Source organism: Streptomyces mabaensis, assembly GCF_053763515.1.
Genome location: NZ_JBSOPZ010000031.1, coordinates 1 through 93,231, shown reverse-complemented (window position 1 = coordinate 93,231; position 93,231 = coordinate 1). Strand labels below are relative to the sequence as shown.

The window sequence follows — 93,231 nt, the reverse complement described above, 5'->3', positions numbered from 1 at the left end:
CCCCCCCCCCCCCCCCCCCCCCCCCCCCCCCCCCCCCCCCCCCCCCCCCCCCCCCCCCCCCCCCCCCCCCCACCGGCGCGGACTGGGCTCAGGAAAGGGACCGCCATGCGTGATTCAAGGCGTCTCGGAACCGGCCGACATCCTCGGCGTCGAGGCCCGCGATCATGCACTCCTCGAGGGCGCGGGCCGGCTCGGCGTACTCGGCCAGCAGTCGGCGCCCCGTCTCCGTGAGCAGGATGAGGCGCTCGCGGCGGTTGGCGGGGTTGGGTTCGCGGCGGATCAGTCCGCGACTCTCCAGCGCGCGGACCATGTCGGCCATGGACTGGGCCGTGACGAAGGAGTCGCGGGCGAGCTGGGCGGCGGAGATGCCGTCGTGCCGCTCCAGCACCGTGAGGGCGGTGTACTGAAGCGCTGTGATGCCGGCGGGCTTGAGCAGTTCCTCGAGGCGGGCGCGCACCGCCAGCTCCGTCCTCTTGATCAGGTAGAGCAGTGAGGGGCTCATGTTCGTCCTCCTGCGGTGACGGTCTGCACGGGTCGGTCCATGTCGTTCCTCCTGGATGCCGTAAGGGCCGGCGGCGCGCACCACCCTAGGCCATTGACAAGAATCCTGTTGATTGACCAGACTGTCATTCATCAGGATTCCTGTCGATCCTGGTCTGTTGCCGGCGTTCTCGGCATTCCACATACTGCTCACGAGAGGCACCCTCCATGGATCTGCACGGGAAAGTCGCCGTCGTCACCGGCAGCGGGCGCGGCCTCGGCCTGGGATACGCCCAGGCCCTTGCTGCGGCGGGAGCCGCCATCGTTGTCAACGACGTCGACCAGGGCGCGGTCGACGCCGCCGTCGCCGCGATCACGTCCGCAGGGGGCAGGGCGGCAGGTGTCGTGGCGGCCGTGGGTGACAGCGCGGCGGCCGAGGAGCTGGTGGACACGGCGGTGCGGGAGTTCGGGCGGCTGGACGTGCTCGTCACCAACGCCGGCATCCTGCGCGACCGCGTGCTGTGGAAGATGACCGACGACGACTTCGATGACGTTGTCCGCGTTCACCTGCGGGGCACCTTTACCTGCGCCCGCGCGGCCGCTGTCCGCATGCGGGAGCAGGGCACCGGTGGCCGGCTGGTCCTCATCTCCTCGCCGGCCGGGCAGCGCGGGAACTTCGGCCAGACCAACTACGCCGCCGCCAAGGCGGGCGTCGTCGCCATGGCCCGGACCTGGGCCATGGAGCTGGGCCGCGCCGGTATCACGGTCAACGCCGTAGTCCCCGTCGCCGCCACCGAGATGACCAAGACCATCCCGGCGTTCGCGCCGGTCATCGAGGAGTCCGAGTACACCGGCGCCCCGCTGCCGGACTGGCTCCGCAAGGACGAGGGCCTCGGCACCGTCGAGGACGTCGCCGGCCTGATCACCTTCCTGGCCTCGGACGCCTCCGACGGAGTGACTGGGCAGGCGATCGGCATCGGCGGCGACCGGCTGGCCCTGTGGGCGCATCCCAAGGAGAAGGCGGTCGCCTTCGCCGACGGTGGCTGGAGCGCCGACGCGATCGCCGCCCAGTGGCCGGGCGGCGTCGGAGCCGAGCCCGAGACCTACGGCATCCCGGCGCCCCAGGCCCCGGAGGCGTGAGATGGGCGACCTCGCGCTCGACCTTGACCGCCTGACCGCCATCGACGTGCACACGCATGCCGAGGTTTCCAAGGACGGCCACGGGGCGCTGAGCCCTGAGCTGTTCGGCGCCTCCGAGAAGTACTTCAAGGCCCACGGACACCGGCAGCCGACCATCGAGGAGATGGCCGACCACTACCGCGAACGCCGCATGGCGGCAGTGGTGTTCACCGTCGACGCCGAACACGCCACGGGGCACCCGCGGATCTCCAACGAGGAGATCGCGGAGAGCTGCGCCGCCCACGCCGACGTACTGATCCCCTTCGCCAGCATCGACCCGCACAAGGGCCGGGCCGGAGTGCGGGAGGCCCGCCGCCTGGTGGAGGAGTACGGAGTGCGCGGCTTCAAGTTCCATCCCAGCATCCAGGCGTTCTCTCCCAACGACCCGCTCGCCTACCCGCTGTACGAGGCCATCGAGGAACTCGGCGTACCCGCCCTGTTCCACACCGGCCAGACCGGCATCGGTGCCGGCGTCCCGGGTGGCGGCGGCATCCGGCTGAAGTACTCCAATCCCATCCTGGTCGACGACGTCGCAGTGGACTTCCCCGAACTGCGGATCATCCTGGCCCACCCGTCGTTCCCCTGGCAGGACGAGGCGCTGGCGGTGGCCACCCACAAGCCGTACGTCTACATCGACCTGTCCGGCTGGTCGCCGAAGTACTTCCCGCCGCAGCTGGTGCGGTACGCCAACACCCTGCTCAAGGACAAGGTCCTCTTCGGTTCCGACTATCCGGTCATCACGCCCGACCGGTGGCTGGCGGACTTCGAGAAGCTCGACATCAAGCCCGAGGTCAGGCCGAAGATCCTCAAAGAGAACGCCGCCCGCCTGCTCGGCCTGCTCACGGACTGAAGGAGGCGCCGTGTTGAACCAAGGCATCGGCTCATGGCCGGCGCGCCGGGCCCGCAAGACTCCCGACCGGGTCGCCGTCGTCCACGAGGATGGCACCTGGACCTATCGCGATCTGCACCAGCGCGTCCTGCGTCTCGCTCACGGCCTGCGAGCCCTGGGCGCCGGACGGGGCGACCGGATCGCATACCTGGGCCCCAACCACCCGGCCTTCCTGGAAACGCTGTTCGCTGCCGGGGTGCTCGGTGCGGTCTTCGTCCCGCTCAACACCCGGCTGGCCGCACCGGAACTGGCCTACAACCTCTCCGACTCGGGCAGCACCGTCCTCGTCCACGCCCCCGAGCAGGCCCAGGCCGCCCGCACCGCCGCCGACGAGGCCGGCGTACGCCACCGCATCGCGCTCGACGGCCCCGGCGACGGCGCCCTCGGCTACGAGGAGTTCCTCGCGGGCAGCGGCACCGAGCCCCTGGACGAGCCCGTGGCCCCGGAGGACCCGTGCATGATCATGTACACCTCCGGGACCACGGGCCGCCCCAAGGGCGCTGTCCTCTCCCACGCCAACATCGTCTGGAACAGCGTCAACGTCCTCGTCGACACCGACCTCCGCGGTGACGAAGTGACCCTCGTCATGGCGCCGCTGTTCCACACCGCCGGTCTCAACATGACGTGCCTGCCCACTCTCCTCAAGGGCGGCCGGGTGGTGCTGCTCGGTGCCTTCGACGCCGAACGTGTCCTGGAGACCATCGAGAGCCGGCGCGTGACGTACTTGTTCGGCGTCCCCACCATGTACGACGTGATGGCCGCCCGGCCCCGGTGGGCGACGGCGGACCTGTCCAGCCTGCGCACCCTCAACTGCGGCGGTGCCCCTGTGCCCGCCCGCACCATCGCCACGTACCTCGCCCGCGGCCTGGCGTTCAGCCAGGGCTACGGCATGACCGAGGCGTCCCCCGGGGTTCTGTTCCTGGACAAGGAGCAGACGTCGGCCAAGGCGGGCTCCGCGGGGGTGCCGCACTTCTTCACGGACGCGCGCGTGGTGCTGCCCGACGGCCGTGACGCGGAACCCGGGCAGCGTGGCGAGATCCTCGTCCACGGCCCCAACGTGATGACCGGCTACTGGGGCCTGCCTGATGAAACCGAGGCCGCTTTCACCGGCGAGGGCTGGCTGCGCACCGGCGACGTTGCCCGGACCGACGCCGACGGGTACGCCTACATCGTCGACCGGGTCAAGGACATGTTCGTCTCGGGTGGCGAGAACGTCTACCCGGCCGAGGTCGAGGACGTGCTCCTCACCCACCCCGACGTCGCCGAATGCGCGGTCATCGGTATTCCCGACCCGGTCTGGGGCGAAGTCGGCCGCGCCGTCGTCGTCCTCAAGCCCGGCGCCCGCGCCGGAGAGCACGACATTCTCGACCACCTGAAGGGCCGGCTCGCCAAGTACAAGATCCCCAAGTCCGTGGTCCTCGCGGACACCCTGCCCCGCACGGCCTCCGGGAAGATCATCAAATCGGCCGTGCGCGACACCTACGCCGACGGCCCACCAGACCGCCACGGCCACTCGTAAGAGAACCCTCTGACAGGCCGGATTCACCGCTACCTGTACCGACGGAAGGACCCTCCATGCCCACCATCACCAACGGCCTCGACGACCTCAAGTCCCTCAGCGGAGCGGACCTCGGCCGCACCGACTGGAGGGAGATCACCCAGGAGCGGGTGAACACCTTCGCCGACGCCACCGACGACCACCAGTGGATCCACACGGACCCGGAGAAGGCAAAGGACGGCCCTTTCGGCCGCCCCATCGCCCACGGCTACCTCACCCTCTCCCTCATCATCCCGCTCTTCGGGGAACTCCTCGACATCACCGGCATCTCCATGAGTGTCAACTACGGCCTGGACAAGGTCCGTTTCCCCAGCCCCGTCCCGGTCGGCGCGAAGATCCGCCTGCACGGCGTCGTCGGCACGGTGGATGAGGTCAAGGGCAACGGCGTCCAGATGCCGCTGACGTTCACCGTCGAGGTCGAGGGCAGCGACAAGCCCGCCTGCGTGGCCCAGGCCGTCTACCGTCACTACGCCTGATCGCCTCTCGCCTCGAGCCGGACGCGGCCCGCGTCGTGGGACGACGCGGCGTCACCTGCCGCGTCCGGCGACGGGCACAAGGAGTCCGCCCGCGAGTACCCCGCCGGTGAGCGGAGCCGGAGGCGATCGCCCAGGGCGGCCGGGTGAAGCGCCACTGGCGCGGAGACCCCGGAATCCCCGCTTCCCGCCCCTCTGCAGGCGCCGAAACCCTGGCCACTGACGGCGCACCGCCATGGCGCCACGACGGCGCAGGTCTTCGCACGGGGAGCCCTGGCAGGCAGTGCCGCCCCCGGCACGATGACCACCGGAACCGGTGAAGCCATGGACCACGGCGCGCGCGGGCATCGTGACCATGACGCACCCGAAACCCTCGCGCAGCGCCTGACACGTCCTCGCCCCCCTGTTCATCCCTCCGCACCGTGATCGGGGCGCGTACCCCCGCGCCGCGAACACCCTTCCACTCTCCAGGTCGCGTACCCAGGTCGCCAACCCGTGAATACCGCCGGGTGGTTCCGTCTCCGGTGTCGCCGAACGGCCCGGGGTGAGCGGCACCACACGCGGACGGGTGAGGCCGCACATCCCGGTGCGAAGGGCGGGCCGAGGCTCGGTACCAGCCGCGTGGCCGGCCCGTTTCCCCGGCCCTGCTTCAGCCGGCTCGCCCGCAGCGCTCGGTGTCGATCTCGGCGAGGGTGGCCTTGTTGTAGCGGGACCCGTGGACGGTCGCGGCGTTCAGCACCCTTCCTGCCGCGTCCAGAGCCTCGCCGGGTACGTCGAGGTCGAGCGTGGACAGGTTCTCCCGCAGGTGTGCGGTGGACCGGGTCCCGGGAAGGGCGATGACGTGGGAACCCCGGGAGACGACCCACGCCAGAGCCAGCTGCGCGAGGGTGTGGCCGGTGACGTCGGCGATGTCCTCCAACTCGCGACGCAGCGCCAGATTGGCGGAGTAGTGGCGGTCGCCGAAGCGGGGCATGTTCCGGCGGATGTCATCGGCGGGAAGGCCGTCGAGATCGGGCGGCGCTGAGGTGAGGAAACCGCGGGCCAGCGGGCTGAAGGCCACGAGGGTGACGCCGAGCTCGCGGGCCGCTTCCAAAGTGCCCTGTTCGGGGTTGCGCGACCAGAGACTGTACTCGTTCTGCAGCGCGGCGATCGGATGCACGGCGTGGGCCCGGTGCAGGGTCTGGGCGGACACCTCGGACAGGCCGAGCGCGCGCACCTTGCCGGCCTCGACGAGCTGGGCCATCGCTCCGACGCTCTCCTCGACCGGGATCTGCCGGTCGAGGCGGTGCAGGTAGTAGAGGTCGATGACGTCGGTGCGCAGCCGGGCCAGTGCCTCGTCCGCGGTACGCCGGATGGTCTCGGGCCGGCCGTCGATGACGCGCCGGCCGTTGACGCCGGTCATCCCGCACTTGCTGGCCAGCACGATCCGGTCCCGGTGGTCGGCGAGCACGCGGCCGAGCAGCTCCTCGTTGGCGCCGAAGCCATAGAGGGCGGCGGTGTCGAAGAGCGTGACGCCCTCCTCCAGAGCCGTCAGGAGCAGGTGCTCCGCGGCCTTGGGCGTGGGCGGGACGCCGTAGGCGTGGCTGAGGTTCATACAGCCGAGACCGATCGCCGGGACCTCGAACGGCCCGATCCGGCGCGGTGCGCGGCCCGGGCCCGCCGCCGGTGCCGTGCTCACGAGACGGAGGAGGCGTCGAGCTGCTCCTCGAGGGCCGCCAGCGTCCGGTAGCAGGGCATCACCTGGGCGATGGAGGCGTTCGGCTCGCGGCCCTCGCGGATGGCGGCGACGAACTCGCGGTCCTGCAGCTCGATGCCGTCCATCGAGACGTCGACCCCGCTCACATCGATCGGCTCGTCCTTGCCGGTGGCCAGGTCGTCGTACCGCGCGACGTAGGTGCCGGTGTCGCCGATGTAGCGGAAGAACGTGCCGAGCGGCCCGTCGTTGTTGAACGACAGCGACAGGGTGCAGAGGGCGCCGCTTTCCGCGCGCAGCTGGATCGACATGTCCATCGCGATGCCGAGCTCGGGATGGATCGGGCCCTGGACCGCGTTGGCCTGCACGATCGGAGAGCCGGTCTGGTAGGCGAACAGGTCGACGGTGTGCGCGGCGTGGTGCCACAGCAGATGGTCGGTCCAAGACCGCTGCTGGCCGAGGGCGTTGAGGTTCGTGCGGCGAAAGAAGTAGGTCTGCACGTCCATCTGCTGGATGTGGTAGTCCCCGGCCTGGACCCGCCGCCGTACCCACTGGTGGCTCGGGTTGAAGCGCCGCGTGTGCCCCACCATGGCAACCAGTCCGGTGCGCTGCTGTGCCGCCAGGCATGCCTCGGCGTCGGTCAGGGAGGCGGCCAGCGGGATCTCGACCTGGACGTGCTTGCCCGCTTCGAGGCAGGCCATCGTCTGCGCGGCGTGCATCGGGGTGGGCGTGGCGAGGACGACGGCGTCGATGTCGTCCATCGCCAGCACCTCATCCAGGGTCGCGACGCCGCCGCCGACACCCTGCTCCGCGGCGAAATTCCGGGCGCTCTCAAGGGTGCTGCTCACCACAGCGGCCACCTCGACGCCCTTGATCCGCCTGAGCGCGGCCGCGTGCTTGGCGCCGAAGGCGCCGCCTCCAGCCAGGGCGATCCGGACGGTCTGGTCGTCAGTCATGTCACTCCTTCACGGCGGGCTCCTCGGCCCGCGGGTGGTTTTCGAGGATCAGGTGGCCGACGGCGGTGTTGGACGCCGGCACATGGTAGAAGCGGTGCTTGACTTCGATCTCGCCGGAGTCGTCGAGGTCGCTCATCGCCCCGCGGGCGATCAGCCACATGACCAGCTCGATGCCCTCCGAGCCCGCCTCCTCGACGTACTCGAGGTGCGGCACCTGCGACAGGCCGGCCGGGTCCTCGATCAGCTTGTCGAGGAAGGCGTTGTCCCACTCCCGGTTGATGAGGCCGGCGCGCGGGCCCTGCAGCTGGTGGCTCATGCCGCCGGTGCCCCACACCTGGACCTTCAGTGGCTTGTCGTAGGACTCGATCGCCTTGCGCAGCGCCTGGCCGAGCTTGAAGCACCGGGCGCCCGAGGGCACGGGGTACTGCACCACGTTGACGTGGAACGGGATCACCTTGCACGGCCACTTCTCGACGTTCCCGAACATCAGCGACAGCGGAACGGTCAGGCCGTGGTCGACGGTCATCTCGTTGACGAGGGTGAGGTCGAAGTCGTCCCTGATGAGCGAGTGCGCGATGTGCGCGGCCAGGCCGGGGTCACCCTCGATGCCGGGGACCGGGCGGGGCCCGTAGCCCTCGTCGGCGGTGGGGTAGGCCGGGCCGGTGCCGAGCACGAACGTCGGGATCAGCGACAGGTCGAAGTTGGTGGCATGGTCGTTGTAGACCAGGAAGACCACATCGGGGACGTTCTCCTTCTCCCACTCCTTGGAGAACTCGTAGCCCTCGAAGACCGGCCGCCAGTAAGGCTCATCGGTCTTGTCGTGGTCCATCGCCGCGCCGATCGCCGGCACGTGCGAGGTGAAGACCGCGCCGGTGATCGTGGCGTGCTCGGCCGGTGTCGCCGGGTCGGCGTACGCCGCGTCGAGGACAGCGTGGTCGATCCGGTTGCCCTCGACGGAGCGGCCGCCGCTGACCATCATGTCGCGGTACTCCTGCTCGGTCATGCCGGTCATCGAGCCCGCCATCTGCTGGAACGAAAGTCCCAGCGTCGCGCCCCACTTGGCGAGGAAGTAGATGTTGCCGCCCTCGCGGATCGCGGCGTTGAGGTCGCGGTCGAGCAACGCCTGCTTCTGCTCCTCCCGCAGTGGCCACGCGTCCAGGTAGGCGCGCTCGTCGGCGAGATAGAGCTCGCGGTTCTCCGCCGTCATCAGTGACATGCAGAACTGGTTGAGGTGGTACCCCTGGGCGGACTGCTCGGCGTCGAAGATGGTCGTCCCCGGAACCAGTTTGTAGCTCTTGTCCAGTGACATGGTGAGCCTCCAATCGTGCGGTGGGTCAGTCGGCGTCCGGCCAGTACAGGCGCATCGGGTTGTCGACGAGGAGCTTGCGCTGCAGCAGTGGCGTCGGCGCGATGTGCGGGATGAAGTCGACGAGCAGACCGTCGTCAGGCATCTGGTGGGTGAGGTTCGGGTGCGGCCAGTCGGTGCCCCACAGCACCCGGTCGGGGAACTCCTCGACCACGCGCCGGGCGAACGGGACGACGTCGAGGTAGGGATCCTGCTCCCCGTCGAGGGCCGGCGCGCCGCTCACCGACAGCCGCTCCGGGCAGGTCACCTTGCACCAGATGTCCGGCCTTGCCCGCATGAAGTTCAAGAACGCCTCGAACTCCGGGCCGTGCGGGTCCTTGGTGACATCGGGCCGGCCCATGTGGTCGATGACCAGCGGCACCGGGATCGAGAAGAAGAAGTCGCGCAGGTCGGCGAGGTCGGCCGCCTCGAAGTAGACGACGACGTGCCAGCCGTAGGGCGCGATCCGCTCGACCACGTCCCACAGGTCCTGCCGTGGCGCCACGTCGACGAGCCGCTTGACGAAGTTGAACCGCACGCCGCGGACGCCGGCCTCGTGCAGCTCCCGCAGCTGCGTGTCCGAGAATCCCGGCCGCACCGTCGCGACACCCCGGGCCAGACCCCCCGCGGCCCGCAGGGCGTCGGTCATGGCACTGTTGTCGGCTCCGTGGCAGGTCGCCTGGACCACGACGTTACGGGCGAAGCCCAGATGGTCGCGCAGCTCGAAGAGCTGGTCCTTGGACGCGTCGCAAGGCGTGTACTTCCGCTCGGGGGCGAACGGGAACTCCACGCCCGGGCCGAAGACATGGCAGTGCGCGTCGACGGCGCCCTCCGGCACCTGGAACCGCGGCCGGCTCGGACCGGCGTACCAGTCCAGCCAGCCGGGGGTCTTCTCGAAGGTCGTCATCCTCAGTCCTCGTAGCGCAGCCCGAGCTCGGCCAGTGGGCCGCGCATGCCGTACATGTCCAGGCCGAGCTCGCCCGCGCGGAACCGCGCGCGCTTGCTCTCCTCGTTTGCCTCACGCCTGGCCGATGCCTCGGCAACCTCGGCAGCCCGCTCGCGCGGCACCACCACGACACCATCACGGTCCGCCACGACCACGTCGCCGGGCCTGACCAGGGCGTTGGCGCAGACCACCGGCACGTTGACCGAACCGAGCGTGGCCTTGACCGTGCCCTTGGCGTTGATCGCCCGGGAGAAGACCGGGAAGTCCATCTCCTCCAGATCGACCGCGTCGCGCACACCGCCGTCGATGACCAGGCCCCTGCATCCCCGGGCGCGGAACGAGGTGGCGAGCAGCTCGCCGAAGAAGCCGTCCTCGCTCTCGGTCGTGCAGGACGCGACCACGACGTCGCCCTCTTGGATCTGCTCGGCGGCGACGTGGAACATCCAGTTGTCGCCGGGCTGCAGCAGCACGGTCACCGCGGTACCGCACATACGGGCATTGGGGTAGGCCGGGCGCAAGTAAGGGCGCATCAGTCCCACCCGGCCCATGGCCTCGTGGATCGTCGCGACGCCGAACGCCGACAGCGCGGCGACGGCCTCGGGATCGGCGCGGGTGATCGAGGTGTGGACGACACCGATCTCGGTGTGCTCCATGCGTTCTTCTCCTGGGATTCAGTGGCCGGCCGCGGCGAGGCGGGCGGCGAGTCGGGGGTACAGGCGCAGGGCATTGCCGCTGTAGACGGCGGCGCGTTCCTCGTCGGAGAGGTTCGAGGTGGCCTCGACGTACCGCTTCGTGTCGTCGAAGTGGTGACCGGTGCGCGGGTCGATGTCGCGGACCGCGCCGATCATCTCGCTGGCGAACAGGACGGACCGGCTGGGGATCACCTGGGTGAGCAGGTCGATGCCGGCCTGGTGGTAGACACAGGTGTCGAAGAAGACGTTGTCCAGCAGCGTCTCGGGGTCCGGTCTGCCCAGCGCCATCGCCAGGCCGCGGAACCGGCCCCAGTGGTAGGGCACCGCGCCGCCGCCGTGCGGGATCACGAACCGCAGCGTCGGGAAGTCGGCGAACAGGTCGCCCTGGACCAGCTGCATGAACGCCGTGGTGTCGGCGTTGAGGTAGTGGGCGCCGGTGGTGTGGAAGGCCGGGTTGCACGATGTGCTGACGTGGATCATGGCGGGGATGTCGTACTCGGCCATCGCCTCGTAGACCGGGTACCAGCTGCGGTCGGTCAGCGGCGGCGCGGTCCACTTGCCGCCCGACGGATCGGGGTTGAGGTTGACCGTCACCGCGCCGAGCTCCTCGACCGCGCGGCGCAGCTCGGGCAGGCAGGTCGCGGGATCGACGCCCGGTGACTGCGGCAGCATCGCGCCCATCGCGAAGCGGTCGGGGTAGAGCGTGCTGACACGGTGGACCAGGTCGTTGCAGATCCGCGCCCACACCGAGGAGACCTCGAAGTCGCCGATGTGGTGGGCCATGAAGCTGGCCCGCGGGGAGAAAATCGTCAGGTCACTGCCGCGTTCGTCCATGAGCCGCAGCTGGTTGCTCTCGATCGCCCGACGCAGGTCGTCGTCGGTGATGACCAGGTCGTCGAGGTCGGGCGCGTCCTCGGGGTCGCCGATCGCGGCCACTTGCCGGTCCCGCCACTGCGCCAGTTGCGGCGGCGCGGTGGTGAAGTGACCGTGACAGTCGATGATCATGTGTTCTCTCCTGGTGGTCGTCGGAATCAGCCCAGGGAGCCGGCGGGCCAGCCGGCGTACTGCTCGGCGAGGTAGGTGCGCCCGGCGCGGGTGCCCACCACGTTGTCGAGCTCGCCGAGCTGGCGCCGCAGGTCGAACGGCGTGCCGCCGGGCGCGGTGTGCAGCAGCTGGGTCATCCAGTAGGAGAAGTTCTGTGCCCGCCAGACCCGTTGCAGGGCGCGGGGCTGGTAATCGTCCAGCGCGGCCTCGCCCGCGCTGCCGAGTGCCCGCAACAGGACGTCGGCGAGCACCTTCACGTCGTGCAGCGCGAGGTTGAGCCCGCGCGCGCCGGTCGGCGGCACCGTGTGTGCGGCGTCGCCCGCGAGCGCCATCGAGCCCCAGCGCATCGGCTCCTGCACGAACGAGCGGAAGCGCAGCACCGTTTTGTCGAGGATCGGCCCCTCCTTGAGGCGGAAGCCGTCCTGGCCGGCCACCCGAGCCTGGAGCGTCTCCCAGATGCGGTCGTCCGGCCAGGCGTCGACGGACTCGTCGGGGTCGCACTGGAAGTACATCCGCTGCACGGTCTCGGTGCGCTGGCTGATCAGTGCGAACCCGTGCTCGGAGTGGGCATAGACCAGCTCGGGCGCGCTCATCGGCGCCTCGGCCATGATGCCGAACCATGCGAAGGGGTACTCCCTGCCGTAGCGCACCCGCCGCTCCTCGGGCACCAGATCGCGGCACATGCTGCGCGACCCGTCCGCACCGACCACGTACCGCGCCCGGATCTCGTGGCGGGACCCGTCGGGCGCGGTGTAGCGGACCCGGGGAGCGTCGGTCGTGATGTCGAGGACCTCGGTGTCCTTGACGCCGAAGTGGACCGTGCCACCGTCGCGGTCCCGGGCGTCGGCCAGGTCGATGAACACGTCGGTCTGCGGGTAGAGCCACACCGAGGCGCCCACCAGCTCCTTGAAGTGGATACGGTGCGGCCGACCGTCGAACCGGAGCTCGATGCCCTCGTGCTCGTGGCCCTCGCGCAGAATCCGGTCGGAGACGCCGGTCTCGATCAGGTCCCGGGCCGCGTCGGCCTCGAGGATGCCGGCCCGCTGCGTCGTCTCGATCTCGCGCCGGGAGCGGGTGTCGATCACGATCGTCTCGACCCCTGCGCGCCCGAGCAGGTGCGCCAGCATCAGGCCGGCTGGACCGGCACCGATGACAGCGACTGGAACCGAGGCAACGGTGTCAACGGTGGCGTCGGCCATGGCATCTCCTGAGCGACTGCGAACGTTCCGAACACCCCGAACGTTGGCACCCGAGACCGTGGCCAGTCGCCGGTGTTTCCGTCAGGCGGAAGCCTGCTCGGATATCAGACCGTCGTGCGGGCGCGCCGCCCCAGCTCGTCGGAGATCCCGTACGCGGCATTCAGAAGCGGCTCGCGCAGCCCGCGCGCACGGCCCCCACCACGCGCCGCGACGACGATCCCCAACGCGGCGCTGACAGGCCCGGCCCGGCCGATCCGGACAGGTGCGGCCACCGCGACCGTGTCCTCCGAGAGCTGCCGGTCGCTGACGAAGACCTGCTCGCGGCGGATACGGTCCAACTGCGCGCGCAGCGTCTTCGGGTCGGTGACGGTGTGCGGGGTCCAGGACCGCAGCGGCGATTCGAGGACCTCCTCCTGGATGTTGCGTGGTGCGTGTGCCAGCAGCACCCGGCCCATCCCGGTGGAGCCGACGGGGAACCGGGTCCCGACCATCGTCAACAGCTGTACCGATCGATGCCCGGCGATCCGTTCGACGAACACGAGCTCAGTGCCCTCGCGCACCGCGAGCTGAATGTTCTCGTGAGTCGCCTCGTAGAGGTCCTGCATGAACGGCAGGGCCGCATCACGCAGAATCTGGGTGCGGGGGCATCCCGAGGTGATCTCCCAGAGCCTCAGCCCGATATGCCACGACCCGTCCTCCCCGCGCTCCAGTGCTCCCCATTCCGCCAGCTCCGCGACCACTCGGTGCGTGGTGCTCAAGGCCAAACCTGTGCGCTGAGCGACCTGCGACAGTGTCTGCGACGGGCGCTCGCGATCGAAGGCCGAGAGGACCTTGAGGACTTTTCCAGCGGCCGTGCTCCGGGTTGTGCTCACGCGGGCAGTCTCGCAGACCGGCGTTGAGCCGACCGGCCGCGCACCGTACCATCTGCCGGACACCAAGGAGGCGACGTGAACCGAGAGATCTCCGGGCTGTCCTCGATGGCGACGCGGCCGATACTGGCCGAGCTTTCCGAACACATCGGACTCGCTCACGGGATTCCGGTGCGCTTCGAGTCCGCCGGCGGAGTGGAGACCGCACGGCGGGTGCGCGAGGGCGCCGCAGCCGACCTGCTCGTCCTCGCCGACGGCGCACTGGCCGAACTGGAGAAGGCAGGGCACCTCCTCGGGGGCACGGTGCGCCCGCTGTGGGTCTCCCAGGTCGTCGCCGCCGTGCCGGAGGGAACACCGGTTCCGGCACTCGGATCGGTATCCGACCTGCGAGCCGCTCTTCTGTCCGCGAAGAGGATCGCCTACTCCACAGGCCCCAGCGGTACGGCCCTCATCGATCTGATCACCCGGCTGGACCTCGCCGACACGCTTGGGGACCGGCTTGTACAGGCACCACCGGGGGTGCCTGTCGGTAGCCTGCTGTCGTCCGGCCAAGCCGACCTGGCCTTTCAGCAGCACAGCGAACTGATGGACCTGCCGGGCGTCGTCGTCATCGGCCCGCTGCCGGGCGATACCGCGATCAGCTCGATATTCAGCGGGGGCGTACTGACCGCCTCCACCCAGCCGAGCCGTGCCCGCGAAGTCCTTGACCTTCTCGGTTCCGACGCGGCGTCGAGGACCGCCCGCGCCAGGGGCATGCGGGCGCCTGGGGACTAGTGACCCGAGTCAGAGACGGTATCGGGCCGCAGGCCCTCGGCGCATCCTGATCCGGAGCTCCACGAACGATTCATGGTCCCGTTGCTTGCAGTCGCCGTGTTGTCGGCCGGGTGTTATGGATGGGATGTGATCGGACACCGGCGCTTGTCCTCACAGGCCCATTCCCGCGATGCAGCGAGCAGGCGGACGTACCGAGGGGTGCGGTCACTGCTGAACGTGCGCAGCCTGGCGGGTCGGGTGTTCCTCGGCGGGTTGGTGCTCGTGCTACTGCTCGTCGTCACCGGGGTGACGGCCATGGTGCTGCAGGCTCGGTCCAGCCGGGTGGACGACGCCGAGCGGGTCACGAGGGGAGTGGCCGAGGCGTTCGCCAGATCTCCAGGGCTCGTCGGGGTGCTGGACAGCGACGATCCGTCGGCCGTGCTGCAGCCGCGGGCGGAGGCTGTCCGCAAGGCGACCGGCGTGGACTCCGTCGTCGTGTTCGACGCATCCGATATCCAGCTCACGTCCCCTGATCCGGCGTACGTCGGGAAGCCCTACGAGCCCCCCGAGGAGGTGCGACGGGTCATACCCCAGATCCGGGCGGGGCGCACGGTCACGTTCCGTTTCGAGGAGCCCGGGTACCAGTCCATCACCACGGCGGTTCCCGTCCTGGCCCCCGACGGCACGTACAGGGGTGTCGTCTCGGTCGCCATCACGGTAGAGCGGGTCAACGCCCTGGTGAGAGAAAACCTGCCCGTGCTCCTGGGTGGGGCGGCCGGTGCGGTGGCGCTGACGACCGCGGGGACAGCACTGGTGGCCCGGCGGCTGCTGCGGCAGACCCGCGGGCTGGGACCCGCCGACGTCACACGACTGTACGAACACCACGACGCGGTGCTGCACGCCGTGCGCGAGGGGGTGCTGATCCTCGACGGCGACGGACGGCTGGTGCTCGCCAACGACGAGGCGCGGCGGCTCCTCGGCCTGTCTGCTGCGGCCGAGCACCGGCACGTGTCGGAGCTGGGGCTCGACGCGGACACCGAAAGACTGCTGATGTACGAGGACGAGGTGACGGACCGGGTCCACCGGGCCGGGGACCGGCTGCTCGCGGTGAACAAGCGGCCGACCGCCCCGTTCGGCGGCCCCCCGGGCAGTGTGGTGACGTTGCGGGACTCCACCGAACTGCACGAGCTCGCGGGCCGCGTCGAGGTCGCTGGGCAGCGCCGGCAGATTCTCTACGAGGCGGGTACGCGCGTCGGGCGCACCCTTGACGTGACCCGGACCTGCGAGGAACTCGCGGAGGTGGCCGTACCGCGCTTCGCCGATGTCGTCACGGTCGACGTGTTGGAGGCGGTGGCCAACGGCGAGGCACCGGAAGGCGCCGACCGCCGGATGCGCCGCACCGCCCAGCGTGGTGCGCGGGCGGGCGAGATGCCGTTGCAGGTGGGCGAGGCAGTCGCGTTCCCACCGGCCTCGCCCCAGACGTTGAGCATGGACAGCGGTCACGCTGTTCGGAGCAGGCATCCGCCACAGGCGGGGGCCGGACCCGGTCCGGGCCCGTCGGGCGATGAGGGGCAGGACCGTTCGGGTGAGGCGGGGCACGGCCCCGGTACGGGCGGCGCTCCTGCGGGCCGGACCGTCGGCCACCCATTCCACTCCACGATCTCCGTCCCCCTGCGGGCACACGGCATGACGCTGGGCCTGGTGGAGTTCCTGCGGCGCGAGGGGAAAGCGCCGTACAAGGACGACGACCTGTCGCTGGCCGAGGAACTGGCGACGCACGCCGCGGTGTCGGTGGACAACGCCCGCCGCTACAGTCGCGAGCACGGTATGGCCGTGACGCTGCAGCGCAGCCTGCTGCCCAGCACCCTGCCCGAGCAGACCACGATCGACGTCGCCTCCCGCTATCTCCCCGCGCACGCGGGAGTGGGGGGCGACTGGTTCGACGTGATCACGCTCCCCGGCTTCCGGACCGCCCTGGTCGTCGGGGACGTCGTCGGCCACGGCATCCCTGCCGCCGTGGCCATGGGACGTCTGCGGACCGCCGTCCACAACTTCTCCGCCCTCGACCTGCCGCCCGACGAGGTGCTGGGCCGACTGGACGAGCTGGTCGAACGGCTGGACAGCGAGGCCAAGGCCGGCGCGGAGATCAGCGGCTCGACGTGTCTTTACGCCGTCTACGAGCCAGTGACCGGCGTCTGCACCGTCGCCCGCGCCGGACACCCTGGGCCCGCACTTGTCTCGCCCGACGGAGACGTCCAGTACCCCGAGGTCCCCGCTTCACCGCCGCTGGGAGTGGGCGGCCACCCGTTCGAGACGGCGGAACTCCGCCTGGCAGCAGGTTCCAGGCTCATCCTGTTCACCGACGGCCTTGTCGAGGACCGCACGCGCGATCTGGGACTCGGCCTCGAACACTTGCGGTCCGCCCTGGCCGAGCACCGGCCTCGCAGCCCGGACGAGATCTGCCGGGCCGTGACCGACACGCTGCTCGGGCCGCACCCCGCGGACGACGCCGCCCTGCTGGTCGCCCGGACCCGTCTGCTGCCCCCCGAACAGGTGGCGGACTGGGACGTCCCGATGGACCCCGCTGCGGTGGGGACCGTTCGGGCGGCCTGCGGACGGCGTCTTGAGGAGTGGGGGCTGGAGGAAATCGGGTTCACCACCGAACTCGTCCTGAGCGAACTCATCACCAACGCCATCCGATACGGCAGCCCGCCCGTGAAGGTCCGCCTGCTGCATGACAGCAGCCTGGTCTGCGAGGTGTCCGACGGCAGCAGCACAGCACCGCATCTGCGGTGGGCGGAGTCAACGGACGAGGGCGGCCGGGGCATGTTCCTCGTCGCGCAACTCGCGCACCGCTGGGGTACCCGCTACCCGCCCGGCGGCAAGGTGATCTGGGCCGAGCAGCTCATCCCCGATGGAACGGCCGCACCGGGCAAGAACTGACCTGAACACTCGGCTGGTCATGCGGATGCCCCTCGGCCGTCTGGCCCGGTCCGCCACCACGATGACGGGTCGCAGCATTGACCACCGCGTCACCGGAGAAGGCGGCCCGTCCGGCCCGGTCAGACGGCGCCGTCACCCGTCGGGTCCTCGGCCAGAAGTTGCTCCGTCCAGAGTGTCTTACCTTGCTCGGTGTAACGGCTGCCCCAGCGGTGCGCGAGCTGCGCGACCAGGAACAGTCCACGGCCCCCCTCATCCGTCAGCCGTGCCCGACGCAGGCGTGGCTGAGTCTGGCTGGTGTCGGAGACTTCGCAGATCAGCACGGCGTCCTTGATGAGTCGCAGTCCGACCGGCCCGTCTCCTCCATAGCGGATGGCGTTGGTGACGAGCTCACTGATGATCAACTCGGTGCTGAACACCAGATGGTGCAGGTCCCAGCTGGCGAGTCGGTCCTCCACAAGCCGCCGTGCGCGGGCAACTACCGCAGGATCGGCTGGGAATTCGTAGGAAGCGACCGCGTCCGTCGGCAAGCGGCGGGTTCGGGCGACGAGAAGAGAGACGTCCTCTGCGGGAGGGCGTGGCAGCATCACCACCAGCGCGCGGTTTCCGGCTTCCGCCGCCGTGTGCCGCCGTGCGACGGACTCATCCAGTGTGACGGCGAGCGCGCCTCGGAGCGCCTCCTCGTCGTCGCCGTCGTCGCCCGCGAGCAGCGGCTGGTTGAAGAGGGCGACCAGGCTTCCCGGCGGCATCTCAACGGTGACCTGCTCGAACGGCATCCCACCCACGCCGAGAGCCGGGCCGGGTTTCAGGGCAACATCCACCGCGTCCTGGCCGGGTGCAACGTACAAGGGTGGGGGATGCCCCGCGCTGGCCATCTCCAGGCAGCCCTCCACAGGGTCGTACACGCAGTACAGACACGTGGCACCGGTGGCCAGGTGCCCAGTGGGTGCCGCGGCTGCCCCGAATCCGGTCGAGGACACCGGCTCCGGCGCAGCAGGTCCTGCCTCCGCCTCGCCCAGCCTGACGGCGAGGTCGTCCAGATGAGTCAGCAACTCCGTCGGTGACAGGTCGAGATCGGCGAGGGTCTGCACTGCGGTGCGCAGTCGGCCCATGGTCGCCGAGGCCACGAGGCCGTGTCCCGCCACCTCGCCCATCACCAGGGCCACCCGGGCCGAGGACAGCGGGATCACATCGAACCAGGTGCCGCCCATTCCCGCTGTGGTGGCCGCAGGCACATATTGTCCCGCGGTCTCCGCGGCGCTCGTCACACTGACCGACCGGGGCAGCAGGCTGCGCTGCAGGGCCTCCGCGGTGCGTTGTTCCCGGGTGTAGCGGCGCGCGTTGTCCAGTCCGAGGGCGGCCCGAGAGGCGATCTCCTGGACCAGGTCGGCATCGGACTGCCCGAACGGAGGGTGCCTGTCGGTTCGCCACAGCGACAGCGCGCCCAGCACATGTCCTCTGGCGACCAGCGGCGCGACGAGGAAGGAAGTAGCTCCGTCCGGCAGCAGCAACGGCGCCCGCTCAGGGTCGTCGGCCAGGGTCTTGCGCCACTCACCCAAGTCGGACCGGAACACCGGGACGGTGCCGACCAGGTTCCGTCCCTCATGGGGTGGTACCCGGAAACTCGCCGCCAGCGGGTGCAACTCCGCGGGCCACCGTCCGTCGAAGGCCGCCACCCCGACGCGCCGCAGCGGTGCGCCGAGGCGGAAGTCGCTCGGTTCCTCCCCCAGCAGCACGGCCTCCGTCAGATCCACAGCCGCCAGGTCGGCAAAACTCAGACCTACAAGCGCGTCGGCCAGCTCCTCCGCGATACGCCCCATGTCCAGCTCGCCGCCGATGCGCTCGGCAGCCGATTGAAGGACATGCATCCGCTCCCGGGCCACGTGCTCGTCGGTGACATCCGTGAAGACGACCGCCACCCCGATCGGCCGTGCATCGGCGTTCTCCAACCGGAAGGCCGAGAAGGACAGCACTCGTTCCAGTTCCGGTGCGTCGCGTCGCCGGGCCCGGTGCACCCAGTCGACCAAGGGCTCACCGGTGTCCGCCACCCGCTGCAGCTGCTCCCGCACGGCGGCGGCGTCGCCGGGAAGCAGAACCTGCTCGACGCCTTTGCCCAGCGGCCGGACGGGCACACCCGCGATCGACGGCGGGCCGAGAGACTCAGGCGTCAGGTTCAGGCGCGTGGTCGACAGCTCCATGTCATGGATCGCCAGACCGACCCTGGTCTGCTGGAAGAGGGCACGCACCAAGGCGGTGTTCTCCTCACGCCGCACGGCGACCAGATCAGGAAGAATCTCCACGAGGTAGCCGGCCCCGGCCGCCGCCTGCAACCGGCGCACCTCCACATGCACCGGCACCACCGAGCCGTCGTCCCGGCGCAATTCCTTCCGCTGCTTGCCGCCCGGGGCGAGGGCCCCCGTGAGCCTCCCGTCCCGGATGTCGACACCGATTGGCAGACGGGAGACGTGGCGACCGCGTACTTCCTCGGGCCGGCAGCCGGTCAGCGTCTGAACCGCGCCCTCGCACATCAGCACGCGGCCGACGCCGTCCAGAACCAGCAAGGCGCCGTGGGCGGACACCTGGTCCACGTCGAAGAGGTCAGTGCGCGCGCTCAACGGACCCTCCGTCCCCTGCCGAGGCCCCCATCGCGCCGCCCCAAAGCGACGCGAGTCCGGCCGCCTCGTCGACGCGGCCCGGCGGATGACGAAACGGGCCCCACAGATCGACCATAGGCACAGACCGGAAGCGGCGCCCTCCGAGCGGTGGGCCGCTCCGGCCGGGCCGATCAGCGGGGACGTGGCTCGGCTGCCCATTCAGCAGAAGCCGTCGACCGCGTACTGCTTCCCCGCGGTCGACGGCTGTCGCGGTGCAGGTCAGGTTCGGATCCTGCCGGGTCACTCCGTAGCGAGGCCCTGACCAGCAGAAATCGGCGGTGGGTGGTACGGCGACGGGCGGCGGGGCGTGAGTAGGGCCTGAGGAAGGGGTTTGAAAAGGGGGGAGGGGCGGGCTGGGGCCACGCATGCCTCCGGGGGTGTGCGTGGCCTGGTGTGGGCGGCGGATGCTGCGGAAGGGCGGGGTCTTCTGCGGTGTCCGCCGTTGGTGTGTGGCGGGCCCCGGGGGGTCTTCCGCAGGAGGCGCCAGCCCTTCAAGGTGGCCATGGCCTGCTCGCCGAGGGAGCGGATCTTGGTGCACGTGCTGTTGTGCCGGCGCTGCCCGTACCGCTCTGGAACATCCCGCTACGCCGCACCGGCCTGGGTTCGCCAACGAATGCCGTCGTTCAACTGCCGCCGTGTCCACCTCGGTGGCCGGCCCGGCTTCTTGCCCCGTGGCAGCAACGGCTCAAGTCGGGCCCACTTGTTGTTCGTCCACCGCATGATCTCAGGCCGCAGGCGTCGGCGAATCGGCTTAGGTCGTCTCCGATCTCGGCGACCATCCCGGGCTCCGAGCGGGAGGCCGAGGCCGGGGGAGCTGAGGGTGATCTCAGCGTCAGGGTGCTGAGGGAAGGCATCTTCCAGCGCATCGGCGAGCTGGTCTGTGGCGGTGCAGGCGCCCTGCCTGCGCCGAGTTCGTCGGCCACCACGCCGACGAACTCGGCCGAACGGAGATGGGCACCGCCGTCCAGCGCCGCCTGAACACCGAGGCTCAGCACACTGTCAGCACGACGCACCACCTTTGGCCCCGGAGGAGCGGACAAAGATGGTGCTGGCCGGGAAGTGACCGGCGCTCAGTCCGCGGCATGTACCAGGGTGCCGTTCACGTACGTCCGCACGCACCGGATGCCGTGAAGTTCCCGCGGGTCGACGGTGAACGGGTCCCGGTCCATGACCGCGATGTCCGCGAGCCGCCCGGGGGCGAGGACGCCGGCCTCGTCCTGGTGGTTCACCCAGGCCGAACCTGCCGTGTACGCGGCGAGTGCGTCGGTGAGGCTCAGTCGCTGGTGCGGCAGGAACGGGGGGCGCGGCTCGGGTTCCCCCAACTCCTCCGGCCAGACCTGGCGGTTCACGGCGACGTGGATGCCGTGCATCGGGTTGGGGCTGGACACGAACCAGTCGCTGCCGGCCGCCAGCACCACGCCCGCCGCATGGAGTGCGCCGAAGGGGTACTGGAGGGCGCCACGCTCCGCGCCCAGGAAGGGCAGCGTGAGGTCGTCCATGGCGGGTTCGTGGGCGGCCCACAGCGGCTGGATGTTGGCGGTGGCGCGCAGGGTACGAAAGCGCGGGATGTCATCGGGGTGGACGACCTGGAGGTGAGCCAGGTGGTGCCGGTTGCCGGTGTGGCCGTTGGCGACGACGGCCGCCTCCAGGGAGTCCAGGGCCTCGCGGACGGCGCGGTCGCCGAGGGCGTGGAAGTGGATCTGGAACCCTTCGGCGTCCAGGCGGACCGCGGCCTCGCGGAGCAGTGCCGGGTCAACCATGGACAGGCCGCGGTTGTCGCCGGGGCAGCCACAGGAGTTCAGGTAGGGCTCCAGCATGGCGGCGGTGAAGTTCTCCACCACCCCGTCCTGCATGATCTTCACGCTGCCCGCGATGAACCGCCGGCCGCCCTGCGCGGCGGCCTTCGCCCGCCGTGCGAGAAGCGACTCGATCTGCTCCGGGCCAGCCTCCCGGTCCCACCACAGGGCGCCTCGGACGCGTGCGGTGAGCGAGCCGTCGGCGTCGGCCGCGAGGTAGGTGTCGAGCGGGTCGGGGTGGCCGCCGTAGGCGCCGACCAGGGCGTCCTGCCAGCCGGTGATGCCGAGGGAGTGGAGGTATGCCTGAGCGGCGAGGAGTCCGGCGCGGGCTCGGGCGGCGGTGACTGGCGGGGTGAGGTCGCCAACCAGGCCCATGGCGCCCTCGTGCAGCACACCGGTCGGCTCGCCGTCCGGGTCGCGTTCGATCCGGCCGTCGGCCGGGTCCGGGGTGTTGCGGTCGATGCCCGCCAGGGCGAGCGCGCCGGCGTTGGCCCAGGCGGAGTGCCCGTCCCGCACCGGGAGGTACGCGGGCCGGCCCGGCACCACGTCGTCCAGCAGCCCGCGGGGCGGCAGCCCGCCCGGGAACGCGTCGAACGACCAGCCGCTGCCGACGATCCACTCCTCCTCCGGATGTGCGTCCGCGTACTCGCGGATGATCCTGCGGTACGCGTCCACGTCCCGCGCGCCGGACAGGTCGCAGCCGAGCATCCCGATGCCCGCGATCACCGGATGCAGGTGCGCATCGGTGAAGCCGGGGAGCGCGAACCGCCCCTCCAGATCGACGACTTCGGTACGGGCCCCGACGAGCTCCCGCATCTCGCGGTCGCTGCCCACTGCGGTGATCCGGTCGCCGGCGACCGCGAGCGCTGAGGCACGGGCGCGGGCCGGCCCGGCGGTCCATACGGTTCCGTTGAGGAGGACGAGATCGGGGGCGGTGCTCATGCGCAGACTCCGGTTGACGTGGGTGCGGGTGCGGATGCAGGTGGGAGTGGCGGCACCGGCTGGGTGAAGTAGGCGGCCTTGCGGCGGTAGCGGGTCCAGAGGGCGGCGGGAACGCCAAGAAGGACGGCGCCGAGCGGTAGGGCCGTGAGGAAGCGGCCGTTCTCCGGGTCGAAGGCCATGTGGTCGACGGACGTCCACTGCTGGTACGCGACCAGGCCGCCGAGGAGGAGCAGCGCCGTCCCGCCGAGCCCGGGCAGCAGGCCCACGGTGAGGATGTCGCGGAGGCGCCCGCCGCGCAGCTCGTGCCGGAAGGTGACCACGCACGCCCAGCCTCCGATGCCGTACATCAACGACACCAGGATCCCGACCGAGTTGACGATCGCGACGACGACCTCGGAGAGTTCACCGACGGCGAGCCCGGCCACGGACAGCCCGACGGCGAGCCCGGCGATGCGCAGGGTGGAGGTGACCGGGATACGCCGGGACGGGTGCAGCCGCGCCCAGCTGGGGCCGAGTACCCCGTCGCGGCCCATCGCCAGGGTGAGCCGGGACCCTGCGATCACCGAGGACTGCATACAGGCGACCATGGCGGCGAGCATCGCGGCGATCGCGGCGATGGCGCCGCCGGTTCCGTAGAAGGTGCGGGAGAGCTCGGTGATCCCGGCGAGCGGGTCGGCGAGCTGCGCGGGGGTGAGCGCATGCAGGAAGCCGGCCGCGCCGAACAGGAACAGAACGAGCGTGACCACAATTGCGATCAGGCCGGCCCGGCCCGAGGACCGCGCATCGGCGTTCTCCTCGACCACGCTGAAGGCGCTCTCCCAGCCCCAGAACATGTACGCGGCGAGCACCGTCGCGCTGAGCAGGGTGAGCGTGTCGGGGAAGGCGAACGGTGAGAACCAGGACGTCTGCACCGGCGCGGCGTCCCCGCGCGCGAAGGCGGTGACGACGACCGTCAGAACGACGACCGCGGACAGGCCGAGCAGTACCGACTGCACGGCGGTCGCACCCTTCACACCGCGCACCGCGCCGATCACGATCAGACTGGTCCACAGTAGGCCGACGAGCGTGACCGCGACGGTCGACTCTGTACTGAACAGTCCCGTCTCATGGGCGAGTTGGAGGGTGAACCTGCCGGTCAGCTGGCCTGCATACGAGAGGAACATGATGTTGGTGGCGACCGCGGTCCAGCCGACGAGATAGCCGGTCCAGGGGCCGAGGGCGCGGCGGACCCAAATGTACGCGGTGCCGGCGTTGGGGTCGCGGGCGGCGAGGCGGGCGTAGCCACCGGAGACGGCGAGGATCGGGAGCGCGGCCAGCAGGAACGCGGCAGGCAGCGATGTTCCGGCGACGGCGGCGAGGAAGCCGAGTCCGATGCCGATGGAGACGGTGGGACTGATGTTGGCGAGCGCGATGATCACGCCATGGCGGGTGCGGAGGGTCTTGCGGAATTCGTCATGACGGGGGTTCTGGCCGTCGCTCATGCACGGTCCTCCTCGATCCGGGGTGAGGGAAGGAAAGCGCCCGCCGACCGATTAAGTCAACAGTGTGGGAAAAATATGCTCCGAGCGGAGGGGCGGGCTTGCCCGGAGGTGCAGTCGGCTGATCTCATCGGGTGCATGGCATCGGAAGGCACGGCGGTACGGGGCAGGGGACGGCCGCCCAAGGTGGCCCTGGACGCGCGGATCATCGTGGACGCAGCATTGGCCCTCTGCGACGAACACGGCGCGGAGGCGCTCACCGTGAGGAAGCTGGCGGCCCGGCTCGGCGTGGACCCGTCGTCGCTGTACCGGCATGTCGCGGACAAGGACGAGCTGCATCTGCTCCTCGCGGACCGGCTCTTCGAGAAGGTCCTGGAGGGCTTCGCGCCGACCCCCGGTGACTGGCGGACGACCCTGCGTGACCTCGCGGTCAGCGGCCGCGAAACGGCCCTGCGGCATCCGGCGGCAGCGGTCGTCGCCACCTACCGGACAACGCGGCGGCCTGCCGAGATGCGGATCGTCGAGCACGTCCTGACCGCCTTCACGGAAGCCGGCTGCGACTCCGCGCAGTCCGCCCTCCTGCACCGCGTCTACGGCGACTTCACCCTCGCCTGGGCCGGTATGGACGCCGCCTTCGCTACCCTCGATCCGGCGGCACAGGCGGGCGACGAGGCGGCCTGGACCCGCGAGTACGTGGCGGCCGACCCATCCAGCTACCCGTCGATCGCGCGCAGCTCGGTACACATGGCGACGATGACGGGCGAGCGGGTGTTCCGGGCGGCATTGGAGGTGCTGCTCGACGGGCTGGAGGCGCGGATCGGGCAGGGCCGGCCCCCGGTCGGATGAAGAAGGGGCCGGAGGACGCCTTCACGCGCGGCGCAGGCAGCTTCGGCGTACTCCTCGAGCGCAGGTAGCCGGAGGCTAACCTGCCCTGGAAGAGGAACCCGGCGGGCCTCAGCCACACCTGGAATGCCGCCGCCGGATACCGAATCATGGCCGGCTGACGAGGTGCGTCTCCCCGCGAGCGGCCTGGGGGGCGACGCAGACGCAGGGACGCGTCCACAGCCACCTCGTCGGCGCGGACACGAGGAGCTGACACCCTCCAAGAACTTGCGAGCTCGTGCATGGTTGGCGGTGGCGTGTCGATCCCGTGATCGCTGATCATCGACTGTGTGGTGGGGAACCGGGCGCGTGCAGCGATTATCCGGAGCCAGCAGATCACGACCGGTGTGGCAGGTGTGGCCAGGCATTGGCCGAGGAGCGCGCGGACGACGTCGGCGCCGGCGGTGGCCGGTGGTCCAGGCGCTCTTCCTCGGTATCGTCCAGCAGGATGGCGACGGAGACCTGGAGCTCACGGGCCAGCCTGGTGAGCAACTAGTGCGAGGGCTTCTTCAGGCCGCGTTCGATCTGGGACAGGTAGTCCGCGGTGATGCCGCACAGGCCGGCGACATCGGACAGCACTGCTCCACCGGCTCCTTCCGCGCCTCATGTAGCGCGCGTCCCGAAGACAGGCACATGGTGGAGTAGGGGCGAGGCGACGACGGGAGACGGCCATGATGGTGAAGCGCAGACTCCTGGTGGGCAGGGCCGCGGTGGCGTGCACGGCGGTGCTGGCGGTCGCCGGACTCACGGGCGGCAGGACCTCACAGGACCCGAACGGGGTCGAGGACCTTCCCGCGGCGGAGATCGCCGAGAAGGGGGTCGACGCCACCAAGGGCGCGGACTCCCTCCGGATCAAGGGCGGAATCCGGAGCGACGAGGACGGGACCCGGACCGACACCCGCGTCGACCTCGCGCTGAACAAGAAGGGCGACTGCGAGGGCACCGTCGGCATCGACGGTGCGACCGCCGAGATCGTCAAGAGTGGCAAGGCCACTTACCTGAAGGGCGACAGCGCCTTCTGGAAGGAGGCCGCCGCGCAGGACGACGGCAGCGACGGGGCGGCGGGCGACATGTTGGCGGAACTGCTGAAGGGCCGCTGGTTGAAGGTGCCCGCCGGGGCGGAGGGCACGGGCGATCTGGCCGAGGTCTGCGACCTGGACTCGCTGCTCAAGAACATGGACGCGGACGACACCGACGGCGTGACCAAGGGGAAGGCCGCCGAGGTCGACGGCAAACCGGCGATCACCCTCACCGAGAAGGAGGACGGCGGGACCACCACGGTGTACGTCGCCACGGAGGACGAGCCGTACATCCTCAAGGTCACCAAGGCCGGCGGGGACGAGCCGGGCGAGATGACGCTGACCGACTACAACAAGCCGGTGAAGCCCAAGGCCCCGCCCGCCGACGAGGTCGTCGATCTGGACGAGCTGAGCGGCCCAGGGCGCCGGAGCCTGCCGTAGCCGAGCTCGTATCAAGAAGCTCGGCAACATCCCCGACAGCGGCGGCCACAAGGCGCTGGGCCGACAGGCTGGCCGTAAGACCCGTTCCGGGGCCGGCTACAGCTACATCCACACCGCGGACCATTCCCGCCTCGCCTACAGCGAGATCTACAGCGACGAGAAGTAGGAGACCGCCACGGCCTTCTGGAACCGGGCACAGGCGTTCTTCACCTCGTGCGGGATCACCGTCGAACGGGTCCTGACGGACAACGGAGCCTGCTACAAGTCCCACGCCTGGCGCGACGCACTCGCGGCGGCCGGGATCACCCGCAAGCGAACCCGCCCCTACCGCTCAGAGCAGGAACGACGCGACGCGTTCCCGCAATGGCTGCATACCTGCAATCACCACCGCGGACACACCGGGCTCGCAGGCAAACCACCGCCAGCCACGTCCCCAAACTCACAGGGCAATACACCTAGGGCAGGGGCTGCGGGTTCAGTGCAGCACCGTGTGCGTGGCGCGCCGGCCGAAGCGCAGCAGCACCGCGGTGACCAGACCGGTGGCTGCCATGACGGCGAATGCCCCGCGGAAGGACCAGGCACTGTTCGCCGCGAGCAGCACCGTGGGGGCGAGCGTGCCGCCCACATGCCCGAGCCCGTCCGTCAACGCGACACCGGTGGCCCGCGCGGGTCGCGAACTGCTCGGCGGTGTACGTGTACAGCACGGGCACGAGGAAGCCGGCCGACGCCGAAGCCACGAAGTCCACCGTGATCCACGGTCGCCGACGTGAAGAGGCCGATCGCGAGCAGCGCCGTATTGATGGGGGGTCAGGGGGTGGATGGTGGTGGGCTGTTGTGGTGGTGGGTGGCGCGCCGGGGTGGGCGGATTGGTGGGTGTGGTGGGGCGTGGGGGGTAGTGTCTGGTTTGGGGTGGTTGTCGGGTTGGTGGGTGGGGTGGGGTTGGTTCCGGGTGTTGCGCGCGTTGGGCGCGTTGGGTGTGTGGAGAGGTGTGGTGGTTTGTGATGGGTAAGCGTGTGTGGGTGCGTGGTGTGGTCCGGGCGGCGGCTGTGGTGATGCTGGCGGGTGGTGGTGTGGCGTTGCCGGGGGTGGCAGTGGCGGCGCCGGTGGTGGAGCGTGGTGTGGGTGGTGATGGTCTGATGGCTGGTCTGGCCGGCATGATGTGGGGTGGTGGTGCCGGTGGAGGTGTGGGTGCCGAGGGCTGTCGGGGGTTGTGTGCGGGGAGTGTGAATGCGTCGGTGGGGGAGGGTGTGTCGGCGGGGTGTACGGGGTTGTGTGGGGGGAGTACGAACCGGGCTGCGGGTGCGGGTGCGGCGGGTGTGTGCCGGGGGTTGTGTGGGGGGAGTGTGAATGCGGCTTCGGGTGTGGGTGGGGTGAGTGGGTGTACGGGGTGGTGCGCGGGCAGTACCGGCACGGTCCGCAGTGAGGATGTGTTTGCTGAGAGTGTGATGCAGGCGGTCGCGGCCAGTGTGGGTGCCCGGACCGGGGGCGGCATGGACGCCGACGGTAAGGACGGGGACGGTAAGGACGGTAAGGACGGTAAGGGTGGCGTGGGGGGTGCTGCGAGTGCGGATGCGCTGGCGGCCAGTGGTGATGCGGCGGCGGGTATCACGACGTCGGGTGGTACGGCGACCAGTGGTGATGCTGCGTCGGGTGGGGTGGGTTCGTGTACGGGGTGGTGTGTGATCGTGACGGGTGCTGCGGTGAGCGGGGATGCGAGTGCGGATGCCCTCAATGACGGGGATGCGACGGCTGTCAGTGGGGATGCGACGGCGACGGGCGGTACGGCGACGGGCGGCGGGGCCTGAGTAGGGCTAAGACGTCATCTCGGATGAGTTGTGGGAGCTGTTCCAGCGGGTGGTACCGGAGGCGCCGTCGCGACCGCAAGGTGGTGGACGGCGCCCGACACGGTGACCGGGAGGTGCTGGCGGCGATCGTGTTCGTGGCCACGTCGGGTTGCACCTGGCAGCAACTGCCGTCGGCATCGTTCGGGCCATCGGGAGCGACAGCTCACCGCCGCTTCTCCGAGTGGTCCAAGGCCAGGGTGTGGGCCAAGCTCCACCGCTTGGTGCTCGACGAGCTCGGCTCGCGGGGTGAGTTGGACTGGTCCCGCTGCGCAGTCGACTCGGTGAACATGCGGGCCTTGAAAAGGGGGACCTGACAGGTCCGAATCCTGTAGATCGGGGTAAGTACGGCTCAAAGATCCACTTGCTGAGGGAGCGGACCGGTCTGCCTCTGTCAGTGGCCATCTCTGGAGCGAACCTCCACGACAGTCAGGCCCTGATCCCCCTGGTCAAGGGCATCCCGCCCATCCGCTCCCGCCGCGGACCTTGTCGGCGCAGGCCGGCCAAGCTCCACGCCGACAAGGGCTACGACTACTCCCACCTGCGGCGATGGGAGCATCGACCACCGCATCGACGAACTGATCGCCGGTCTGACGCGGCAGAAGTGGAAGCGACGTTCCTGTGGGGCCGGTGCCCACGGCCCACGCGTCTACGACTGGGCCCGCGCCGAGGTCCGGCCCTGGCACCGGCCCGACTGGCGGCACTGGGTCCTGGCCCGCCGCAGCATCACCGACCCCGCGAAGATCGCCTACTACATCGCCTACGCACCCGCCGAGACCACCCTCGACGAGCTCGTTGCGGTGGCTGGCGCCCGCTGGGCGATCGAGGAATGCTTCCAGAGCGCGAAGGGCGAGTGCGGCCTGGACGACTATCAAGTCCGCCGCTACGACGGATGGCACCGGCACACCACCCTGGCCATGGCCGCCCACGCCTGTCTCACCATGCTCCGGGCCGGCGAACTCGACGCCGCGGGGAAAGCAGAAACGGATCAGCCGGCCTCGTCCCGCTCAGCCTCCCCGAACTCAGACGCCTGATCACTCGCCTCAGTCCGCGGCCCAGGCCCGCCGTCTCTCACGTTCTGCACTGGTCACACTGGCGCCGCAGACGACAACACCAAGCCCGCGCCAGCCACTACAAACAGCGCGGCCACAGCCCATAGAACCGCCCACCCGTCACTACAAAGACCGTTGCAGTACTCAGAGGGGTTCACTGCGGCGGTGAGCTTCCTCATCCGCCGACGACATTGAGCAGGGCAATCGCCGCTTCGTGATCGCCTTCGATGCGGATGTCGTTGCGCTTCAGACTCTCGCTGGTGGCTCGTTGGCCGTGGAGGAATGCGTTGAGGTTGGCCGATGAGACGATGATTCGCGCCGCGGGGTGCTGCCCGGTGGGTCCAGTGACGAGCAGGCCACCATTGCCTGGTGCGGCATGGAAGATCTCTTCATCGAGCTGCAGCTCGACCGGGGCGGGGAGGTTCTTGACCTTGTCCGGGTTCGCGAAGGCTTTGAATGCGAGCATTAGGGACGCGGGGGTGACTGGCAGCTCGGGCAGGCGCTGCGGGGAGCGGCTTGCCCAGATCCCGAGGGCGGCGATGACTGGCTCGAGCTCACGGCCCCAGTCGGTCAGCTGGTAGACCCAGGATCCGGCGGGGGGCGGCAGCTTCCTGCGGGTGACCACGTCGCTGGCCGTCAGCTCACGGAGCCTTTGAGTGAGAACGCTGGTGCTCGCACCGGGGAGCCGGCCTTGGAGGTCGGTGAATCGTTTAGGGGAGAACAGCAGCTCGCGGACCACCAGCAAGGCCCAGCGTTCCCCCACCAGGTCGAGGGCCTGGGCTGCGTGGCATCCGTCCTCATAGGACCGTCGAGAGATCACCCCCCATAGTCTAGCCAGCGAGACTCGAAGCTTGCACTTGCTTGCTCACAGTTGATGCTTTTGAATTAAAAGTATGGCTCCCATCCGACTCATCGTGGCCGCGCTACTGACGCTCGACGGCGTGCACGACCGACCGCGCTCCTTCTCCGGGTCCTACTTCGACGATGAGGCCGCTGCGCTTGCCATGGCGGACCTCGAACCCTGCGAGGCGATGCTGATGGGCCGCAACACCTACGAGTACTTCGCCCAGGCGTGGCCGACCGCGACCGGCCCCTATGCGGACCGGGTCAACAGCATCCGCAAGTACGTGTTCTCCGCGACCCTTGACCAACCGAAGTGGAGCAACACCAGCGTGATCTCAGGCAACGTCATCGAGGCCGTCGCCGAGCTCAAACGCCGCGCCCGCGGCGATCTCATGATCTACGGCTGCGGGCAGCTCTCAAGGACGCTCCTTGAACACGGCCTCGTCAACGAACTGAAACTCATCATCTTTCCCGTCATCGCCGGTGCCGGCACCCCCCTGTTCCGTCCCGGGAAGACGCTACCCATGCGGCTGATCTCAGCTCGAACGCGAACAAACGGCACTGTAGAACTCCGCTACGCCGGCCCACAGGACAACTGACTCGCTTCGACCATGCATCGAGGAGGTCTGCCGATGTAACCGAGCGTCTTCATCCGCCAGCCGGCTCACCGACCCCATCACAACGTCCGAGACGAAGGGTTGCTCACGATGAGCGCTCAGTAGAGGCAGGAGAGAACGTCCCACCGCTCTCGGTAGCGCTACGAACTCGATGCCCAGACGCACCGTCCGACCTCGTTCCGCGACTCGCGAGACCCCGCTCACCGACCCACCACTCTGAAGGGAGGATGTCATGGCCTACGACGAAGACCTTGCCGAACGAGTGCGCGAGATCCTGGCCGTGCGAACAGACGTCACCGAACGCAAGATGTTCGGCGGCATCGCGTTCATGGTCGCGGGCAACATGGCCTGCGGAGTCCTTGGCCAGGACCTTGTGCTGCGCCTCGGCGAGGAGAACGCTTCCATCGCCCTGGATGAACCCCACACGCGTCCATTCGACTTCACCGGTCGACCAGAGAAAGCAACGATCTACGCCGGGCCCGCGGCCATCAGCACGGATGCCCAGCTGACCCATTGGGTCCATCAGGCAACGCGGTTCGCGGCAACTCTGCAACGGAAACGCTGACCAACGGGAAGCCCGCACTCAACAGGGCAACGGCAACCGGCATCTTCGACGTCCCTGATCTGCCGCCCACGGTGAAGAAGGAGCCGCGGTTCGCGGCCATGCACGCGTCGTGGGACGCGGCGTGGGCGCAGGTGGCGTTCTGTACTGCCGATGGGAAGACGTCTGGCAGGCCCGGCACGCCGGATGGCACGGCGCCGCAGAGCTTTCTCCAGATCTTGATATGGCTCATGAGCAGCGCGTCTCGGCCCTGTGCATCCAGCAGTGGCGAAGCCACATGCGCGAACCGCCGCCCACAAGCTACGAGCTTGTGGGCGGCGGCCGCGATCTCGCATGGGGGTGCCGGTACCTACGGCTTTACCGGATCGCCGTTCCCCAGTTCCAGCCACCACACACTGTCGTCGCGTGTCAGGTCCACTACCTGCCGCTGCCCACCGCTGAAGCGGAGTTCGACGGAGGCCAAACCTGGTACGACGGGGTCGGATACAACTGCTTCGACCGGTGCGTCAGCGTATGTGCGGTACTTGGAGATCAGCCCCTGTGCGGCCCGCTCCCTGTCGGTGTACCAAGGGGCGCCGATATCGGCCAGGTCCGCGGCATCACCGGCCTGGAGACTTTGGACGTACACCTTGATGACCAGTTCGACTTGGCGGGCGACGTCGTCTGCGTCGGGATAGATGGACTCCACAGGACGGACCGTCACGTTCACCGCCGGCGAGTCCCGCAGTGCGTAAGCTTGACCCGAACGATCTCCGCCTACGTGCCCCTCTGGGAGACAGTCCAGGGCAAGCCCCCCGCACCCCCCTTTCTTCAGAACAGGCGCGCCACCAAAGACCAGCTCGTTCCACCGGCACTGACGCCCGCTGCTGGCGACGCGACGGAATTGGCGTCGGCCCTGCCATGCCTCAAGTCCTGGCGCTCGAGCAGATCGCGAGTGTGAGCACCATGCCAGAGTCAAGGCTGACTGTGACCAGGAGCGCCGCTCGCATCTCCGATTTGAGTACCGACTGCTCACCCGCCCTCCACCCCTGAAATCTGGCCATGGGTGCGGACGGAATCTGCTGGTCCGCGGCCGATGGTCTGCTGGAGTGGCGGGGCGAGTGAACGCGACCCGTACCCGAGCGACTTATCGGAAGAGCAGTGGTCGTCGATCGAGCCGGTGATCACCCTCGTACGCCGCATCTGCCGTGGTCGCCGGTGCGGCGTCGGACGACGTACGAGTCGGTTACATGTCCGGGCTGCGCGGGTGGGACGCCACGTCCCTCAACCAGCACCAGCGTTCCCTGGTGGACGGGGTGGGCGCCGCGACGCCCTGGTCACTCACGTGGTCGCGCTGGTGGACGAGGACGAGTTGGCAAGGCGCAACGAGGGGCGGGCGCACCCGGTGCCGCCCGAGGTGCTCACCTCGCAGCTGCTCCGGTTCACCCCGCCATACCTGGGCGAGGCCCATCGCACGTGGTGCATCGGGGACCATGGAACCGTCGACGACGCAGAAGGCATTCTGGGCGGCGCCGTGGACGCAGGCGAGGTCTGATGCGCACGATCGACGAGTTCCATCACCAGGTCCGCTGGGACCCGCGGTTCGATCCGGCCCGGTTCGTGCTGGGGATCAACCAGCGTGGTGCCGCCCCCAAGCGCGTTCCGCTGCCCTCCTTCGTACCCGGTGGCGACATCCCCTGGCACCGGGTGCTGTTCGTCGAGGCGGACGGCGAACTGGTCTGGGATCGCGCCACCGGTGTGGACCGCATCGACACGTCGGACGCCGACCGGGTGCGAGACCCCTCGCCTCCTGCGAGCGCCTATCTTCACGGCCGGGACGCCCTACGCGTGGGACCCGGCGGACGGATGGCGCCCCGCGGACGGCGCACCCCGGACGACCGTGCCGAGTGCGGGGAGTCTGCGCGTACTGACCTGGAACACCCTGTGGGACCGGTACGACAGCGACGCCATAGACACTGCCGCCTCCGTCGGTTGACTCAGGGACGGTCGGCATGTGTGGCTCGTGGTTCCGGGCCGCACGGCTGCAACGAACGGTTGTCGCAGGGGCCCTGTGTGCTGCTTATTCAACGGTGAGGGCGTCCAAGTGTTCAAGCCGTCGCGTTGGTGGCGTGTGTGAGGCTGACCACCGCCCGTTTCGTATGCCTCCAGCGCGGCCCGTTCGGCGCCGGGCTGATAGCCGTTCGCCCTGGTCCAGATCAGCGCCGGGCTCTACCGGGCACTGCTGAGCCCGGGAGGAGGCGGCCCGCTGGGCCACGTACTCCATCAGGATCTGCGGGCCCGCAGTCACACCGAGCGCACGCTGGTCGGCGCGCCGGAGCCCGAGCTGATCGCCTCGGCTGTAGCCGCTACCTTCGCAGGGGTGCTCGCTGACTGGCTGCACGGCCTCATCGAGGCCACTCCGGGTGAGATCGCCCAGCACGTCTGGCGCCTGCTCGTCACACTCCACCGAACACCCTGCCGTGACGAACCGCTGCGCCACCCGCACCGGTGACAGCCTCGGTATCAAGCCGCTGCTGACCACCGCGGGCGACGGCGGTCGCACGTACGCCTACACCGAGGCGTTCGGTCAGACCAACCGCCGCAGCGGCACCGCCGCCCCCGACGTGTGGGCGATCCGCGACAGCCGGTACAAGCTCATCCACTACGACGACGGGAGGGAAGAGCTCTACGACCTGTCCGATGACCCCCTCGAACCACGCAACGTCCTCACCGCACAGCCTGAGGCAGCAGCGCGCCTGCGAAAACAGGCCGAGCCGGTGCGCAAGGAGTGATCCGTCCCGGCTCTCAGATGTCCGGGAACTCCGGCGCAATATCGAGAGCCGGGGCGACGGCCTGCCAGATCGCTGCCTGGGCCCTCTCGAGATCGACCCGCGGGTCGTCCAGCATCAGACGGATACCGAAGCCGTCGCACAGAGCGAGAAGCAGCGTGCTCGTCGCCACAACGTCGCAGGCGGCGAACTCCCCAGAGTCGATTCCCCGCTCCAGTGCCCCGCCCACCCAGGTATGGAGCTGGCCGTACAGGTCGACAGCGAGGTCCTGAGCAGCCTCGTCGCGCAGCGCGCGCACCCAGAGCTCCTGCCAGAGCTTCCAGTCCTGCCGGAGTTCCGGGTCTGTCGGCAGCAGGCTTCGCACGATGCGCGCCAGGGTGACCGAGGCCGGAACCGAGCCGGCGCCGTTCTCGAAATCGGTGCCGGTTTGTTCGAAGGAATGCGTCATCGCCTCAGCGAAGAGCTTCTCGCGCGTATCGAAGTGGTAGTGCAGCAGCGCCGTCGATACGCCTGCCTGCTCGGCGACCATGCGCATACGGATCTTCTCGAACCCGACCTCCGCGATCACTTCGCACGCGGAGGTGAGGATCCGCTCACGCGTTTCGAGCGTACGTTCCGCCTTGGTCACGTCGATGCTCTCCGTCCCGGATCGGCGCCGTGTGGTCGGCGGGCCTGGCTGTCGGCCCCGTACTCCATCTTTCCGTATCGCAGCCCCCGGCTGCGGCCCTGGGGCGATGCGGTGGTCATCGGTAGGTGTGGAAGCCCCTGCCTGACTTACGTCCGAGCATGCCTGCGTCGACCATCCGGGCCAGCAGCGGTGGTGGCGCGTACAGCGGTTCCCGGTACTCCTCGTACATCGACTCCGCGATGGCCTGGGTGGTGTCGAGTCCGATCAGGTCGGTCAGCGCGAGCGGCCCGAGCGGATGGGCGCAGCCCAGGGTCATCCCCTGGTCGATGTCCTCGACCGATGCGGTGCCGGCCTCGGCCATCCGCACTGCGGCCAGTAGGTACGGGACGAGCAGCGCATTCACGATGAAGCCCGCGCGGTCCTGGGCGCGGATGACCTGCTTGCCCAGCACCTGGGAGGCGAACGTCTCCGCGCGCCGGGCGGTCTCCTCACTGGTCAGCAGGGACGGCACCAGCTCGACCAGAGGAAGCACCGGGAGGGGGTTGAAGAAGTGGAGGCCGACTACCTGTTCCGGGCGCGAGGTGGCCGCCGCGAGCCGGATGACCGGGATCGAGGAGGTGTTGGTCGCCAGAATTGCGTCCCTGCGTTCCACGTTTGCGTCGAGCCGGGCGAACACGTCCAGCTTCGTCGACTCGTCTTCGGCCACTGCTTCGACGACGAGATCACGGTCTGCCATCCGGGTCATGTCCGTGGTCATCGCGATCCGGTCGAACGCCGCCTCACGTTCGGTGACGGACAGCTTTCCGGCGACCGCGGCACGCTCCAGGGAACCGGCGATCCTCTTCAGGCCGGCGTCGGCAGCCACTCGGCTCGTCTCAACCACCACGACGTCCCGTCCAGCCCGGGCGCACACTTCGGCGATACCGGAACCCATCAGGCCGCACCCCACGATCCCAATCCGTTCGACATCGGTCATCGGTTCTCCATCCACTGGGGCATTGACGGGCAACCGGTGCCCGGTTCCTTTCGTAGGGGAATGACGGCGGTCCCGGCCGTGGACCGACGGCCGGGACCGCCGCATCGGGCATCAGGCGGAGGAGGGCATCTGCAGAATGCCCGTGCCCCGCTTGACGAGTTCGCCCGCGATGATGAGGCGCTGGATCTCTGAGGTGCCTTCCCAGATGCGGTCGACGCGCAGTTCGCGGTAGAGGCGCTCGACGGGGTAGGAGCGGTCGTAGCCGCGGCCGCCGAAGATCTGCAGGCACCGGTCGATGACCCGGCCGGACGCCTCGCTCGCTGACAGCTTGGCGACGGCGGCCTTCGCGTGCAGCGTCTTGCGGTCGGCGCTGCCCTCGGTCACCTCCCAGGCGACCTGGTGGGTGTAGGCGCGGTTGACGGCGATGTCGACGGCGCAGTCGGCGAGCATGCCCTGGATGAGCTGGAAGTCGGCGATGGGGGAACCGAACTGCCGGCGCTCTACAGCCCAGTCGCGGGCGAGTTCCAGGGCGCGTTCGGCGGCGCCAATGGTCCGGGCGGCGATCATCAGCCGCTCCTCGGTGAACCAGGAGCGAGTGATGTCGTAGCCGTTGCCCACCTCGCCGAGGACGGCGTCCGCCGGAACGTGGACATCGGTGAAGGTGAACTCGGGGTGTTCGTAGACGAACGTGTGCATCCACCGCGGCACGCGGGTCATTTCGATGCCCGGCGTGTCCTTGTCGACGAGGAACAGGGTGGGTGCCCGCTCCTCCCCGGCCGCGGCGAGCACGATCATGAAGTCGGCGTGGTCGCCGACGGTGACGAACCACTTCTCGCCGTTCAGCACCCAGCCGCTGTGGGTCCGCGTCGCCGTGGTCTTGAGGTTCTGCGGGTCGGAGCCGGCCTCGGGCTCGGTCACCGCGTAGCAGTCGCGGCGCGATCCGCGGATGACAGGGACGAGGTACCGCTCGCGCTGCTCGGGGGTGCAGAAACGCAGCGCGTTCGCCGGACGCCACACCATGTCCCACAGCGCGCCTGTGAGCCGCCCGAGCTCCTCCTGAACCGTGGCCTGTTCCAGGATGGTGAGACCGGCGCCGCCCCACTCCTTCGGCATGTTGACGGCCTGCAGGCCGCTGTCGAGCACGGCGTCGCGGATCTTGGTGTGGGCCTGCGGGGGCAGGCCGTTGTTCTCCTCGCAGTCGAGCTCGTACTTCATGATGAAGTCGGTGAGCCCGCGCGCGGCGCTCTTGAGCTCTCCCTGACGGGCGGTGAGGCGGAAGTCCATGTCAGTCCTCGGGATTGTCGTTACGGGTCCGGTGTGGCGGACGTCAGGAGGGGGGCAGCGCGAGTGCCCGGGTGCCGCGCTTGATGAGCTCGTTGGCGATGATGAGGCGCTGGATCTCTGAGGTGCCTTCCCAGATGCGGTCGACGCGCAGTTCGCGGTAGAGGCGCTCGACGGGGTAGGAGCGGTCGTAGCCGCGGCCGCCGAAGATCTGCACGCACCGGTCGATGACCCGGCCGGCGGCTTCGCTCGCCGCGAGTTTCGCCGTCGATGCCTTGGCGTGCAGGGTCTTTCGGTCGGTGTGCGGCTGGTCGGCTTCCCAGGCGACCTGGTGGGTGTAGGCGCGGTTGACGGCGATGTCGACGGCGCAGTCGGCGAGCATGCCCTGGATGAGCTGGTAGTCGGCGATGGGGGAGCCGAACTGCCGGCGCTCCACTGCCCAGTCCCGGGCGAGCTTCAGGGCCCGCTCGGCCGCGCCCACGGTCCGGGCGGCGATCATCAGCCGCTCATCGGTGAACCACTCCTTCGTCAGCTCGTAGCCGTTGCCGATGCCGCCGAGCACGTCCTCGTCGGGGACGAAGACATCGGTGAAGGTGAATTCGGGGTGCCCGTTCACCGCGGAGTGCATGAACTGCGGCACGCGCGTCATCTCGACACCCGGCGCCTGCTTGTCGACGAAGAACAGGGTCGCGGCCCGCTCCGGACCGGCATCGGCCTGCACCAGCAGGAAGTCGGCGATGTCACCGCAGGTCACGAACCACTTCTCGCCGTTCAGCAGCCAGCCGCCGTCGGTACGGGTGGCGGTGCTGGTGCATGAGCCGGGGTCGGAGCCCGCGCCCGGCTCGGTCACCGCGAAGGCGTCGAACCGCTCGCCGCGGATGATCGGAAGCAGGTACTTTTCCCGTTGTGCTTCGGTGCCGTAGGCCAGGACGTTGGCGGGCCGCCAGGGGATGTCCCAGAGGCAGTTGGTGACCTTGCCGAACTCCTCCTCGACGATGACCTGGTCGAGAAGGGACAGGCCCGCCCCGCCCCACTCGGCGGGCATGTTGATCGCGTACACGCCGGTTTCGATCGCGGCGCGGGTCAGTTCGCGGACCGTGTCTGCGGGGAGTGGCCCGCCGGCCTCCTCGGACTGGTCCTCGTACTGCATCAGGAGCTGCGCGTAGGCGGCGGCACGGGTCTTGAGGTCGGCCTGCTCGGGGGTGTAGCGGTAGTCCATCGTGTTCTCCGGGGGCTTGGGTCGTACGGGGCGGCAGGGGTGGGGGAGCAGGGGTGCTGTCAGTCCAGGACGGCCCGGGCGTCGAGGGCCAGGGCACCGTCCGGACGGACGAGCAGTGGATTGACCTCGAGTTCGGCGATCTCCGGGTGCGCGGCGGCGACTGTGGTGATGCGCTCGACGACAGCAGCCGCAGCGGCCACATCGACGGTCGGCCGGCCTCGGACGCCTGACAGCAGCGCAGCAGTCCGTAGACTCCGCAGCAGTTGTTCGGCGCGAGCGGCAGGGACGGGCGCAAGCGAGAAGGCGACGTCGTGAAGTGTCTCGGTGAGGACTCCGCCGAGGCCGACCATGGCGACCGGTCCGAACCGGGGGTCGCGGTTGACGCCCACGATCAGCTCGATGCCGTCCGTGAGGTCGGCCATCGCCTCGACCGAGTAGGAGGGGGCGCCGAGTCTGGTGTGCATGTCCCGGTACGCGGCGAGGAGCGCGTCCCGGTCGGCGAGTCGCAGGGCCACGCCGCCCGCGTCGGACTTGTGCAGGACGTGCAGGGCCTTCAGCACGTACGGACCGTCGAACTCTTCGGCCGCGGCGAGCAGTCCGGCCTCGTCGGTGATTTCGCGGGCCGGTGGGAACGGCACACCGGCGGCGCTGAGCAGCGCCCGGATCCCGTGGTATCCGGCGTCCTGCAGCGGCGCGGCAGCGGGGGGCAGCGGGGTGACACCGGTCGCGTCGCCCGCCGCGGGAGCCGTCATCGCGGCCAGTGCGCGGGCGGCGTCCTCGGTGGCGGTGAACACCGGTATCCCCGCGTGGGCCAGCACCTGGCAGCTCGGCGACTGCGGATACATCGACTGCACGACCAGCGGTTTCGGTGTTCTCCTCTGATGCGTGACGATCTCCCGTGCGGCCTCCAGCTCGCCCTCGGCGAGCGCGGAACCGCCGGCCGGGGCGCCACCGAGGCCGCCCTCGGAGGCCGCGTAGCCGCCGAAGTAGCCCGTCATCAGGACGGTGTCGACTTCGTCAGCGGCGAGCAGCCCTGCGACCGTGTCGGCGTACGAGAGGGGGTTCTGCTCACCCATCCCGGCCAGGTCGACCGGGTTGCCGACCGAGGACTGCTCCCACAGCACTGTCCTCAGTCGTTCCTGGGCCGGTGCGCCGAGTTCCGGCACGTCCAGCCCGGCGTCTTCGGCTGCGTCGGCGGCGATGGCGCCGTGGCCGCCGCCGTCCGTGAAGACCGCGGTCCGTCGCCCGCTCGTACGGGATCCGGCGTTCAGGGCAGCCAGAACAACGGTCATCTCCCGCGGTGTGGAGACGAGTTGCACGCCGGCGTCGCGGCAGGCCGCAGCCACCACGTCGGACGAGGTGGTGAGGGCGCCGGTGTGTGACTGGGCGCTGCGGGCCGAGGCGCTGCCACGGCCCGCGGTGAGCAGCACGACCGGCTTGCCCGCTGCCGCGGCTGCCTGGGCGAAGGCGCGGCCGTCGCCGAAGTCCTCCGCGTACACGGCGATGGCACGCGTGGCCTCGTGCCGTGCGCAGTCCTCGACGAGGTCGACGAGGGTGACATCGGCCTGGTTTCCGAGGGAGACGAAGCGGGAGAATCCCATGTTGTGCGGCGCGAAGCGGAGCTGGAGTTCGAGCGCGAGGTTGCCGCTCTGGCTCAGCAGGGCGACACCACCGGGCGCGAAGGTGTCCGAGGCCAGGTAGAGCTCGGTGGTGTTGTCCGCGACCCCGAGGCAGTTGGGGCCGACCAGGACAGCGCCGGCGGCGCGTACACGGTCGGCGATTGCTTGCTGGCGGGCCAGTCCGGCGGGGCCCGCCTCGGCAAAGCCGGCGGTGATGCCGACGATCGCCCGCGCGCCACTGGCCAGGGCGTCATCGACGGCGGCCTCAAAGCCCGGGCCCGGTACGGAGATGACCACCAGGTCGACGGATTCGCCTATGTCGGCGAGGCTTGTGGCGGCGGTGCGGCCAAGGACCGTACCGCCGCGGCGGTTCACCAGGTGTACGTGCCGCCGGTCGGGGGCGCGCAGGGCCTGGGAGGCCACCGCGTTGCCGTATTTCGCCGGGTCGTTGCTGGCGCCGACGACGGCGACGGACTTGGGGTCGAAGAGGGCGGTCAGGTCGCGTCTCATGTCACGTCTCCAGCCGGAGTGCGGAGTTGGGGCAGGCTTCGGCACAGGCGCGGGCCGCTGCCTCGCTGCCGGACGGCACCGGGACGGCGATCACGGTCGCGTAGCCCCATTCATCGAGCTCGACGAGGTCAGGAGCAGGCTCCTGACAGAGGCCGTAGCCCTGGCAGCGTGTGGAGTCCAGCAGGAGTTTCACGGTGTTCCTTTCAGCGAGGGCACCGGGGAAGGACCGGGCAGCGGGGCAGTGTGCGGGGGCGAGCCCGCGACCTCCGGTACGGCGACCGCGAGGCGGCGACCGCCGTCGGGAGGACAGAAGGCGCATGCGGGGCAAGGGCTGTCGAGGTGGGACTGCACGAGTTCGGGGAAGGCGCGGATCAGGCTTCCTGCCGTGCCCGCGGCGGCGTCGAGCAGGCCGCAGGCGCCACGCCCGGGCAGGGTGGAGGACCATCGGAGGAGTTTGGAGAGGGCATCGGGTCCGGCTGTGCCTGCGGTCAGAGCGTGCAGGGTGCCGCGGATCGAGGCCGTGCCGGCCACGCAGATGCCGCACTGCTGTGCGCTTTCGGCCGTGAGATGGCCGACGGCGTTGGCTGCGGTCGTCACCGGGCACTCGCCGGGGGCGAGGAAGCGGATCGCTCCGCAGCCCAGGGCCGTCGCCGCGTCGGCCAGCGTGTCGGGATCGAGCGCGAGGCCGAGGGAGCTGAGCCCGATCAGTCCGCCGAACAGTCCGCCCATGAGGGCCCCGGTCGCGTCGGGAGTGCCCTGTGCCTCGGCCAGTGTCCGCAGTGCGGTGCCGTACGGAACCTCGGCGAGCACCGGCGTAGCGGTCCCGCCGGACAGGGTCACCAGGGTGGAGCGGGCGATTCGTCGGCGCAGGTCCGGCCGTGCGGCGATCAGGGCGATACGCGCGAGGGTCTCGACGTTGGAGACGAGGGTCGGTTCGTCGCCGATGCCCTGCTCGTACGGACGGGGTGGCTTGGCGGTGGGCAAGGCCGGCCCGCCGTTGATCCTGCGGACCACCGCCGTCTCCTCGCCGGCGACATAGCTGCGCCCGGTCTCGATCACCTCGACGGGCAGTGGGGGACTCCACTCGGCGAGGGCCTGGCGGACGCGTTCGCCCGCTGCCGGATCGGAGAGGTACACGTATCCCCGTACGGCGCCAGTGATGGCGGCGGCGCGGGCGAGGCCATCCAGGACGAGGTGCGGCCTGGCCCGCAGCAGCCAGCGGTCCTTGGCCGAGCCTGGTTCGCCCTCCTCCCCGTTGGCCACCACGACCGGCACGCCGCCGACGTCGCGGACGGCCCGCAGCTTCACGGCGGCCGGGAATCCTGCGCCCCCGCGCCCGCGCAGAGCGGTCGCGGTGATGTGGTTGAGCAGCACGTCCGGGCCGGTCACATCCCGGTAGCCACCGGCGGCGAGGTATGCCTCGGCCGTCTCGGTCACCTCCGGCGCGGCGCCGAGCAGGGTGCCCAGCAGTCCCGGCATCAGGGATCGGGTCCCGGTCATCCTCGGCCTCCATCGGGTTCGTCGGGTACGGGTACGGCGGTGCGCAGGGTGCGTACCGCTTCTTCGAGGGCCGTGCGGTCCGCCGCGGTCCGGTCGTATCCGGGTCCCGGCAGGCCGATGAGCATGCGGTGGTGGTCGAGCACGACTTCTCCCGCGAGCAGTGCCGCCTGCCGGTCGCCGGGGCTGGAGCCGTCGGCGACGCTGGTCACCAGGGCGGTGACCTCGGCGAGATAGCGGAGCCAGCTGCGCCGGCTGCCATGCAGGATCAAGGTCTCCACGCGCCGGCGCTCGGCGGCCGTCAGTTCCGGTGGTGCTGCGGCCGTTCCCGGCACAAGGGTGCGCAGGGCGGCAACGGTGGAGGGCAGTTCCCGTTCCGGTTCAGGAGTGAGCCCGAGCCAGACCAGACTCCGACGACCGCTCATGCGTGCCTCCGGGAGGGGATGGGGAGCAGGCACGGCCCGACCGTGGGCTGCAGTGAGCCGAGTGGCGACGAGCCGTGCCCTTGGCTGCCTGCCGGCGGTGCGATGCCGTGCGACGGGGACATTGCGATACGGACCCGGGCGTGAGGCGTCCAGGAGGCTGCAGGCGTCCGGTTCGACGAGAACGACGAATCGCGGCGAGCAGCGATGGCGACTACGCTAACTAACCAATTAGTCAACGCACAAGTCTTGACTCTGCGGAAATACCTCATCAGGCTAACTGACCAATTAGTTAGCGCGGGAGAGTTGGTTCGACAACGGTCCGCCGACCGCCCTTGGGCCGCCTCAACACCGATCGCCCCGTGCGGCATGGAGGAGTCAGCCGATGCAGCCCGAAGCCCCAGCAGCACCGCTGAACCAGCTCAACCAGGAGAGTCCCGGGCAGGCCCTGCCCGCCCGCTTCTACACCGACCCCGACACGGCCGCCGCGGAGACCCGGCGCATCTTCGCCAAGTCCTGGCAGCTCGTGTGCCATGAATCCGATCTGCCCGGACCGGGTGCCCGGCTCGCCGCCACCGTCGCCGACCGCGAGGTACTGGTGGTCCGGACCGAGGCAGGTGGGCTGGCCTCCTACCTGAATGTGTGCCGCCATCGCGGAACGCGCCTGGTCACCGCCCCAGAACCGGCCGGTAAGGCGATTCGCTGCCCGTATCACGGCTGGACGTACAAGCTCGACGGCAGCCTGGTCGGTGCTCCCGAGGCCCGGCAGATCCCTTGTTTGGACAAGCCCAAGCTCGGCCTGTTCTCCGTCCGGGTCGAGTCGTTCCTCGGTTTCGTCTTCGTCAACCTCAACCCGGACGCTGTACCGCTCGCCGAGCAGTGCGCCGGCCTTGCTGAAGCGGTCGGCCACTACGCCGGAACCGATCTGGTGCCGGTCGGCCGCAGCCGGATCCACGACCTGGTCGGTGCCGAGGTCCAGCAGGCCAACTGGAAGGTGGCCGTCGACAACTATCTCGAGGGCTACCACGTTCCGGTCGCCCATCCCGGGCTGATGCGGCTGCTCGACTACCAGAGCTACACCTGCGAGATCGAGAAGTCGTACGCGTTGTTCGCCTCGCCGCTGCGGGACAAGCCGTCCTCGAACTGGGCGGAACGCCTGTACCAGAGCATCGCCGCCCCCATGCCTGGACTGACCGAAACCGACCGCAGGGTCTGGCGGTATGCGGTGATCTACCCCAACACACTCCTCGACTTCTACCCCGACCATGTGCTTGCCTGGACCGCCATCCCGACGGCCGTGGACCGCGTGGCCGTACCCGGCGCGTTCTACACCCGCCGCGGGACCAGCCTGCGCACCCGCCTCGCCCGGCGGCTCAACATCCACATCGGCTGGATCACCAACGACGAGGACGCCGAGCTGGTGGCCCGGGTACAGAAAGGACTGACCACGCCGGGCTTCGAACCAGGGCCGCTGTCCCGCCGTGAGTCGGCGGTCGGCTGGTTCGCAGGCCGTGTACGAGCCGACCTCGACGGTGCGCAGCAGTGAGCCGCTCCCGCTCCAGTGATCCGCCCGAGCCGTTATGCCCCGCACCGTCCCCCCGACCCCCCCGCCCCGCACGGAGTCAGGGCATACGTGCACCCATTGCCCCAGCCCCGCCCTGCACTGCCCGTTCCCTTGCCGTCCCCCTGCGGCCCCTACGGAGAGGACCACCGATGTCCCCCGAGGCACCCTCAGTTTCCCGACGCTCCCTCCTGCGCGCAGGCACCGCTGCGGCCCTCGGCCTCACCGTCGCCGGCTGCGGATTCGCCACCGAAAAGCCGGCCGACATAGCGGTCACGGAAGCGCCGATCGACGTCAAGCCCGACGGCGACCTGGTCTATTTCAACTGGGCCGACTTCGTTGACCCGGCCGTCTTCGAGGGCTTCCAGAGGGAGTACGGCGTCAAGGTCATCCAGTCGAACTTCGACTCCATGGAGGGCATGGCCGCCAAACTCAACGCCGGAAACCGCTACGACATCATCTTTCCCACCGCGAAATGGGCGGAGCGCCTGGCTACCGGGGGCAAGTTGCACAGGATCGACCACGAGAGGCTGAAGAACGCCGACGCGGTGTTCGCCCACTACGACTACTTCGCCGACCCCTGGTACGACTCCAGCTCGGCGCACACCGTTCCGTTCACCATGTACAAGACCGGCATCGGCTGGCGCAAGGACCGACTCGGCGACGACCTGACAGGCTCCTGGGACGACCTGTGGAACGCCAAGGCCAAGGGCAAGGTCTTCGTCCTCGACGACCGCGACGAAGTCCTCGGCCTGGGCGCGCTCAAGCTCGGTCTCGACCTCACCACCGCCGACGCGGGCGACCTGGACCGCATCACCGACACGCTGCGCTCGCTGCGCCCCCATCTGCGCGGCTTCTCCAGCGACAGCTACAACAACCTGCTCAACGGCAACGCGAACATGACCCAGGCCTGGAGCGGCGACATGGCGGCCATGCTCGCCCAGGCGAAGGATCCCTCGGTCTTCGGCTTCGAAGTCGCGCGGGAGGGCGCCCCGGTCAACTCCGACTGCTACGCCATCCCCGCCAACGCCCAGCACCCCGGCACGGCGATGCTCTTCATCGACTACATGCTCCGCCCGGAGAACGTGAAGAAGAACATCGAATACATCGGCTATCCGATGCCGGTCCACGGCAGCGAGGACACCTACACCGCGCTCGTCGAGCCGTTCCCCGACTGCCTCGTCACCGCCGACGACCTCAAGGACGACCTCTACTTCCGCAACGGCACCTCGAAGGGCGAACAGGCCCGCGACGCCGCCTGGACCCATGTGAAGGCCGGCTGACATGGCACGACGCAATCGACCCGGGGCGTCCCGTCCCCGCACCGGACCGTCCGCCTCCGGCGCGCGGCTGTGGACCTGGCTGATGATCCCCGGCACCCTCTGGATGACCGGCTTCCTCCTCGCCTCACTCCTGCTGGTGGCCACCCTCGCGTTCGGCACCACCGACCCGCTGGGCAACCCGCAGTTCGGGCTGAACTTCGAGAACATCACTGCGCTGGCGGATCCCGCGTACCGGGCCGTGCTGCTCCGCTCCCTCGGATACGCGCTGCTCACCTGCGTCATCTGCCTGGTCGTGGCCTACCCGGTCGCGTACGCCATCGCTCTGCGCGGAGGACGTTTCAAGAACCTGCTGATCGCCGCGATCGTCGTCCCGTTCTTCGCCAACTACCTGGTGCGGATGTACGGATGGTCCGTCGTCCTCTCCGACGACGGCCCGCTGCTCAAAGCGCTGCGCGCCGTCGGACTCGCCGACGGCGGCACCAAGATCCTCCAGACCGGCGTGGGCGTCATTGCCGGGCTCGTCTACGGCTTCGTCGTGTTCATGATCATTCCGCTGTACGCGGCACTGGAGCGCATGGACACCTCGCTGATCGAGGCGGGTCGCGACCTCTACGGAGGGCCGCTGCGGACGTTCTTCTTCGTCACCGTTCCCGCCACCCGGCAGGGAGCGGCGGCCGGTTGCGTCCTGGTCTTCCTGCCCGCCATGGGCGACTTCGTCAGCGCCCAGCTCATGGGGGGACCCGACCAGATAATGATCGGCAACCTGATCCAGGACAAGTTCTTCCAGGGCCAGAACTGGCCGCTCGGCTCGGCACTCACCATGCTCCTGATGGCAGTCCTGTTCATCGGAATGCTCGGCTACCTCCGGCGCACCCGCAAGGACGAGGCGGAGGCGACCCGATGACACTCCGCCCGACCCTCAAGCCGCAACGCCGCCCCGCCCCCGCCCCGGCCCGAGCCCCGGCCCCACGTACGGACCGCCGCCAGGCCCTCCGCCGGGCACCTCGACCGCGGCGCCGTGGAGCCGACCGCAGTCCCCGCTTCGCCGTCGCCGTCACCGCCGCGTTCTTCGCACTCCTCTACCTCCCCATCGGCGTCGTCGTCCTCTTCTCCTTCAACTCCCAGAAATCCCTCACCGTCTTCCAGGACTTCAGCCTCCGCTGGTACTCGGCCTTCTTCCGCGACGAAGTCCTGCTCGACTCGCTCGGCATGAGCCTGCGGGTGTCCCTGGTGGCCATGGCCGGCTCCCTGATCCTCGGAGTGGCCCTCGCCCTGGGCCTGGTCCGCAGCCGCAGCCGCCTGGGCTCCTTCGCGGGCCTGGTCATGCTCGTCCCGCTGATCACCCCGGAGATCGTCACCGGCGTCGCGGCGATGCTCCTCTTCAAGGGCATGGGCATCACCCTGTCCACCGGCACCGTGATGCTCGCCGAGATCACCTTCTCCATCTCCTACGTGACGGTCATCCTGCGCTCCCGGATCGCCGCCCTCAACCCGGAGGTCGAGGAGGCCGCGATGGACCTCGGAGCCACCCGCTGGCAGTCGCTGCGCCTGGTCACCCTGCCCGCCCTGCTGCCCAGCATCCTCGCCTCCGCGGTGCTGATCTTCGCCCTCGTCTTCGACGACTTCGTCCTCGCCTACTTCACCACCGGCGTCGACCCTCAGCCGCTGTCCGTACGCATCTACTCGGCGATCCGGTTCGGCGTGCAGCCCACCATCAACGCCGTCGGCACCCTGATGCTCGCCGGATCCATCGGCCTGATCGCCCTCGCGCTTGCGATCCCGCGTCTGTTCGGCCGTCGCGGCGGCCTCGATCTGCTCTCCGGGAAGTGACACCCGTGACAACGACCACCACCACCACGACAGACATGGCAACGACGGACGCCACCCCCGCCGTCCGGCTCGACAGCGTCAGCAAGAGGTACGCAGACTCCTACGCCGTCCGCGACGTCAGCCTGGACATCGCCCCCGGCGAGTTCTTCTCCCTCCTCGGTCCCTCGGGCTGCGGCAAGACCACCTCGCTGCGGATGATCGGCGGCTTCGCCGACCCCACCGCCGGCACCGTGCTGCTCGGCGGCGAAGACGTGACCGCCCTCCCGCCCAACAAGCGCAACGTCAACACCGTCTTCCAGAGCTACGCCCTGTTCGACCATCTCTCGCTCGCCGACAACGTGGCCTTCGGTCTCAAGCGCAAGGGCGTCGGTCGTGCCGAGATCCGAGAACGGGTCGCCACGATGCTGGAGTTGGTACAGCTCGGCGGCTTCGCCGACCGCAAGCCCGGTACCCTCTCCGGCGGCCAGCGCCAGCGGGTCGCCCTGGCCCGCGCACTGGTCAACCGCCCCCAGGTATTGCTGCTCGACGAACCGCTGGCCGCCCTCGACCTCAAACTCCGCCGCCAGATGCAGGTCGAGCTCAAGCAGATCCAGCGCGAGATCGGCATCACCTTCGTGTTCGTCACCCACGACCAGGACGAGGCGCTGACCATGTCGGACCGGGTGGCGGTGATGAACGGGGGCCGCGTCGAGCAGTGCGGCACGCCCGAGGATGTCTACGAACGCCCGGCCAGCAGCTTCGTCGCCTCCTTCATGGGCACCTCCAACCTCGTCGCCGGTACCTACCGCGGTGGCGAGGTCCTCATCGAGCAGGGCCCCGCCCTCCCCGTCGGCCCCCGCGCCGGTGTCACGGACGGCAGCGCGGTCAGTCTCTCGATCCGGCCCGAGAAGATCTGGCTCTCCGACTTCGAGCCGGGGATGGCCAAGGTGAGTGGAGTGGTCCGGGAGACCGTCTACTCCGGCCCGACCACCACATATCTCATCGAACTCGCGCCTGGCGTCACCGTGTCCGTACTGGAGCAGAACACCGCCCGCTCCCGTATGGAGGACCGCTGGAGCGGCGGCGAAGCCGTCGAGATCGGCTGGAAACCCGAACACTGCCTGGTCCTCGACTGACGGGCCCCCCGCGCCGGAAGTCCTCCTCAGACCGAAGGAACATCCCATGAACCACGACGTCATCGTGCTCGGCGCCGGCCTCGCCGGGCTCGCCGCCGCACGGGACCTGGCCGCAGGCGGAGCCGACGTGCTCGTCCTCGAGGCCCGAGACCGGGTCGGCGGACGCGTCGAACAGGCAGAACTCCCCGACGGCCGTCTCGTCCAGCTCGGCGGTGAAGTGGTCGGCCGGGCCCACACCGCCTACCTCGCCCTGGCCGCGGAACTCGGCCTCACCCTCATCCCCAGCTATGTCGCCGAGCCCGGAGCCATCGCCCGCGCCACCCCGGAAGGAGTTTCCGCCGGAGACCCGCCGCACTGGTTCGGCCCCGGCGACGAAGCCTGCCACCTGCGGGTCACCGCCGTCTTCACCGCGCTTGCCCGGACCGTCGACCCGGACGATCCGTGGTCCCACCCCGACGCCGCGGCCCTCGACCGGCTGTCCGTCGGCGAGTGGCTGCGGGCCGAGGGGGCGACCCCGGCCGTCGTACGCCTCTGGGAGATCGGCCAACTCGCCCTGGCGAGCGGCTCGTACGACCGGACCTCCTTGCTTGCCGCCCTGCGCAAGCACGCCGCCGTACCCGGCCTCGGCCACTACGAGTACGAGGCATGGGAGGGCCTGCGGGTAGCCGAGGGATCGGCGACAGTGGCTCTGCGCATGGCAGCCGGGCTCGGCGACCAGGTACGGCTCGGGGCGGCCGTTGATGCGATCGCCGTACGGCCTGGCAGCTGCACGGTACGCCTCGCCGGAGGGGAGTCCCTCTCCGCCGGAGCCGTCGTCAGCGCCCTGCCCGTCGGCCCGTTCCGCACGGTCACCGTCACCGGTGTCTCCGACGAGCGCCTCGCATCGCTGCACTGGCAACGCCAGGCAGTCGCCGCCAAGTTCGCCGCCGCGTACGACAAGCCGTTCTGGCGCAGCCGCGACCTCAACGGCCTCTCGGAATGCGAAGGGATCCTCGGCAGCACGTGGCCGCAGAACGAGGGGATCCTCTCCGCCCTCATCCCGCCCGAGCGCTACGGCGTACTGCTCGGCATGCCCGACCATCTGCGCGAACGCGAACTGCTCTCCGACATCGCCCGACTCTACGGCGAGGAGGCTCACCGGCCGCTCACCTCGTACCTGCGCATGTGGGGCACCGACCCATGGACCCAGGGATACGTCACCCAGTGGACCCCCGGCGACGTCATGGCCGTCGGCCCCCTGCACGGAACCCACGAACCGCCCTTCTACGTCTGCGGATCCGACCAGTGGGTGGCCGGCTACATGGAAGGCGCCATACGCACCGGACGTACCGCGGCCAGTGAGGCGCTGCGCCGTGGCTGAGACCCGTACGGATGACGCGGTGCTCAACCACATCGGGGGAGCGGACCTCCCCGCCGCCTCGGGCGAGGTGATGGAGCTGACCAATCCCTCCACCGGCGAGGTGCACCGCGGTGCGCCTCGCTCCGGCCGGGCCGACACGGACGCCGCCTGCGAGGCGGCGGCAGCGGCCTTCGAGTACTGGTCCACGACCACTCCGGCAGTACGGCAGCGTGCCCTGTTGAGCATCGCCGACGCGATGGAGGCTCGGGCGGACGATCTGGTGACGGCGGAGGTCGGGGACACCGGCAAGCCCCCGGAGCTGTTCAAGGCAGAGGAACTGCCGGCGATCATCGACACGCTGCGCTACTTCGCAGGAGCGGCGCGGAACCTGCCGGGCGCCGCCGCGGCCGAGTACACCAAGGGCCGCACCTCGCTGCTGCGCCGCGAACCGGTCGGTGTCTGCGCCCAGATCACCCCCTGGAACTACCCGCTGATGATGGCGGCGTGGAAGATCGCCCCGGCGATCGCGGCCGGCAACACGACCGTGCTCAAGCCGGCCGACACCACGCCCTCGTCGTCCGCGCTGCTGGCCCGGATCGCGGCCGAACACCTGCCTCCGGGCGTGCTCAACGTCGTCTGCGGCGGCCGTGACACCGGCCGTGCGCTCACCGCCCACCACGACGTCAGGCTGATCGCGGTCACCGGCAGCGTCCGGGCGGGCCAGGAGATCGCGGCCGCTGCGGCTGCCGACCTCAAGCGCGTCCATCTGGAGCTCGGCGGCAACGCCCCGGTCATCGTCCACGACGACGTGGACATCGAGGCCACCGCCGCGGAACTCGCCGCGGTCGCGTACTACAACGCCGGTCAGGACTGCACCGCTCCCACTCGGCTCCTGGTCCACCACGGTGTTCACGCCGCGTTTCTCGCCGCGTTCGCCGCCTGTGCGGAGAAGCTGTGCACCGCCGCACCGGGCGAGCCGGACGCCGACTACGGTCCGCTCAACAACGCGACCCAGCTCGCCTCGGTGCAGGCCATGCTGAGCCGCCTGCCGGAACACGCCGAGATCGTCACTGGGGGTGCACGGGTCCGGCGGCCCGGCTTTTTCCACGCGGCCACCGTCGTCGCCGGCGTGCGTCAGAATGACGAGATCGTGCAGGAGGAGATCTTTGGCCCCGTCGTCACCGTGCAGCGGTTCACGGACGAGGCCGAGGCGCTGCGACTGGCCAACGACGTCCGGTTCGGTCTCGCGGCCAGTGTGTGGACCGCGGATCACGACCGCGCCATGCGGGCAACCCGGGCGCTCCACACCGGAATCGTCTGGGTGAACACCCACGGCACCACCGTGTCCGAGATGCCACACGGCGGAGTCAAGCACTCCGGCTATGGCAGTGATCTCTCCCTGGCCGGCCTGCTGGACTACACCCAGGTCAAGCACGTCATGGTCTGACGCCCGGCGGAGGCCACTGACCGCGAGAGCGTTCAACCTGTCCCGCTCCACGACCAGAGCGGTTGTCTCGGCGGCGCACCCGTCGAGACAACCGATCCGGCCAACGACCGCGGTGTGGCCCGGTCGGTCAAGTCCAGGAGTGCATCACATGCTTGATGCGGGCGTTGTCCTCCAGACCGTACTTCGACAGGTCCTTTGCCGTAGCCGGAGTGCTCGAACCCGTCATGAGGCATCTCCGAGGCCACACATGCCGCCCGAAAGGGCCCGGACAGCCGCGCACCGTGCGCTCCATCCACGTCCTGGTCCTGCGCCTGGCCCGCGAGAATCCCGCGTGGGGCTACCGGCGCATCCACGGCGAACTCGCCATCCTCGGGATCAAGGCCGCTGCCTGACCGCGACGCGAAGTTCCCCGCACTCTTCGACACGGTCCTCGCCGACGCGGGCATCGAAGTGGTGCTCTCCGGCGTACGGATGCCGAGAATGAACTCGATCATGGAGAGCCGGGTGCAGACCTGCCGCCACGAGCTCCTCGACCGCACCCTGCTCTGGAACCAGCGGCATCTTCTCCACGCACTGCGCGAGTTCGAACAACACCACAACTCGGACCGCCACACCAGGCCATGCAGCAGGGCGCCCCGCTACGGCCAGTCCCCGAACCAATCACCGGCCCCGACCGGATCGCCCGCCTCGACATACGCCGGCATGACCGGCTCGGCGGCGTCATCGAGTGCGGATGCTCTCAATGACGGGGATGCGACGGCTGTCAGTGGGGATGCGACGGCGACGGGCGGTACGGCAACGGGCGGCGGCGCCTGAGTAAGGCCTGAAGTCGGGTCTGAAAGAGGGGGGAAGTTACGGGCTGGGGCCACACGCACGCCCCCCGGGATGTGCCGGGGGGCATGCGTGGCCTGGTGTGGGCGGCGGATGCCGCGGAAGGTTGGGGGCCTTCTGCGGCATCCGCCGTTTGTGTGTGGCCGGCCCCCGGGGGGTGTGTGTCCGAGGGGTGGGGGCGGCCCGGGGGTTACTTGCCGAGCTTCTTCTTGAGGTCTTCCTTGAACTGCTTCTTGTCGACGATGCCGCCCTTGGCGTCGACGTCGCCGGAGGAGGCGATGGTGTCGCCGGTGTTGGTAGCGCTGGCGTCGGCATTACCGCTGGTGGCGTCGCCGGTGGTGCACTTGATGCGGCAGCCGTTGTTGTTGCCGGAGGTGGCGCTGCCGGTCCTGGCGTCACCGCCGGCGGTGTTGGTCTCGGCGGTGGCATCGCCGCTGGAGCCGACGCCGTCGGCGCTGTCGTCCATGGGGGTGAGGGTGACGGCGTGCTGCGGGGCGGGTGCGGCCATGGCGGTGGCCGGGAGGGCGAGTCCGCCGCCGGCGAGGGCGAGGGTGGCGGCGGCGAGCACGATGCGGCGGGAGGAGGAACGCTGGGTCATCGGAATTCTCCATTCGGCATGGCGGGTATTAAGTGAATTGGTCCCGCAGGGAAAGGTGGGTATTCATTTCGGCCTCGTGTTTCTTGGGGGTTTTTCTGGTGGGGCCGTGCTTCAAATAAACCCTGTGGGGAAGGTCGCGTCATGCCACCGCTATACGTGGCTTGACGCCGGCAATTGATGTTGGTAAAAGGTGCCGTCCGGGCCCGGGCGGTGGCCGGCGGGCCGGTGCGGTCTGCGGCTCCTGCTGGAGGCGGCCACGCCCCGACCTCCCAGCGGCTCCGCAGGGACCTCGCCTCGTCCAGAGGCACGGGATCCGTCGGGGCCGGGTCGCGCGGGAGTGCCCTTGCGTCGTTTTCCTCACGGGCTTCGTCCTTTCCTTCGTGAATGTCCGCTGGCGGCGCGCAGCGCCGACCGGTGGGTCTGTTGTGGTGCGGCCGGCCGGGCCGGGGAGTGCAGGCTGCTCCCGCAGCTCCGTGATGGCGGCCTGAAGTCTTCGAGCGAGTCGGACGCTCGGTACACGGACGCGAAACGCAGGTACGCGACGAGGTCGAGCTCCTGCAACGGGCCGAGTATGGCCAGCCCCACGTCGTGGGTGATCAGTTCGGCACTCCGGTGGCGCGCACCGCCTCCACGACCCGCTGGCCGAGCTGGGCGACGGCGTCCTCGGTCACCGCCATCCCTGGCACGCCTTGCGCCCGCCCGAGATGACCTTGGTACGGCTGAAGGTTTCCCTCACGCCGCTGCGCTTGATCACCATCAGCCAGGCGGTCTCCACCGTGGTGAAGCGGTGCTGATGGCACTGGAGCGCAAGGGATTCCTGTGCGGCGCCCTTCGACCTGGAGGGCCCTGTCCGGCTCCCGACGCCGCACCGCACATCCCCGGCGCGTGCCGTGAAGCAGCCGGCTCGAGACGAACCGGGCAAGACCGCCGTTCCTCGAGGGGAACCGCCGCGCGCCTTCCCTCGGCGCCCTCGACAGGGGGCGAACCACCGAGGGAGGCGCTGCTCCGGGCGGCCCGATGCCGCTCAGAGCCGAGGGGCTGTAGGTGCCTTATAGTGGCGCTATGGCTTCGACGACGATTCAGGTTCCGCGGGAGACCCGTGATCATCTCGCCGAGCTCGCGAAGGAGCGCGGTCTGAGCCTCGGACAGCTGGTGGAGGTGCTGGCTGCCGAGCATCCGACCGCCGCGCAACGTGCTGAGCGGCTTGCTGCGGACCGGGAGACGGTGCGCCGCATGCTCGGCGTCGCCATCAGCGACCAGGAGTTCGACCAGGCCCCCGACATCCTCGGCAACATTTACAAGATCGCCGCAGAGAAGGCCCGTACGGCCCGGGACACAGCTACGTGATCATCCTCGACACCAGCGCCGTCCAGGCCCTCGCTGACGGCCACACAACGCTCAGCCTCCTCGCGGGCAACATGGCCCGCACACCCGGCGAGCAGCTGCGCATCCCGGCCCTGTGCCTGATGCAGGCCGAAGCCGACGACCACGAGACCGCCCGGCGCGTCCTGGCGTTCTCCTCCGTGGCCGTCGATCCTCTGGACACGGTCGCCTCCGTCAGCGTCGGCACGATGATCCGCGATGGCTACGGCGGCCCCGACACCTGCCATGCCCTGTACTGCGCCCTGCCACGCCCCGAGTCCACTGGTATGTCGATTCTGCTGACCGGCAACGAGGACGCCTACCCGCCCGGTGTCATCGCCGTCGACATCGACTCGCCCGGCATGCTGGGTTTCCACTGACGGACGGGCACGCACCCGCCGAACGCACTGGCATCTCGCCGAACCCCGACCGTCGTCGGCGTGGACCGCATCCATGGCCGGTCTCCTTCGCTCACAGCCGCGGCCCCGGGGGAACGCCCGGTGGGCACTCAATGCCGGTGCGGTTCTCGCGCGCACCCTCTAGAGTCCTCTTGATCCAAGGGGGGATACATGAAGGTGAACCGTGGTGGGAGACGGCTGGCCGCAGCCGTGGTGACGGGTGTGCTGGGACTGTCGCTGGCCGGATGCGGCAAGGCCGCCGTGTCGTCGGAGCCGGTGGCCGCCTATGCCGGATTGGAAGAGCTTCCCGAGAAGCTCGGTGCAGACGGCACGAGCATCACGGTGGGGGATCCCGAGGCGCCGGTGACGGTGCGCCTCTACGAGGATCCGCGTTGCCCCGTGGTCGAGGAGTTCGAACTGACCGGTGGCGCCTCGGTCCTTCGTGCCATGACCGAGCGCCGCGAGGTGAGGACCGAGTACACCTTCGCATCCTTCAGGGACGACCGGTTGGGCGGGAGCGGTTCGAAACGGGCGGTCAACGCCCTTCGCGCTGCTCTGGAAGAGGACAAGTTCGCCGAGTACCACGCGGTCCTGTTCCGGCATCAGCCCGAAGGCGCTGTCGATGGATACACGACTGCGTTCCTGCTGGAGCTGGCCGGCAAGGTCGAGGGCCTGCGGAGCCCGGCCTTCGACTCCGCCGTCACGACCATGCAGTACCGCACCTTTGTCACGGAGTCCGAGAAGGCGTACGAGCAGGCCGGGGGAGAGGACCCACGCGGCCCGGGAACGCCCACGGCAGTCATCAACGGCAAACAGCTGCCTGAAGACTCCTTCTGGCTCCTGTTCGACAAGCCGCTGTTCGAACGGCTGCTCACAGACATCCAGCGGCGGCCCTGGGAGTGGGCATCCGGCTCCTGACCCATGGCCAACGATAGTGCTGACGCCATCGATCACGTCAGCGGCGGGTGAGGGTGGTGAATCCGGCGTCACTTCCGGTGGCGAGCGTGCGGCCGTCGGGGCTGAACGCCACCGCAAGCGACGCACATTGCGCAGGCACTCGGCCACCTCGCCGTCCGCGAGGGCGCCCCACGTCCGCTTCGCCAAGAGCAGCCGCGTCCTTGCAGACTCGTCGGCGGACACGCGGACCGCACCTGGGAGAAACGGATCCGCGAACTGGTCCGCCCCGACGACCTCATCCTCTACGACTTCGCGATGCGCCAGCTGAACGCAACCCAGGCTGACGACCTCTACGAGCTGGTCAGCGAGCGGCAGGGAAGGTCTCTGATCATCACCAGCAACCGGGCGCCCAGTGACTGGTATCCCCTCTTCCCTAACCCCGTCGTCGCCGAGTGACTTTCTGGACAGGCTGATCAACACTAGTCACCAGGTCATCATGAACGGCCCCAGGTACCGCCCGAACGAGCGCCCCAAAAGCAATGACCCGGGTCAGTCCCACCAGTTGAACATCAGCTCGCCGACCGTGCTGGGACGCCAATAACGCGCCTGTTCCAGCTCTGCTTCGGCGAGCTCGCTGGTGTCAGCCGCGGCCAACGGCATGCCCAGTTCTTCGACGTCCAGCAGCCGGAAGCCGCCCAGCTCAAATGCGTCCGCCCACGCCGGTGGGGATGTGAAGTCCACCAGAGGCGCACCAGCCTGCGGAGGACTCGCCACAAAGGCAACGACCGGGAGTACCTCGTGGCACAGGACGGCCGACCGAATGCCTGGGGCGGTGATCAGAACCGTATGGAAACTCGGCGTGACTCCAGCCGGAGTCACTTCGCCGACCGTGGCCCGAATCGACCGGGCCACCGCATGGCAGGCGGTCTTGAAGGCCCTGACGTCCACCTGCGGCAGCGGGGCATCGCCTTGCCCCCAGAACCCGGTGGCTCCTCGCGCGACACGGATCAACGCACGACTCAACTCTCATTCCGTCCGTCAGGTCCGACAAGGATGCCATGCGACCGAGCCAAGCGATCACCCACCTCTGCCACCCTCCGGAGTCCTCTCCGGGGGCCCGAGGGCGGGGAATTCAAAGAGCCTCATCAACGTAGGACACCTCCTCAAGATCGTGGCCGGGGGTTGCCTTGAGCTGTACTGAGATTTGTGGAGTCCGTCTCCTGGGCGGCGATGCCGCTGGTCGCCATCTCCACCTTGCACGCCGGCACGTCGAGGTCGGTCTGCTGAACACCGCCACCTGGGCCCCTGGCTGATCATTCGACGAGGCCGGGCTGGTCCCTCCGTACAGAAGGAAGCAGCCCAGCCTCGTTCCGGACTGCGGTGGATGATCAGCGCCTGCGCAGGCCCGGAAGGCGAGCCGCAGCCGGACAGCGGCGGGGTGATGTGCGACCGCGCGGTCGGTCAGCCTCCGAACGTGCCGGTGGTCTCCGCCTTCCACGCACCGCCCGTGACCTTGTAGACGGTGAGCTGCTTGTTGGTGGCGTCGCCGTATTCGTCGAAGGAGACCTTGCCCGTAACTCCGTCGAAGGAGACGTTCTGCAGGGCCTCGGTGACCTTGGCACGGGCGTCGGAGGGCAGCTTGCCGTCCTTGGCCACGACCTTCACCGCCTGGATGATCGCCCAGGCCGAGTCGTAGGAGAAGCCACCGTAGGCTCCGTACGCCTCCTTGTACCCGGCCGCTTTGTAGTCCTCGATGAACTCCTTGGCGGAGGGCAGGTTCTCCACGGGCGCGCCTACGGACGTGGCCATGTCGCCGTCGCCGCGGGCGCCGGTGAGTTTGAGGTACTCGTCGCTGTAGATCGCGTCGCCGCCGATGAGCGGGATCGCTGCGCCCGACTTCTTGACCTGCGCGCTGAGCGGGCCGGCCACCGGGTACTCACCGCCGTAGTAGACGACATCCGCCCCCGAGTTCTTGATCTTGGTGGCCACGGAGCCGAAGTCCTTGGCCTCCGGGTTGACGTGATCGGTGCCGACGACGGCGCCGCCGAGCTTCTTGAAGTGGGCGGCGAAGGTCGCGGCCAGGCCGGCGCCGTAGGTCTTCTTGTCGTCGACGACGAAGACCTTCTTCTTCTTGGCCGTGTTGTACAGGTACTCCGCGGCGAACGGACCCTGGATGGCGTCCGTGGTCGCGGTCCGGAAGTACGTCTTGAACGGCCGAGCCTTCTCGCCTGTTTCCCACTTGTCGCCCTGGGTGAGGGCGGGGTTGGTGTTGACCGAGACCTCGGACACCTGGGCGACGTCGAAGACCTTCTGCATCGACTGGGCCACGGAGGAGTTCAGCGGGCCGACGACTCCGAGGACGCTCTTGTCGGCGACGAGCTTGGTGGCGTTCTGCTGGCCAGAGGAGGGCTGCGCCTGGTCGTCGAGAGCCTTGATCCTGAAGGTGACGCCGGGCACCTCCTTGGTCTTGTTGGCCTTCTTGACGGCAAGGTCGACCGAGTTCTTCATGCCGAGGCCGAGAGCGGAGAGCTCCCCGGTCAACGGCGCGTCGAAACCGATGGTGACGACGGTGGAGCCATCGCCCGAGGCGTCGTCGGCCTTGCCTGCGTCACGGGAGCCGCACGCCGTGAGCGAGAGTGCTCCGGCGGCAAACGCGGCGGTGACGGCTATGAGAGAGCGGTTGCGCACGATCGGTCCTTTCCCCTTCGAGGCGCCGACCGCGTTGTCGGGGCCGATGATTGGTCCTCTGGCGCGGCGGCTGGCGTGACTCTAGAGGCGTCCACCGAAACCAGCAGAGGGGACGAACCGATGTGATTCTCTTGTTATGGCGCTGCTCAGGCGCAGGAATTCCCTTGATGAGGCCGGTTCCGCGGTGACCATGCGGCGGTGGAGCGTGTCAGTGGACACCGCCTGGCGGGCGGAGTGGCGGCTGCCCGGTCGGGCCCTCAGCAGAGATGCGGCCCTGGCTCCGGAGTCGCCGCCCGCAGAAGCAGGGGCAGCGACTGCAGCCTCGTCGGCAACCACGGCCGATCTGAACGTCAACCCCGAGACGCTGCGCCTGAGTGGCGCGACTGGCGGCGCTGAACCCGGTCACCAAATGGTTGGAGAACCCGCAGGGATGAGGGCGGGTCCGCGCACATCGCCATCCCGCCCCACACCTCACGCCACTCGAAGATTGAAGGAGAATCACATGCAAGTCCATCGCCGGAACAGCTGCCGCCGCGATTTGGCAACCGCTGCGGACGCGTTCGCGGCATGGCTCCTCGACCGGATCGGCAACCGGCTCTTCGGGGCCGCCGACGAGTCGACCACCGAAGAACTGAGTACGGCGTGGACACGGGTCCGGTCGAAGCCGGGACGACTGTCGACCAGGACCAGCGACGAGTGGAGCCGGATCCAGTCATTCATGGGGTTCAGCGGCTTCGGCTGGTTCATGGCCAGTGCCCTCATCGGCGTTCTGTTCTTGGTTATTCCAGTCCCCAGCTGGGCCGGCACGCTGGCTCATATCGGACCCTGATCACGGTCTCGCTGACTACCGGACTCGCGGTGACGCGTCTGGCCGTACACTTCGCGGCCACCGCAGCAATCTCCCAGCAGATTTCACGCCTCCTCGCCCGCACCCATGCCGCCGATCCGGCGATGCGGGCCTGCCCGGAGACGATCTACCGGGCCCTGTTCGCCAGCGTGCACGATGTTCCCTCAACTGCGGGCGAGGTCAGGCCCGCTGGGATGCGGGGACGACTCCGCCACGGATGCCTAATGCGGACGGTACCTGTCCGCAAGGGGTGTCATCGTGCGCGTGCGGCCGGGAAGAACGGCGACGAACGACGTGGGGAGACTGGCATGACGTTTCTGGTGGCGGGCGCGACCGGCACGGTCGGGAGGCAGGTCGTTGCGGCGCTGCGGGAGGCTGGTGCGCCGGTGCGGGCGCTGACCCGGCAGCCCGGGGCGGCGACGTTCGGTCCGGGGGTCGAGGTCGTCGGCGGCGACCTTACCGACGCGGCGTCGCTGGCGTCGGCGCTGCACGGCGTGACCGCCGTGCACCTGATCAACTTCGGGGGCGACGACTACACCCCGCTGGAGAACGGCGGGGAGTTGGTGGCGATGATCGAGGCGGCGGGGGTGCGCCGGGTGACCATGCTGGCCGGCTGGTCGGAGTCGACTCTGGAGCCAGCCGTGCGGGCGTCCGGTCTGGCGTGGACCACGGTGTCGCCGACCGAGATCATGGCCAACGCCCTGGAGTGGGCGGACGAGGTGCGCCACGGACGGGTCGAGCGGCCGTACGGGGACTCGCGCACCGCGATGGTGCACGAGGGGGACATCGGCGCGGTGGCTGCAACGGCGCTGCTCGAGGACGGGCACGCCGGTGCGGAGTACCTGCTGACCGGCCCGGAGCGGCTTTCGCTGCGGGAGAAGATCGCCGCGCTGGGCTCGGCGGTCGACCGGCAGGTGGAGTTCGTGGAGCTGACGCCGGACCAGGCGCGTGTAACGATGCGGGCGCAGGGCGTGCCGGAGCACATGATCGACTTCCAGCTGGAGGTGTTCGCCGACCCGCCAGCCGAGTACAACACCCCGAACGGCGTGGTCGAGAAGGTGACCGGACGTCAGGCGCGCACCTTCGCGCAGTGGGCCCAGCAGAACGCCGCTGCGTTCCGCTGAGCTTGTCCTACCTTCCAGACGTGGGTTTGAGGCGGTCATTCGTAAGATCGTCGGGCCCCAGGGGTTCTGGGTTTGGGTGTCAGCTTGTCGCCGTCTGATGGCTCACATGTTGGCCGCCCGGAGCCCCGCGACGACTCGACCGCTAATTGGGATATGCGACTCGATCACTTCGTAGGACAACGTCGGCGAGGTCGTCTGCGGGACTGCTGTTGGAGGACGAGATGACGGAGGTGACCGTGCCCCAGATCTGGGCCGACGTGGACATCGGCAAGGAACACCACCACCGCGCATGCCGACGAGAAGGGCGACTGTGACCACCCAGCGGCCGAATTGACCAGTGCGTGCCAACCGTCGGTGAGGACGCTCTGCCCGAATGAAGTCAGAGTTCGCCCTCGGCGAGCGTCCGGAGCGGCCCACTCGGGTGCAGAGGCCGTCGGCTCGCCGCTCTTCTCGCCGGTGCCTTGGTACTTTCTGGCTCCGTCCTCATCGCCGCTCCTGCGGCGTACGCGGCGGAGACCGGTGTGGAGATCAAGAAGGTCTCCGTGAACGCCGGTAAGGCCGTCGTGTTGGGCACCTCGCGGACGGAGTCGTTCACCATATCGGCGACCGCGTCCGACGATTCGGGGATCAGCCACAGCGGCCACCGGTTCCTGGGCATCGACCGCGAAGTGGGGGACGACTACTGGACGTTCCACGGCACGCCGACGTGCACCACTTCCAGCGCCACCACTTTGACGTGCAAGCTCACCGTCCGGCTTGAAAGTGACATCGACCTGCCGCGCAACGCCCTCGCGGGACCGTGGAAGGTGAACGTCCAGCTCACGTCCAAGGACGGCGACTACTACGGGGACACCTACGGCACGCACCCTGTCCAGCGGCGCTCCACGCTCAGCGTCAACGCCTCGCCCGAGCCGGTCACCAAGGGTAAGACGATCACGGTCACGGGCAAGCTGGCCCGCGCCAACTGGGACAGGTACGTCTACGCGGGCTACACCAACCAGTCCGTACGGCTCCAGTTCCGCCCGAAGGGCATCACCGCGTACACGACCGTCAAGACCGTGACCAGCGACGGGACGGGCAACTTGAAGGCCACCACTACGGCCCGCGCCGACGGGTACTGGCGCTGGAACTTCGCCGGCACGTCCACCACGCCGGCGGTCGCGGCCGCGGGCGACTACGTCGACGTGCGCTGACGCGTCAATCCCCGTGACCCCCTGGGCGGCAGCGGTTAAGCCGCGCCGCCCAGGGGAGCGAGCAGTTGGGGCACGCGGGCGTCGCCGTTGATCCGCCGACGGGCTCCTGGGAATTCTGTTCACGGGCGGCCAGGCCCGCGTCCACGTTCTCCTGGACGCTAACCTCACCACGGCCGATTTCGGCCCGGAGGCGTACGAGCAGTTCACCGCCTGCATCCTGGGCGCTGCACCACCGACACCTGGCGCAGGCTCGCCCCGATGGCCGGCCCCGCCGCCCCCAAGACCTGGCACCCGGGCGGCGTCCACGTCGTCCAGGACGGCACGGCGCGGGAGACGCAGGTGCTCAACCTGACCGGCGAAGAAGCCACGCGAGCGCGCCACCGACCTGATCTTGCCCGCTCCGGACACACCACGGGCACCGGGGGATCAGCCATGACATCCCCGGGGCCCAACTCTTGGGGTCGCATCGTTCAACGACGCCGCTACACCGGCGTCACGCGCTGGCCGGCTGCGGCACTTCGAGGGCGTCGGCCACCTTCCGCGCCATCGCTGCCACCTGCGGCGGGAGGTAGGGGTCCAAGGAGTCGACCTCGTCGCAGAGCTTGGCGCGCAGCCCGTACAGGCACGCCTCGGTGAACAGCTTCTGCGGGTCCTCCTCGGGCCTCTGCGCTTCCTCCGCCTGATGCTGGCCCCGGCCGTACAGCATCCGCAGCGCTCCAGCCTCTTCACTGCCCGCCGGGGGCCGCCTCGCCCAGCAGACCGGCCAGGTGCGCCCGGTCGTCATCCTGGGGCCCGTCGGCCCGGCTCTGCTGCTGACTGAGCTGCAGGTAGCCCTGGGGGTGTCCGGTGCCATGCCGATGTGCTGGCAGTACGCCGCGACCAAGAAGCTCACGGCGCGGGCCCGTACCGCCTGGCCCCAGGTGGTCGCCGTGCACGTCCGCCACCGCGGCCAGTTGTCCGGGGTACAGGCTTATCTGCAGAGCCGAGTACGGCCTCAAGTGAAGAAGGGGCCGTACGCCATGACGCCGGGGCTACCTGACAGCCAGCCGGTCTTCGGGGAGAACGGCCGGGCTGACGTCAGCCGAGAGTGTCGAGCAGTTCCCGCTCGCGCTGGGCGCTGAGGCCAGCACGTCGTGCCCGGTCCAAACCCTGGTCGCTTTCCCACAGCAGCGCGTCGGTCAGCAATTCCGCCCGAGGGCGGTGATGCAGCCCGGCTGCACGCGATGCGGAGCCGTTCCGGGCCGACCATCCCTCCCAGCCCGGCTTGACCAGCCACATTGGCAGCGACTCGGGCCCCAGGTACTGGGCCACTCCGTTTGCGAGCAGCCATGCCGAGTCGGCGGTGACCACCGGCCCGGTGTGCCCGCCAATGGCGCGGGACAGCTCGATCCACTCTCTGAACGGAACGACCGGACCGACAGCATCGTAGGTACCGATGCTCCTCGTCTCCGCGGCGTCGAGCAGCCAGGCGGTGAGGTCGCGCACGTCGACTGCCTGTGTCGGCATGGCTGGTGCATCGGGAACCAGCATCGGCCCTTGCGGATCACGTGCGGCACGGGCCACCCAGTAGCCGGATCGTCCGCTGTGATCGCCGGGGCCGCCGATGAGGCCGGCCCGCGCGATGATGAGGCGGTCGCCCACGACGGCCATCGATGCCTGCTCGCAGGCGACCTTCGCCTCGCCGTACAACTCGCGACCGACCTTGCTTCGGTCGGTCGGAGCAAGGAGTGCCGCGGATTCGTCCGCGTCCGGCGTGGCATGGGAGGCGTAGACGTTGACAGAGGAGACGTACGTCCAATGCCTGGCTCTGTCGCCCAATGCCTCAAGCGCCTCACGAACGAAGCCGGGCTGCCATGACACCTCGATGACCGCGTCCCACTCCCGGTCGAGCAGTGGCTTGTAGACGGACGGATCACGCCGGTCAGCGGTCACCAACCCTGCTCCCTTTGCCACTGCTCCACTTTCACCGCGAGCAAGGCAGGTCACCTGATGGCCGCGCTCAATCGCTTGCCGTGACACCTCCCGGCCCCACCCATGCCGTTCCGCCCAGAACCAAGATCTCCATCCCGACACCCAAGCACCGCGCACACCGAGGGAAAGGTGGGTTCGCCGAGAGCGGATCTCCAGCCGTGAACCACCCGAGCGATGTCTGCAAGCTGGAACTGTGCATCGCGGGGGGCATCGCCCCTCGCCCTGGCCCCCGGCCGGCCAGGAAGGCCGGCACCCCCAGGACGCTCTGGACGCAACCACCGCACGTCAACCCTCGAAGGACTTCCGGAACCGACCACTAAGGTCGCGTCCATGACGAGGACCACGCCTCGGCGCCCTCTCGATGTCGAGGCGCTCTTCCCGGAACTGGCCGCCTTCCGAGGGACGACAACTCGGCTTCATCCGCGGCCGGGCAGACCAGATCTGTCGGCCAGTTCCGTGGGCGGTCCCATGCTGTGGCCGACGGACGAGCCGTGGCCAGTGTGCGGCGAGGCCCATGGCCGCGGGCGTGGTCAACGACCGGCCGACATCCGCCGCTATCGGCAGGTTCTGGCTTCCGCATGGGCCCGCGAGCAGGTCCCCGGCCCGACGGATGAGGAACGGAAGCTCCTGGGCGAGCTGCGCCGGGAGCACCGGATCCCCGGGGCATCCGAGACCGACCCGCTGCCGATGATCGGCCTCGCCCAGCTGTACCGGCGGGATGTGCCGGACCTGCTGGCTGGGCCGGGCGACAGCGATCTGCTTCAAGTGTTCTGGTGCCCCTTCAACGCGCACGGCCCGGGCCGGTACGACCTGGAGCTGCACCTGCGCTGGCGGCGGTCGTGGCAGGTCGGCGAGGTGCTGAACGCGCCGCCGCAGCCGCTGCTCGTGGGATCCGATGGCTTCGTGCCCGAGCCCTGTGTGCTGCACCCGGAGCAGGTGGTCACCTACCCGTTTGCCGGCCTTTTGCCCGAGGAACTGTGCGCCCGGATCGATGCATGGGAGAAAGCCCTTGAGGAGGATGTCGAGCAGTCGGCGGACGAAAGCACAGCGGAGCCGCTCGGCTACCAGTACGACTTGTCCATCCCGCCCGGCTGGCGCGTGGGCGGCTTCGCCTCCTGGCACTCGACCGATCCGTACCCTATGGATTGTCTGACCTGCACGACACCGATGCACCTGCTGCTGACCATCGACAGCTCGGAATGGGACGGCGGCAGCGGCAGCTGGAAACCGCTGGAGGACCAGAACCTGTCGACGCTCAAGTTTTTCCCCAGGTTGGGCGGTTTGAGCGTCATGTAATTACCCATCCCGAATTCTCCTAATTGGCCATGGGTAGCGCGGAGGTCGGGATCGAGGGACCTGGTCGTCGCGGAGCTGCTCATGTTCCTCGTCCCGTGGTTCGGATGGCCGATGGGCAGCCCGGATGGCGAGGAGAACGTTCGTCGTGGTCGACATCACCGAGATCTACGTCCACTGGTACGCGGGCCGCTCGAAGAGCGAGCTGGCCGCGTCGCTGGGGGTGGACCGCAAGACGGTCAGGAAGTACCTGGCCCCGGCGGAAGCGGCTGGGATCAGCCCGGGCGGCCCGCCGATGAGTGAGGCGGACTGGTCGAAGCTGATCAAGGAGTGGTTCCCCGGGCTCATCGACAGAAGGCTCAGGCAGGTGACCTGGCCGGATATCGACCAGCACCGCGACTACATCAAGAGCCTGCTCGGGACGGTGACCGTCTCGACGATCCACCAGCGGCTCCGTGACGAGCACAAACTGCAGGTGTCGATCTCCTCGTTCCGTCGCTGGGTGCATGCGACGCTTCCGGACGAGGTGGCGAAGTCGCAGGTCACCGTATTGCGCGACGACATCGAGCCCGGATCGGAGGCCCAGATCGACTACGGCTTCCTCGGGCAGTGGATCGATCCGCGGACCGGCAAACGCCACCGGGTCTGGGCGTTCGTGATGGTGCTGCCGTGTTCGCGGCACATGTTCGTCCGGCCGGTGCTGCACCTGGACCAGCACGCGTGGACGGAAGCGCACGTCGCGGCCTTCCGCTACTTCGGCGGCGTCCCGCGCCGGCTCGTCCCGGACAACCTCAAGACCGGTGTCGACAAGCCCGACCTCTACGACCCGAAGATCAACAAGGCTTATGCCGAGCTCGCCACGCACTACGGCGCGTTGGTCGATCCGGCCCGGGCAGCGAAGCCGAAGGATAAGCCGCGGGTCGAGCGGCCGATGCCCTATGTCCGCGACTCGTTCTGGCGAGGCCGGGAGTTCACCTCGATCGAGCACATGCAGGTTGAGGCAGTGACCTGGAGTCAGCAGGTTGCCGGGCGGCGGAAGTGTCGGCCGCTGGGCGGGGCCGCCCCGATGGCCGTGTTCGACGCGTTGGAGGCGGCTGAAATGCTGCCTTTGCCGCCGACTCCGTTCGTGCTGGCCCGCTGGTCGACTGCCACGGTCGGCCCGGACATCCACATCAGGGTCGGCCGCACCCTCTACTCGGTGCCGTGGAAGCTGATCGGTCGCCGCGTCGACGTCCGCTCGACCGCCACGATGGTCCAGGTCTTCCACGAAGGCCAGCTCGTCAAGACCCACACTGCCCTTGAACAGGGGAAACGCACGGACAGGAGCGACTATCCGCCGGAGAAGATCGCCTTCCAGATGCGGACGCCGGTCTGGTGCCGCAGCCAGGCGTCCGAGGTCGGTGACGCCTGCCGCGAGGTCGTCGACCAGTTGCTGGAGGTCAACGTCCTCTATCGGCTCCGCGCTGCCCAGGGGGTCCTCGGGCTGCGGAAGAAGTACGGCGAGACACGGCTGGAGGCCGCCTGCGCGAGGGCCATCGCGGTCGGCGACCCGTCCTACCGCACCATCAAGGGCATCCTCATCGCCGGCACCGAGACCGACCCCGAGCCCGAGACCAGCGGAGACGCCGGGGCCGCGGCCTTCCTCCACGGCCCCGCCCGGCTCTTCGCCACCGTCGCGACCTCCGACACGACGGACGACGACCATGATGACCAGGTCCACGACGAAGCCGAGGTGGAAGCCCGATGACCGTGATGGACGCCGCCCTGCGGGAGTCGCTCAAGGCCCTGCGACTGTCCGGCATGCTGGAAACCCTCGACGCCCGCCTCGCCCAGGCCCACGGCGGTGAACTCGGCCATCTCGACTTCCTCCAGGTCCTCTGCCAGGACGAGATCACCCGCCGCGAGACCGTCGCTTTCCAACGGCGCCTGCAGCGAGCCAAGTTCGAGCAGCAGGTCACCCTGGAAGAGTTCGACTTCACCGCCTCATCGAAACTGCCCGCGGCACAGATCCGTGACCTCGGCGCCCTGCGCTGGCTCCACGCCGGCGAGTCGGTCATCCTCTTCGGCCCCGTCGGCGTCGGCAAGACCCACATCGCCCAGGCCCTCGGTCACCTCGCAGTCCGCCAGGGCGCCCACGTCCGCTTCGCCAAGACCAGCCGCATCCTCGCCGACCTGGCCGGCGGCCACGCGGACCGCACCTGGGAGAAACGGATCCGCGAACTCGTCCGCCCCGACGTCCTCGTCCTCGACGACTTCGCCATGCGACAGCTGTCCGCGGCCCAGGCCGACGACCTCTACGAACTCGTCTCCGAGCGGCAGGGACGCTCGCTGATCATCACCAGCAACAGGGCACCCAGCGACTGGTATCCCCTCTTCCCCAACCCCGTCGTCGCCGAGTCCCTCCTGGACCGGCTCATCAACACCAGCCACCAGGTGATCATGAACGGCCCCAGCTACCGCCCGAACAAGCGGCCCAGGAACACTACCGACAAATAGGCTAAGTCCCTGATCAGCAGGGCTCACACTCGTCTCACGCAGGCTGCCGTTCCGAGGTGCGACAGGCTCCCTCAGAATGCCTGCATGAAGATCCTCGACATCGACACGATTGCCGGCTCACAGACGACGGCCTACGGCAGTCAAGGTGTCCGACGTGTCCGTGTTCACGGCGGAAGCGGTCCTGCCGCCGTGAACATCATGCACCTGGCGCCAGGCGGACGCCTCGGGCGGCATGTCGCGCCAGTGCCACAGGTCCTCATCGTTACAGAAGGCCAGGGGTGGGCCAGCGGCACAGACGGTGAACCTGAGGCCCTGACGAGGGGGCAAGCTGCCTGTTGGGCCGCAGGTGAGGAGCACGAGACCTGGACCGACACTGGCATGACAGTACTCATCGTCGAGGCCCAGTCTCCGCCTCAGGAGAGCATGCTCGGGGAAGCTGCTCGGGGATAGCAGTACCCCGGCTCAACGCCAGGCCCTGGGGAATTACGTGAACTTGCCCCTGGGGAAATACGCGATCGTCCACACACAGCCCACTCACCGTTGTGCCACTCCCACCGAGGTCGCCGTGGGCCGCTGGGGCGAACTCAACGTCTTCACCTGCCCCAACGATCCCGAGCATCCACACCGCTGGAGCATCCAGTAGTCGTCGAGCCCGAGTGCTGTCGCTTCTCATGAACATCGAACACGCCGCGGCTCCCGTGCCTTCCGAAGCACTGAGCAACTGCTGTCGTGAGTCGTCGATAAAGCCAGGTCTGGCTGGCACGATTGCCGACACCCTCACCGCGATGTACCCGACGGCCGCCTACCTGGTGCTGGAGCGCCATGAGGATGATCCCGACGTCCTGTGGCTCCACAGCATCCGGGACGTCACCGGCGGCATCCTGTGCGACTTCGCACCCGCCTCGGCCGCTCTGTCCGGGCTCGCCCGACGCCGATCTGCGGCAGGCGTGGGGCGAGCTGGACCCGCAGCTGCCTGGGGATTCGCTGGATCTGGTCCGCCGCATGGGAGACGTCGGAGGCTGCTTCGATTTCCTGCCGGACTCGGCCGAGCGCGAGGACAGCCCGGGCGTGCCCCCGGATGACCAGCTGGCGTCGCTCACGCAGGCGGGTCGGAATGTCCAGGGCGGACCCGGAGGGATATCTTCAGCCGGAGGGTGCTCAGTGAGCGATGAGTCCGCTCCCCCCGTCAAGTCTGCATAGTTGTCAGCACCCGTACCGAGGAGGGAACCGTGCTGCTCGCCGGGAAGACAGCGATCGTCCATGGCGGTTCCGGAGCAGTGGGGGCGGCTGTTGCGCGCGCCTTCGCGCGCGAAGGCGCCGCTGTCCACCTCACCGGACGAACTGTGCTGCCCCTCGAAGACGTCGCGCGGCGCATCCAAGGTGATGGCGGGGTCGCTCACGTCGCGCAGTTGGACGCGACGGACCGCGACGCCGTCGACCGCCACGCCGATGCGGTGGCGGCCGCGGGTAACGGCATCGATATCTGCTTCAACGCCACGTCCAACGACGACCTGCAGGGGAGCCCGCTCCTTGAAATGGCCGCCGCCGACGTACTCCGTCCGGTCACGAAGGCGGTGACGACTACGCTCAGCACAGCCACTGCAGCAGCCCGGCACATGATCCACAGTGGGAGCGGCGTCCTCCTCGTCATGGCCGGCGGACGCGAGACAATCCCCGACCTGGGCGGATCGCACATCGCGTGGTCCGCCCTTACAGGCGTCTGCCGGCAACTCGCAGCGGAACTCAGTCCGCAAGGCGTCCGCGTCGCCTGGCTGCTCTCACCCGGCTCTCCCGCACCCGGTGAGGAGAACCGGGCCGATGAGGGGGCGCTCCTGACCGAGCGCCCTGGCTACGACGACGTGGCCAACGCCGCGGTCTTCGCCGCCTCCGACTGGGCCCGCACGATGACCGCCACCGAGCTCAACCTCACCGGCGGCCTCGTACCAGACTGACGGCACGCCCGCCCGGCCCGGCGCTTCAACCCCGCCACCTTGGCGGAGGCACAGGGCAGGCAGGTCCCAGTGGACGTGGAACCCACCGCACGCCCGCATGCCGCCAGATCCGGGGCAGGAGCGCTGCCGGTGCTCGTCGCACCGCCATTCCTGCCGGTATCGGGCCCCCGGCGCGCACGAGCATCGACTTCCGGCTGGCGATCACGTGCCAGGGCTGGTCGTCCACGAGCACCCACGGCGCCCGGTCGATCAGCGCCGAGGACCCGTCACACGTCACCCACAGCGGTGTGATGCCGCGCTCGACGGCCCGACGGGACCGGCTCCGGACCGTTGCCGCGGTGATAGGGGAGTACTGCGCCTCCCATCCCACCTTCCCCGCCGGCCCGGCGACAAGGACGTCGGTGCGGATCCGCCCGTCGCCCGCCCGTGCCTCCAACTTGGCCTCCAAGCCGTGCTCCTGGGCGGTTTGAGCTATGCGTTCCTTCATCGCCTTGTGCTTGTCCGACTCCTCCGCAGTCGCCGTCGTACGCAGCGGCAGGTGCGCCGCCACCAGCGTGGTGACCCCATCGATCGTCCGCCGACGGATCGTCATCCACGGCGTGCGGCCCTCGCCCTCGGCCTGGCATACCCCTTCCTTGTGGTGCTCCAGGCACTCCAGCAGCTGCCGGTTCCGCTCCCCGACCGGCCTAGTGATCTCCTCCAGCAGGCCGGGCCGGTCCCGATGGCCGAGGTCTGCATGGGTGAGGCGGACGACGATCTCGTAGCCGGTATGCCAGACGCCGTTGGCCATGCCTTCGAGACTACGAACCACGCTCACCCAGCGATAGACCGCAATCGCGCACCGCATGCCGCTACCAGCATGCCGCGCAGGCCCGTCTGCGCTAGCGGCGACCGCGGAGCTCGCCGCACTGGTGCGCGCCCTGCCTTGGTTGGTGGAGCCGCACGACGGCTGGCCTGGCACTGAGCACCCGCACACCGGCAGGATGACCGGCGACCGCGAACCCTCCCCGGGCTGGACCGAGGCGCAGAAGGCCGCGGTCGACCGGCTGCGCACCGAGTGCCTGACCCTCTCCGAGACCGTCGGCACGCACCAAGTTGCGCAGGGTGTGCGCGTGGCCCGATCGCGACGGGCTGGAGGTGCTGGCACGGGGGGGAAGGAGGAGAGGCAGCCCGGGCCGCGTTGCGCGTTCTGGGCAGAGGCGCGTCCGCCGTTTGAAGCGTTGTCAGTGATGGGTGCGATCATCCCCGAGGCGGGCGTGAGCACGCTGATTCTCAACTCGGGAGTGGCTCGGATGGACACGTGGCAGGCTTTGTCGGCGTCGGTGGAGGAGCGCCTGGCGGCCATGTCGTCAGGCGAGCGTGGAGTGTTCGCTGCCGGCGCCGCCGAACGGCTCATGGGCTGGCATGAAGCACTGCCCGAGGAGGAGCGGGCGTCGTTCACGATGAGCCTGCGGCCCCTGCTGAACTCCGTGTGGGAGGCCACCCTGGGGGACTCAACCGCTTTCACGGCCGTGAAGCGGGGTGTGGCTGAGTACATGCTCAGCGAGTACTGCCACAACGACGGCCAGGACGGGCCCGACGATGCAGACGAGCACGCGGCGGCCGCGACGCTCTATGCCGCGCACGCCTACCTGTTCGAGTGCCGGGACTTCGCGGTCTGGGCCAGCCGCCGGGCCGTGGATGCTGTGGACGAGCACCTTCAGTACCTCGCCGAGCAGGGTGAGGACATACCCGATCTCGACGAAGCAACCGTTGCCGAGCTCCAGCGGCAGCTGCGGGATCTCGACCTCATCGCGAAATACTCGAAGGACCTGCGGTTCGCCGGCCTGGGACTGCCCATCGACACTTCGATTCGGCTCCGCGTGGAGCTGCGTACTCCTCTCTCCAGCCGCGATTGAACGGGCGGAAAGCCGGCTTAGTGCTGCGAGCCGAACTTGAGCAGCTGTCAGGGGCGGAGCAGGACCGGGCGGAGCGGTGTTCGTACCGCAGGTCGTCACATCCGCCCACTCGCTTGGTCGTTGAAGCTGGGGATTTCCTTTTCGAGTCGCTCGATATAGCCGCTGATCTGCGCATTCATGCCGCAGATGCGATGTTGATCACTGTTGACTCGCTGATGGTCGCTGATATTTGGCGCACTTATGTAGGGGCCATGTAAGACCTGAGGCGGGCTTGTGAATGGTGGGGTGTGGCGTCGTGCGCGCCACAGAGTCGGGGTAGTCGCAGTCGCTGCTGCCGTTGTCGCGGCGGTACTTCCGCCGTTCACGGATGGAGCCTCTGCGCTGGCGCGGGCCGGTGCAGAGGCGTTTGAACCTGAGCTGTCCGAGGGGCAGGAGGCCCTGCAACGGGCTGAGGCTACCGGAGAACGCGTCGAAGTTTCCGGTGAACGCACCGAGCGGGAGACGGTTTTCGCCAATCCCGACGGTGAGACGTTCACCATGGAGAAGTCGATCGTTCCGGTGCGGGTGGAAGCGCCAGGTAGTGGCTGGATGGCCCCGGACGCCACACTCGAGCGGCGTGCGGACGGCACTATCGGGCCGAAGGCCGCGGTGTCGACGACGGCGTATTCCCCAGGGGCTGTGGTCGCGTAATTCCCCAGGGCCTGGCGGGCTCAGACATCATCGAACGATTCGTCACTCCACCTGAACCAAGCGCGACCGTCAGTGATGTGCAGAAGGAACTCCGCGACCGGACCTGACGGGGCCACCAGCGACAAGGTGCCCGCGATCCGGTCGTAGGAGTCGTCGAACCGCTCGTACTCCTCCGCCTCCATCAGAGCCAGCGACTCGTCGAACCACGGCTTCACCTCCCCGAACGTCGGCGTTGGAACGAAGCGACCGCTCAGCCATCGAAAGTCGGCCTCGTTGATCACGATCTCGCCGAGCAGTTCCTCCTGCCGCATCAGTCGCCAGACTTCGCCCTCGAAACCCATCCCGCCAGCTCTCCATCCATGTCCTGGTGTCGCCGGGCAGCCTCTCACGCGGCAAGGACAACGAGGCAGGAGCGCCGACGGGCTGTTGGCCAGCCGTATCGACGCTCCTGCGGGCGATGCGTGGGCTGTCAGTACGGGCCGCCTGGGGCGAAGGTGACGGGCAGGTGTGCGGGGCCGCGCAGCCCGCCCGGCCGCCACCGCAGCTCGCCCGGCCGCACGTCCAGGGTCAGGCCGGGAAGGCGGTGCAGAGCGGTCCCGATGGCGATCTGGCCCTCCAGTCGGGCCAGCGGCGCCCCCAGGCAGTAGTGGATGCCGTGTCCGAACGCGAGGTGTGCGTTGTCCTGCCGGGTGATGTCCAGGCGATCCGGGTCGGGGAACCGAGCCGGGTCACGATCGGCGATGGCGGAGGCGATCAGCACGGTCGCGCCGCGCGGGACGGTCACGCCCGCGATCTCGACGTCCTCGCGCGCGAACCGCGCGATGCCGGGGCTGACCGGTCCGTCGTAGCGGAGGAACTCCTCGATCGCGCCCGGCAGCAGCGACGGGTCGTCCCGCAGCAGCTCCAGATGGCCGGGGTGGGCGAGCAGCGCGGCGATGCCCCCGCCGATCAAGTTGACAGTGGTGACGTATCCCGCCACCAGCAGCAGGAAGGCCATGGCGATCAGCTCGTCCTCGGTGAGCCGCTGCTCCTCGTCCCGGGCGGTGATCAGCGCGCTGAGCAGGTCGTCCCCGGGCCGGGCCCGTTTGGTTTCCAAGATCTTGGTCAGGTACGACCGCATCCGCTGCCATGCCTCGTCCACCACGGCCGGGTCCGGCAGTTCCGCCCCGCGCAGGAGCATGTCGTCGGTCCACCGCTGGAAGTCGTACCGGTCCTCCACGGGCACACCGAGCAGTTCGCTGATCACGGTGACCGGGAGGGGCAGCGCGAAGTCTGCGATGAGTTCCGCCCGGCCGGCCGGCGCGACCGCGTCGAGCAGCTGGTCGGCGATCTCCTGGATGCGGGGCCGCAGATCGGTCACCCGCCGGGTGGTGAACGCCTTTGAGACCAGGCGGCGCAGGCGGGTGTGATCGGGCGGGTCGGAGCGGAGCATGTTGCTCAGCATGGACTCGCGCTCGGTCCGGGGCAGCTGCCGAATGAGCCGGGGATCGGACGCGTCGCGGATGTCGCTGCTCAGCCGTGGGTCGGACAGGGCCGCGAGGCCCTCCTCGTAACGCGTGACCACCCAGGCTTCCAGGCCGCCGGCGATGACGGCGCGCCGCACCGGGCCGTCCTCGCGGAGCTGTCGGTAGAGCGGGTAGGGATCCGCCACGAAGGCCGGGTCGTCGTAGGGCAGAAGGACCGGCTGCTGGTTCATCGCCCCTCCTGGAGCACGTCGCGACCAGATGAGTCGGACTTGTCAAGTTTGAGGGTATACATCCCAGTGCGGTAGATCCGGGATTTCGCCGAAGGGAGGAGTGCGATGGAGCGGACCACGTGCTGCGTGGTGGGCGGCGGACCTGCCGGAATGGTCCTCGGCCTGCTGCTCGCCCGCGCGGGTGTCGCGGTCACGGTCCTGGAGAAGCACGGCGACTTCCTGCGCGACTTCCGCGGCGACACCGTGCATCCGTCCACCCTCGCGCTGCTGGACGACCTTGGCCTGGCCCAGCGGTTCGCCAGGCTGCCGCAGCGGCGGGTGACGACGGTCCAGCTGCCGCTCGGCCCAGACCGTTCATTGGTCACCGTCGGGAACATTGGCGCGCTGCCGGGCAAGTACAACTACATCGCCATGGTGCCGCAATGGGACCTGCTCAACCTCCTGGTGGACGAGGCGGGACGGGAGCCGTCCTTCGCCGTACGGATGAACACCGAGGCGACCTCCTTCCTGGTGGAGCACGGCCGTGTCGCCGGGGTGCGGTACCGCACGTCCGACGGCCGTACCGGTGAGCTGCGGGCCACTCTCACAGTGGCCTGCGACGGCCGGGGCTCGCTGGCCCGGTCGCTGCCCGAACTGGGACTGCGGCGGTTCGCCTGCCCGATGGACGCCTGGTGGTTCCGGCTGCCGCGCCGCGAGGGCGACCCGCACGGGCTCGTAGGAGGCGTCGGCGACCGGTTCTTCAGCGCCATGATCGACCGCGGGGAATACTGGCAGTGCGCCGCGCTGATCCCCAAGGGAACCGACGCCGAGCGCCGCGCCGCCGGTCTCGATCGGTTCATGGCCGACTTCACGGCCGCGGTCCCGTGGCTCGCGGACCGTGTGCACGAACTGCGGTCCTGGGACGAGGTGAAGCTCCTCGACGTGCGGCTCGACCGGCTCCGCCGCTGGCACCGCCCGGGGCTGCTGTGCATCGGCGATGCGGCGCACGCGATGTCTCCGGTCTTCGGCATCGGCATCAACCTCGCCGTCGAGGACGCCGTGGCCGCCGCCCGCCATCTCGTCGAGCCGCTACGCGAGGACAGGGTCGGCCTGCGGCACGTACGCCGCGTCCAGCGCCGCCGGTGGCCCACAACGGCCGCGACGCAGGCGCTTCAGCGGTTCGCCCACTCCCGGGTCATCGAGCCGCTGCTGGCCGGAAGACCCGCCTTCGGCGACCCCCGGCGTGCGAAGCGGCTGACCGAGCTGCTCACCACCTCGCGATGGCTGAACCGTGTGCCGGCGTACTTCATCGCCTACGGCGCCCTGCGCGAACGTCCGCCGGCCGCGTCGGTGCGGTGAGCCGCAGCAAGGTCTTCCCTGGTCACCGGCCTTCGCCGGGACCAGGGCGTCGTCGTCGCCGGCCTGTCCAGCTCCTGGAGTTCGGGCCAGGGCGAGGGCCAAGTCGCACGGATCAAGCTCCTCAAGCGGAAGGGCTACGGCCGCGCCAAGCTCAACCTGCTCCGCAAATGGATCCTTCTCACGACCTGACGTCTCCGCGCCTCACCCGGTGGACGAGCAGTAGTCGCTCGATGACAAGGGTCAGGTGCCGATGAGCCCGGCCGTCCGTTGCAGCCATGCGTTGAGAGCCGCGAAGTCATGATCGGTGAGGCCCCGACGCGGATCGACACGATGGAGCAGAGCATGTCCTTGATGGTGTGCGGAGACCCAGTTTCGATCGGTGTCGGTGATCTCATCGTCGACCCAGGCGAATGAGCGCCCTGCCGCCCAGCCGACAAGAGCGCGGGTCTTCCAGTGCAACCCGTTCCGCTCGTCCTGCTCATCGACGTCGGACGGCTCCGACCAGGTCACCACGGCCAACGGCGGCAGGCCGATCCGTGGCGCGATGCACGCGTTCGCGTCGGCCATCCACGTCGTGGCCCAGACCAGATCGCACGGCATCGCTGCCAGCCGGGGCCCGTGCTCGGGATTGATCCTGGTCAGAAGCGGATTCGAGCCGCCCTCCCGCAGTTCGGGACTGGTCTGATAGGTCCGATACTCCTGCGGCGCCGCCCCGAACGGGATGAGTGGTCCGTCGACATCGAGGAAGAGCAGCGGGCGTTGTACAGAACCGGTCACGGCAGCACGATAGCGGCTCGTCCCGATGTGCCCCGGCTCGATGACGACGCCCGACGGGGACCGGGGCCGCCCGTCGGCCGGTGCCCAGATCACGGGCCCAATCACAAGATCTTCGCCAGAGCCGAGTTACGTGAACGCTGACACCCCGGCCGCGTGACGGCCGGGACTCGGATATGAGCTCAGCTCTTCGGCGGAATTGGGCGCGCCGCTTCCATGCCGCGTGCTCCGGGTAATGCCCACGGAACGCTCGGCGGACGTTCCTCTTACGAGGAGTGGGGCCCGTCAGCAACCGTTCGGCGCTGGTCGCGGACGGGCGTTCAGCCGCCTTCGCGGGGCGGGCAGACGCGGTGCTGACGGATGGTGAGGCCGGCCCCGGACGCCCGGTCGATGTCGTAGGACCGGTACGGCTCGCCCGATTTGATCGGCTGGTCGCACTTTCCGCAGATCACGACAGGCCGCCCTTGTGCGCGGGGCAGGCGCGGGGGTACCAGCTGAAGGTCACCTCCCCCGTGTGACAGGGGCGGGCGCCGAGGTCGACCGGGATGCCCGCGGTGAGTGTGATTCCGCACCAGACGCAGTCCATGCCGCGTCGCTGACGCTGCGACAGGCTGGCCATAGGGGGGAGTGGTCTGGTGATGGTTGACATCCCAATGCCTCCGCGGGAGTAGCCGCTCGAGTACGCGGTTCCCCTGCAGAGAGACGTGTAGGGCTGCCGCTGCACATGACGCTAGGGACGCCGCCGTGCAGCTGACCAGCAATGTGCAGATGTGTGCGCCACTGCCCGACTGCGCTGCGCAATGGCTGCATCGTGCCCTTGACCGGTTGCCCCGCACGGACGACGGTGGTGCACACAACTGCACAGCCCGTCGACGGAGGCTGACATGGCGTTAGTGTTCATCGGCATCGACCTCAACACCGGGGACAAACAGAGTCCGACCGTGTGGGTGGACCAGGAGAAGCAGGAACTCGTCTACCAGGGCTGGAAGCCGAGCCCCGAACTCGAACCTTCGCCAAGTGCGAATGGATCAAGAAGAGCTTGCCGCTCTGCCTCATTGGCGACTCCGGCACCGGCAAGTCCCACCTGCTGATCGCGCTCGGCACCGAGGCCGCGATGGCCGGCTACCGAGTCAAGTACGTCCTCGCGACTAAGCTCGTCAACGAGCTGGTCGAGGCAGCCGATGAAAAGCAGCTGACCAAGACCATCGCCCGCTACGGCCGAGTCGATCTTTTGTGCATCGACGAACTCGGCTACATGGAACTCGACCGCCGTGGCGCTGAACTTCTCTTCCAGGTTCTGACCGAGCGGGAGGAAAGAACAGCGTGGCCATCGCCTCGAACGAATCGTTCTCCGGCTGGACAAAGACCTTCACCGACCCCCGCCTCTGCGCGGCCATCGTCGACCGCCTCACCTTCGGCGGCAACATCATCGAGACCGGCACCGACTCCTACCGCCTCGCCACCACCCGCGCCCGCGCCGAACAACAGCTGGCCACGAGCTGATCAGGACGCATGGGGCTCCGTTACCAGCATCAGTGCTCGCGGATCCTTGACCACCACCAGCCGCCGACCATCCAGTCGCTCGCCGGTCCGGGGTCCGGCAGAGTACGACGCTCGAACTCGTCGTCGATGCGAGCAATCAGCCGACCGAGATCACGCCGGGCACCGCGAGGGAGGTGAAGCATGGCCTGCTCCAGATCGTCGCGGGCATACTCCACCTCCAGTCCAGGCTGCCAGACGGGGGACGCGTTCAGGTAACGGCCGGGTTGTTTGAACGCCCACTCGAAACGGGAGAGTCCGTCAGCAACTGCGTCAGGCCACATCCGCTCATGCTCAACGCGGCGGACGGCTGCACGCGTCTTCGCGGAAACGCCGCGGATCTGCCGAACTACAACATGTCTGCGAGGCCGCCAGCGCTCAGCGCGGACGGCCTTCGGGCGCCTACGCGGCATCGCCCTTTCTGATCAACATGGCGCCATCCTGCCACGAACGGGGCTGGCTCCGCACGCACGATCGAACCCGTCGCCACCTCGCGTGCTCTTAGAGGTTGTCTCACGTGGCAAGTTTCGCGAGCTTCTTGTAACAGGTCAGGGTAGCGGCCAGGCCGAGGAAGGCGAGGAAGTGTGAGCCCTTTCGTTCGTATCGGATGGTCAGGCGGCGGTAGCCGAAGAGCCAAGCGATCGACCGCTCGATCTTCCAGCGGTGCCGACCAAGGCGTTCCCCGGACTCGATGCCTGGTCGAGCGATGCGCGCGACGAGCCCACGCTCGCGCAGCCAGCTGAGGTGTTCGGCGGAGAAGTACGCCTTGTCCGCACGGAGCTTGACGGGCCGGCGCCGCCGTGGTCCCCGGCGGGACCGGACGGCGGGGATGCCGAGGATGAGTGGCTTGAGGGCGAGGCTGTCGTGCATGTTCGCACCTGACACGGCGACGGCGAGGGGGATGCCCTGGGCATCGGACAGCACGTGCAGCTTGCTGCCCTTCTTGCCTCGATCGACCGGGTTCGGCCCCGTCAGCGATCCCCCCTTTTGGCGCGAACGGAGGCCGCGTCGACGATCGCCGAGGTCCAGTCCACCTTGCCCCGGACGCCGAGTTCGTCCAGCACCGCCCGATGCAGCCGACGCCACAGGCCGACCTCGGTCCATACCGTGAAGCGGCGATGCGCGGTGGCGGAGGAGGTGCCGAACGTCGGCGGCAGATGCCGCCAGGCACAGCCGCTGGTCAGCACGTACACCACTGCGGTGAACACGGCCCGCTCGTCACACGGAGCGGTCCCGCCACCTTGCGGTCGAGCCGCGAACGACGGCAGTAACGGGGCGACGAGCTCCCAGAGTTCATCAGGAACCAGACGCTTCGACAGATCAGCACTCACGGCCGGCATCATGTCGCTCGAACATCAAGTTGCGGGGGACGGCCTCTATGCCTTGACTGATGCGGCCGATCTGGCGGCCTGCTCGATCTTCGCGCAGTAGGCGGTGCGGGCGTCCTCATCGATCTGCATCTCGTGTTCGGGGCGCATCCCGGTTCGGCCGTCGACGCCTTCGCGCAGGATGTCGGCGTGCCCGGCATGCCGATTGGTCTCGCCGAGGACGTGGACCAGGATGGCGAACAGGTTCGTGTTGGAGTATGGCTCCGGCCACCACGGCACGTGGCCGGGGGCGTCGAGGGGAAGCTCGTTGATCGTTGCGTCTGAGTGTTCCCAGGTGCGCTGGTAGGACTCGATGATCTGATCGCGCGCCTCGTCCTCAGCCGCCCACAGATCGCTGCCGTCGTGGTCCTGCCAACGGGGCAGCGGTTCCGGGGAAGGGCGGTCGAAGACCTCGCCGAAGTACCTTGCCTCAACGCTGGCCACGTGTTTGACCAGGCCGAGGAGGTTGGTCCCGGTCACTGTCAAAGGTCGGCGGGCGTCGTACTCGGACAGGCCGTCAAGTTTCCAGAGCAGCGCCTTGCGGTCCCGGCGCAGTCTCCCGTGCAGGCTGTTCTTCGCGAATTCATCGATCATGCGGCATGAGCCTGCCATGGGCTGCTCGTGGTCTCAAGATCCCGTACGTGGACCGCAACGACCGGCAGAGCCGGATCCTGGCCATGGCCACCGCCATGAGCTACTCAAGAAGCTCGCGAAACTTGCCACGTGAGACAACCTCTTAGTTCTCACCAACATTCACGCGCTCTCCAGGCGACGCGTGATGCCGAAACCCACCAACAAGTGCTCTCGCTTGAAACCTACGCAGCCAGTCACGGGCCTCGAACCCCTGCGAAGTGGGACCGGCCACCTTTCGACCACGGAATCGGGACCGGAAACTACGCTGGCACCCCTTCCGTCCGTCCAAGGAGCAGCGTGCCGCCGTCCTTCGTCCACCGGATTACCAAATACGACCCCGCTGACCGTGACGAGCGAGGCCACTTCACCGGCGCCGAGGACACGGTCAGTGACCACGGACCTGTCGAAGCGGCGTACCTGGCGGCGATCGCCGCCTTCGCGGAGGCCTCGGACATCGACCGGTTGGAGATCCGTGAACCTGCGGTCACCGGCTTCGTCCACTTCGGCCCGGAGCCGCCGGTTAAAGGGCACGGCCTCGGCGGACTCTTCCCACCGGACCTCACCGGCTACCACGACGGCGCCGAGGTCTCCCTTCCGGTCGCCCTGGAACTGGTCCGGGCCATGCTCCGCGACCAGGGCGCTTGGTGCCGGCTGGAGGCAGGGGATGAGTTCACCGTGTATGTCGGGTGGGACCAGTATGTGTACGTGGGCAGCGACCGGCCCTGCGCGGACGCTGTGGCCCGTACGCGGGAACTCGGCCTCTTCCCGGAACCGCTGACGGCCTCGCCCTATGCGGCTGAGGTCGACGAAGCGGAAGTGACGGAGCCAGCCGACGAGGACTTCTGGACTCGCGTGCGCACCGTGCTTGCCTCACGGCAGACGCTGCTCCTCGAGGAGACCTACGTCCGCAACGCCGCACGCTGGCACCGTCTCACGCCGGAGAACCTCGATGCAGTGCGCGCCGGTCTCGGCCCGCGCGCCCTGCTGACCGTCTGGCCCGACCTGACCCCGGACGTCGGAGCGGTCCTCGCCACGCTGCCCGAGGAGGGATCCGTGGAGTTCGTCTGGGAGGCGCAAGACGGAACGATCAGCCACGCGATCGTCGACGACACCGAGTACCAGGAGCTCGCCGCCCGAGTGGCCGATGCGCGAGCGGCCTGCGCCCTGCCCCTCGACGAACGCCACTCGCTGCTCTGCGCCATCCTGCCGGACACCGACGGCGTGCTGCGCGCCCGTTGGTGACCCGGTTCGCGCGGGACAGCCGGGTGCTGTGCCTTGAAATTGTCCTACCAGCCCAGGTCCCGCGCTTAGTCACAGGTGGACGTGAGGAGCTCCCCGTCCGAGGTGGTTCCGGCGCCTGTCGCTAGGCTCCAGCGCCATGACCAGTGACCTCGGATTCACCTGCACGTGCTGCGGGACTCAGCACCTTGAACTGCCGATGAACCACACGGCCGAGGCCCCAGCCGTGTGGGATCCGGCCTTCGTCGGCGCCGACGACTGCCTGCTCTCATCGGACCAGTGCGTGGTCCGCGGGCAGCACTACTTCGTCAAGGGCCTGATCGAGATACCGGTCATCGACAGCGACGAGGTGTTTTCCTGGGGTGTATGGGTCTCGCTCAGCCGTGAGAACTTCTCCCGGGCTGCAGATCTGTGGGACAGGCCCGACCGCGAGGCGGAGCAGCCGTACTTCGGCTGGCTCACCACCGACCTGCCGGTCTACTCGCCCACGACCCTCAACCTGAAGACGCATGTCCACACCCGCCCGGTCGGTGAACGCCCCTACGTCGAGCTTGAGCCCACCGACCATCCCCTCGCCGTTGAACAGCGCACAGGGATCACTCTGGACCGCGTGCGGGAGATTGCGGCGGCCGTACTCCGCGTCGGCGGTGGTGAGCAGCGGTGATGGCCGGCAACCCCGTATCGCCGATCGCAGTCGCACCTGCCGGCCTGAGCCGCCGGGCCCAGAGGTTCGTCGAGGTGGATGGCATCTGTGTCCCCCGGCAGGACATCCGGCACCACCACGATGCCTGGATCGAGCGCGAGATCCCCGCTGTGGAGATCGATCGGGCCGCGGCCTTCCAGGACTGCTGGGGCGGACTCGCCCTGCCGCCTGCCCCGTTCTACGAGGGCGGCCCGCGCATCCTGGACGCTGGCTGTCCCGAGGGCTCGGCCGCTGAGGGCTGGTCGTTTCCGGCGGGGAGCTGCCGAGTGTCCATGGCCTACGGATTCATGATCGGCCCTGAGGGTGCGTTCGGGATCGACGCCTACCGCTGGACAGCCCTGCATGCCAGCACAGACGGATGGGTGGAGTCCTTGGCGCTCGCCGCCCATGCCACTCGGTGGGCCAAGACCGTCACAAGGATCAAGGGCGAAGCCGTCGAGTCATTGGACCTCAGGGGCTACGGGCTGGTGCCCGAAGTACAGGGTGTGCGCGCCCGGGATGACGCTGTTCCGCATGCCCATCTTCACGGGAGAGCTCTGTGCTGACGCAAGTCACCGCCCCGTTCGCGGTCCGCACCTTCGTGACCCTGCGCCCCGACGCCTGGTCCGCGAGCGCGGGCAGGGACCGGACGGCCACCTGGACCTCGCCGAGGTGTTCTCCGACCCCGGCCCGTACGGCAGCGTCCCACTGGTGGGTGGGAAGAGGGGGCATCAATCCGGCGGGGTCGTCGAATCTGTTGCGTGGGGATGTCTTGCGCGTGCTGGGCGCCATTCACGCCGCCGTCGCCGCCGGCATCGCGACGTTTGTACGCGAGACACCGACCCGGCCGCCGCGGCCGCGCTCGACTACGGCCAGTCCCAGCCCGTCCTGATCGCCGTCTTCGGCCGCACCGGCGACATCGCGGATCCTGAATCACCCGCCGATTCGCCGCTCTGCCCACAGCGGCTTGAACGGCCCCGATGAGCCGGCGGTGTGCGTTGTCCCGGACGGCTCAGGCCCGGCGCCACGTGTCGCGGCCTGCCATACCGTACTGCTTCAACGCGAGTGCACGTTCGGGGACGATCGCCACGAAGGCGGCCTCCGGAGACTCCGGGCCGTCAGGGACGAAGTCGTTCAGGTCGTAATCGAACAGTCCCGTCCACAGGCGGCGTTTCGTGTCGATGTCGGTGTACACAGTCGCTGTGCCCCACAACATCACGCCATCTCCGCTCGCGTCGACCTGCCAGTGCATCGCAACAGCCGGATTCACGGCGATGTTGCGCGCCTTCACGCTCTTCGCACCCGTGGAGATCCAGACAGTTTCGCCCTCCCAGGCCGGCCATACCGGAACAACATCCGGCTTGTTGTCGGCGCCGACCGTGGCGATGTGAGCCCAGTGCGAAAGGCGTGCCGCTTCGGCCTTCACGTCATCGAGGTTCACCCGATACTCCTCGCTCTTCGACTCGGCATCGTGCCGAGTGCGCTGCCGCACCTGCCACTGGCACCAACCTCATGAGCTTCGGTAGCCGGGCACGAACATAGTAACCGTGCGTAGCCAGTCTGAGCGGTACGCCGCGCCCACCCCGGCAGCAAGCACCACCTCATCACCGACCGCGTCAAGGACAACAAGCTGACCACGGCCGGGCGGCCGCCCAAAGATCCGTCCCGGGGCCGGCGGCATCGGCCACCGTATTTCCCTGCGGGGTCCAGCCCGATGGTGACCGTAGGTGGTCTCCGGCGGCGTACCGGCTCCACGTTCCTCCGGCTTGGGCGGCCAGCTTGGCGGTGGTGACTTGGTGGTAGCCGAGGGCGTTGGCGGCGACAGGGGCGGGCATCCCCAGGACGTGCTCGCGGATCGCGGAGACCCACGCGACTGGCGGTGGTGGGGATGCCGAGGTCGTTGACCAAAGCCGAGAGGGCGTCGGGGTGCATCGGCTGCCCGGCCCGGCGCCCGGGGAAGCCACCCGCCCGCCGGCACAGTCAGTAACCGCCGGACGGGTCCGGTGAATGAGGGACATAGAGTGAGTCCCTCAACGACTCGGCGGGGGTACGCCATGGCGATCACCGTCCAGTGGATACGGACGTCCTGGACGAAGGAGTCCCGGGGAGGAGAGGCTGCCTCGCGCAGGAACGCTGCCCCGGTCGGCTTCGCTCTCCCGCATGATGCAGCCTCCTTCGCGCATGTGATTCGCATGCATGAGCGTGACGGCTTCGAGCCGTATGACAGCCGGGAAGACCTGAGCAAGGTCGATGTCCAGCTCCGTGAGGCAGATGGTCGACTCCGCGTGCTTCCACGAGTGCAGCCCTTGTTCGCCCTGCCGCCTCGGCAGCGGCGACCCCCAGGTGTCCGGCTCATCCCTGGCCAGTGGGTGCGCTGGCAGCTCAACTACCGCTTCAGCAGTGCACTGGGGATCCGGGACTGGTCGTACTGGCTGGACACGTTCAACATCGCCTACGGCCCCGTGAACACCGATGTGTTCCTGTCCACGCCCACCGTGTTCATCGACGAACAAGGATCGCTCCGATAACCCCTTCTGGGCGTCGACCACAGCCCAGATGACGTTCTGTCACCGAGGTTCGCCCCCGTTGATCGTCCTCACGAAATCTGTGCCTGATCCTCCCCGTCACCTACAGAGCCAGTCAGGGTGCGGCACCCGTCGCCGATCGCGCCCAAGAAGTCCATCAGCAGGTCGGTGGCGCGCTCGGGGGGCGAGAGCATCGGGGGAAGGCTGTAGGTCATGGGTCTGCCTCGGGCTTGGGTGACCACGCGGGGTCGGATCACCTGTGCGCGGGCATTCACCTGGCGAAGAGTGCTGTTACGGGCGAACGTAATGAGTAAAGGAGCGGGACTCCCTCGGCACACGGCTTCTGCCTGCGTGGGTGCCGCCGCTCATCCGACAAGGAGTGCCCTTCATGAGTGTGGAATGCAGGCAGGCGGCAGGTATCGCGTCGTGTCCGGACGGCAAGTACGCGCTCTACGAGCACCCGGGATTCAACGCTGCGCAGGGGCGCGGCCAGACCGTGATCTCCGACGAGTCGGTCAGTTCCCTCAACGGCTACCACTCGCACGCGGACCTCACCAGCTCCGTGGTGAACAAGACCAGCAAGGTGCTGGAGCTGTTCCGCCATGCCGATTACCGCGGAGAGTCCATGACGGTAGAACCGGGACAGTCCGTGAACCAATTGCCTATGCCGTTCGACTACGGCATCTCATCGTCTCGTCTCAACAGCAAAGGTACTGGCATGACGAATCCGATCACTGGCGCGGCGAAGGGGGCCGTTATGGGGGCCACGGGCCAACTTGAAGGCCAGGCGAAGGGTAAACCGATGGCCCTGGAATCCAAGGTGTTCTCCTCCAGCGAGGTGGGCCCTGGTCAGGATGCCACGATCACCCTGCCCGAGGGTTACGTGCTCACTGGTGGCGGCATGCAGGTCAACTTCATGCATCGGTGAAGAAGAACAGACCGACCGACGACGGCAAGGGGTGGGTGGTCAACGCGGACCTGGACGCGAGCATGTAACAGCACCACCCAGCCCTGGCTCAAGATCAGGGCCTACGTCATCGGAGTCAGACTCGCGTGACGGACCGATCCGGATCCGTACGACGGCCGAAGCCGCCAACCCGAGTTTCCCCACCTTCGCCCGGACGGCCGCTCCCGCAGCACGAGCGCGTGGACCTGCTCGGCCGCCTCCTGACCGACCGCCAGGATCAAAGTGCGCCGGGCCTTCACCGCGGCCCGTACGGCCAGGCGTCCTCGTGACCTGTCACCGGAGGCGCAGGACGCCAGGGGCGCGATCGTCGAAGATCTCGACCAGCCAATCAAAGACTGTGGTTCCGCGCTCTTCTCTCGCCGCGGCAAGGTCGGCGCTGACAGAAGGGCGGTTCGTGAGGTGACAGCGTGACAACCGGATCTCCAACTGGCGAGCTGTCTCTGGATAGCCGAGATGCTCGCGAGACACCTGGTGGTCGCGCCACTCAACCACGTAGTCATCGTCGTCGGGCGCTCCGAAGCCACCCCCGCGGAGGCCCCGTCGTAGTGGTGCGGTGCAGCGCTGCCACGCTCGCCACGACCGTCCCCGTCCCGGCCGCGGACCTCTACGTCGGACCGTTCCACCTGCTGTGCCGCCGGGCCGCGGACGCCATCGCTTGCAGCGCCGGCACAGTCCTGGTCCTCTCCGCGGCCCAGGGCTTCGTGACGCTCGACGAGCCGCTGGCCCCGTACGATGACGAAGGCGTCGCGGGCATCGGTCTTGGCCTCGCCGGGATAGAGGTCGGCGATTCGCCGCATCGTCAGCCCGGGCAGGTAGGCGACCGGGCAGCCCATGTCCCTCGCCACCGCCAGCGGCAGAGCACCGATGGAGGCGGGCTGGTCCACGATCACCAGCACGGTTCCGTGCTTGGCCTGCAGCTTGCCGAACACCTCGCGGAGCTTGGGTTCGCTGTTGGGCAGCCGCTTGTCGAACGCCTTCTTCCCGGCCGGGGTGACGGCGGTGGCGTGGTGTTCGCCCTTGCCGACGTCCAGGCCGAGGAAGGCGCCGATCTCGCTCACGTCGATCACGTGCGTCCTCCGGTTGTTCCCGCCCGGCCGTCACACGGCACCGATCGCCACATCCACATTACGAAGAGCCTCCCGACCTGCGAAGAAGCCGATGGTCATGCCCCTAATCAGCGGTCTGTCGATGCCTCCGGAGCCGGTGACACCCCCCAGGCCATGCGTTCGACAGGGGGAGAAAGTCATGCCAACTCCGGAGGGCGGGCGCCCCGTTGCGGGGCCACCAAGAAGGTAATGGGGAGCGGGGGGGGGGAGTTGATCGGGGCCGGTGGTGAGCATGGCCCTGCGGCGTGGACGGCGCCGGGGTCGTTGCCAGCCGGCGGGAGGCCCAGTTACTTTCGGACGTTGGCCATCATGGCGTGCACCGGCGCGAGCAGCGCCTCGATGTCAGGGTGCACTCTCGCCAGGGTCAGCGCGCCTGTGTCGATCGTCTGGACGGTGTCCTGCTTCACGGCTCCAGCTCCCTGGGCCTGTCACGGCGTCGTGCAGATGACAGGCGGCGTCGGCCGCGGCGCCAGCGCGCTCCTCCACAGTCGGCGCGGCCTTCGTGGGCAACAGATCCATGTGTGGATCAACGATCCAAGTGGCTGAGAGATCCCGCCCCGACGTCACAAGGCCGGCAGCGTCCTGGTCCCCGGCTGGCTGCTGTCCGGCATCACCCGCACCGTCAAGGGCAAGACCTGGCCGCCGTATCTGGTCGGCCCGTTCGGGGATGGTGTGGCCGACGCCCCGGCGCCTGAGCCAGGCCCGGATGGCCTTGGAGCTGTAGCCCTTGTCGCCCAGGACGTGGTCGGGCCGGTTCCGTGGCCGTCCCGGGCCGAGGCGCGGCACCCGTATCGCTTCCATCACGGCGGTGAACTGGGTGCAGTCGTTGGTGTTCCCGCCTGTGACGGTGAAGGCGAGCGGACGCCCCAGGGCATCGCAGGCCAGGTGAATCTTGCTGGTCAGGCCACCTCGGGAGCGTCCGAGTGCGGGGCTGCGGAGCCCCCTTTTCGTGCCCCGGCGGCGTGCTGGTGGGCGCGGACGACGGTGGAGTCGACCGACACGAGCCAGTCGATGTCCCCAGCCGCGTCCGCCCTGGTCTGGGCGGCCTGGAGCATACGCGCGAACGTGCCGTCCAGCGCCCACCGGCGGAAACGGGTGTGGAGCGTGGCCCACGGACCGTACCGCTCGGGCACGTCCCGCCAAGCCACCCCGGTCCGGAACTTCCACACGATCCCGTTGAGCACCGTGCGGTCGTCCAACCGCTTCCTGCCCCGCAACGACTCAGGCAGCAGAGGCCGAACGAACTCCCACTCGGCATACGACAGTTCATGGCGACGTATCACCCGACCATGATCCACCACTCGAGATCATTTGAAGACACCACCTAGGCCGCTGGGCGGGCACCCGTTTACCGACACGGGGGCGAGAGGCCGTCTGTGCGGTCAGTGTGTGGTGGCGTCGGTGAGGGTGGGTCGGATGTCGAGCACGGTGTCGGCGCCTGTGATGTCGAACAGACGGGTGAGCTGGTCGACGGATGCGGCGATGCGCAGGCTGGTGGCCTGGTGGATGCGCAGGAGGATGTTGAGGAAGCTGGAGTCGCCGAAGGTGACACCGGAGACGTCCAGGACTACGACCGGGTGGGCCTCTGCCGCTGCGGTGAGAGCGGCGGAGAGTGGCGTGAGGTTGTCCATGTCGACGTCGCCGAGGGCGGTGACCACCCATACGCCGGCGAACTTGTATTGGGGACCCAGCGGCCCGTCGTCAGCTGTTTCGCTGCCAGAGGCCGTGTTCGAGTCATTCACGCTGTCCACGGCCTGGAGTATGCCCGTGCCTGGTCCGGGACGCGAGCACGCCCACCTGCCGTGAAGTGCCCAATGCAGGTCACAGGCGCGGTCGATTTCGTGCGCGCGGACCGCACCTGGCCTGGCGCAGGGTGCGGTCATGGCCGGGAGCCATGGTGAGCTGGGCGGGCTGTCGGCAGGGCCGTGAGGATGCCCAGCGGTCAGGGCGGGGGCAACCGGGGACATCACCCCGCCTGCGCCGCCGCCCTTGAGCCCGCCAACGGCCTTGGCCTCGTCGCGTACGCCGTCCTCGCTCTGGGCATCGAGGACCGCCTCGTACAGCGACGCGATGCCGGTGGCCCCGTTGTCACCACCCTTGCTCCGAGCGTAGACGCACCGCAGCACACCCCGGTCGTTGACCAGGGCCGGCGTCTCCGTGCTCTCCATGTCCCCCAGATCGGCGTCCGGCGCCCAACGGCGGGCCGCCGCAAGCTCCTCGACCCCCACCGCGACCCGCTTGTCCAGGTCCGCGTCCGGCCTGTCCTCATCCGCCTTCTTCAACAGGGCGGCCAGCTTCTCCGCGTACGGGACCACCGACGCGGGCCGGTGCCAGGTCCACCGCACCGCCTGCTGCGCCTTGCCCTCCACCCGCGCCCCGCGGTGCACACACACCAGCGTCCCCGCGGCCTCGGCCAGCGCCGGGGCGGCCACACTCTGGTGGTCGGCGAAGGGCACGTCCTCGCCCCACCCGCCAGCCGTTGTGAACACCGACCGCCACAGCCGCTGGTCGTCCTCAACCTTCTTGTCGGCCATCTGCACTCCTCAACATGGCATCGAGTAAGCCCAGGCCCGGTCATCGCCGCACAAACCGAGAACCGATCCCGAGGCCGTGCTCCCGCCTGTGGGGCACGGCAACCACACGCTATCGATCAGTGACAGATGGTCACCATCAGCGACTATGATCCAGCCACCCATCCGACCGAAAGCCATCCCGTGATCATCGGAACGGCCTCACCCAACGGCCGGCGCGCTCAACCATCGATGGCCCGAATCGAAATCCATCAAGAATCGATGGCACGCGCTCAACATGCGATGGCACAGAACACATGTGACTGAGCGCCATAGTTGGCCCGCCTGGCCGAGTGTGGCTCTGTTCATGAGAACGGACAGCACTTCGGCGCGGGATCGGGAGGCGTGGGGGCGTCGATATCGGCGCGGATTGTTCACGAGTTTCGACGGCACTGCACCCCGGTGCGGTGCCACGTGGCTATCAACCTGGCCGGCGCCTGTCCCCGGTTTACGGGCAGGACGCCGCCGGGGCGGCATCCTGCCTTTGGGGTCAGGCTGAGAACTAACGCGGTGGTCGATGCTCTACCGACTCACTGACAACTCCAGCCCACTTCTGTTGGGTGGTGGCGTCGTGCGGGGCCAAGGGGAGCCGGTTACGCGGTCTATTCGTCGTCGTTCTCGTCGTCTTCCCAGGAACCGTTGGGGGTCATGTTGTCGATGAGGTCGGGCAAGCCCTCTGAGAGTTCCTGGGCGGTCCGCTGTGTGTCCTGGCCGGTCTTAGCCGAGACGGCGTTCACCAGCCCAGGCATTGCCTCGCTGATCTCCTGGGCCGAGATGGGCTTGTTCGGGCCCTTGGCCACCCAACTGCTGAGGGTGCCGTGCTTACCGAAGAGCTTGCCGTAGGCGGGGATATGCGTGAGGTCCTTCACCAACTCCGAGGGGTTGAGGAGAGGCTTGAGGTGGTCGTACATCGGATTGTCGAGCCAGCTGGAGATGTTTGCGACGTTGGTGCGGCCCTCGGTGATCGCCTTGACGGATGAGTTGGACATGGCAGCTCCGGTCCGTAGTTGTGAGCGGGCGGTGATCACTTAACTACAGCCTTGTCTGCACTGCCGAACTGGTCACTCCTCCGAGTGACCAGGCTCCTTGATCGCCAGTGCCCTGTCCGGGCGGACACCGTGGCCATGAGGGGTGCCTCCCCTTCTCGTGAACATCAGCCTTGGCCCGCTCCGGCCGGCCTCCCGAATTGCTGAATAGCCGCCGTCGCAACTCGTGAACAAAGCCACCGAGTGCGTGCTCAGGGTGGTGGAGCGAGCGAGCTGGCCAGTTCGTTGATGTGGGCCGTGGCCAGAACTCGGCGATGGCTTGGTCGAGCTGCACGCCCTACAGGGCGGGGCGCTCAGTCGTCGGCGATCTGCAGGGCCAGCGCGAAGTGCTCACCGTCCGTTCCTGCGAGCAGGCTGTTGAACAGTGGGGTAAGCCCGTTCACGGCGCCGCACCCGGCGTCGTGGTTGGTCCACCAGCTGGCCCCCGGTCCGAGCAGTGACACCACCCGGTCCGCCGCGCGCTCGGCTGCCTCGATGGGCAGGTGTCGGTGGCTCGGCCAGACCAGGTCGACAGCCGCGACCCGGACCAGGAACGCGGCGGCCCCGTGCGGTTGCACTGGTTCCAGTGCGGCGCAGATCTCAGGGGCGGACGGCGGGGTGTACCCGAGCAGGAAGCGCCGCCAGGCCTCGTCCACCGCGACCTCGACCAGCAGCGTGCGGATCTGGGCCGCCAGCTCTGGCAGGTCGGGGTCCGGCTCAGTGAACCGCCCGGTCGCCACGTACACCCGCATCGGCGTTGACAGCTCTGCCATGCCGGCTTCCAGCTCGGGCAGGACCCCCATGGATGTCACAGCGGGATTCTGCCGTACGCCTCCGCTCGCTCCTCGACCCGCACCCGGGCCAACTAGAACGCTCACAGGCCAACTACAGCGCTCAGTCACATCACGGCGCCAGAGCAAGGAGTGCCGAGGTGACACATAATTCGAACAAGCGATCTAATGCCGGTATGGACGTGACCGACTTCCCCGACGACCTGGTGCAGACGCAGCACGCCTGGAACGCCACCTACGAAGCGCTCGCCGCACCCCGCCCCCGCGACACCACCGCCCTGCGCCGCCGCCTGCTGCTCCTGTCCGGACGGCTGTGGTGGCACCCCTACTGGGAGACCGTCCCCTCGGTGCCGGCGGCGCGTTCCGAGCTGCGGCAGCTGGCCCGCTCCCCGGGAGCCGTCCAGGCCGCGTGACCGGCCGCCTCGGTCGACCAGGAGCACGAGGTTGCGACAGGGGTTGCGCCTATGGGTTGCGCCCCATGTTGCGACTGGGGTTGCGCCTACTGTTGCGCGACCCGGCGGGCCGTCTCCGTGTCCGTGCAGGTCACCGCACGATTTCGCCGTGGTCGGTCCGCCGACATCCCCGTTGCGGCTGCTCTGCCCATGTCCCTGGCTGGAGTGAAGGAGTAAGGGACGGGCGGGATGGGCGGTACGGCCGCGGCCGGGGATCGGGGTGCGCTCAGCCCGTTGCGCGTCGGCCGGGCTGCCGCGCCGCGCCGCCGTCAGCCCGGCGGCGGAGCCGGACGGAAGACGCCGGCGCCCTGGTGCTGTCTTCCGGTGCCGAGCCTCACCAAAGGGTGAGGTGGGAAAGTCCCGCCGGATGGAGTACCGCTGTGATCGTCTGACTCCTGGGCGGCCCGCTCGCCGGTCGCGTGCTGGAGACCACCGACGCCCCGTGGGCCGGAGGCTGGCTCACGGCCGGTGACGCCGACTGGGGCCTGTACGTCCCCGTGCACCGCGACCCGGCGACCGGCATCGTCCTGGCGGAGGCCCAGGTCTCCATCCACGGTGCGAGCCCGCAACGACCTGTGCGACACCTCCCTGCAACACGGGAGTGCAACAGAGTGGCTCTGTCCACGAGATGCGACAGCACTTGAGCACGAGTTCGGGAGGCACCTGATTTCTGCCTCGGTCAGTGTTCACGAAAAATGCCAGCGCCCCGGGGCTTGACCTTCGGTCTGGGCGGGGGCGACGCCGGAGATGGCGACTGTGAAGGTGCGGGTGTCCGTGTGGGTTGCGGTGTCCGGCGGGACGCGGGCGGCTTGAGGAGCCACCCGCGTCCCGCTGTCGGAGGACGCGGCGTGGGGAAGCCGTTGCGGCAGTTCCCGCCGCCTGCGCCCGATTGCCGCCGTCTTGTCAGTCGAGCAGGACGCCGGGATTGAGGATGCGGTGGGGGTCCAAGGCGTCCTTGGCGGCGTGCAGCGCCAGCGCGAAGGGCTCCGGGCGCTGGAGGTCGTAGCCGGGGCGGTGGTCGCGGCCGACGGCGTGGTGGTGGGTGATGGTGGCGCGGTGGCGGTGCAGGACGTCGGTCGCGGCGGCTTTGATGTCGTCCCAGACCTCGACCTCGTCGCCGACCCGGCCGGCGACGGCCACGGTGAAGTAGGGGGCGGCGCCGTCGGGGTAGACGTGGGTGAGGCGGCAGTTGATGGTGGCCGGGTTGCCTGTGGCCTTCGAGGCGGCGGCGCCGACCTCGTTGCGGACGGCGTCGATCAGGGCGGGAATCGTGTCCCAGGTGGCGGCGGTCTCGAAGGTCTCGACGACGGCCCCCATGCGGGCCAGGCCGTCGCGCAGGTAGGGCATGCGCAGAAACGCTGAGCGCCAGGCGCCCACGGCCGCGTCTGCCGGGGCGCCGCGGTCCGCCGAAGCCGCCTCGCCGCGACCGCCGTGGGCGCGGGCCAGGTCCACGGCGGCCGCGAGGCGGTCGTCGACGGGGGTGGTGGCGGACTCGAAGCCCAGGACCAGGACGGCGGAGCCGTCGTGGGAGGCGCCGGACAGTAGCGCCTCGCCGGGGTCGAGCAGGCGGCAGTTGGCCGGGGCGAGGTCGGACTGGGCGATGGCCCGCACCGCGTCCAGTGCGCAGTGCAAGTCGGCGAAGGCCACGGACGCGGAGGCTTTGTGGCGGGGGCGCTCCTGCAGGCGCATCCATGCCTCGGTGATGACGCCGAGCGTGCCCTCGGATCCGAGGAAGAGCCGGTCGGGCGACGGTCCGGCGCCAGATGCGGGCAGTCGCCAGGACGTGCTGGCCCCGGCGGGCGTGACCACGCGCAGGGACTGCACGAAGTCGTCGATGTGGGTGTGGACGGTGGCGTAGTGGCCGCCTGCCCGGGTGGCCAGCCAGCCGCCGAGTGTGGAGAACTCGAAGCTCTGTGGGAAGTGGCGCAGGGTCAGGCCGTGGGGCCGCAACTGGGCCTCCAGCACGGGGCCGAGGGCCCCGGCCTGGATGCGGGCTGAGCGGCTGGCGATGTCGATCTCCAGGACGCGGTCCATCGAGGTCAGGTCGAGCGAGAGTACTGCGTGGTGGGTGTCGCCGCGGTACTCCACGCCGCCGACCACCGAGGAGCCGCCCCCGAAGGGGATGACGGCCACGCCGTGCTCGCCGGCCCAGTCCAGCAGGTCGGCCACGTCCTGGTCGCTGGTCGGGTGGGCGACGAGGTCGGGGATCCGGCCGGGCCGGCCGCGCAGGGCCCGGATGACGTCGCGGTATGCCTTGCCCATGGCGTGGGCGGCGCGCGCCTGCGGGTCGGCCGTGACCAGGTGCGCCAGGGAGGGCGGGGGCGTAGCGGCGGGGCGGCCGATGGGCAGGTCGGCGACCCGGGGGATCGGCAGCGGGCGGGCCAGGATGCCCGGCAGCAGGGCCCCCATCGCGACGCATTCGGCGTCGTCGGGGTGGGCGTCGGCATAGCCCCAGCCCCACCAGGAGCGGGTGCGGGAGGTGTGGGGGTCGGTCGCGGTGGCAGGCATGGGTGCGCTCCAGCGGGGTCCAAGGAATTTACCCGTCGGTAAATTACCCTAGGGTAAGATCTGGTCCCATGACAACGCTCTCCTCCAGGGCCGGCACCAAGGGCGTGCCGAGGGCCGCACGCGAACGACAGGTCCTGGCCGCGGCCACCGAGGAGTTCGGCCGCCACGGCTACGAGGCCACCACCCTGGCCGCCATCGCCACCCGCATCGGCGTCACCAAGCCACTCGTGCACCAGTACTTCGGCAGCAAGCAGGACCTCTACCTCGCCTGCCTCAACCCGGTCGGCGACCGGCTGCTGGGCGCCATCCGCGCCGCAATGGCCGAACGTGACACCGGCGCACCGCCCACACCTCTGCGCGTGCTGCACGCCCTGTTCACCGCACTCGACGGGCAGCGCGAGGCATGGTTCGTCCTCTACGACCATTCGCTGCCGCCCGACAGCGACGCCGCCCACCGCGCGGCCTACTACCGCGACGCCATCGACGACCTCGCCGCGACCGGCACCGCCGACCTCCTGCACGCCGCCAGAACCAGCGACCCGCTCGACGCCGACGCCCTCAAACACGCATGGCGCGGCCTGTGCACCGCCCTGGTCCGCTGGTGGATCAACCGCCCCGACCAGTCACCCACGGCCATGACCCGGCGCTGCGCACGGCTCTTGGGAGCCGCCCACACCATCCTCGCCAACGGCGAGTACAGCACGTGAGCCGGACCGACGCCTCACGCGCTTACTGTCAAAGCTCGTGAACATCCGAGCGCCGCTCCACCCGCGAGGTGCCTCCCAGATTCGTGCTCAAGTGCTGTCACATCTCGTGAACAGAGCCAAACAGAGTCCGTGTTGCACCCCTGACCTGCCGGAACACTTCCACAGAGCAGGGCCGGGGGAACGCGTTGCACGGTCTGGCGGTCCGCGCAGGGAAGGGCGCGCGGGCGGATTTCAGGAATCCTGGGCGTCAGGCCACGTGTCCCGTTCTCTGTCGATCTGGTCCCTGTCTCAAGTGAACCGGTCCGATTCGCTTGATGTCTCAGGTGATCGGGTCCACCGGATCGTTAGATGCTTCATCGGGTTGCGTCCAGAGAAGTGGTGTACGGGTTCGACCTGATCCGGGGGTTTGCTCCGGCATCGGGATGGTGCCCGCATA

General features: G+C 69.0%; 81 protein-coding genes and 12 pseudogenes. 48 read left to right on the top strand and 45 right to left on the bottom strand.

Annotated elements, in window-relative coordinates:
* Positions 1-88 precede the first annotated feature (88 nt).
* Complete coding sequence (locus ACWV17_RS25370; protein ID WP_455361533.1) at positions 89-502, bottom strand: MarR family winged helix-turn-helix transcriptional regulator; 414 nt, start codon at positions 500-502, stop codon at positions 89-91.
* Between the two features lie 206 nt (positions 503-708).
* Between ACWV17_RS25370 and ACWV17_RS25365 the strand changes: the two genes are divergently transcribed.
* The 4 genes from ACWV17_RS25365 to ACWV17_RS25350 are packed head-to-tail and all read left to right on the top strand — an operon-like array spanning position 709 to position 4,582.
* The gene (locus ACWV17_RS25365) at positions 709-1,620 is read left to right on the top strand and encodes an SDR family oxidoreductase (protein ID WP_455361532.1); all 912 of its coding nucleotides are present in this window, start codon (positions 709-711) and stop codon (positions 1,618-1,620) included.
* A gap of 1 nt (position 1,621) precedes the next feature.
* Positions 1,622-2,509, top strand: coding sequence for an amidohydrolase family protein (locus tag ACWV17_RS25360; RefSeq protein WP_455361531.1), 888 nt, complete (start codon positions 1,622-1,624; stop codon positions 2,507-2,509).
* 10 nt (positions 2,510-2,519) lie between these two features.
* Complete coding sequence (locus ACWV17_RS25355) at positions 2,520-4,067, top strand: acyl-CoA synthetase (protein ID WP_455361530.1); 1,548 nt, start codon at positions 2,520-2,522, stop codon at positions 4,065-4,067.
* Positions 4,068-4,123: 56 nt separating this feature from the next.
* Positions 4,124-4,582 carry a MaoC family dehydratase gene (locus ACWV17_RS25350; RefSeq protein ID WP_455361529.1) on the top strand — a complete coding sequence of 153 codons (459 nt, stop codon included), beginning with the start codon at positions 4,124-4,126 and terminating at the stop codon, positions 4,580-4,582.
* 646 nt (positions 4,583-5,228) lie between these two features.
* On the opposite strand, the gene ACWV17_RS25345 is transcribed toward ACWV17_RS25350, so the two are convergent.
* The 8 genes from ACWV17_RS25345 to ACWV17_RS25310 all read right to left on the bottom strand — a co-directional run bounded on the left by ACWV17_RS25345 (position 5,229) and on the right by ACWV17_RS25310 (position 13,326).
* The gene (locus tag ACWV17_RS25345; protein WP_455361528.1) at positions 5,229-6,257 is read right to left on the bottom strand and encodes an aldo/keto reductase; all 1,029 of its coding nucleotides are present in this window, start codon (positions 6,255-6,257) and stop codon (positions 5,229-5,231) included.
* The gene (locus ACWV17_RS25340; protein ID WP_455361527.1) at positions 6,254-7,228 is read right to left on the bottom strand and encodes a Gfo/Idh/MocA family oxidoreductase; all 975 of its coding nucleotides are present in this window, start codon (positions 7,226-7,228) and stop codon (positions 6,254-6,256) included. The genes ACWV17_RS25345 and ACWV17_RS25340 overlap by 4 nt, the downstream gene beginning before the upstream one ends.
* 1 nt (position 7,229) lies before the next feature.
* The gene (gene ligA, locus ACWV17_RS25335; protein ID WP_455361526.1) at positions 7,230-8,537 is read right to left on the bottom strand and encodes a protocatechuate 4,5-dioxygenase subunit alpha; all 1,308 of its coding nucleotides are present in this window, start codon (positions 8,535-8,537) and stop codon (positions 7,230-7,232) included.
* A 25-nt stretch (positions 8,538-8,562) separates the two neighbouring features.
* Positions 8,563-9,480 (bottom strand): amidohydrolase family protein, encoded by a 918-nt coding sequence (locus ACWV17_RS25330; protein WP_455361525.1) that lies wholly within the window; start codon positions 9,478-9,480, stop codon positions 8,563-8,565.
* Positions 9,481-9,482: 2 nt separating this feature from the next.
* Positions 9,483-10,172, bottom strand: a complete 690-nt coding sequence (gene ligK / locus ACWV17_RS25325; RefSeq protein ID WP_455361524.1) for a 4-carboxy-4-hydroxy-2-oxoadipate aldolase/oxaloacetate decarboxylase — start codon at positions 10,170-10,172, stop codon at positions 9,483-9,485.
* An 18-nt stretch (positions 10,173-10,190) separates the two neighbouring features.
* Positions 10,191-11,216 (bottom strand): amidohydrolase family protein, encoded by a 1,026-nt coding sequence (locus ACWV17_RS25320; RefSeq protein WP_455361523.1) that lies wholly within the window; start codon positions 11,214-11,216, stop codon positions 10,191-10,193.
* A gap of 26 nt (positions 11,217-11,242) precedes the next feature.
* On the bottom strand, positions 11,243-12,454 hold the full coding sequence (locus tag ACWV17_RS25315) for a 4-hydroxybenzoate 3-monooxygenase (RefSeq protein ID WP_455361522.1): 1,212 nt from the start codon (positions 12,452-12,454) through the stop codon (positions 11,243-11,245).
* Between the two features lie 104 nt (positions 12,455-12,558).
* Positions 12,559-13,326, bottom strand: a complete 768-nt coding sequence (locus ACWV17_RS25310) for an IclR family transcriptional regulator (protein ID WP_455361521.1) — start codon at positions 13,324-13,326, stop codon at positions 12,559-12,561.
* Positions 13,327-13,401: 75 nt separating this feature from the next.
* On the opposite strand from ACWV17_RS25310, the gene ACWV17_RS25305 reads away from it, so the two are divergent.
* Positions 13,402-14,097: a substrate-binding domain-containing protein gene (locus ACWV17_RS25305; protein WP_455361520.1), complete on the top strand. Its 696-nt coding sequence runs from the start codon at positions 13,402-13,404 to the stop codon at positions 14,095-14,097.
* Positions 14,098-14,322: 225 nt separating this feature from the next.
* Positions 14,323-17,019, top strand: a complete 2,697-nt coding sequence (locus ACWV17_RS25300) for a SpoIIE family protein phosphatase (protein ID WP_455361537.1) — start codon at positions 14,323-14,325, stop codon at positions 17,017-17,019.
* Positions 17,020-17,138: 119 nt separating this feature from the next.
* Here the strand turns inward: ACWV17_RS25300 and ACWV17_RS25295 are convergent, their stop codons facing one another.
* The 3 genes from ACWV17_RS25295 to ACWV17_RS25285 form a co-directional block, all read right to left on the bottom strand.
* Positions 17,139-19,631 carry a SpoIIE family protein phosphatase gene (locus ACWV17_RS25295; protein ID WP_455361519.1) on the bottom strand — a complete coding sequence of 831 codons (2,493 nt, stop codon included), beginning with the start codon at positions 19,629-19,631 and terminating at the stop codon, positions 17,139-17,141.
* Between the two features lie 1,109 nt (positions 19,632-20,740).
* Entirely contained in the window at positions 20,741-22,408 is a 1,668-nt protein-coding gene (locus ACWV17_RS25290; protein WP_455361518.1) for an amidohydrolase, read from the bottom strand.
* Positions 22,405-23,889, bottom strand: a complete 1,485-nt coding sequence (locus ACWV17_RS25285; protein WP_455361517.1) for an APC family permease — start codon at positions 23,887-23,889, stop codon at positions 22,405-22,407. Before ACWV17_RS25285 ends, ACWV17_RS25290 begins: the two co-directional genes overlap by 4 nt.
* Positions 23,890-24,024: 135 nt before the next feature.
* Here ACWV17_RS25285 and ACWV17_RS25280 point away from each other — a divergent pair, with 135 nt between their 5' ends.
* The 3 genes and pseudogenes from ACWV17_RS25280 to ACWV17_RS25270 form a co-directional block, all read left to right on the top strand.
* Positions 24,025-24,732 carry a TetR/AcrR family transcriptional regulator C-terminal domain-containing protein gene (locus tag ACWV17_RS25280; RefSeq protein WP_455357335.1) on the top strand — a complete coding sequence of 236 codons (708 nt, stop codon included), beginning with the start codon at positions 24,025-24,027 and terminating at the stop codon, positions 24,730-24,732.
* A 707-nt stretch (positions 24,733-25,439) separates the two neighbouring features.
* Positions 25,440-26,228, top strand: a complete 789-nt coding sequence (locus ACWV17_RS25275; protein WP_455361516.1) for a hypothetical protein — start codon at positions 25,440-25,442, stop codon at positions 26,226-26,228.
* Between the two features lie 10 nt (positions 26,229-26,238).
* A pseudogene (locus tag ACWV17_RS25270) lies at positions 26,239-26,687 on the top strand (DDE-type integrase/transposase/recombinase); the annotation flags it as partial.
* A gap of 16 nt (positions 26,688-26,703) precedes the next feature.
* Here ACWV17_RS25270 and ACWV17_RS25265 read toward each other — a convergent pair.
* Positions 26,704-26,874: a hypothetical protein gene (locus ACWV17_RS25265; protein ID WP_455361515.1), complete on the bottom strand. Its 171-nt coding sequence runs from the start codon at positions 26,872-26,874 to the stop codon at positions 26,704-26,706.
* A gap of 1,175 nt (positions 26,875-28,049) precedes the next feature.
* Here ACWV17_RS25265 and ACWV17_RS25260 point away from each other — a divergent pair.
* Positions 28,050-28,622 (top strand): annotated as a pseudogene (locus tag ACWV17_RS25260) (IS5 family transposase); the annotation flags it as partial.
* A gap of 1 nt (position 28,623) precedes the next feature.
* Positions 28,624-29,103, top strand: a pseudogene (locus tag ACWV17_RS25255) (IS701 family transposase); the annotation flags it as partial.
* Between the two features lie 193 nt (positions 29,104-29,296).
* Here ACWV17_RS25255 and ACWV17_RS25250 read toward each other — a convergent pair.
* Positions 29,297-29,941: a winged helix-turn-helix transcriptional regulator gene (locus ACWV17_RS25250; protein WP_455361514.1), complete on the bottom strand. Its 645-nt coding sequence runs from the start codon at positions 29,939-29,941 to the stop codon at positions 29,297-29,299.
* Between the two features lie 73 nt (positions 29,942-30,014).
* Between ACWV17_RS25250 and ACWV17_RS25245 the strand changes: the two genes are divergently transcribed.
* Together ACWV17_RS25245 and ACWV17_RS25240 are read left to right on the top strand one after the other, a co-directional pair.
* Positions 30,015-30,563 carry a dihydrofolate reductase family protein gene (locus tag ACWV17_RS25245; RefSeq protein WP_455356916.1) on the top strand — a complete coding sequence of 183 codons (549 nt, stop codon included), beginning with the start codon at positions 30,015-30,017 and terminating at the stop codon, positions 30,561-30,563.
* A gap of 250 nt (positions 30,564-30,813) precedes the next feature.
* Positions 30,814-31,146 carry a TfoX/Sxy family protein gene (locus tag ACWV17_RS25240; protein ID WP_455356915.1) on the top strand — a complete coding sequence of 111 codons (333 nt, stop codon included), beginning with the start codon at positions 30,814-30,816 and terminating at the stop codon, positions 31,144-31,146.
* Between the two features lie 346 nt (positions 31,147-31,492).
* Here ACWV17_RS25240 and ACWV17_RS25235 read toward each other — a convergent pair whose 3' ends face one another.
* Positions 31,493-31,831, bottom strand: coding sequence for a hypothetical protein (locus ACWV17_RS25235; RefSeq protein ID WP_455361513.1), 339 nt, complete (start codon positions 31,829-31,831; stop codon positions 31,493-31,495).
* A gap of 559 nt (positions 31,832-32,390) precedes the next feature.
* Between ACWV17_RS25235 and ACWV17_RS25230 the strand changes: the two are divergent.
* From ACWV17_RS25230 to ACWV17_RS25215, 4 genes and pseudogenes are all read left to right on the top strand, one after another.
* A pseudogene (locus ACWV17_RS25230) lies at positions 32,391-32,677 on the top strand (AAA family ATPase); the annotation flags it as partial.
* Positions 32,677-33,103, top strand: a pseudogene (locus ACWV17_RS25225) (DUF504 domain-containing protein); the annotation flags it as partial. The pseudogenes ACWV17_RS25230 and ACWV17_RS25225, both read left to right, overlap by 1 nt.
* Positions 33,104-33,343: 240 nt before the next feature.
* Positions 33,344-33,634 (top strand): annotated as a pseudogene (locus ACWV17_RS25220) (TetR/AcrR family transcriptional regulator); the annotation flags it as partial.
* Complete coding sequence (locus tag ACWV17_RS25215; RefSeq protein ID WP_455361512.1) at positions 33,603-33,914, top strand: sulfatase/phosphatase domain-containing protein; 312 nt, start codon at positions 33,603-33,605, stop codon at positions 33,912-33,914. The pseudogene ACWV17_RS25220 and the gene ACWV17_RS25215, both read left to right, overlap by 32 nt.
* 13 nt (positions 33,915-33,927) lie before the next feature.
* Here ACWV17_RS25215 and ACWV17_RS25210 read toward each other — a convergent pair whose 3' ends face one another.
* The 8 genes from ACWV17_RS25210 to ACWV17_RS25175 all read right to left on the bottom strand — a co-directional run bounded on the left by ACWV17_RS25210 (position 33,928) and on the right by ACWV17_RS25175 (position 42,066).
* Positions 33,928-34,539 (bottom strand): TetR/AcrR family transcriptional regulator, encoded by a 612-nt coding sequence (locus ACWV17_RS25210; RefSeq protein WP_455356912.1) that lies wholly within the window; start codon positions 34,537-34,539, stop codon positions 33,928-33,930.
* A 115-nt stretch (positions 34,540-34,654) separates the two neighbouring features.
* Positions 34,655-35,515: a 3-hydroxybutyryl-CoA dehydrogenase gene (locus tag ACWV17_RS25205; RefSeq protein ID WP_455361511.1), complete on the bottom strand. Its 861-nt coding sequence runs from the start codon at positions 35,513-35,515 to the stop codon at positions 34,655-34,657.
* A 111-nt stretch (positions 35,516-35,626) separates the two neighbouring features.
* Entirely contained in the window at positions 35,627-36,799 is a 1,173-nt protein-coding gene (locus tag ACWV17_RS25200; RefSeq protein WP_455361510.1) for an acyl-CoA dehydrogenase family protein, read from the bottom strand.
* A gap of 43 nt (positions 36,800-36,842) precedes the next feature.
* Positions 36,843-38,015 carry an acyl-CoA dehydrogenase family protein gene (locus tag ACWV17_RS25195; protein WP_455361509.1) on the bottom strand — a complete coding sequence of 391 codons (1,173 nt, stop codon included), beginning with the start codon at positions 38,013-38,015 and terminating at the stop codon, positions 36,843-36,845.
* 59 nt (positions 38,016-38,074) lie between these two features.
* Positions 38,075-40,144, bottom strand: coding sequence for an acetate--CoA ligase family protein (locus ACWV17_RS25190; RefSeq protein WP_455361508.1), 2,070 nt, complete (start codon positions 40,142-40,144; stop codon positions 38,075-38,077).
* A 1-nt stretch (position 40,145) separates the two neighbouring features.
* Entirely contained in the window at positions 40,146-40,337 is a 192-nt protein-coding gene (locus ACWV17_RS25185; RefSeq protein ID WP_455356907.1) for a ferredoxin, read from the bottom strand.
* On the bottom strand, positions 40,334-41,644 hold the full coding sequence (locus ACWV17_RS25180; RefSeq protein WP_455361507.1) for an NADH-ubiquinone oxidoreductase-F iron-sulfur binding region domain-containing protein: 1,311 nt from the start codon (positions 41,642-41,644) through the stop codon (positions 40,334-40,336). Before ACWV17_RS25180 ends, ACWV17_RS25185 begins: the two co-directional genes overlap by 4 nt.
* A complete protein-coding gene (locus ACWV17_RS25175; RefSeq protein WP_455356905.1) occupies positions 41,641-42,066 on the bottom strand; it encodes a hypothetical protein in 426 nt (141 codons plus the stop codon). Before ACWV17_RS25175 ends, ACWV17_RS25180 begins: the two co-directional genes overlap by 4 nt.
* Positions 42,067-42,448: 382 nt before the next feature.
* Here ACWV17_RS25175 and ACWV17_RS25170 point away from each other — a divergent pair, with 382 nt between their 5' ends.
* The 8 genes and pseudogenes from ACWV17_RS25170 to ACWV17_RS25135 all read left to right on the top strand — a co-directional run.
* A complete protein-coding gene (locus ACWV17_RS25170; protein WP_455361506.1) occupies positions 42,449-43,609 on the top strand; it encodes an aromatic ring-hydroxylating oxygenase subunit alpha in 1,161 nt (386 codons plus the stop codon).
* A 167-nt stretch (positions 43,610-43,776) separates the two neighbouring features.
* Entirely contained in the window at positions 43,777-44,907 is a 1,131-nt protein-coding gene (locus ACWV17_RS25165; protein ID WP_455361505.1) for a polyamine ABC transporter substrate-binding protein, read from the top strand.
* 1 nt (position 44,908) lies between these two features.
* Complete coding sequence (locus ACWV17_RS25160; protein WP_455361504.1) at positions 44,909-45,811, top strand: ABC transporter permease; 903 nt, start codon at positions 44,909-44,911, stop codon at positions 45,809-45,811.
* Positions 45,808-46,737: an ABC transporter permease gene (locus tag ACWV17_RS25155; protein ID WP_455361503.1), complete on the top strand. Its 930-nt coding sequence runs from the start codon at positions 45,808-45,810 to the stop codon at positions 46,735-46,737. The genes ACWV17_RS25160 and ACWV17_RS25155 overlap by 4 nt, the downstream gene beginning before the upstream one ends.
* Before the next feature lie 35 nt (positions 46,738-46,772).
* Complete coding sequence (locus ACWV17_RS25150) at positions 46,773-47,852, top strand: ABC transporter ATP-binding protein (RefSeq protein ID WP_455361502.1); 1,080 nt, start codon at positions 46,773-46,775, stop codon at positions 47,850-47,852.
* A 46-nt stretch (positions 47,853-47,898) separates the two neighbouring features.
* A complete protein-coding gene (locus ACWV17_RS25145; RefSeq protein ID WP_455361501.1) occupies positions 47,899-49,212 on the top strand; it encodes a flavin monoamine oxidase family protein in 1,314 nt (437 codons plus the stop codon).
* Positions 49,205-50,638 carry an aminobutyraldehyde dehydrogenase gene (locus tag ACWV17_RS25140; protein WP_455361500.1) on the top strand — a complete coding sequence of 478 codons (1,434 nt, stop codon included), beginning with the start codon at positions 49,205-49,207 and terminating at the stop codon, positions 50,636-50,638. Before ACWV17_RS25145 ends, ACWV17_RS25140 begins: the two co-directional genes overlap by 8 nt.
* Positions 50,639-50,886: 248 nt before the next feature.
* Positions 50,887-51,384, top strand: a pseudogene (locus ACWV17_RS25135) (integrase core domain-containing protein); the annotation flags it as partial.
* 275 nt (positions 51,385-51,659) lie between these two features.
* Here the strand turns inward: ACWV17_RS25135 and ACWV17_RS25130 are convergent.
* Both ACWV17_RS25130 and ACWV17_RS25125 read right to left on the bottom strand, forming a co-directional pair.
* Entirely contained in the window at positions 51,660-52,067 is a 408-nt protein-coding gene (locus ACWV17_RS25130; RefSeq protein ID WP_455361499.1) for a hypothetical protein, read from the bottom strand.
* Between the two features lie 400 nt (positions 52,068-52,467).
* Positions 52,468-52,854: pseudogene (locus ACWV17_RS25125) on the bottom strand (ATP cone domain-containing protein); the annotation flags it as partial.
* Between the two features lie 275 nt (positions 52,855-53,129).
* Here ACWV17_RS25125 and ACWV17_RS25120 point away from each other — a divergent pair.
* The 4 genes from ACWV17_RS25120 to ACWV17_RS25105 all read left to right on the top strand — a co-directional run bounded on the left by ACWV17_RS25120 (position 53,130) and on the right by ACWV17_RS25105 (position 55,180).
* Positions 53,130-53,414, top strand: a complete 285-nt coding sequence (locus ACWV17_RS25120; protein ID WP_455361498.1) for a hypothetical protein — start codon at positions 53,130-53,132, stop codon at positions 53,412-53,414.
* Positions 53,411-53,809 carry a hypothetical protein gene (locus ACWV17_RS25115; protein WP_455361497.1) on the top strand — a complete coding sequence of 133 codons (399 nt, stop codon included), beginning with the start codon at positions 53,411-53,413 and terminating at the stop codon, positions 53,807-53,809. The genes ACWV17_RS25120 and ACWV17_RS25115 overlap by 4 nt, the downstream gene beginning before the upstream one ends.
* Before the next feature lie 189 nt (positions 53,810-53,998).
* Positions 53,999-54,745, top strand: a complete 747-nt coding sequence (locus ACWV17_RS25110) for a thioredoxin domain-containing protein (protein ID WP_455361496.1) — start codon at positions 53,999-54,001, stop codon at positions 54,743-54,745.
* A 126-nt stretch (positions 54,746-54,871) separates the two neighbouring features.
* Positions 54,872-55,180, top strand: coding sequence for an ATP-binding protein (locus tag ACWV17_RS25105; protein WP_455361536.1), 309 nt, complete (start codon positions 54,872-54,874; stop codon positions 55,178-55,180).
* A 93-nt stretch (positions 55,181-55,273) separates the two neighbouring features.
* Here ACWV17_RS25105 and ACWV17_RS25100 read toward each other — a convergent pair whose 3' ends face one another.
* Both ACWV17_RS25100 and ACWV17_RS25095 read right to left on the bottom strand, forming a co-directional pair.
* Positions 55,274-55,465, bottom strand: coding sequence for a hypothetical protein (locus ACWV17_RS25100; protein ID WP_455361495.1), 192 nt, complete (start codon positions 55,463-55,465; stop codon positions 55,274-55,276).
* A 720-nt stretch (positions 55,466-56,185) separates the two neighbouring features.
* On the bottom strand, positions 56,186-57,412 hold the full coding sequence (locus ACWV17_RS25095) for a branched-chain amino acid ABC transporter substrate-binding protein (RefSeq protein ID WP_455356892.1): 1,227 nt from the start codon (positions 57,410-57,412) through the stop codon (positions 56,186-56,188).
* Between the two features lie 502 nt (positions 57,413-57,914).
* Between ACWV17_RS25095 and ACWV17_RS25090 the strand changes: the two genes are divergently transcribed.
* The 3 genes from ACWV17_RS25090 (at position 57,915) to ACWV17_RS25080 (ending at position 60,576) form a co-directional block, all read left to right on the top strand.
* On the top strand, positions 57,915-58,241 hold the full coding sequence (locus ACWV17_RS25090) for a hypothetical protein (protein ID WP_455356891.1): 327 nt from the start codon (positions 57,915-57,917) through the stop codon (positions 58,239-58,241).
* Between the two features lie 326 nt (positions 58,242-58,567).
* Positions 58,568-59,383: an NmrA family NAD(P)-binding protein gene (locus tag ACWV17_RS25085; RefSeq protein ID WP_455361494.1), complete on the top strand. Its 816-nt coding sequence runs from the start codon at positions 58,568-58,570 to the stop codon at positions 59,381-59,383.
* A gap of 461 nt (positions 59,384-59,844) precedes the next feature.
* The gene (locus ACWV17_RS25080) at positions 59,845-60,576 is read left to right on the top strand and encodes a hypothetical protein (RefSeq protein ID WP_455361493.1); all 732 of its coding nucleotides are present in this window, start codon (positions 59,845-59,847) and stop codon (positions 60,574-60,576) included.
* Positions 60,577-61,069: 493 nt separating this feature from the next.
* Here ACWV17_RS25080 and ACWV17_RS25075 read toward each other — a convergent pair whose 3' ends face one another.
* Both ACWV17_RS25075 and ACWV17_RS25070 read right to left on the bottom strand, forming a co-directional pair.
* Entirely contained in the window at positions 61,070-61,360 is a 291-nt protein-coding gene (locus ACWV17_RS25075) for a hypothetical protein (RefSeq protein WP_455361492.1), read from the bottom strand.
* Between the two features lie 293 nt (positions 61,361-61,653).
* A pseudogene (locus ACWV17_RS25070) lies at positions 61,654-62,641 on the bottom strand (NAD-dependent epimerase/dehydratase family protein).
* A 236-nt stretch (positions 62,642-62,877) separates the two neighbouring features.
* On the opposite strand from ACWV17_RS25070, the gene ACWV17_RS25065 reads away from it, so the two are divergent.
* The 6 genes from ACWV17_RS25065 (at position 62,878) to ACWV17_RS25040 (ending at position 68,288) form a co-directional block, all read left to right on the top strand.
* Positions 62,878-63,843: a hypothetical protein gene (locus ACWV17_RS25065; protein WP_455361491.1), complete on the top strand. Its 966-nt coding sequence runs from the start codon at positions 62,878-62,880 to the stop codon at positions 63,841-63,843.
* Positions 63,844-63,988: 145 nt separating this feature from the next.
* Positions 63,989-65,587 carry an IS21 family transposase gene (istA, locus tag ACWV17_RS25060; protein WP_455361490.1) on the top strand — a complete coding sequence of 533 codons (1,599 nt, stop codon included), beginning with the start codon at positions 63,989-63,991 and terminating at the stop codon, positions 65,585-65,587.
* The gene (gene istB / locus ACWV17_RS25055) at positions 65,584-66,336 is read left to right on the top strand and encodes an IS21-like element helper ATPase IstB (RefSeq protein WP_455361489.1); all 753 of its coding nucleotides are present in this window, start codon (positions 65,584-65,586) and stop codon (positions 66,334-66,336) included. Before istA ends, istB begins: the two co-directional genes overlap by 4 nt.
* Before the next feature lie 84 nt (positions 66,337-66,420).
* Complete coding sequence (locus ACWV17_RS25050) at positions 66,421-66,786, top strand: cupin domain-containing protein (RefSeq protein WP_455361488.1); 366 nt, start codon at positions 66,421-66,423, stop codon at positions 66,784-66,786.
* A 37-nt stretch (positions 66,787-66,823) separates the two neighbouring features.
* Positions 66,824-66,979, top strand: coding sequence for a hypothetical protein (locus ACWV17_RS25045; protein ID WP_455361487.1), 156 nt, complete (start codon positions 66,824-66,826; stop codon positions 66,977-66,979).
* 586 nt (positions 66,980-67,565) lie between these two features.
* Positions 67,566-68,288 (top strand): SDR family NAD(P)-dependent oxidoreductase, encoded by a 723-nt coding sequence (locus ACWV17_RS25040; protein ID WP_455356886.1) that lies wholly within the window; start codon positions 67,566-67,568, stop codon positions 68,286-68,288.
* Positions 68,289-68,313: 25 nt separating this feature from the next.
* Here ACWV17_RS25040 and ACWV17_RS25035 read toward each other — a convergent pair whose 3' ends face one another.
* The gene (locus ACWV17_RS25035; protein WP_455361486.1) at positions 68,314-69,078 is read right to left on the bottom strand and encodes a competence protein CoiA family protein; all 765 of its coding nucleotides are present in this window, start codon (positions 69,076-69,078) and stop codon (positions 68,314-68,316) included.
* Positions 69,079-69,271: 193 nt separating this feature from the next.
* Between ACWV17_RS25035 and ACWV17_RS25030 the strand changes: the two genes are divergently transcribed.
* Positions 69,272-70,186: a hypothetical protein gene (locus tag ACWV17_RS25030; RefSeq protein WP_455361485.1), complete on the top strand. Its 915-nt coding sequence runs from the start codon at positions 69,272-69,274 to the stop codon at positions 70,184-70,186.
* A gap of 710 nt (positions 70,187-70,896) precedes the next feature.
* On the opposite strand, the gene ACWV17_RS25025 is transcribed toward ACWV17_RS25030, so the two are convergent.
* A complete protein-coding gene (locus ACWV17_RS25025) occupies positions 70,897-71,217 on the bottom strand; it encodes a hypothetical protein (protein WP_455361484.1) in 321 nt (106 codons plus the stop codon).
* Between the two features lie 128 nt (positions 71,218-71,345).
* A complete protein-coding gene (locus ACWV17_RS25020) occupies positions 71,346-72,572 on the bottom strand; it encodes a cytochrome P450 family protein (protein WP_455361483.1) in 1,227 nt (408 codons plus the stop codon).
* Positions 72,573-72,677: 105 nt separating this feature from the next.
* Here ACWV17_RS25020 and ACWV17_RS25015 point away from each other — a divergent pair, with 105 nt between their 5' ends.
* Positions 72,678-73,910, top strand: coding sequence for an FAD-dependent oxidoreductase (locus ACWV17_RS25015; RefSeq protein WP_455361482.1), 1,233 nt, complete (start codon positions 72,678-72,680; stop codon positions 73,908-73,910).
* 240 nt (positions 73,911-74,150) lie between these two features.
* On the opposite strand, the gene ACWV17_RS25010 is transcribed toward ACWV17_RS25015, so the two are convergent.
* From ACWV17_RS25010 to ACWV17_RS25000, 3 genes are all read right to left on the bottom strand, one after another.
* The gene (locus ACWV17_RS25010; protein ID WP_455361481.1) at positions 74,151-74,687 is read right to left on the bottom strand and encodes an HAD domain-containing protein; all 537 of its coding nucleotides are present in this window, start codon (positions 74,685-74,687) and stop codon (positions 74,151-74,153) included.
* A 317-nt stretch (positions 74,688-75,004) separates the two neighbouring features.
* Complete coding sequence (locus ACWV17_RS25005; RefSeq protein ID WP_455361480.1) at positions 75,005-75,136, bottom strand: hypothetical protein; 132 nt, start codon at positions 75,134-75,136, stop codon at positions 75,005-75,007.
* Positions 75,133-75,303 carry a hypothetical protein gene (locus tag ACWV17_RS25000; RefSeq protein ID WP_455361479.1) on the bottom strand — a complete coding sequence of 57 codons (171 nt, stop codon included), beginning with the start codon at positions 75,301-75,303 and terminating at the stop codon, positions 75,133-75,135. Before ACWV17_RS25000 ends, ACWV17_RS25005 begins: the two co-directional genes overlap by 4 nt.
* Before the next feature lie 402 nt (positions 75,304-75,705).
* Between ACWV17_RS25000 and ACWV17_RS24995 the strand changes: the two are divergent.
* Positions 75,706-76,187: pseudogene (locus ACWV17_RS24995) on the top strand (ATP-binding protein); the annotation flags it as partial.
* Positions 76,188-76,216: 29 nt separating this feature from the next.
* Here the strand turns inward: ACWV17_RS24995 and ACWV17_RS24990 are convergent.
* The 3 genes from ACWV17_RS24990 to ACWV17_RS24980 all read right to left on the bottom strand — a co-directional run bounded on the left by ACWV17_RS24990 (position 76,217) and on the right by ACWV17_RS24980 (position 78,184).
* Complete coding sequence (locus tag ACWV17_RS24990; RefSeq protein ID WP_455361478.1) at positions 76,217-76,507, bottom strand: hypothetical protein; 291 nt, start codon at positions 76,505-76,507, stop codon at positions 76,217-76,219.
* Between the two features lie 229 nt (positions 76,508-76,736).
* A protein-coding gene (locus ACWV17_RS24985) for an IS5 family transposase (protein WP_455361535.1) occupies positions 76,737-77,554 on the bottom strand; the annotation gives its coding sequence in 2 pieces (ribosomal slippage) (positions 76,737-77,212 and positions 77,212-77,554; 819 coding nt in all).
* A 45-nt stretch (positions 77,555-77,599) separates the two neighbouring features.
* On the bottom strand, positions 77,600-78,184 hold the full coding sequence (locus ACWV17_RS24980; RefSeq protein ID WP_455361477.1) for a DinB family protein: 585 nt from the start codon (positions 78,182-78,184) through the stop codon (positions 77,600-77,602).
* A 336-nt stretch (positions 78,185-78,520) separates the two neighbouring features.
* Here ACWV17_RS24980 and ACWV17_RS24975 point away from each other — a divergent pair, with 336 nt between their 5' ends.
* The 3 genes from ACWV17_RS24975 (at position 78,521) to ACWV17_RS24965 (ending at position 80,710) form a co-directional block, all read left to right on the top strand.
* Positions 78,521-79,465, top strand: coding sequence for an RNA-binding protein (locus tag ACWV17_RS24975; RefSeq protein WP_455361476.1), 945 nt, complete (start codon positions 78,521-78,523; stop codon positions 79,463-79,465).
* 196 nt (positions 79,466-79,661) lie between these two features.
* Positions 79,662-80,126, top strand: a complete 465-nt coding sequence (locus ACWV17_RS24970; protein ID WP_455357523.1) for a DUF2199 domain-containing protein — start codon at positions 79,662-79,664, stop codon at positions 80,124-80,126.
* Positions 80,126-80,710 carry a hypothetical protein gene (locus tag ACWV17_RS24965; RefSeq protein WP_455361475.1) on the top strand — a complete coding sequence of 195 codons (585 nt, stop codon included), beginning with the start codon at positions 80,126-80,128 and terminating at the stop codon, positions 80,708-80,710. The genes ACWV17_RS24970 and ACWV17_RS24965 overlap by 1 nt, the downstream gene beginning before the upstream one ends.
* Positions 80,711-81,156: 446 nt before the next feature.
* Here ACWV17_RS24965 and ACWV17_RS24960 read toward each other — a convergent pair whose 3' ends face one another.
* Positions 81,157-81,585 carry a pyridoxamine 5'-phosphate oxidase family protein gene (locus ACWV17_RS24960; protein ID WP_455357515.1) on the bottom strand — a complete coding sequence of 143 codons (429 nt, stop codon included), beginning with the start codon at positions 81,583-81,585 and terminating at the stop codon, positions 81,157-81,159.
* Between the two features lie 613 nt (positions 81,586-82,198).
* Between ACWV17_RS24960 and ACWV17_RS24955 the strand changes: the two genes are divergently transcribed.
* Together ACWV17_RS24955 and ACWV17_RS24950 are read left to right on the top strand one after the other, a co-directional pair.
* On the top strand, positions 82,199-82,672 hold the full coding sequence (locus tag ACWV17_RS24955) for a hypothetical protein (RefSeq protein WP_455361474.1): 474 nt from the start codon (positions 82,199-82,201) through the stop codon (positions 82,670-82,672).
* Between the two features lie 385 nt (positions 82,673-83,057).
* Positions 83,058-83,597 carry a peptidase inhibitor family I36 protein gene (locus ACWV17_RS24950; protein ID WP_455361473.1) on the top strand — a complete coding sequence of 180 codons (540 nt, stop codon included), beginning with the start codon at positions 83,058-83,060 and terminating at the stop codon, positions 83,595-83,597.
* A gap of 755 nt (positions 83,598-84,352) precedes the next feature.
* Here ACWV17_RS24950 and ACWV17_RS24945 read toward each other — a convergent pair.
* From ACWV17_RS24945 to ACWV17_RS24925, 5 genes and pseudogenes are all read right to left on the bottom strand, one after another.
* Positions 84,353-84,703 (bottom strand): annotated as a pseudogene (locus ACWV17_RS24945) (IS110 family transposase); the annotation flags it as partial.
* A 684-nt stretch (positions 84,704-85,387) separates the two neighbouring features.
* Positions 85,388-86,043, bottom strand: a pseudogene (locus ACWV17_RS24940) (IS5 family transposase); the annotation flags it as partial.
* A gap of 81 nt (positions 86,044-86,124) precedes the next feature.
* Entirely contained in the window at positions 86,125-87,276 is a 1,152-nt protein-coding gene (locus tag ACWV17_RS24935; RefSeq protein ID WP_455361472.1) for an STAS domain-containing protein, read from the bottom strand.
* Positions 87,277-87,914: 638 nt separating this feature from the next.
* Positions 87,915-88,301, bottom strand: coding sequence for a YidB family protein (locus ACWV17_RS24930; RefSeq protein ID WP_455356954.1), 387 nt, complete (start codon positions 88,299-88,301; stop codon positions 87,915-87,917).
* Between the two features lie 350 nt (positions 88,302-88,651).
* Complete coding sequence (locus ACWV17_RS24925) at positions 88,652-89,140, bottom strand: hypothetical protein (protein WP_455361534.1); 489 nt, start codon at positions 89,138-89,140, stop codon at positions 88,652-88,654.
* Positions 89,141-89,304: 164 nt separating this feature from the next.
* Between ACWV17_RS24925 and ACWV17_RS24920 the strand changes: the two genes are divergently transcribed.
* The gene (locus tag ACWV17_RS24920) at positions 89,305-89,541 is read left to right on the top strand and encodes a hypothetical protein (RefSeq protein ID WP_455361471.1); all 237 of its coding nucleotides are present in this window, start codon (positions 89,305-89,307) and stop codon (positions 89,539-89,541) included.
* Between the two features lie 942 nt (positions 89,542-90,483).
* Here the strand turns inward: ACWV17_RS24920 and ACWV17_RS24915 are convergent.
* Positions 90,484-92,088, bottom strand: coding sequence for an FAD-binding oxidoreductase (locus tag ACWV17_RS24915; RefSeq protein ID WP_455361470.1), 1,605 nt, complete (start codon positions 92,086-92,088; stop codon positions 90,484-90,486).
* A 68-nt stretch (positions 92,089-92,156) separates the two neighbouring features.
* Here ACWV17_RS24915 and ACWV17_RS24910 point away from each other — a divergent pair, with 68 nt between their 5' ends.
* Positions 92,157-92,795: a TetR/AcrR family transcriptional regulator gene (locus ACWV17_RS24910; RefSeq protein ID WP_455361469.1), complete on the top strand. Its 639-nt coding sequence runs from the start codon at positions 92,157-92,159 to the stop codon at positions 92,793-92,795.
* The last annotated feature ends 436 nt before the right edge of the window (positions 92,796-93,231 follow it).

Bases quoted from the DNA above. Each gene is read 5' to 3' on its own strand.
- ACWV17_RS24990 (WP_455361478.1), bottom strand. From the start codon at position 76,507: ATGTGGCCTGACGCAGTTGCTGACGGACTCTCCCGTTTCGAGTGGGCG.
- ACWV17_RS24935 (WP_455361472.1), bottom strand. From the start codon at position 87,276: ATGGCCGACAAGAAGGTTGAGGACGACCAGCGGCTGTGGCGGTCGGTG.
- ACWV17_RS25280 (WP_455357335.1), top strand. From the start codon at position 24,025: ATGGCATCGGAAGGCACGGCGGTACGGGGCAGGGGACGGCCGCCCAAG.
- ACWV17_RS25320 (WP_455361523.1), bottom strand. From the start codon at position 11,216: ATGATCATCGACTGTCACGGTCACTTCACCACCGCGCCGCCGCAACTG.
- ACWV17_RS25110 (WP_455361496.1), top strand. From the start codon at position 53,999: ATGAAGGTGAACCGTGGTGGGAGACGGCTGGCCGCAGCCGTGGTGACG.
- ACWV17_RS25075 (WP_455361492.1), bottom strand. From the start codon at position 61,360: ATGACGACCGGGCGCACCTGGCCGGTCTGCTGGGCGAGGCGGCCCCCG.
- ACWV17_RS24930 (WP_455356954.1), bottom strand. From the start codon at position 88,301: ATGTCCAACTCATCCGTCAAGGCGATCACCGAGGGCCGCACCAACGTC.
- ligK (WP_455361524.1), bottom strand. From the start codon at position 10,172: ATGGAGCACACCGAGATCGGTGTCGTCCACACCTCGATCACCCGCGCC.
- ACWV17_RS24955 (WP_455361474.1), top strand. From the start codon at position 82,199: ATGGCGATCACCGTCCAGTGGATACGGACGTCCTGGACGAAGGAGTCC.
- ACWV17_RS25170 (WP_455361506.1), top strand. From the start codon at position 42,449: ATGCAGCCCGAAGCCCCAGCAGCACCGCTGAACCAGCTCAACCAGGAG.
- ACWV17_RS25025 (WP_455361484.1), bottom strand. From the start codon at position 71,217: ATGGGTTTCGAGGGCGAAGTCTGGCGACTGATGCGGCAGGAGGAACTG.
- ACWV17_RS24965 (WP_455361475.1), top strand. From the start codon at position 80,126: ATGGCCGGCAACCCCGTATCGCCGATCGCAGTCGCACCTGCCGGCCTG.
- ACWV17_RS25030 (WP_455361485.1), top strand. From the start codon at position 69,272: ATGACCGGCGACCGCGAACCCTCCCCGGGCTGGACCGAGGCGCAGAAG.
- ACWV17_RS24950 (WP_455361473.1), top strand. From the start codon at position 83,058: ATGAGTGTGGAATGCAGGCAGGCGGCAGGTATCGCGTCGTGTCCGGAC.
- ACWV17_RS25155 (WP_455361503.1), top strand. From the start codon at position 45,808: ATGACACTCCGCCCGACCCTCAAGCCGCAACGCCGCCCCGCCCCCGCC.
- ACWV17_RS25285 (WP_455361517.1), bottom strand. From the start codon at position 23,889: ATGAGCGACGGCCAGAACCCCCGTCATGACGAATTCCGCAAGACCCTC.
- ACWV17_RS25370 (WP_455361533.1), bottom strand. From the start codon at position 502: ATGAGCCCCTCACTGCTCTACCTGATCAAGAGGACGGAGCTGGCGGTG.
- ACWV17_RS25315 (WP_455361522.1), bottom strand. From the start codon at position 12,454: ATGGCCGACGCCACCGTTGACACCGTTGCCTCGGTTCCAGTCGCTGTC.
- ACWV17_RS25085 (WP_455361494.1), top strand. From the start codon at position 58,568: ATGACGTTTCTGGTGGCGGGCGCGACCGGCACGGTCGGGAGGCAGGTC.
- ACWV17_RS25190 (WP_455361508.1), bottom strand. From the start codon at position 40,144: ATGAGACGCGACCTGACCGCCCTCTTCGACCCCAAGTCCGTCGCCGTC.
- ACWV17_RS25130 (WP_455361499.1), bottom strand. From the start codon at position 52,067: ATGACCCAGCGTTCCTCCTCCCGCCGCATCGTGCTCGCCGCCGCCACC.
- ACWV17_RS25145 (WP_455361501.1), top strand. From the start codon at position 47,899: ATGAACCACGACGTCATCGTGCTCGGCGCCGGCCTCGCCGGGCTCGCC.
- ACWV17_RS25035 (WP_455361486.1), bottom strand. From the start codon at position 69,078: ATGGCCAACGGCGTCTGGCATACCGGCTACGAGATCGTCGTCCGCCTC.
- ligA (WP_455361526.1), bottom strand. From the start codon at position 8,537: ATGTCACTGGACAAGAGCTACAAACTGGTTCCGGGGACGACCATCTTC.
- ACWV17_RS25330 (WP_455361525.1), bottom strand. From the start codon at position 9,480: ATGACGACCTTCGAGAAGACCCCCGGCTGGCTGGACTGGTACGCCGGT.
- ACWV17_RS25150 (WP_455361502.1), top strand. From the start codon at position 46,773: ATGGCAACGACGGACGCCACCCCCGCCGTCCGGCTCGACAGCGTCAGC.
- ACWV17_RS25290 (WP_455361518.1), bottom strand. From the start codon at position 22,408: ATGAGCACCGCCCCCGATCTCGTCCTCCTCAACGGAACCGTATGGACC.
- ACWV17_RS24980 (WP_455361477.1), bottom strand. From the start codon at position 78,184: ATGATCGATGAATTCGCGAAGAACAGCCTGCACGGGAGACTGCGCCGG.
- ACWV17_RS24925 (WP_455361534.1), bottom strand. From the start codon at position 89,140: ATGGGGGTCCTGCCCGAGCTGGAAGCCGGCATGGCAGAGCTGTCAACG.
- ACWV17_RS24910 (WP_455361469.1), top strand. From the start codon at position 92,157: ATGACAACGCTCTCCTCCAGGGCCGGCACCAAGGGCGTGCCGAGGGCC.
- ACWV17_RS25200 (WP_455361510.1), bottom strand. From the start codon at position 36,799: ATGGACTTCCGCCTCACCGCCCGTCAGGGAGAGCTCAAGAGCGCCGCG.
- ACWV17_RS25020 (WP_455361483.1), bottom strand. From the start codon at position 72,572: ATGAACCAGCAGCCGGTCCTTCTGCCCTACGACGACCCGGCCTTCGTG.
- ACWV17_RS25050 (WP_455361488.1), top strand. From the start codon at position 66,421: ATGAAGATCCTCGACATCGACACGATTGCCGGCTCACAGACGACGGCC.
- ACWV17_RS25090 (WP_455356891.1), top strand. From the start codon at position 57,915: ATGCAAGTCCATCGCCGGAACAGCTGCCGCCGCGATTTGGCAACCGCT.
- ACWV17_RS24915 (WP_455361470.1), bottom strand. From the start codon at position 92,088: ATGCCTGCCACCGCGACCGACCCCCACACCTCCCGCACCCGCTCCTGG.
- ACWV17_RS25205 (WP_455361511.1), bottom strand. From the start codon at position 35,515: ATGACCGATGTCGAACGGATTGGGATCGTGGGGTGCGGCCTGATGGGT.
- ACWV17_RS25195 (WP_455361509.1), bottom strand. From the start codon at position 38,015: ATGGACTACCGCTACACCCCCGAGCAGGCCGACCTCAAGACCCGTGCC.
- ACWV17_RS25015 (WP_455361482.1), top strand. From the start codon at position 72,678: ATGGAGCGGACCACGTGCTGCGTGGTGGGCGGCGGACCTGCCGGAATG.
- ACWV17_RS25000 (WP_455361479.1), bottom strand. From the start codon at position 75,303: ATGGCCAGCCTGTCGCAGCGTCAGCGACGCGGCATGGACTGCGTCTGG.
- ACWV17_RS25065 (WP_455361491.1), top strand. From the start codon at position 62,878: ATGACGAGGACCACGCCTCGGCGCCCTCTCGATGTCGAGGCGCTCTTC.
- ACWV17_RS25180 (WP_455361507.1), bottom strand. From the start codon at position 41,644: ATGACCGGGACCCGATCCCTGATGCCGGGACTGCTGGGCACCCTGCTC.
- ACWV17_RS24920 (WP_455361471.1), top strand. From the start codon at position 89,305: ATGGACGTGACCGACTTCCCCGACGACCTGGTGCAGACGCAGCACGCC.
- ACWV17_RS25165 (WP_455361505.1), top strand. From the start codon at position 43,777: ATGTCCCCCGAGGCACCCTCAGTTTCCCGACGCTCCCTCCTGCGCGCA.
- ACWV17_RS24970 (WP_455357523.1), top strand. From the start codon at position 79,662: ATGAACCACACGGCCGAGGCCCCAGCCGTGTGGGATCCGGCCTTCGTC.
- istB (WP_455361489.1), top strand. From the start codon at position 65,584: ATGACCGTGATGGACGCCGCCCTGCGGGAGTCGCTCAAGGCCCTGCGA.
- ACWV17_RS25275 (WP_455361516.1), top strand. From the start codon at position 25,440: ATGATGGTGAAGCGCAGACTCCTGGTGGGCAGGGCCGCGGTGGCGTGC.
- ACWV17_RS25160 (WP_455361504.1), top strand. From the start codon at position 44,909: ATGGCACGACGCAATCGACCCGGGGCGTCCCGTCCCCGCACCGGACCG.
- ACWV17_RS25240 (WP_455356915.1), top strand. From the start codon at position 30,814: ATGGCCTACGACGAAGACCTTGCCGAACGAGTGCGCGAGATCCTGGCC.
- ACWV17_RS25350 (WP_455361529.1), top strand. From the start codon at position 4,124: ATGCCCACCATCACCAACGGCCTCGACGACCTCAAGTCCCTCAGCGGA.
- ACWV17_RS25360 (WP_455361531.1), top strand. From the start codon at position 1,622: ATGGGCGACCTCGCGCTCGACCTTGACCGCCTGACCGCCATCGACGTG.
- ACWV17_RS25120 (WP_455361498.1), top strand. From the start codon at position 53,130: ATGGCTTCGACGACGATTCAGGTTCCGCGGGAGACCCGTGATCATCTC.
- ACWV17_RS25365 (WP_455361532.1), top strand. From the start codon at position 709: ATGGATCTGCACGGGAAAGTCGCCGTCGTCACCGGCAGCGGGCGCGGC.
- ACWV17_RS25175 (WP_455356905.1), bottom strand. From the start codon at position 42,066: ATGAGCGGTCGTCGGAGTCTGGTCTGGCTCGGGCTCACTCCTGAACCG.
- ACWV17_RS25340 (WP_455361527.1), bottom strand. From the start codon at position 7,228: ATGACTGACGACCAGACCGTCCGGATCGCCCTGGCTGGAGGCGGCGCC.
- ACWV17_RS25245 (WP_455356916.1), top strand. From the start codon at position 30,015: ATGGCTCCCATCCGACTCATCGTGGCCGCGCTACTGACGCTCGACGGC.